This is a genomic window from Brachybacterium squillarum M-6-3 (assembly GCF_000225825.1).
In the GTDB taxonomy this organism is placed as follows: Bacteria; Actinomycetota; Actinomycetes; order Actinomycetales; family Dermabacteraceae; genus Brachybacterium; species Brachybacterium squillarum.
Genome location: NZ_AGBX01000005.1, coordinates 1 through 112,383, shown reverse-complemented (window position 1 = coordinate 112,383; position 112,383 = coordinate 1). Strand labels below are relative to the sequence as shown.

The following is a 112,383-nucleotide window of genomic DNA, read 5'->3' as shown; positions in this document are numbered from 1 at the left end:
AGCGTCTCGACCTTTCCGGCCGCCATGTGCTCGGTGATGTCCTCGAGGGAGATCCGCTTGCGGGCCTTGGACAGCGAGGCGGCGCGCTGGGCGGCCTCCCGCTTCTCGGCGATCTGGCGCGCGGTGCGCTCGTCCTGGGCGACCAGGAAGTTGTCACCGGCGCCGGGCACCGAGGTCAGGCCGAGCACCTGCACGGGACGGGACGGACCCGACTCCTGCACTGGCGAGCCGTTCTCGTCGAGCATCGCGCGGACACGGCCGTGGCCGGTGCCGCACACGATCGCGTCGCCGACCCGCAGGGTGCCCTGCTGCACGAGCACCGTGGCGACCGGGCCGCGACCGCGGTCCAGGTTCGCCTCGATGGCCACGCCGCGGGCGTCCTTGTCGGGGTTGGCCCGCAGGTCGAGGGAGGCGTCCGCGGTGAGCAGGACGGCCTCCAGCAGCGCGTCGATGTTCTGGTTCTCCCGTGCGGATACGTCCACGAACATCGTCTCGCCGCCGTACTCCTCGGCGATCAGGTTGTACTCGGTGAGCTGCTGACGGATCTTCTGGGGGTTCGCACCCTCCTTGTCGATCTTGTTCACCGCGACCACGATCGGCACGTCGGCCGCCTGGGCGTGGTTCAGCGCCTCGATGGTCTGGGGCATCACGCCGTCATCGGCCGCGACCACGAGGATCGCGATGTCGGTGACGTCGGCACCACGGGCACGCATGGCGGTGAACGCCTCGTGGCCGGGGGTGTCGATGAAGGTCAGGGCGCGGTCCTGGCCCTCGTGCTCCACATCGACCTGGTAGGCGCCGATGTGCTGGGTGATGCCGCCGGCCTCGCCCGCGGCGACCTTGGCGCTGCGGATGGTGTCCAGCAGACGCGTCTTGCCGTGGTCGACGTGGCCCATGACGGTGACGACAGGCGAGCGCGGCAGGCGGTCCGCATCGTCCTCGTCGGCGAGCTCCTGGTCGAGGTCGATGTCGAACTGCTCGAGCAGCTCGCGCTCCTCGTCCTCCGGGGAGACGATCTCGATCTTGTAGCCGAGCTCCTCGCCCAGCAGACCGAAGGTGTCCTCGTTCAGGGACTGGGTGGCCGTGGCCATCTCGCCCATCGCGAAGAGCACGGTGATCAGCGAGGCGGGGTTGACGTCGATGCGGTCGGCGAAGTCGGTCAGCGAGGCGCCGCGACGCAGACGGATCGTCGCGCCGTTGCCGCGCGGGATCGAGACGCCGCCCGGCGCCGGGGCCTGCTGCTGCTCGAACTCCTGACGCTTCGCGCGCTTCGACTTGCGGGAGCGCGCGGGCTTGCCGCCGCGCCCGAAGGCGCCCTGGGTGCTGCCGCGACCGCCGCGACCGCCACGGGGGCCGCCACCGCCGCCGGGGCCGCCGCCACCGGGGCCGCCGCCGGGACGGGCACCGCCACGACCGCCGCCACGGGGTCCGCCGCCGCCCTGCTTGGCGTCGGCGAGGCCGCCGCTGGAGTGCTGGCGCATGATGCCGGGGGTGGGCATGCCGGGACGGGGGGCGCGCTGGCCGCCGCCCTGACCGCCACCCTGGCCCTGGCCGCCCTGGCCCTGACCGGTGCCCTGCTGGCCGCCGGGACGGGGGCCGCCGGGACGCTGGCCGGGACGGGGCATGCCCTGGGAGCTGGCGAAGGGGTTGTTGCCGGGACGGGCGCTGCCGCCGTCACGGCCGCCCTGTCGGCCGCCGCCCTGGCGACCGCCGGGGCGCTGACCGGGACGGGGCATGCCCTGCGAGGTCGCGAAGGGGTTGTTGCCGGGGCGGGCACCGCCGGGCTTGGGCGCGGCGGGACGCTCCCCGCCGGGCTTGGGCGCGGAGGGGCGCTCCTCGGAGGCGGGCGCGGCGGGCTCGGAGGCCGGGACCTCGCTGCTCGCCGGGGTCTCCGCCGGGGCGGACTCGGCCTGCGTGGCCGGCTTCGCCCCGGGCTTGGGGGCGCCGCCGGGCTTCGGGCCGGTGGGCTTCGAGGAGGGCTCCTCCTCGGAGGCGGGTGCCGCCGCAGGGGCGGGCTTCTCGGCCGGCGCGCTCTCGGCGGCCGCGGGCTCGGAGGCCTTCGCGGCGGCCGGCTTGGCGCCGGACTTGGGGGTGCTGGGGGCGCCGCCGGGGGCGGCGGGCGCGTCGGCCTTCGGCGCGGGGAACTCCCCGCGGAGGCGACGGGCGACGGGTGCCTCGATGGTCGACGAGGCGGAGCGAACGAACTCGCCCATGTCCTGCAGTTTCTGCAGAACGACCTTGCTCGGCTGTCCGAGCTCCTTGGCGAGCTCGTGGACGCGGACCTTAGCCACAATTCTCCTGTCCCGGTCCGGCCGACAAGAGGGCGCGGACCATTAGTTCCTGAGGGTGCTCATAGGTGAGTACTCATCGGATGTCCATGTGTTCTTCTACCTGTTCCACGGGATGGTGGGCTCGTACTGCTGGAGGTCGCCGGTGAGGGCACCGGCATCGACCCTGCCCCGGAAGGACCGGGCGAGGCCGCCCCGCCGCAGGGCGAGGTCGAGGCACGATGCGTCACGGTGGAGCCAGGCCCCGCGTCCCGAGGCGGCCCCGGTGGGGTCGAGTCGGACGCGCGGCGCACTCCCGTCGGGAGTCTCCTCCCGGACCAGACGCACCAGCTGCGCGCGCGGCGCTGTCTGCCGACAGCCGACGCACGTGCGTTCGGGACGGTGGGGTGAGGGGCTCTGCATGGCCGCTCCTCCTCCATCCCGGACGTCCTCCCGGGTCCGCGCGACCCCCGGAGGGAGCGCCGCCGACCTGGATGGACAGCCGGTTCAGTGTAGCCGACCTCCGCCGGGCGCCGCGCACCGGGGAGGCGTGGGACACACCCGATTCGCCCGGGGCGGACGCGCCCGGCGGACACCCCGGCGACCCGGGACGCGCCCGGGCGCGGGTGGTGCCGCGGACGCTCAGTGCCCTGTTCAGTCCCCGGTGGGCTCCTCGTCGGGGCGGATGTCGATCTTCCAGCCGGTGAGCTTCGCGGCCAGGCGCGCGTTCTGCCCGTCCTTGCCGATGGCGAGGGAGAACTGGGCGGCCGGCACCGTGGCCCGCACCGCGCGGGCGACCTCGTCGATCACCACGACGCTGGAGATCTTCGCCGGGGAGAGCGCGTTGGTGACGTAGGCCGCGGGGTCCTCGTCGAAGTCGACGATGTCGATCTTCTCGCCATTGAGCTCGTTCATCACCGAGCGCACGCGGGAGCCCATCGGGCCGATGCAGGCGCCCTTGGCGTTCAGCCCCGGCACGGTGGCGCGGACGGCCATCTTGGTGCGGTGCCCGGCCTCGCGGGCCACGCCCGCGATCTCCACGCTGCCGTCGGCCACCTCGGGCACCTCGAGCGCGAAGAGCTGGCGCACCAGGTTGGGGTGGGAGCGGGACAGGGTGATCTGCGGGCCCTTGGGGCCGCGGCGGGTCTCGGTGACGTAGGCGCGCAGGCGGCGGCCGTGGGTGTAGTCCTCCCCCGGCACCCGTTCGTGCGGGGGCAGCACGGCCTCCACGTCCCCGAGGTCCACCAGCACCATCCGGGGGTCACGGCCCTGCTGGATGACGCCGGAGACGATGTCGTCGGCCCGGTCGGCGTAGACGCCGAGCACGGCCTCGTCCTCGAGGTCCCGGATGCGCTGGAAGATCACCTGGCGGGCGGTGGAGGCGGCGACGCGGCCGAAGTTCTCGGGGGTGTCGTCCCATTCCTCGACGACGGTGCCCTCGCTGTCGGTCTCGCGGGCGAGCACCCGCACCTCGCCGGTGCGCTCGTCGATGATCACCTCGGAGTCCCGCACCGGGTGGTCGGTGTGCAGGTAGGCGGCGTGCAGCGCGGTGCGGATCGCGTCCAGCAGCACGGGCAGGCGGATGTCCCGCTCCCGCTCGAGGGCGCGCAGGGCGCTCATGTCGATGTCCATCTCAGCTCTCCTGCTCGTCGTTCTCGGCCTCGGCGATCAACGCCTCGAGGTCCTCCGGCGGGTCGAACTCGACCTCGACCCGGGCATGCTCGACGTCGTCCACCGAGATCTCCAGGCGGTCGGGCGCGCCCTTCGGCAGCTTCACGGGGCGACCCTTCTCGTCCCGGCCCGGCTCGGGGCGCAGCACCAGGGTGCCGTCCTCGCGCACGGCGAGCATCCGTGCGCGGTGCACCTCGCCGTCGTGGCGGGAGAGCACCAGCAGGCGCCCACGGGCGCGTCGGAAGTGACGGGCGGCCGTCAGCGGACGGTCCACGCCGGGGGTCGTCACCTCGAGCACGGCCGGGTCCGGGCCGAGCAGGGAGTCATCGGCGTCGATGACCGCGTTCAGATCGGTGGTGGCGGCGGCCACCGCGTCGAGGTCGGCGCTGCCGAGACGGTCCTCGGGGAGGTCCACCACCAGGGAGACCTCGGGGCCGCCGGGACGGGGCCGCACCACCAGTTCCTCGAGGACGAGATCGTGCTGGGACAGCACGGACCGGGCGGCCTCCTGCAGGGCAGGGTGGGCGTCGGCTCCACTCATCGCTCGCTCACCTCCTGCCTATGGACTTGTCGGGGCCGGCGGGGCATGCGCCGGGATGCCCTCCAGGATAGAGCGGCGGGGGCGCGCGATGTCGCCCCGGGACGGGCCGATGCGAGAATCATCCCGTGTCCGGTCCCCGCCCCCTGCCGTCCCCGCCTGTCCCCTCCGCTCCGCCCGCCGAGTGCTCGCACCCCGTCCCGGCCACCCGGTCCCTGGTGCCACGGCGCGGGCTGCTGCTGGGCGGCGCGCTGCTGGCCCTGGCGGGCTGCGGGCAGGTGGAGCTCGGCGGCCCGGCCGCCTACACCCCTCCCCCGCCGGGCATCGACGACATCTACCGCGCCGAGCTGCTCGCCCTGCTGGACGCGGCGCGCGCGGCCGCCGACGGCCTGGAGGACCCCGGGGGCGCCGACGCCGAGGCGACGGCCGCCGCGGTCGAGGGCCTGGCCGCGGCCCTGCCGGTGCAGCGGGCCGCGCTGCTGACCGGCGCGGAGTCGGAGACGGAGGACGGTGAGCGGACCGGGTCCGCGGCGGGCGCCTCCCCCACCGAGGTGGCCGCCGACGTGCCCGGGCTGCTGGCGCTGCTGCTGGAGCTGCGCGAGCTCACCACCGATGCGGCCCGGCAGGTCTCCGGCTCCCTCACCCGGCCGGTCGCCGCGATCGGCGCGCACATCCAGTGGGCCGCCCTGCGCCTGGCCGCCGCCAGCGGCGAGGGCGAATGGTCCGCCCCGCGGGAGGCGGAGGACATCGAGCCCGCCCGGGAGGTGCCGGAGACGGACCCGCCCTCGATCGGCGCCGAGTCCGACTACCACCTGACCCTTGAGCAGGCCCAGCAGGAGGAGTGGTACGCGGGGTACGTGCACGAGGTGCTCGCCGCCCGCAGCGAGGACTCCGTCCGCGAGGACCACGAGCAGGCCGCCGCCCTGCACCGGGAGCGGGCCGAGCAGCTCGCCGCGATCGCCGAGCAGGACGGCGGTCCGGTCGTGACCCGCGCCGCCGTCTACGCCCTGCCCACGGAGCCGCTGGACGAGGCGACGGCCGCGCAGCTGCCCACCCAGGTGGCGCAGTCCCTGCTCACCGCCCAGCTGGCCCTGGCGGGCGCGGCGCCCTTCGGGCGGCGCCCGCTGCCGATCGCGGCCTCCCTGCAGGAGGCGGGGACCCTCGCGGGGCTGGTGGGCGAGCTGGACCCGCTGCCCTCCCTCGCGGTGGACGAGGAGCTGGCCGCCTCGGACCGCGGCGCCTGAGCGACGGCCCCTCGCGGCGGTGCCCGGCGGGGCCGACCGCCGGGCATCAGCGGGTCGCGGGGGTCAGCTCTCGACGCGGGCGCGGACGGTCTCGACCACCTGCGTGGGGGCGACCTCCTCGACGGTGCCGTCGGCGCGCTCGCGCACCTCGACGATGCCGCCGGCCAGGCCCCGGCCGACGATCACGGAGGTGGGGATTCCCAGCAGCTCGGCGTCCTTGAACTTCACGCCCGGGGAGACCTTGGGGCGGTCGTCCAGCAGCACCTCGTAGCCGGCCTCCTCGAGGGCGGCGGCGATGCGGGCGGCCTCCTCGAACACCTCGGCGTCCTTCCCGGTGGCGAGCACGTGCACGTCCACGGGGGCGACCGAGCGCGGCCAGACCAGGCCCTTCTCGTCGTGGTAGGCCTCGGCGATGGCGGCCACGGCGCGGGTGACGCCGATCCCGTAGGAGCCCATGGTGACGGTGACGGCCTTGCCGTTCTCGTCGAGCACCTTGAGGTCCAGCGCCTCGGCGTACTTCCGGCCGAGCTGGAAGATGTGCCCCATCTCCATGCCGCGGGTCAGGCGCAGCGGGCCGGAGCCGTCGGGGGCCGGGTCGCCGTCGTGCACGGCGGCCGCCTCGATGGTGCCGTCGGCGGTGAAGTCGCGGCCGTAGACCAGGTCGTAGACGTGCCGGTCGGCCTCGCCGGCGCCGGCGACCCAGCGGGTGCCGGGCACGACGCGCGGGTCGACCAGGTAGCGGATCTTGGAGGGGGCGTCCAGGCCCAGCCCGGCGGGGCCGATGAATCCCTTGCGCAGCACCGGGTGGCGCCCGAAGTCCTCCTCGGTGAATGCGGTGGCGATCGCCGGGGCGACCGCGGTCTCCAGGCGCTTGGGGTCGACCTCGCGGTCGCCGGGCAGGGCGATCACGAGCGGCTCGGTGCTGCCGTCGGGGTGCGTGAGCAGGTAGACGAGGTGCTTGAGCATCTCGTAGCGGGTCCAGGTGCCGTCCTCGGTGGTGGTGCCCAGGCCCGGGAAGGCGTGGTTGGAGAACTCGGTGAGGGCGGCGATGGTGCTCGCGCCCGGGGTGTCCTCGACGTGGGAGGCCGGCAGGGCGGCGATATCATCCTCGCCCAGCGCGGCGGGGGCGACGGTGGTGACGGCCTCGACGTTCGCGGCGTAGCCGCCCTCGGAGACCACGAAGGTGTCCTCGCCGATGGGGGTGGGGTGGAGGAACTCCTCGGAGCGGGAGCCGCCCATCGCCCCGGCGTCGGCCTGGCAGATCACGGTGGGCAGGCCGAGGCGGTCGAAGGTGCGCTGGTAGGCGCCGCGCTGCTTCTCGTAGGAGCGGTCCAGGCCCTCGTCGGAGACGTCGAAGGAGTAGGCGTCCTTCATCACGAACTCGCGCACCCGCAGCAGGCCGGCCCGCGGGCGGGCCTCGTCGCGGTACTTGGTCTGGACCTGGTACAGCATGACCGGCAGGTCCTTGTACGAGTTGAACAGGTCCTTCACCGCGAGGGCGAACATCTCCTCGTGGGTGGGGGCCAGCAGGTAGTCGGCCTGCTTGCGGTCGTGCAGGCGGAACAGGGTGGGGCCGTACTCCTCCCAGCGCCCGGTGGCCTCGTAGGGCTCGCGCGGCTGCAGCGCGGAGAACAGCAGCTCCTGACCGTCGATGCGGTCCTGCTCCTCGCGCACGATCTGCTCGACCTTGCGCATCACCCGCAGACCCAGCGGCAGCCAGGTGTACACGCCCGGCGCGGAGCGGCGGATGTACCCGGCGCGCACCAGCAGCTTGTGGCTGGCGACCTCGGCGTCCGACGGGTCCTCGCGCAGGGTGCGGATGAAGGAGGAGGACATGCGGATCATGGAGGAGCCTTTCGGACGGTGGGGCAGCCGCCGCGTCATGGCGCGGGTATCCGACCCATCGTACTGGTCAGGGACTGGTCCGTTCGCCGGGTCCGCGGGCATTCCTCCCGTGCCCCCACGCACGCGCCGGGGCGGCCTGTGCCACGCCGCGGCGGCGCCGTCGCGGGCTCACCCCGGGCACGCCCCCCGCGCGGCCACTCCCCTCGTGGGCCGTAGGCTGGTCCGCGCCCGCCTGCCGTCCGGCAGGGGTGGGGCACGAGCTGAGGCAGGAGGGGCGATGGCCGGCATGTCGAGACCGGGCCGAGGGTCCGCGCCCCGCGCCTCGACGCCCCCGGAGCCCGAACCGCAGACCGACCTCGCGAGGCCAGCCCCGGCAGACCGGGCGACCCGCTCCCCGCGCCGACGCGCAGTGCTGCTGGGGGCACCCCTGCTCGCCGCAGGCCTGGGCGCGAGCGCCTGGCGGCTGCGGCACCGGGCGGTGGACCCCCGCACCGTCGTGCCGCTGTACTCCGGCACCGTGGCGATGGACGCGGACGGTCGACGCCGCCTGATCGGCGGACGCGGCGAGGGCGGCGCCCTGCACCCGGGCACGCGTCTGCTGGCGACGGTGCCCACCGGGGCGGCGGTGTCCGCCCGCGCGGAGGAGTTCGCCGCGGGCACGGCGGCCTGGCGGGAACGTCTGGACCCGGGTCGGCGGGAGCTGGCCGAGGCGGCTCTCGCGGACCTCTGGGTGCTGCAGGACGGCCTGCCCGCGCCCGTGGCGGGATGGTCCCGGAACTGGCGCTTCGTCTGGCCCCGGGACGCCGCCTTCTGCGCCGTGGCCCTGGCCCGGGTGGGGCATCGTGAACGGGCCCTGGAGGTCCTGGCGCACCTGCAGGGGCTGCAGGAGCCCGGCGCCTGGTTCGAGGCGCGCTACGTGCCGGGCACGGCGAACGCCCCCGACGGCCGTTCCCCCCAGTTCGACGGGGCGGGGCTGCTGCTGTGGGCCGCCGGAGAGGTCGTCGCGAGCCTCGACGAGGCGGCCCGATCGTCGGCGCTGACCCGGCTGGAGCCGCTGATCGACCGCTCCGGGGCCCTCCTGCACGAGACCACCCGCGGCGGCACGGTGCTGCCACCGGCCTCCCCCGACTACTGGGAGGTGCCCGAACGCACGGTCACGCTGGGGGTGGCGGCCGCGACCCTGGCGGGGCTGCGCGCCGTGGAGACGCTCGACCCGGCGGGCGCGATCGCCGCGGCGGGCTCCGCCCAGGCGCAGTCGGTCCTGCTCGGGGACACCTTCGGCGCCCGCGGCATGCAGCGCTACCCCCGCCGCGGCGGGGCGGACTCGGCGCTGGCGCTGCTGGGGGCGACCGGGGATGTCGAGCACACCGACGTCACGGCCCTGCGCGCGATGCAGCAGGAGCTGGCGCGCCACGCCGGGGGCATCGCCCCGGGCGCCCGCTGGAAGCACGACGGCATCTCCTGGACGCCCTCGACCAGCCTGCTCTGCCTGGCCTTCGCCCGCCTCGGCGCCGCGGATGACGCGGGCGGCGTGCTGGACTGGCTGGACGCCCACCGCACCTCCGAGGGCTCCCTGCCGGAGAAGGTGCTGTTCGACGGCCGCCCCGCCGCGGTCGCCCCGCTGGCCTGGACCGCCGCGAACACGCTGCTCGCCCTCGACGCGCAGCTGCCCGCCGACGCCCCCGCCTGAGCCCGTGCCCCGGTGTCCGCGAGCACGTCAGAACAGGATCGTGCTGAGCTCACCGACCTGGCGGTATCCGGCGGCGGCGTAGGCGCGGCGGGCCGCCTCGTTGTAGGCGTTGACGTAGAGGGAGACCTGCGGGGCGTGGTCGCGGCGCACCAGGGTCGCCAGCTCCGCCATCGCCGTCCGGCCCAGGCCGTGGCTGCGCCGGTCGGGCCGCACCCATACCCCGTGGATCTGCGCCACCGGACCGAACACCGCGCCGACGTCGGCCTTGAAGACCACGCGGCCCGCCTCCATCACCACGTAGGTGCGGCCCGCACGGACCAGGTCCGCGACCCGGCGGCCGTAGGAGCGTCCGCCGTCGCCACGGGTCGGGTCCATGCCCACCTCCTCGCGGAACATCGCGACCGAGGCCGGGAAGACCGCGGCCTCCTCCCCCGCCCGGGCGGGGCGCAGCCCGGCCGGTCCCGCCGAGGAGGGCTCGGGGGACTCCCCTGTGTCGGGGTCGGCGGTCGGGGCGGGATCGGCCAGCAGCAGCGGCTGGCTCCAGCGGTACTCGCGCACCTGCGGGCTCCAGGCGTCCCCGAGCGGCGCCCACAGCCGCTCCACCGCCCGGCGCGGCCCCACCACGGAGCTCGCGCGGCGCGGACCTCCGGCCAGATGGCGGCCGAAGTCCTCGAGGGCGCGGTCGGTCGCCGTGAGCGGGGAGATGTTCACCCCGTGCCAGAGCAGCCCCTCGGGTGCGCCCTCCTCCCCGGCCAGGGAGAACTCGGCGCCAGGGCTGCCGTGGCGGGTGAGGTCCAGCAGCCGGGCCCCCGCCAGGGCGTTGGCCACCGGCTCGCGCAGGGCCAGGCGGCGCGCCGTCTCCAGCTCGGCGCCGCGCAGGGCGCGCACGCGGCTCCCCCGTCGGAACATCGCCACCTCAGCGCCCCCGGACGGCCCGTGCGGCGGGGCGCCGGTGCGCACGGCGGGTCGCCGGGGCGGGGTCGGGAAGCATCCGTCCATTATCGCCCCGCAGCCCCCCGCCACGGGGCCCTCCCGGGAACGAGGACCCCGGACGGTCAGAACAGGGTGATCGGATTGACGATGTCCGCGTAGAGCAGCAGCAGGGTCATGCCGATGAAGACGAGCGCGACGGCGTTGGTCACCGGCAGCATCCGGGAGATGTCCACCGGGCCCGGGTCGGGGCGTCCGCGCCAGCGGGCGATCCTCCGCCGCGCACCCTCCACGAGGGCACCGGCCACGTGCCCGCCGTCCAGGGGCAGCAGCGGCAGCAGATTGAAGACGAACAGGGCCATGTTCAGGGAGGCCAGCATCGAGATCAGGGTGCCGACCTTCTCCCGCAGCTCGAAGCCGGGCTGGTCGGCGGAGGCCACCTCCCCGGCCAGGCGGGACACGCCCACCACCCCGAGCGGCCCGTTCGGGTCGCGCTCCCCGCCGCCGAAGGCCGCGACCGCCACGTCGTACAGCCGCACCGGCAGGGTCACCACGATCTCGGCGGTGCGCACGAAGGCGGTGCCCACCAGTCCCGGCACCGCCGCCGGGGACTGCCGCACCAGGTCCGGGGTGCCGGCCACGCCGAGGAAGCCGACCTCCTGGGTGTGCAGGGTGCCGTCCTCGGCGTAGAGCACCTCGCCATCTTCGTCCAGCGCGGGACGCTCGTCGACGATGGGCGTGGCCTCCAGGGTGAGCATCTGCCCGTCGCGCTCGACGACCACCTCGACCGTACGGTCCCCGGCGCCGCGCACCGCAGTGGTGACGTCGTCCCAGGTGGAGATCTCCTGGCCGTCGATGCTGCGCAGCACGTCCCCGGGCAGGATGCCCGCCGCGTTCGCGGGGGCCTCCGGCTGTCCCTCGCAGGAGGTGCCCTCGGGGGCGTCCGCCGGCAGCACGCACTCGGAGACGGACTGCACGGTGGGGGTCACCGCGGGCAGGCCGATGCCGCAGGCCAGGATGCCCATCAGCACGGCGGAGATCAGCAGGTTCATCGTCGGTCCCCCGAGCATCACCACCAGCTTCTTCGGCACCGAGAGGGCAACGAAGGTGCGGTGGGAATCGGCCGGATCGTATTCTGCGGTCTCCGCCTCCTTGGCCTCCTCGGCCATCTGCTGGAAGAAGCCCGTGGAGTCCTCGCGGACGGTGCCGGCCGGCTCGCCGCGGTGCGGCGGGTACATGCCGATCATGCGGATGTAGCCACCCAGAGGGATCGCCTTGATGCCGTACTCGGTCTCCCCGCGGCGGCGGGAGAGGACCGTCGGCCCGAAGCCGATCATGTACTGGGTGACGCGCACCCCGAAGGCCTTGGCGGGCACCAGGTGCCCGATCTCGTGCAGGGCGATCGACAGCGCCAGCCCGAGGGCGACGACGAGGATGCCGAGCGCGAACAGCAGCACGCTCATCGGAGCGGCGCCCGCTCCTCGGCCCTGGTCATCGCAGGGATCACGGCACGGAGGCCATCACGTCCGCGACATGGTCGAGGTAGACGTCCACCACGGCCTCGCGGTAGCCGTCGGCTCCGCGGCGGCGGCGGAAGGCGGCCCGGCGCACGTCGTCGACGCTCATCGGCAGGCCCTCCGTGAAGTAGGCGACGAGCTGGTCGCACAGGGAGTCGACGTCGGACTTGTCGTAAGCAGGCTCCCCGGCGGCGGCCGGGGCGAAGCGCTCCCCGGCGGGACGCTCCAGGCGCTCCTTGAGCACGTCGGCGCGCTCGGTCAGCTCCGCCACCCAGGCCGACTCGCCCTTGGCGGCGATGGCGTCGTCCCGCGACTGCAGGGCAAAGGCATCGGAGAGGCGGTCCAGCGCCTCGTCGACGATGCGCATGTCGTAGCCGCCGCGCTCGGTGCCGAAGCTGGCGGTGGTGATGTCGGCGCCCTGGAAGTCGGCCTCCCGCCCCTCGTAGGCGGTGCGGGCGCGGGCCAGGAACTCATCGACCTCGTTCATGTCGTAGCCGACGCTGAAGCGGGAGACGCGCTCGAAGGAGTTGCTCACCAGGGGGTCCTTTCTGGCCCGGGAGGGCGGATTCGCTCCCCCACTCTAACGGGGCGGGCTGGCGCGGCCGTGCAGGCCACGCGGGTCAGGAGACGGCGCCGGCCACGGCCTCGACGCGCGCCACCCGGGCCTCGCGGTCCTCGCGGTGGGAGTCGGACTCGATGACCTCCGCGGCGAGCTGCCCGCAGGCGCCGTCGATGTCCGAGCCGCGGGTGTCGCGGATGGTGGCGGAGATGCCGTGGTCGCGCAGGGTCTGCACGAACTGCTTCTCCACCAGCGGGTCCGAGGCGGTCCACTTGGAGCCCTTGACGGGGTTCAGCGGGATCGGGTTCACGTGCACCCAGTGGGCGCCGCCGTGCTCGATCAGCCGCTCGGCCAGCAGGGCCGCCCGATGGGCCTGGTCGTTGATGTCCCGGATCAGGGCGTACTCGATGCTGACCCGGCGGCCGGTGGCCTCGAAGTACTCGTGGGCGGCATCGAGGATCTCGTCGACGTCGAAGCGGGTGTTGATCGGCACCAGCTCGTCGCGCAGGGCGTCGTCGGGGGCGTGCAGGCTCACCGCGAGGGTGACCGGGATCTGCTCCTTGACCAGCTTCCGCACCGCCGGGGCCAGGCCCACGGTGGAGACGGTGATGTGGCGGGCGCTCATGCCGAAACCCTCGGGGCCGGGGGCGTTCAGGCGCTTGCAGACGGTGGCGACGGGCCGGTAGTTGGCCAGCGGCTCCCCCATGCCCATGAACACGATGTTGGAGACGCGGCCGGTGCCGCCGGGCAGCTGGTCGGTGGCCAGCAGGTGGTTGGCGATGCGCACCTGCTCGAGGATCTCGGCGGTGGAGAGGTTGCGGGTCAGGCCCATCTGGCCGGTGGCGCAGAAGGGGCAGTTCATGCCGCAGCCGGCCTCGGAGGAGATGCACAGGGTGACGCGGTCGCTGTAGCGCATCAGCACCGACTCGACCATGGAGCCGTCGAAGAGCTGCCAGAGGAACTTCTGGGTGGCGCCGTGGTCGGCGGACTGCCGGGAGACGGGCGTCAGCAGCGTCGGGAAGAAGCGGTCCACCAGCTCCTGGCGGCGATCCTGCGGCAGGTCCGTGAGGTCGGCCGGGTCGGTGGTGTACCGCTCGAAGTAGTGCACGGAGAGCTGCTTGGCGCGGTAGCCGGGCAGTCCCATCTCGGTGACGGCCTCGATGCGCTCGGCCATGGTCAGGTCGGCCAGATGCGCCGGCGGCTTGCCGCGGCGGGTGGGACGCAGCTGCAGCTGGCCGGGCGCGAGCGCGATCTTCTCCCCGGGCACGGCCTCGCGGGAGAGGTCGGGGTTGCCGACGCGGGGCTGGGGCAGGGCGGTGACCGAGTCGGTTCCGCTCGCGGCGGGCGGGGTCTGGCTCATGGCAGCAGCACCTCCAGGAGGATGAATGTGGTGGGGGCGGCCAGCAGCATGGAGTCGATGCGGTCCAGGATGCCGCCGTGGCCGGGCAGCAGGTGGCCCATGTCCTTGATGCCGAGGTCGCGCTTGAGCAGGGACTCGCAGAAGTCGCCGCAGGTGGCGATGACGACGAGCACGACGCCGATGACGGCGCCGATCCACCAGGGCAGGTCCAGGGCGAGCACGGACAGCGCAACGGCGCTGCCCACGCCGAGCAGCAGGGAGCCGGCGAAGCCCTCCCAGCTCTTCTTGGGGCTGATCGACGGGGCCATCGGGTGGGCGCCGAACAGCACGCCGGTGATGTAGCCGCCGACGTCGTTGCCCACCGGCACCAGGATCGCGAGGAACACCAGCATCGGGCCGTTCTCGCGCTCCAGCAGCAGGATCGTGAAGCAGCCCAGGAAGGGCACCCAGGCCAGGGCGAACACGCCCCCGGCGACGTCGCGCAGGGCGGTCAGCCCCATCGACTCGGTCACCCGCCACAGGATCAGCACGCAGACCGCGGCGGCGGTGGCGATCAGCAGCCCGTCGGCGCCGAGCACCACGGTGGAGACCACCATCCCGACCACGCCGACCAGCAGCGGCACCGGCGGCACCCGCAGCCCGCCCTCGCCGAGCGCGCGGATCAGCTCGATCATGGCGAGCACGAAGGCGAGGGCCGCGAGCGCCGGGAAGGCCTGCGGCAGCAGGAACAGGGTGCCGACCAGCAGCGCGCCGAGGCCGAGGCCCACGGCGATCGCGGCCGGCAGGTTCCGTCCGGGTCCGCGGCGCTTCGGCTCCGCCGGGGGCGCCTCGTCCTCCGCGACCTCGGCGCCCGCCGCCTGCGACTGGGCGGTGTCCTCCTCGAGCAGCTCGTCGTCGGGCTCGCCGATGACCGCCCCGAAGCTGCTCGGGGCGGTCGGTCGACTGGAGGACGGCGTGCTCACGGCGCGAAGGCTCCTGGCGTGGGTGTCGGCGCGGGGCGGAGGATCAGACGGTGGTCAGCTCGGTCTCCTTGGCGGCCAGCGCCTCGTCGACCTGCTCGACGTGCTTCTTGGTGACGGCCTCGAGCTCCTTCTCGGCGCGCGCGCCCTCGTCCTCGCCGATCTCCTTGTCCTTGACCAGCTTCTCGATGGCCTTCTTGGCGTTGCCGCGGGTGCCGCGCACGGCCACCCGGCCGTCCTCGGCCTTGGTCTTGGCGAGCTTGACGTACTCGCGGCGGCGCTCCTCGGTCAGGGCCGGCAGCACGATGCGCAGGGTGTCGCCGTTGTTGGCGGGGTTCACGCCGAGGTCGGAGTCGCGCAGGGCGGTCTCGATGGCCCCCATCGCCGTCTTGTCGTAGGGGGTGACGATGACGGTGCGGGCCTCGGGGAACTGCAGGGAGGCGAGCTGGTTCAGCGGGGTGGGCGCGCCGTAGTACTCGACGGTGATGCCCTGGAACATGGCGGCGTTCGCGCGGCCGGTGCGGATCGCGGAGAACTCCTCCTTGGTCACGTCGATGGTCTTGGCCATCTTCGACTCGGCGTCCTTCAGGATGCCAGGGATGTCATCGCTCATGTCGCTGCTCCTCGCGAGGTTCTCGGGGTGTGGGGTCCATTGTCCCGCACGCGGGGCGGGACCGGGGTGCGCCGCGGGCCGGGCTTCGTCGGTCCGCGGCGCGCTGCGGGTGGAGGCGCTCAGCCGCCGGTGACGACGGTGCCGATGCGGTCGCCGACCATCGCGCGGGTGATGGCGCCCGGGTCGTCCAGGCCGAAGACCATCATCGGCTGGGCGTTGTCCATGCAGAGGCTGAAGGCGGTCGCGTCGACCACCTTGAGGCCGCGCTGCAGGGCGTCGTTGTAGGTGATGTGCTCGATCTTGGTGGCGTCGGGGTCCTTGCGGGGGTCCGCGGTGTAGACGCCGTCCACGCCGTTCTTGGCCATCAGCACCTCCTGGCAGCCGATCTCCAGCGCGCGCTGCACGGCGACGGTGTCGGTGGAGAAGTAGGGCATGCCGGCGCCGGCGCCGAAGATCACGACGCGGCCCTTCTCGAGGTGGCGCACGGCACGCAGCGGCAGGTACGGCTCGGCGACCTGGCCCATGGTGATGGCGGTCTGCACGCGGGTGGAGATGCCCTTCTGCTCCAGGAAGTCCTGCAGGGCCAGGCAGTTCATCACGGTGCCGAGCATGCCCATGTAGTCGGCGCGGCGGCGGTCCATGCCGCGCTGGGACAGCTCGGCGCCGCGGAAGAAGTTGCCGCCGCCGACGACGACGGCGCACTCGACGCCCTGGGTGACGCCCTCGGCGATCTCCCCGGCGATGCGGGAGACGATGTCGGGGTCCACGCCCACGGCGCCGCCGCCGAAGGCCTCGCCGGAGAGCTTGAGGAGGACGCGACGACCGTCCTCCTTCCTCGGCAGGACGGGGATCTGCGAGGTGATGGTCTGGGTCATGGGGGTCCTTCCAGGCGGCGGGCTCCCGGCCGATGATACCGACGCGGCCCCGCACCGATGGTGCGGGGCCGCGAGCTGGTGGCCACGCTCACGCGGGCCGGTCCGGCCGCCCGGGGGCGGCCGGCGGGATGTCAGTTGCCGACGCGGAACCGGACGAAACCGGTCACGGTGCCGCCGGCGGCCTCGATGACCTTGCCGACGGTCTGCTTCGGGTCCTTGGCGAACGCCTGGTCCAGCAGCACGTTCTCCTTGAAGAAGCCGTTGAGGCGGCCCTCGACGATCTTGGGCAGCGCCTTCTCGGGCTTGCCCTCGTTCTTCGCGGTCTCCTCGGCGATGCGACGCTCGTTCTCGACCGTCTCGGCGGGGACCTCGTCGCGGGTGAGGAAGGCCGGGGAGTAGGCGGCGATGTGCATCGCCACGTCCCGGGCCACCTCGGCGCCTGCGGCGTCGGAGGCGACGATCACGCCGACCTGCGGGGGCAGGTCCTTGTTGGTGCGGTGCATGTAGGAGGTGACGACCTCGCCGGTGACGCGGCCGATGCGACGCACCTCGATCTTCTCGCCCATGGTGGCGCCGGCGGTGGTCAGCGCCTCGCCGAAGGGGGTCTCGGCGAGCTGCGCGGGCTCGGTGGCGCCGGACTCGACGGCCGCGGCCACGGCCTCGTCGCCCAGGGCGACGAACCTGTCGTTCTTGGCCACGAAGTCGGTCTCGCAGTTGATCTCGACGAGGGTGCCGGTCTGGCCGCCCTCGGCGTCGCGCACGTCGACGGCCACGAGGCCCTCGGAGGCGTCGCGGGACTCGCGCTTGGCGATGCCCTTGAGGCCCTTGACGCGGATCAGCTCGACGGCCTTGGCCTTGTCGCCGTCGGCCTCGTCGAGCGCCTTCTTGACGTCGAGCATGCCCGCGCCGGTGGTCTCGCGGATCTCCTTGATGTCGGCTGCCGTGTAGTTAGCCATGGTCCTCTTCCTGATGGAGGGGGTGAATGAGGGGCGGGCGCGCAGGCGCCCGGGTGGGGTCGGGGGCGGGATCGCCGCCCCCGACCCGGGGGATCACTCGGCGGCCGGGGCCTCGGTGGACTCGGCGGCGGGGGTCTCCTCGGCGGGGGCCTCGGTGGACTCGGCGGCCACCGACTCCTCGGCCGGGGCGTCCTGCTGCTGGGTCTCGGACTGCTCGAGCAGCTCGCGCTCCCACTCGGCCAGGGGCTCCGCGTCGACGGCGGAGACGTTCTTCTCCCCGCCCTCGGACTTGGCGTAGCGCTCCTGCAGCCCGGCGGCCACGGCATCGGCGATGACGCGGGTCAGCAGGGTGACGGAGCGGATCGCGTCGTCGTTGCCCGGGATCGGGTAGGCGACCTCGTCGGGATCGCAGTTGGTGTCCAGGATCGCGACGATCGGGATGTTCAGCTTCTGCGCCTCGTCGACGGCGAGGTGCTCCTTGTTGGTGTCCACGATCCAGACGGCGCTGGGGGCCTTGCCCATGTCGCGGATGCCGCCGAGGGTCTTCTCGAGCTTGTCCTTCTCGCGGCGCATCATCAGCAGCTCCTTCTTGGTGCGGCCGGAGGAGGCCACATCGTCGAAGTCGATCTGCTCGAGCTCCTTGAGGCGGTTCACGCGCGCGGAGACGGTCTGCAGGTTGGTGAGCATGCCGCCCAGCCAGCGGTGGGTCACGTAGGGCATGCCCACGCGGGTGGCCTGCTCCTGGATCGACTCCTGGGCCTGCTTCTTGGTGCCGACGAACAGCAGGGTGCCGCCGTGGGCGACGGTCTGCTTGACGAAGTCGTAGGCCTTGTCGATGTACGACAGGGTCTGCATGAGGTCGACGATGTAGATGCCGTTGCGCTCGGTGAAGATGAAGCGGCGCATCTTGGGGTTCCAGCGACGGGTCTGGTGCCCGAAGTGGACGCCGCTCTCGAGGAGCTGGCGCATGGTGACGACTGCCATGATCGTTCCTTCTCTGGCCCTGGGCTCGCACGACGCGCCCCGCGGGGCGTCCGTGGTCCTCGCGCAGGACCTGCTTTCTCGGTTGTCCCCCGCCACCGGTCGGTGCGAGGCCTGGTGCCCGGGATCGCAGGCCGCCCCGGATCCTCGCGGCGGGCCGGAGCTCGCTGCGGGGCGGACGGGGACCGTCGGCCGGCGGGCCCTGGTGGGCACGCGAAGTCATCTGCCGGGCACGGAGCACAGGGATGCAGTGGGATACACAGCGAAACCACGACTGCGGACCCAGCGGATGCTGTTGCCAGTCTATCCGACGCCCCGACACGGGAGCGCGCGTGATGCGTCACCCCGGCCCGGCGCATCGGGGTCGGTCGGGTACCCGTCGAGGGGCTTCCCTCGCGGGGCGCGGGTCCTCCCCAACGGCCCATGGTCCCCCGTTCGCCAGCCGGGCTGGCCGGGTGGGCTCCGGCGGTCTGCGATGGAGGGATGGATGCCCTCTCGCCACGATCCGTCCGCTCCTTCTCACCCGCCGTCACCCACCCACCGTCCGCGCGCGCGGTCGTGGTTGTCGCAGCAGCCGTCCCCCGGCCATCAGTGCCGGTTGCGCGCACCCGGAAGGGCCCGCACGATCCCCCGACGCGCGGCCGGGGACTCCCCCGGATCGTCGCAGCCGCGTCCGCCCTGGCTCTGGGACTGCTGCTCGCGATGGCGTCGGGCGGCGCCGAGGGGCCGCGCTGGCGGTGGCCCGTGGCGGGGCCGCCCCCGGTGGCGGCGCCCTTCGAGGCGCCGGAGCACCGCTATGCGGCGGGGCATCGGGGCCTGGACCTGGGGCCGGTGGAGGCGGGGACGGAGGTGCGGGCCGTCGAGGCGGGCACGGTGCGCTTCGCGGGGACGGTGGCGGGGCGGGGCACGGTCTCGGTGGTCCACGCGGACGGGCTGCTGTCCACCTATGAGTCGGTGGACGCTGCCGTGGCGGAGGGCGACCGGGTGGAGACCGGGGACCTGCTGGGCACCGTCGCCGACGCGGCAGGGGCCTCGCACTGCGCGCCGGAGCTGTGCCTGCACCTGGGGGCGCGTCGCGGCCATGACTACCTGGACCCGGCGCTGCTGCTGGGGCTGTGGGGGCCGAGCGTGCTGCTTCCCTGGGAGGGCGATCGGGGCACCGGTCCCCCGCTGACGGCGGCGGTACCGGCAGGAGCGTCGAGCGCCGCGCGGCTCAGGCGCGGGGGTGCGCCTGCTCGACGGTGCGGCGGAGGCGCTCGGCGCTGACGTGCGTGTAGATCTGCGTGGTCGCGAGTGAGGAGTGCCCGAGGAAGTCCTGGACGCTGCGCAGGTCGGCGCCGCCCTCGACGAGATGGGTGGCGGCGCTGTGGCGCAGGGTGTGCGGGGAGACGTGGCGGGCGATGCCGGCGTCCCGGGCCCAGCGGTCCACGATGTCCCGCACGGCGCGATCACCGAGGCGGCGGCCGCGCACCCCGAGGAACAGGGCGTCCCCCGGAGCCGCGCCGGCGACGGCGGCGAGGACGGGGCGCCCCTGCTGCTCCCAGTCGTCGAGGGCGGCGACGGCGGGTCGGCCGACGGGGACGACCCGCTCCTTCGCGCCCTTGCCGAGCACGCGGACGGTGGCCTCGGCGCGGTCGATGCCGTCCCGGTCCAGTGCCACCAGCTCGGAGACCCGCAGCCCGGAGGAGTAGAGCAGCTCGAGCACCGCGGCGTCCCGCAGGCGCACGGCCTGCGCCTGCGGGTCCGCGCTCTCCTTCGTACCCGGAGCGGTGGCGGCTGATGGGTCGGCGGTGTCGGCGGGAGGTGGCTGGCGATGCGCGTCCAAGAGGTCGCCGGCCTGGGCGGTGCTGAGCACGGTGGGCAGGTGGCGTCCGCGGCGCGGCGCGCGCAGGCGGCCGCCGACGTCGTGCGGGATGCGACCGGTGGTGGCGAGCCAGGTGACGAAGGTGCGCGCGGCGGCGGCCGAGCGGGCCAGGGTGGGCGCGGCTGCGCCGGTCTCCGCGCGCGCCGACAGCCAGGAGCGCAGTGCCGCCACGTCCACCTCGGTGACCTCGATCCGCTCGGCCGCGCGCAGGTGGGTCAGGAGGTCGGCGGCCTCACGGCGATAGGCGCGCAGGGTGTGCTCGGAGCGTCCGCGCTCGAGACGCAGATGGTCGACAAAGGCGTCCAGCAGCGCGGCGTCCTCACGCGGCCTGTCCCTCTCCTCGCTCATGCCCCCATCATCGCGCACCGCCGAAGGGCGTCATCATCGACGGGCCCGACGCACCCGCTCCCCGACGGTCTCGACCAGACCGAGCAGGGACAGCCGGGCCACGGCCGCCTCGACCCGGGCGGGGTCGATGCCCGTCTCCCGCGCCAGGTGGGCGGGGCTCGCGGTGGAGCGGGGCGGCACCGCGTCCAGCACCCGTCGGTCCGCGGGCTCCAGCAGGTCCAGCTCGTCCTGCACGGGAGGCTCCTCCCCCGGCGCGATGCCGGACATCAGCTCGAGCGCCTCGGGCAGGTCGGTGACCAGCACCGCACCGCGCTCCCGCACCAGCCGGTGACAGCCGGCGCTGGCCGCGGAGGACACCGGGCCGGGCACCGCCCCCACCGGGCGGGACAGCTCATCGGCGTGCCGGGCCGTGTTCAACGCCCCCGAGCGCCAGTTCGCCTCCACCACCACGACCGCGCCGGACAGGGCCGCGATCAGACGGTTGCGAGCCAGGAAGCGCCAGCGGGTGGGGGCGGTGCCCGGCGGTGCCTCCCCCACCAGCAGGTGCCGGTCCCGGATCTCCCGCAGCAGCGTGGTGTTGCCGCGGGGGTAGAGCCGGTCCAGGCCCCCGGCGAGGACGGCCACCGTCGCGCCCTCCTCGGGGGCGAGGGCCCCGCGATGGGCGGCGGCGTCGATGCCGTAGGCGCCGCCGGAGACGACGGTGCCACCGCGGGCGGCCAGCCCGGCGGCGAGGGAGGTGGCGGTGTCCTCGCCGTAGGGGGTGCTGGCGCGCGAGCCGACCAGCGCGAGGGTCGGCGGATCGACGAGCGCTCCGAGGTGGCCGGGGCCGCTGAGCCAGAGGCAGTGCGGAGCGCTCTCCTGCAGGTCGTCGAGGCGCGGAGGCCATTCCTCCTCGCCGGGCACCACGGTGCGGATGCCCCGCTCGGCCGCGTCAGCCAGGACCGCGGCGACGTCCAGGCCCTCGGCGCGGCGGCGCCAGCGTTCCAGGGCCAGGCGGGAGCGTTCGGCGGGCTCCGGGGAGGCGGCTTCGGTGGCGTCCCGGGGCAGGGTGTCGCCGATGGCGCGGGCGAGGTCGGTGGCGGTGGCGCGGCGTACCAGGGCGAGGGCCTCGGCCGCGCCGAGCAGGCGGCAGGTGTGCAGGGCCATCGCGTCGGAGGGCTCGGCCAGCAGGGACCAGGTGACCCGGGCGCGGTGCTCCGGCGACGCGGCCGCGCCGAGGGGTCGGTGCGCAGTGGTCATGGGCGGTCTCCTTCACGGAGGGTGAGGGCTTCCCCGATGTGCTCGGCGGTGGGCCGCTCGTGCCCGTCGAGGTCGGCGATCGTCCAGGCCAGGCGCAGCACCCGGTCGTGTCCGCGCAGGGTGAGGCGCCCGGTCTCCACGGCCCGGTCCAGCAGTCGACGGTCCCCGGCCTCGGGGGCGAACTCGCCGCGCAGGCTCGGCCCGGGCAGCTGCGCGTTCAGGGCCCAGGAGCGACCGGCGAAGCGTCGCCGCTGCCGGTCCCGGGCCGTCGCGACCCGTGCGGCGATCGCGGCGCTCGTCTCCCCCGTGGCGCCGCCGACCGCGTGCACGTCCACCGCGGGCACCTCGATGCGCATGTCGATGCGGTCCTTCACCGGGCCGGAGAGCCGTGCGAGGTAGCGCCGACGCTGCAGCGGGGTGCAGGTGCAGTCGGTGCCCTTGCCGACCGCCATCCCGCAGGGGCACGGGTTGGCGGCGAGCACCAGCTGGAAGCGGGCCGGGTAGCGGGCGACGCCGCGGGCACGGTGCAGGGTGATGTCGCCGGTCTCCAGGGGTTCGCGCAGCGCCTCCAGCACCCGGGCGGGGAATTCGGGGGCCTCATCGAGGAAGAGCACCCCGGCGTGGGCGCGGGAGATCGCGCCGGGCCCGGCGATGCCCGCCCCGCCGCCGACCACCGCCGCGGGGGTGGCGCTGTGATGGGGACTCTCGAAGGGAGGGCGACGGCGCAGGCCCCGGGCGGCGTCGAAGTGTCCGGCCACGGAGTGGATCGCGGAGACCGTGAGGGCGTCCTCCAGCTCGAGCCCCGGCAGGATCCCGGGCAGGCGGGAGGCGATCATCGTCTTGCCCGAGCCGGGCGGGCCGACCATCAGCAGGTGGTGTCCGCCCGCGGCGGCGACCTCGGCCGCGCGGCGTGCCTGCCGCTGCCCGATCACGTCGGCGAAATCGGGACCGTCCGGGCCCGGGGTGTCCTCGCTCGGGTCGTCATCGACCGGCGGCGGGGCCAGGGCGGCGGGGCCGGAGCCACCCGCGGGGACGTCCGCGCCGAAGCGGTGCAGCAGCTCCCCCAGGTCCTCGGCGGCGTCCGCCTCCAGTCCCTCCACCAGGCGGGCCTCGGCGAGGTTCGCGGCGGGCACCACGGCGCGGGCGATGCCCTGGGCTCGGGCGGCGATCAGGGCCGGGAGGACCCCGGGCACCGGCCGCAGGCGTCCGTCCAGGCCCAGCTCCCCCAGCAGAAGTGTCGAGTCCAGTCCGCCGCCCGGGCCGGCACCGGGCAGGGCGCCCTGGGCGGCGAGGACCGCCAGGGCGATGGCGAGGTCGAATCCGGTGCCGTGCTTGGGCCGCCAGGCCGGGATCAGGTTCACCGTGAGTCGTCGCGGGGCGAGCGCGCAGCCGACGTGCGCGGCGGCGGCCCGCACCCGTTCCCGTGCCTGCAGCGTCGAGGAGTCCGGCAGCCCCACCAGGTGGAAGGCGGGCAGGCCGGGAGCGACGTCGGCCTCGACCTCCACCAGGGTGCCTTCCAGGCCGGTGAGGGACATCGACAGGGTGCGGGCGTGGCCCATCTCAGCCCACCGCCCGCAGATGCTCCACGGTGCAGGTGTCGTCCCCATGGGCGTGCACGGCGATCACGTCGATCCGCACGTCCCGGTGCGGCGTGGAGTGCTCCATCAGGTAGCGGCCCACGAGCTGCCGCAGCCGGGCGAGCTTGCGCGGGGTGACGGCGGCCTGCGGCACCCCGGTGACGTAGCTGCGACGGGTCTTCACCTCGAGGAAGACGAGGGTCTCGCCGTCCAGCGCCACCACGTCGATCTCGCCGGAGCGGCCCAGGCGCAGGTTGCGGGCGACGATCTGCCAGCCCAGGGCGCGCAGCCGGTGCGCGGCGAGCGTCTCCCCCATCCGGCCGAGCTCCCCGCTGGTCATCCGCCGCACGGGACGGGGCAGCTCCGGGGCGTCGTCGGGAGCCGGGGGCGGGGGCCGTCGTCGGGAGCCGGGAGCCGGGGGCGAAGCGGTCGCGGGGGCGAGGGGCGGATCGGAGGAGAGACGAGGATCGGAGGCGGGGGCGGTGTCCATGCCCCCAGCCTTCGGGCCCGCGCGCTGCGTGGCGAGGCCTTGCACGATTCTGGGGACACCCCACCAATGGGGAGGACCAGCGGGTGGCTACGATCCCCGCATGGAAATCCCCGAGACCCGAGCTCCCGGACCCTGCAACGTCGAGGAAGCCCTCACGCAGCTTCCCGGCCCCTGGCAACCGCACCGCCTGGCGAGCCTGAACGATCACGAGGTGAAGGTGGTGTCGCTGCCGGGCGAGTTCGTCTGGCACACGCATCCCGGGACCGATGAGCTGTTCCACGTGATCCAGGGCGAGGTGACGATCCAGCGGCGCGACGGGAACGTGGTGCCGGGCCCGCAGGAGGTCTTCGTGGTCCCCCGCGGCGTGGAACACTGCCCGGTCCCGACCGAGGGTGCCCAGGCGATCCCCATCGAGCGCGCCGGGGCGATCAACACCGGTGACGCCGGAGGCGATCTCACGTCCCCACTGCGCGAGCTCCCGTGATGCCCGCGGCGCGCTGCCCGGGCGTCAGGGCAGGGAGATGTCCGGCTTGGAGAGTTCCTCGACGTTGACGTCCTTGAACGTCACCACCCGCACGGAGCGCACGAAGCGGTTGGAGCGGTAGATGTCCCACACCCACACGTCGGCCAGCCGCAGCTCGTAGAACACCTCGCCGCCGGCGGAGCGCACCTGCAGGTCCACCTGGTTGGCCAGGTAGAAGCGGCGCTCGGTCTCGACGACATAGGTGAACAGGCTGACCACGTCGCGGTACTCCCGGAAGAGCTGCAGCTCGAGGTCGGACTCGTAGTTCTCGAGATCCTGGCTGTTCACCGACGCTCCTCACCCACGGGGTTCTGCTGTCCCGCCGTCGGCGGGGGATCCCACCGTACTCCCCCGCGGCCGGGAGCCGGCCGGGAACCGAGCCTCCAGCTGCGGCGGTGTCGCCCGTGCGGTCCGAGCCGGTCGATGGCCTCGCGGTGCGCCGCGGAGCCGTAGCCCTTGTTGCCCGCCCAGCCGAACTCGGGCGCCTCGGCGTCCAGCTCCACCATGTGCGCGTCGCGGGCGACCTTGGCGAGCACGCTGGCGGCGGCCACACTCGCGCAGTCGCGGTCCGCGCCCACCCGCAGGCTCACCCGCGGCACCATGCCGCCGCGGGCGGCCAGGGCCGGGGTCAGCACGTCGGTGTTGCCGTCCAGCAGGATCGCGTCGGGGGTGATGCCGAGCCCGTCCAGGCCGCGCAGGGCGGCCAGGGTGAGGGCGGGGACGATGCCCTCGGCGTCGATCTCCTCGGCCGTGGCCCAGCTGACGGCGCTGGCGATGGCGGCCTCTCGGATCGGCTCGACCAGGGCCTCGCGACGGCGGGCGCTGAGGGCCTTGGAGTCGCGCACGCCCTCGGGCAGCGACCCGGCGATGCCGTCGCTGACGAGGACGGCGCAGGCACCCATCGCGACGGGGCCGGCAAGCGCGCCGCGGCCCACCTCGTCGATGCCGACGACCAGGCGCGGCCCGGGGCCGCAGGCGGCGGCGAGCTCCTGCTCCACCTCCAGGGTGGGGAGGACGGGGCTCACTCGGAGGCGGGGACGTCGGCGAAGGCCTCGCGGCCGCTGCCCAGGCCCGACCAGCGGTCGGCGGGCCAGAAGATCACCACGGCCCGGCCGGTGACGTCGTCCATCGGCACGAAGCCGTCCTCGCCCTGGGACTCGTGGTATGCCGAGTCCGCGGAGGAGTAGCGGTTGTCGCCCATCACCCAGACGCTGTCCTCGGGCACGGTGACGTCGAAGGCCACCTGGCAGGCCGGGGTCTCCGGGTTGATGTAGGGCTCCTCGAGCTCCACCCCGTTCACCGTCAGCGTCCCGCCCTGCTCCTCGCAGACGACGTGGTCGCCGGGCAGCCCGATCAGACGCTTGACCAGGTGGTCCTGGGAGGGATCGGGGGCCAGCCCCACGGCGGAGAGGATCATCATCAGCCGCACCCGCGGGGTGGGGTCCTCGGTGGCGTCGCCGGGGATCCAGTCGGCGGGGTCCTCGAAGACGATCACGTCGCCCCGTTCGAGGTCGAACACGCCCGGGCTGAGCTTGGAGACGAGGATCTTGTCGTCGTTCAGCAGCGTCGGGTTCATCGACGCGGAGGGGATGTAGAAGGGCTGGATCAGGAAGGTCTTCACCAGGACGGCGATCAGCAGGGCGATCACCATGGTCACCACGGTGTCCAGCCACAACGGCATGCGCCGGCGCGCGGAATGGCTGTGGCCGTGGCGCGCGGTCTGCTCGCCGGAGGCTCCGCCGTCGGGCGCGGCCGTCTCGGCGCGGGGGCTGGGTTCGGGCTCGTTCATCGCGGCGATCCTAGCCCCGAACGGGGTACGGGGCTCTCAGGACGCCCCGGCGATCGGGCCGCGACGCGAGGCAGGCCACACCACCTCGTGGACCTCCCCCACCACGTGCTCGACGCGGATCATGCCGCCGCCGGGCGCACCCAGCAGGTTGCGCGAATCGGTCGAGTCGTCGCGGTTGTCGCCGAGCACGAACATGCGGCCCTCGGGCACCTCCAGGTCGAAGGTCACCTCGCTGGGCGCGGTGCCCTCGGGCAGGTAGGTCTCGTCGAGCACCTCGCCGTTGACGGTGATCGCCCCGGCGTCGGTGCAGCAGGTGACCCGGTCGCCGCCGACGGCGATCACCCGCTTGACCCAGTAGCGGCCCCCGGCGGAGCCGTCCTGTCCCAGGGAGTCGGAGCCGTCGAACACCACCACGGCGCCTCGCTCGGCGGTGCCGCGGGTGGAGCGGTCGGCGAGGATCACGTCCCCCACCTGCAGGGTCGGCGCCATCGAGGAGGAGGGGACCCGGAAGGGCTGGGCCACCAGGTGGCGCACCAGCCCGGCGGCGACCAGCAGCAGGACGACGCAGACGGCGGCGACCACCAGGGTGTGGGGTCGCCGCCGTCCGTCGGAGGCAGGGGCGGGCGCCGGGGTGCTCACGGGGTGATCCGCAGTGTCCGGGCGCCGCCGTGCGCGCTCAGGAGTGTTCGCGCTTCTCCTTGATGCGGGCCTTCTTGCCGGTGAGGCCGCGCAGGTAGTACAGCTTCGCGCGGCGCACCTCGCCGCGGGAGAGGATCTCGAACTTCTCGATCGAGGGGGCGTGCAGCGGGAACACGCGCTCCACGCCGACACCGAAGGACACCTTGCGCACGCGGACGGTCTCGCCGATGCCGTGGCCCTGACGGCCGATGACGTAGCCCTGGAAGACCTGGACGCGGGAGCGGTTGCCCTCGACGACCTTCACGTGGACCTTGACGTTGTCGCCGGCGCGCAGGGCCGGGACGTCCTCGCGCAGCGAGGCCTTGTCGAGCTCATCGAGCTTCTGCATGATGTGTCTCCTGCCCTCCGCCTCAGGTCGGACGGCGTCGTTCGCGGGGCGCCCCGTCGGGGTGCCCGTGGTGAACCAACGATCCGGCGGGCGGGGACCGGGGTCCCGCTCCCGTGCCGGTGTGCTGGGCCTCTGGCGGCGACTCCCATCGCCACGGATCTGCCCGGCCGTCTGTCGCGTCCCTCCCCTGAGGCAGAGGGGCGCACGGCGTGCACAAGGGGCCATTGTGCCAGGCGGTGCACCGCCCGGCAAGCCTCGCGGACGGTGGGAGCGCAGGTCAGCGCCGGATCGACCTGTCGAGTGCGTCACCCCGGGGGTGCTCAGCCCTCGGTCGGCGCGGGGCCCAGCAGGTCGGGACGGCGCTCGGCCGTGCGCTCGAGGGAGCGTTCCCGGCGCCAGGCCGCGATCTTCGCGTGGTCGCCGGACAGCAGGATCGGCGGCACCTCGCGGAGGGTCCCGGCCGGGTCCGTCCAGGCGGCGGGCCGGGTGTACAGCGGGTACTCCAACAGGCCCTCGGCGTGGGACTCCTCGCGCAGGCTCTCCGCGTTGCCGACGACGCCCGGCACCAGGCGCACCACGGCCTCGGTGATGGCGAGCACGGCGACCTCACCGCCGTTGAGGACGTAGTCGCCCAGCGAGGCGAGCGCCACCTCGTAGCCCTCGGCGTCCAGGTGCTCGTAGACCCGCTCGTCGATGCCCTCGTAGCGGCCGCAGGCGAAGACGATCCACTCCCGCTCCGACCAGGCCTGGGCGGTGGCCTGGGCGAAGGGCGCCCCGGCGGGGTTCGGGAAGACGACCAACGGCTGCGCCTGCTCCCCCATCTCGGCCCGGCCCGCGGCGCGGACGGCCGCGAAGGCCTCCGCCCACGGCTCGGGCTTCATCACCATGCCGGCGCCGCCGCCCAGCGGGCTGTCGTCCACGGTGCGGTGGCGGTCGTGGGTCCAGTCGCGCAGGTCGTGGACGTGCAGGTCGACCAGGCCCTGACGGCGGGCCTTGCCCAGCAGGCTCAGCTCGAGCGGCGCCAGGTACTCGGGGAAGATGGTGAGGACGTCGATCCGCACGGGATCAGCCCTGCTCGACGGGTGCGTCGGCGGGGCCGTCGGTCTCCCCGTCGGCCTCGGGCAGCTCCTCGAACAGGCCGCCGGGCGGGTCGGCGGTGACGACCCCGGCCTCGAGGTCGACCTGGGGCACCAGCTGCTCGACCAGCGGGAGCTGCACGCGCGAGCCGTCGGCGGTGCGCACGACCAGCAGGTCCTGCGCCGGGTAGTGCTGGACGGTCTGCACGGTGCCGAGCTCCCGGCCGGCGGTGTCGACCACGCGCAGACCGCGCAGCTGCGAGGGGTACCAGGCGTCGGGGTCCTCCTCGGCCTCGGTCTCCTCGTCGACCTCGACGGCCAGATCCGTCTCCCGCAGGGCCTCGGCGGCGGTGCGGTCGGGCACCTCGGCGAAGCGGGCGTACCAGCGGTCCTGCTGGACGCGGGTGCCGGTGAGGGTGAGGCGGCGACCGCCGGGGAGCTCGAAGACGGTGCCCTCGAGCAGGCGCTCCTCGGGCTGGTCGGTGCGCAGGCGGAGGGCGACCTCGCCGCGCAGTCCGTGGGCGCGGCCGATGGTCGCGACGATGACCTCACGGGTGCTCATGGTTGTCCTCCGTGCTGCTGGGGGCTTCTCGGGCGGGGCCGGGCCCCGGGACGACGAGAGCGGCACTGCCGTGCAGTGCCGCTCTCGACGGTGATGCGATGGGGCTGCTCAGCGCCGATCGACGTCCACGATGTCCACGCGCACGTCCTCGTCGGAGATCGCCGCGGTGACCGTGCGCAGGGCGCGGGCGGTGCGACCGGAGCGGCCGATCACCCGGCCGAGGTCGGCGGGGTCGACCCGGACCTCGAGCAGCGGGCCACGACGGGTGGACTTCTCGGCCACGCGGACGTCGTCGGGGTTGTCGACGATGCCGCGGACCAGGTGGTCGAGGGCCTCGGCGCGGGCGCTCATCTCAGGCCTCGTCGGTGGCGGCGTCGGCGTCCTCGGTGGTCTCGCCCTCGGCGGGAGCCTCCTCGGAGCCGGCCTCGACCTCGGCGGTCTCGGAGTCGGAGGACTCCTTGGCCTTCTGCGCACCCTCGCGGGAGGCGGCGGCGGCCTTGTCGGCCTCGGCGATGAGGTCCTCGGCGGAGGTCTTGGCCTCGGCGGACTTCAGGGAGCCCTCGGAGCCCTTCTCGCCCTTGAAGGTCTGCCAGTCACCGGTCACCTTGAGCAGCGCGGCGACCTGCTCGGTGGGCTGCGCGCCCACGCCGAGCCAGTACTGCGCACGGTCGGAGGTGACCTCGATCAGCGAGGGCTCCTCGGTGGGGTGGTACTTGCCGATCTCCTCGATCACGGCGCCGTCGCGCTTCTTGCGCGAGTCGGCCACGACGATGCGGTAGTACGGTGCACGGATCTTGCCCATGCGCTTCAGACGGATCTTGACGGCCACGGTCGTGGACTCTCCTTCAGGATGTTCGGGTGAGCCCCGCCGCTGCCTGTGGGGTGATGCGGGCGCTGACGGTGCTCGGGGTGCCGTACCTGGACGGGTAGAGGGCCGGTCCGGGCACATACAGGAAGCGATTATGCCAGGCCGTGGCCCCGGGGTTCCACCGGCAGGCATGTGCGGCGGGGCACAGCTCCGGGTCCTTGCGGTGCGGCCTCAGCCGGCGAGGGTCGAGATCAGCTGCTGCACCCCGAGCACCAGGAACAGCACCGCCACCAGGGCCAGCACCACGTTCGCCGGCCAGTGGTTGCGCCAGCGCTCGGGCACGTGCCGCGAGTTCAGCAGGAACAGCAGGGTCAGCGCCAGGAACGGCATGAAGAACGCCCCGAGCACGCCGTAGGCGATGATCACCTGCACCGGCCGCCCGAGCAGCAGCAGGAGCATCGGCGGGAAGGTCAGCCACAGCACGTACCAGCGGTAGTAGCGTCCGCCGATGTGCCGGTCGGGATGGTCCTCGGGCAGGCGGCGCAGGTGGCCGAAGAAGTCGGCGAACATCACCGGGACGCCGTTCCACACGCCCAGCACCGAGGAGAACGACGAGGCCCAGAAGCCCAGCAGGAACACCCAGCTCATCACGGTGCCATAGCGGTCGGCGAGGACCGCGGCGAGGTCGAGCAGGCCCTGGTCGCCGTCCTCGATGGCGATGCCGGCGGAGTACAGCAGCTCCGCGCCGACGATCAGCATCGAGATCACGAAGACCCCGGAGATCACGTAGGCCATCGCGTTGTCGATGCGCATCACCCGCATCCAGCGAGGGCTGGACCAGCCCTTCTCGCTCAGCCAGTAGCCATAGGCGGCCAGGGTGATGGTGCCGCCCACGCCGCCGGCGATGCTGAGGGCGTAGACGAGACCGCCCTCGGGGATGCGCGGGACCAGGCCGCCGAGGATCTGGCCCAGGTGCGGCACGGTCACCGCGGCCGCCCCGACGACGGTCACGAACATGACGCCGACCAGCACGGCGATGATCTTCTCCAGCCCCTTGTAGCGGCCGGTCCACACCAGGGCGGCACCGATCAGGCCGGAGAGCACGGCGTAGGCGAGGAAGGGGATGTCCTGCACGACGGCGAGGTCGCGCAGGCCGGGAAGCTGCGGCACCAGGGTGGCCAGCGGCAGCGCGGAGGCGGACATGGCGGTCGCGCCGTACACGAAGCCCCACACGACGATGTAGGGGCCGAAGTACCAGGAGGTCCACCGGCCCAGCCGCCGCCAGCCCTCGAAGACGGAGTGCCCGGTGGCCAGCGTCCAGCGGCCCGCGCCCTCGACGAGCACGATCTTGATCAGCACACCCGCGACGGCCGCCCAGAGCAGGGCGTAGCCGAAGCGGGAGCCGGCGACCAGGGTCGCGACCAGGTCGCCGGCGCCGATGCCGGTCGCGGCGACGACCAGGCCGGGGCCGATGAGCTTCCAGCGGGGCGGGGCGTCGGATGCCGTGGCGGGGGCGGTCGAGGTGGACGGCGCGTCCCGCTCCGGTCCGCCCGGGGTCTCGGAGGCGTTGCCGCGCCCGGCGTCGGGGCGGTCCGGGCCGTGGTCGGGGGTGCGGGGGCTCTGCGCTGCGTCCTCGGAGTGCATGCCCCGCACGCTATCGCCTCGCCGGGTGCGCGCCGTGGTCGTGCACAGCCCGATGCCCCGCCGCGGTGGTGGCGGGGCCGTCGATGCCGGGCTCAGCCCACGCGGCGTCCGGCGAGCAGGATCAGTTCCGGCTCCCGCAGGGCGCGATGGTCCTCGCGCGGATCGGTGGGGAGCACCAGCAGGTCGGCGGGGGCGCCGTCCTCGAGGGCGGGGACGCCGAGGAACCGACGGGGGCCCCAGCTGGCCGCCTCGAGGATCGCGATGGGGCTGAGGCCCGCGGCGGCGAGCTCGTCGAGCTCCTGGTGGACGATGCCGTGGCCGAGCACTCCCCCGGCGTCGGTGCCCACCAGCAGGGGGACCCCGGCGTCGTGGGCATCACGGGTGCGGCGGTAGCGATCCGCGCGCAGCCTCCGCATGTGCGCGGCATAGCGGGGGAACTTCCGCTCACCCTGGGCGGCGTAGGCCTCGAACTCGCCGACGTTGACCAAGGTCGTCACCACGGGGATACCGGCCGCGGCGGTGGCGCGGATGGTCTCGTCGGTGAGGCCGGTGGCGTGCTCGAGGCAGTCGAACCCGGCCGCGAGCACCAGCGGCAGGGTCTCCTCGTCGAACGTGTGGGTGGTGATGCGGGCCCCGGCGGCGTGGGCGGCCTCCGCGGCGGCGTCGAAGTCGGCGCCGGACCAGGTGGGGGTGAGGTCCCCGGCGTCACGGTCGATCCAGTCCCCCACGAGCTTCACCCAGCCGTCGCCCCGACGCGCCTGGGCGGTGACGGTCGCGGCGAGGTCGCCCGGCTCGACCTCCTCGGCGTAGCCGATCAGGTAGCGGCGGCTGCGGGCCACGTGCCGCCCGCAGCGGATCAGCCGCGGCAGGTCGGCCTCGGCCTGCAGCGGCGCGGTGTCGGTGATGGAGCCGGCGTCGCGGATCAGCAGCACCCCGGTGTCGCGGTCGGTGCGTGCCTGGGCCCGGGCGACGTCGAGGCTGGTGCCGGTGCCCTCGTCGCTGATCCCGATGTGGCAGTGCAGGTCCGCGAGGCCGGGCACCGCGAAACCGTCGATGCTCGTGACCTCGGTGCCCGCCGGCAGCTCGGGCCGCTCGTGCAGGATCCTGCCGTCGACCACCCACGCCTCGGCCAGCTCCTCCCCCGGACCCGTGAGGACCGGCCCCCGCAGGTGCCACACCGGGCCGTCGACCCCGGCGGCCGCAGCACCTGCCGCGCCGGCTGCCGCATCCCTCCGGTACGAGGGCGTCTCTCCGGCCTCCGGCCACCTCACCACCGCGTCATCGCTCATCCCGCCACCCTACCGAGCCTCCTCCGCCCCGGGTGGGGCCTGCCCCCGCCTCAGCACTGCCAGCCGCGGCCCCAGCCCCAGCCCCAGCCCCAGCCCCAGCGTCTTGCCCGCACCTCACGTCAGGCCCCGCACCTCGGCCGTGCCGCTCCGATGTCGGGGAATCTTCCACTCTCGCGGAAGCTCTGTGGACATCGCCTGACGAGTGGGGTGCTCCGCAGACCGCGCATGCTCCAGCCGGCGGAGGAAGCGCTCCGGGTGGCGGTAGTCGTCGACACTCGCCCTCAGCACCGTCCACCCGAGCTGATGCAGCACCTCGTTCTTGTGCAGGTCTCGGCGCCACTGCCGGGCCTCGGTACGGTGCCCGTCGCCGTCGTACTCGATCGCGACCATCCATTGCTCGTACGCCATGTCGATGACGAACATCTGCCCGGTCGCAGGATCGCTGACCTGCAGGTTCATCGTGGGGCACGGAAATCCCGCGGCGGTCAGGAGCAGGCGGAACCGACTCTCCATGGGAGACCACACCCGTTCCCGAGCCTGCGCCACCGCCGCTCGCAGCCGGGCACTGCCGGGCCCTCGCAACGACTCGGCTTCCTCCCTGACCCGCTCAAGCGGCCGGTCCAACAAGGCTCCCCTGCCCTGTGAGACGAGGGCATCGACGCAGGCGACGAGGTCGGGATGGGTGAGCCGCGGCGCCAGGTCGCGCAGGGTCGAGACCGGGTCGGTCAGCCAGAGCCCTCGGAGAGGCACCGGCTCCCGGTCTCCCTCGGCCGCGTGGACGACGACGAGATTGCCGGCGGTGCGAGGAGCGCCCCCCGGGCCCCGACAGTGCAGGGCCGCGCCGCCAGCGTGCGTCATGGGGATCGGCAGCGGGAATCTCAGCAGCTCGGCCGCTGTCTGATGGCTGATCAGGCATCCCGGACGCAGCGTCTCCTGCAGCACCCGGGCGATCTCGCCGAGCGTCGGAAGCGCATCGCTGCGTGCCCAGAACCCGGGCAGGACCCGAGTCATCTTCGCCGAGGCAATCTGCCTGGGGTGCATACCCGCGCCCAGGAGCGTCGCACTGGCGTAGATCGCGCCGCGGCGGAGATCCTCTGGGCGAACGGCCATGGACGCACCGTAGGCACGACGACGCGGTATGGCCGATGCCTCGACGCGTCGGTGGACGACGAGCCCGTGTGGAGGACTGGCGCCGCTAGGGCAGCACGGCGATGTCCGAGAACCTTCCACTCAGGTGGAAGAAACCCGGACGTCGCGGAGGCCGTCCTGCCAGCGCCGATGAGCTGCAGGGGGCGCACGGGTCGTGCAGACGGCGATGCCCGGGAATCTTCCCCTCACGTGGAAGATTCCCGGGCATCGAAGGCGGAACGGCGCCAGGGGCAGGTGAAGGGCCGGGCCGGCGCCGGGCGGGCGGGAGTCAGCGGCCGCCGAGGAGCTTCTGCATCTCCGGGGGTAGCTGGCTGGGGTCGAGGTCGGAGAGGTCGGGGGTGCCCTGCTGGGCGTTCCCGCCGCCGAAGGCCGAGCCGCCGCCGTTCGAGGCCCGCTCGGCGGCCTTCTTCTCCGCCTCGGCCGCCTCGCGCGCGGCCTTCGCGGGGTTCTTCGACTTCGCCTTCTTGCCGCGCTGCGCCGGGGCCTGCTGACGCCCCTTGGACTTCTTGCCCATGCCCATGCCGGGTCCGCCGGGCATCCCCGGCATGCCGCCGCCGGCCATGCCCTTGCCCATGCTGCGCATCATCTGCTGGGCCTGCTTGAAGCGCTCGAGGAGCTGGTTGACCTGCTGCACCGTGGAGCCGGAGCCCTTGGCGATGCGGGAGCGGCGGGAGCCGTTGATGAGCTTCGGCTCGCGGCGCTCGGCCGGGGTCATGGAGCGGATGATCGCCTCGACCCGGCCGATCTCGGCCTCGTCGAAGTTCTCCAGCTGCTCGCGGTACTGCCCCATGTTCGGCAGCATGCCCAGCATCTTCTTGATGGAGCCCATGTTCTTGAGCTGCTGCATCTGGGCCAGGAAGTCGTCGAGGGTGAAGTCCTCGCCGGAGGCCAGCTTCTGGGCGGCCTTCTCGGCCTCCGCCTGGTCGAAGTTCTTCTCCGCCTGCTCGATCAGGGTGAGCACGTCGCCCATGTCGAGGATGCGGTTGGCCATGCGGTCCGGGTGGAAGCGCTCGAAGTCGTCCAGGCCCTCACCGGTGGAGGCGAACAGGATGGGGCGCTCGGTGACGCCGGTGATCGACAGGGCCGCGCCGCCGCGGGCGTCGCCGTCCAGCTTGGAGAGCACGACGCCGGAGAAGCCCACGCCGTCGCGGAAGGCCTCGGCGACGCGGGCGGCGTCCTGGCCGATCATCGCGTCGACCACGAACAGGGTCTCGTCGGGGTGCACGGCGTCGCGGATGTCGCGCGCCTGCTGCATCATCTCCTCGTCGATGCCGAGGCGACCGGCGGTGTCGACGATGACCACGTCGTGCTGCTGGAACTGCGCGGTGGAGACGCCGTTCATCGCGACCAGCACGGGGTTGCCGACGCCGTTGCCCGGCTCGGGGGCGAAGACCGGCACGCCGGCGCGCTCGCCGACGATCTGCAGCTGGTTGACGGCGTTGGGGCGCTGGAGGTCGGCCGCGACCAGCAGCGGGGTGTGGCCCTCGGACTTCATCCAGCGGGCGAGCTTGCCGGCCAGGGTGGTCTTGCCGGCGCCCTGCAGGCCGGCCAGCATGATCACGGTGGGCGGGTTCTTCGCCCAGTGCAGCTCGCCGGTGGCGCCGCCGAGCACGCCGACCAGCTCGTCGTTGACGATCTTCACGACCTGCTGGGCCGGGTTCAGGGCCTTGGAGACCTCCTCGCCCAGGGCCCGCTCCCGGACGCGACCGGTGAAGTCGCGCACGACGGAGACCGCGACGTCGGCGTCGAGCAGCGCGCGCCGGATCTCGCGGATGGTCTTGTCGACGTCCGCCTCGGAGAGACGGCCGTGACCGCGCAGCCCCTTCAGGGAGGCTGTGATGCGATCGGAGAGGTTGTTGAACACGGAGCGATTCCCCTCGGTGGTGTGGACCGCACCAGTGTAGTGGCCGGGTCGGCGCCGCCCCAGGACGCCCGGGGAGAGAACGCCCACGCCCGTCCGCGGGCACCGGTCCGACGACGCGATCCGGCACGGGCATCGGCGTTCGCCGGCCTCCGCCGCCCGACGGCTCAGGTGGCGGCGGCGTCCATCAGGGCGGCGATGATGCGGCCGACGGTGGGTGCGTCCAGGGCCCTCCCCCGCGCATCGGTCAGGTAGAGCACGTCGATGGCGCGCTGGCCGAGGGTCATCACATGGGCGCTGCGCACCTGCAGCCGGTGCAGGGTGATGGTCTCGGCGACGTCCGCCAGCAGGCTGGGGCGGTTGCGGGCGTTGACCTGCACCACCGTCGCCTCGGAGGAGGCGCCCGGCAGCAGCGTGACCACGGGGGTGTCGTCGGTGGTGCGGGGCGGCTCGGCGGGCTCCAGCTCCAGCACCCGGGCGTCGGCGCGGTCGCGGTGGGCCAGTTCGCGGTCCAGGGCGGTGCGCAGGGCGCTGGGGTGGGGCAGGTCGTCCTGGGTGCCGGAGACCCACCAGGTGTTCACGGCCACGCCCTCCATGGTCACCACCACGGCGGAGCGGACGTCGATGCGCTGACGGGCCAGCACCCGGGCCATCGCCGCGAACACCCCGGCGCCGTCGGGAGCGCCGAGGCAGATCTGGGAGATGGGCTCGTCCTCGGTGGGGGCCGGGTAGAGCACCTGGGCGCTGTCCGAACGCCGCACGGCGGCGAGCACAGCCTCCTGGGCGGAGCGCTGCGGGGCCAGCAGCAGGCGCGGCGCGGGGGCGGTGCCGGTGAGCTTGTCCCTGGCCAGGGCGGTGAGGTGGTCCACCAGGGCGGAGCGCCAGGAGGACCAGGCGGCGGGACCGGCGGCGATCGCGTCGGCCTCGGTGAGGGCGCGCAGCATCTCCAGGATCAGCGGGTCGAAGCGCACCGCGGCCAGCAGCTCCTGCAGGGTGGCCGGGTCGGCCAGGTCCCGCCCGGTGGCCAGCGAGACCAGGGTGAGGTGCTCGCGGACCAGGGTGGAGATGGTGCGCACGTCGGTGTCGTCGAAGCCGAGGTGGCGGGCGGCCTCCGCGGCCAGCGGGGCACCCTCGGCGGAATGGTCGCGGGCGTCGGCGCGCTTGCCGAGGTCGTGCAGCAGGGCGGTGACCAGCAGCAGGTCGGGGCGCTGCACCCGAGGCAGGAAGCGCTGGACCTCCTTGACGGTCTCCAGCTGGTGGCGGTCCACGGTGAAGCGGTGGACGGCGGAGCGCTGCGGGCGGTTGCGCACCGCGTCCCAGCCCGGCACCCAGCGGGCGAAGATGCCCTTGATGTCCAGCGCCTCGTACACCTCGGCGATGTGCTCCCCGGCGAGGGCGTCGACCAGGGTGTCGCGCTGGGCGGGGGTGAAGGGGACGATGGGCGCCTCGGCCATGCGGGCCAGGGTCGCGTCGGCGAGGGGCAGCCCGCGGGTGGCGGCGTGGCGGACCGCGGCGAGGTCCCGCAGCGGGTCGTCCTCGCGGGGGTCGACGGAGACCTCCCCGCTTTGCACGAGCACGCCGTGTCCGTGGCGGGTGATGGCGGGGCGACGGTCGGTGCCCTGGCCGCGGGTGCCGGAGCCGCCGCGGGCCGCGGCCGCCTCGGCGGCGCGGATGGTGCGGTGCAGCTCCCAGCTCACGGAGCGGGAGGCCTCGGCGAGCACGGCGAGGTGGTCGTCGGCGGTGTCGTGGCCGGTGAGCGCGGCGACGGCGTCCTGGTCGGCGCGGCCCAGGCGGGTGCCGGAGCGGCCGGTGACGGCCTGCAGCGCGTCGCGGGCGTCGCACAGGGTGCGGGCGGCGGCGTCGACCACCGCGTGGTCGTGGTCGGCGAGCCAGCTCTCGGCGATCGCGCGGATCACGGTGACGTCGCGCAGGCCACCGCGGTCGGACTTCAGGTTCGGCTCGGTGGAGTGCGCCAGCGGCCCGTAGCGGTTGGAGCGGTCCGCGGCGAGCTCCACCAGCTCGCCGATGCGGCGACGGGCGCCGCGGCGCCACTGGTCGCGCACCCGCCGGGCGGCGTCGCTGACCAGCTCGGCGTCGCCCACGACCAGCCGAAGGTCCAGCAGGGACACGGCGGCGCGGAGGTCGTCGCGGGCCACCTGCTCGCACTCGAGGGGGCTGCGCAGGGCGTGGTCCAGGGAGGTGCCGGAGTCCCAGATCGGGTACCAGAGGGCGCTGGCGAGGCGGGAGGTCTCCTCGCGACCGAGCTGGTCGGGGTCCACCAGCAGCACCAGGTCCAGGTCGCTGCCGGGGCCGAGGTCGCGCCGCCCCAGGGAGCCGATCGCGGCCAGGGCGGCCCCGGACGCCGGGGCGCCGGCCCCCTGCCAGAGCCCGATCAGCCAGTCATCGACGAGCGATGCCTGATCGAGCCTGCGCTGGGGGCCGGCGTGGGCGTCCGCGAAGCCGGCGTGGAGGACCTGGGTCAGCCGGCGGCCGGGAAGCTCCTCAGAGGGCATCCGTGTCCCGTTCACCGGTGCGGACCCGGACCACGGTGCCGACCTCGGTGCTCCAGACCTTGCCGTCGCCGATGCGTCCGGTGCGGGACGCGGCGACCACGAGGTCGATGATGTCCTTCTCGTCGGCGTCGTCGGCGAGCACCTCGACCTTCACCTTGGGGATGGTGTCGATGGTGTACTCGGCGCCGCGGTAGACCTCGGTGTGGCCGCCCTGGCGGCCGTAGCCGGCGACCTCGGTGATGGTGATGCCGCTGACCCCGTACTCGCGCAGGGAGTCGGTGACGCCCTGCAGGGCGTGCGGCTGGATGATGGCGGTGATGAGCTTCATCGGGCGTCTCCTGCGGTCGCGGCCGGGGTCTCGGCGCGGGTGGGGGTGGCGGGCGCGGGACGGGCGGCGCCGCGGTCGCGTCGGGTGAGGGATCCCCCGGCCAGATCGTAGCCGGACTCGGCGTGGTGGGTGATGTCGATGCCCGCCACCTCGTCGTTCTCGGGGATCCTCCAGCCCATGACGGCCTTGAGGACCAGGGCGAGGATCGTGGTGAGCACGCCGGAGTAGATCATCGCGGAGAGCGCGACCAGGATCTGCACGATCAGCAGGCTGACGCCGCCGCCGAAGGTCAGGCCGCCGTCGGTGGCGAGGACGCCGATGAGGATGGTGCCGACGAGGCCCCCGACCAGGTGCACGCCGACCACGTCGAGCGAGTCGTCGATCCCGAAGCGGTACTTGAGCCCCACGGCGAGGGCGCAGCAGATGCCGGCGATCAGGCCGATCACGATGGAGGTGACCGGGTTCAGGGCGGCGGCCGCCGGGGTGATGGCGACCAGGCCCGCGACCACGCCGGAGGCGGCGCCGAGGCTGGTGACGTGCTTGTCGCGGATCTTCTCCACCAGGGCCCAGCCGAGCATCGCGCCGGCGGTGGCGACGGTGGTGTTCACCCAGGCCAGACCCGCGGTGGCGTCGGCGGTGCCGGCGGAGCCGGCGTTGAAGCCGAACCAGCCGAACCACAGCAGGGCTGCGCCGAGCATGACCAGCGGCAGGTTGTGGGGCTTCATCGGCTCCTTGCCGAAGCCGCGGCGGGCGCCGACGATGACGGCGAGCACGAGGCCGGCGATGCCGGCGTTGATGTGGACCACGGTGCCGCCGGCGAAGTCGACGGGCTCGGCGATCGAGGCGAAGACTCCGTCGCCGCCCAGCAGGCCGCCGCCCCAGACCATGTGGCACAGGGGTGCGTAGACCAGCAGCACCCACACCGCGGCGAAGACCATCCAGGTGCCGAGCTTGATGCGGTCGGCCACGGCGCCGGAGATGATGGCGGTGGAGATGATCGCGAACGTCATCTGGAAGCCGGCGGCCACCAGGAAGGGCACGCCGCTGCCGGCGAGGATGGACTGCTCGTCGGTGCCGTTGAGGCCGAAGAACTCCAGCGGGTTGCCGAACAGCATGCCGATGTCGCTGCCGAAGGCGATCGAGTAGCCGCCGAGCACCCAGGCGATGGCGACGACGCCCATCGAGGTGAACGACATCAGCATCATGTTGAGGACGGTGCGGGCGCGCACCATGCCTCCGTAGAACAGGGACAGGCCGGGGGTCATCAGCAGCACGAGGGACGCGCTCATGAGGATCCAGGCGGTCGCCCCCGTGTCGAGGGTGAAGGGCTCCATGTCGGCTCCTGGGTGGGAGGGGCGGCGGGCACGGCGGGCCGTGCGCGGCCGTCCGACCGGGGTGGTCGTGCGCTCATCGTCCGAGCAGAAGGCCCCCTCCCGCATGCCGGGAGGGGGCCGTGACCATTCCGTGATGGGGCAGGTCGCAGGGTGGACGTTCCGGGGTGGCGGTGGACACGATCCCGGTGGCGATCCGGGGAGGAGAGTCCGGTTCCTCCGGGTTCGCCTCGACGCCGGCGGTCTCAGGCGTCCAGCAGGGCGTCCACGAAACCGTGGGGGTCGAAGGGCGTGAGGTCGTCCATGCCCTCGCCGAGTCCGACCATCTTCACCGGCACCCCGAGCTCCCGCTGCACGTTGACGACGATGCCGCCCTTGGCGGTGCCGTCGAGCTTGGTGAGCACGATGCCGGTGACGTCGACGGCCTCGCGGAAGACGCGGGCCTGCTGCATGCCGTTCTGGCCGGTGGTAGCGTCCAGCACCAGCAGCACCTCGGCGACGTGGTCGCCGTGCAGGCCCTTCTCGGCGACGCGGCGCACCTTGCCGAGCTCGTCCATCAGGCCCTTCTTGTTCTGCAGGCGGCCGGCGGTGTCGATGATGACGACGTCGACCTGCTGCTCGATGCCCTGCTTGACGGCGTCGAAGGCGACGGCGGCGGGGTCGGCGCCGTCGCGGTCGGCGCGCACGGTGTCCACGCCGACGCGGGCGCCCCAGGTGGCGAGCTGGTCGGCGGCGGCAGCGCGGAAGGTGTCGGCGGCGCCGAGCACGACGGTGCGCTCGGCGGCGACCAGCACCCGGGCGAGCTTGCCGACGGTGGTGGTCTTGCCGGTGCCGTTGACGCCGACCATGAGCGCGACCGAGGGGACGGTGGTGCCGTCGGGGGCGGTGCGGGAGGTGGCGGCGAGGCGGCGGTCCAGGGAGGGGTCGACGAGGGAGACGAGCTCCTCGCGCAGCACCTCGCGCACGGCGGCGGGGTCGTCGGTGCCGAGCACCTGGATGCGGCGACGGAGGTTCCCCAGCAGCTCGTCGGTGGCGTCGGGGCCGAGGTCCGCGAGCAGCAGGGTCTCTTCGATCTCGTCCCAGGTGTCCTCGTCCACGGTGGAGCGGGTGAGCAGGCCGAGGATGCCGCGGCCGAGGGAGCCGGAGCGCGCCAGGCGCTCGCGCAGGCGCACCATGCGGTCGGCGGGGGCTTCGGGGGTGTCCAGCGCCGGGGCGGCGGGGGCCTGCTCGGTGGTGGTGGCGTCCGCCGGGGCGGCCTCGGCCGGCGGGGCCGTGTCCGCGGGGGCGGTGTCCGCGGGGATGGTGTCCGCAGGGACCGCGGCGGGGGAGGTCTCCTCGACGGGCGGAGCGGCCGCGGCCTCGGGAGCGGCGGTCCCGGCGGCGGTCTCGGCCTGATCCTCGGGGCCGCGCACGACGGGGCGCTCCGCGGCCGCCGGGGCGTCCTCGGGCGCGGCGGGGGTGACGGGCTGTGCCTCGGGGGCTGAGGCGGGCGCCTGCTCCTCGACGGTCGCCGTGCCGTCCGCGGAAGCCGCATCGGGCTCCCGACTCGGGGCGGGGGCAGAGAGGGTGTCGGCCCAGGTGGGAGCCGCGGGGCGCTCCTTGACGGCGGTCGCGGTGCCGCCGGACTCCTGCTCACCGGACGGTCCGGTCTGCTGCTGCTCGGTGTCGTCGGAGGAGCGGCGGTGGCGACCGCGGAAGCCGTACCAGGCGCCGGCGCCCATCACCAGCAGGGCGCCGCCGCCGCCCGCGACGAGCGCAAGGATGTCGTTCGGATCCACGGGTCACCTCCGGGGTCGGGGACGCCGCAGCCGCGGCGAGGTCAGCCGACAGTCTAGGGGGCGTCCCGGCCCCGGACCTGTGGGGAGGACCCGCCCGGTATGCCCGCTCCCCGGCGACGGGTCCGTGCCGGGACGGCGGGGGCGCTCAGGGGCGGCCGGTGCGGGAGCGGTGGCGCTCGGCGCTGCGGGCGGCGGTGCGCTGCTGTTGGTGGCGCTGGGCCCGCCGGAGGGGGTCGTCCCCCTGCTCGTCCCGCATGTTCGGCAGGGCCACGACGGCGACGATCCCCACCGCGACCACGAGGGCCAGCAGCAGGAACACGACGGTGACGAGGCTCAGGGGCATGGGCACATTGTGCACCGAGCGGACGCGCAGCGCGGGAGGCGGTGGACGACGCGGCGTGGTGCGATCGGGATCACGTCGCCGCCCGCCCATCGAGCGGCCCAGGACGGGGCGACCCCGTCCTGCGGACAGGACGGGGTCGCGCGGAGAATGGCGGGGATCAGCCCAGCTCGGGGAACCAGATCGCGATCTCGCGGGCGGCGGACTCCTCGGAATCGGAGCCGTGCACGAGGTTCTGGATCACCGGCAGGTCGCGCTCACGGGCGAGGTCGCCGCGGATCGAGCCGGGCGCGGCGGCGGTGGGGTTGGTGGCGCCGGCCAGGGAGCGGAAGCCGGCGATGACTCCCTCGCCCTCGACGACGATCGCGACCAGCGGAGCGGAGCCCATGTACTCGACGAGGCCGGGGTAGAAGGGCTTGCCCTCGTGCTCGGCGTAGTGCGCGGCGAGCTCCTCGGCGGTGGCGGTGCGCTGGACCAGGGCCACGATGTCGTAGTCCTTGGCCTCGATACGGCGGATGATCTCCCCGCGCAGGCCGCGCTGGACGGCGTCGGGCTTGAGCAGGACGAGGGTGCGCTGAGCGGTCATGCCCCCACTGTATCCAGAGGAACCGGGCGCCCCGCACGCCGGCCCCGGCGCGGTCGGGTGCTCAGGGGTCCGGCGCTCAGGGCTCGCGGCGGTAAGTGCGGGGGTCACGCTGCGGGTCCTCGGCGGCGATCTGCTCCTCGGAGCGCGGGTCCTCGACCCGCTCCCCCGCGGCCTCCTCGGCGGCCAGCACCCGGGCGTCCACGGCGTCCTTCTCCGCGTCGAAGCGGTGCCCCGCGATCACGCCGTAGACGTAGAGCGCGGCGAAGGCGCCGCCGATCAGCCACATGGCCGGCACCTGCAGGCCCAGCAGCACCACGGGGATCTGCAGCACCATGCCGAGCAGGTAGGTCCAGGCGCCGCCGCGGCGCAGCATCCCGGCGCAGGCCAGCAGGGCGAGGCCGGTGCCGAGGCCCCATACCCAGGTCAGGGAGCGCTGGTCTGGCACGAGCTGGTGGGCGACGAGCACCGCGAAGAACACGACCAGTGCCTCGACCACCAGGGTGGTGGAGGAGAACATGCGCTGCGCGCCGTGCGGACGGGGCGAGGGGGTGAGGGCGCCGCGGCGGACCCGCTCGCGGCCGGTGGGCTTGGCGCTCATCACTCGCCCTCCGCGCCGAGCAGGTCGCGGACCTCCGCGGCCAGGGTCACGGAGCCGGCGGCGACGACCCCGCCGAACTGATCGCCGTCGCTCTCGGCGAGGTCGACGGCCACCTGGATGGCGTCGGGCAGGGCGGCCACCTCGAGCACCCGGTCCTCGTCGGCGAAGACGTCGCGGGCGATCTCGGCGAGCTGGTCGGCGGGGATGGCGCGCGGCGAGGAGGAGCGGGTGATGACGACGTGGTCCAGCAGCGGCTCGAGCACGGCGAGGATCTGTTCGGCATCCTTCTCCTCCAGGATGCCGACCAGGCCCACGGTGCGGGTGAAGCGGAAGTTCTCGCGCACCGTCTCCACCAGGGTGAGGGCCCCGGCGGGGTTGTGGGCCGCGTCGACGATGACGGTGGGCGACTGCCGCACCACCTCGGCGCGGCCCGGGGAGGTGACGGTGTCGAGCGCCGCGGAGAGCAGCTCCCCGTCCAGCGCGCGCTCCCCGTCGCCCAGCATGGCCTCGGCGGCGGCGACGGCCATCAGCGCGTTGTCGGCCTGGTGGGCGCCGAGCAGGGAGAGGAACACCTCCTCATAGCGGCCGGCGATGCCCTGCAGGGTCAGCAGCTGCCCGCCGACGCCGGGGGTGCGGGCGATGACGCCGATCTGCTCGTCCTGGAAGGCGACCTCGGCTCCGAGTGCGGCGATGCGCTCGCGCAAGACCATCGCGGCGTCCTCCTCGCCCTGGACGGCGATCACGGCGGTGGCGCGCTGGGTGAGGATGCCGGCCTTCTCCCCCGCGATCTCGGCGATGGTGTCGCCGAGGTACTCCTGGTGGTCCAGGCCGATGGGGGTGATGACGGTGACGTCGGGGTCGACCACGCCGGTGGCGTCCCAGGTGCCGCCCATCCCGGTCTCGACGACGGCGACGTCGACGGGCGCCGAGGCGAAGGCCTGGAAGGCCATCGCGGTGAGCATCTCGAAGTAGGTCAGGCGCACGCCGCCCGCGGCGAGGGACTCGGCGTCGACCATCTCGGCGAAGGGCAGCACGTCCTCGTAGGCCTGTACGAAGCCCTCCTCGTCGATGGGTTCGCCGTCGATGGCGATCCGCTCGGCGGGGCTGCGCAGGTGGGGGCTGGTGGTGCGGCCGGTGCGGAGCCCGGCCTCCCGCAGGATCCGCTCGAGGATGCGGGCGGTGGTGGTCTTGCCGTTGGTGCCGGCGATGCGGACGCTGCGGTAGGAGTTCTGCGGGTCGCCCATCAGCTCCATCAGCCGGGTGATGCGGCCGAGGTCGGGGGCGATCCGGTTCTCGGGGGCCCGCTCCAGCAGGGCGGCGTAGACCTCACGCAGCCGGGGGGACAGCTCCGGACGGGACGGACGAGGCACAAGGGCTCCTGGGAACGGATGGGGCGGGGCGCGGGCCAGTCTACGAGCCGGGCCTGGGCGCGGTCCCTCCCCATCGCGGGGCCGTCCCCCAGGGGTGACGAGGGCCGCTCCCCGTCCCGGCGGGTCCTTATGCTCCGGGCCATGGGGAACCGGAGGACGAAGGGCGGGAGGGGGCGAGCGGACGCGGACGCCGCTCTCGTCCTGCCGCGCCCGAGGCAGCGCGGGGCGGACGCATGAGCGGCGTCGCGACCCCGGGCTTCTGGGGCATGGACACGGCCCGGGTGCAGGAGGCGGCCGAGGCCTGGGGTCGCGCCGCGGAGGTCGTCGCGGCACTGCGGGACCGCCTCGCGCGACGCCTGACGGGGACGGCCTGGCACGGGGCCGACGCCGAGGCCCTGCGCGGACGGTGGTGGAAGCAGGAGGCGCCGGTACTGGACGCGCTGGGGCACGAACTCGCCGATCTCGCCGCCGGGCTGCGGGAGCACGCCGCGCAGCAGGACGAGACCTCCGCCGTCCCGGCCGCCGCCTCGGCTCCGGTGCTCGGCGGAGCCATGGCAGCACCGGCCGGCGCTCGGGCGGCGGGGCCGTCGCCGACCGCGCCGTCGCCCGCCAGACCACAGTCGACCGCTCCCCCGCCGACCCTGCCCACGCCCGCGGCCGCCCTCCCGCAGGCCTCCCCCGGGTACCTCCACCGGGACGCGCTCTGGCTGCCCGACGGGGTGGAGGCGCCGCTGGAACTGGCGGGGTCTCACCTGGCCGGGCACGTCGCCGAACGCCTCGACCGAGGACTGGCGACGCAGGTCGGGCTGCTGAGCGCGGGCGGGGAGCTGCTGGGCCTGTGGACCGCGGACCTCGGCCAGCTCGAGGGCGACGCGTCCCATCTGGGTGATCTGGTCGAGGCGTGGGCCAGCGGGCAGCGGGTGCCGACGGTCGCCGAGCTGGGGGCGGCGGGCCTGGTGACGACGGGCTCCGCGGCAGTGGTCGGGATGGAGGCGCTGACCGGGCGGGATTCGCCGCTGCTGGACGACCGCCCCGGCGGCCGGCTCACGGACGTGCGGATCACCTCCGGTGGGACGGCGCCGCAGGACCTGGTGGACCTGGTGCTCGGCAACGACGCCCTGCGCGTGCCCAATCCGGAGGGCGATGCCCTGGCCGCCGGGAACATCGGCGTGCAGACCCTGCGCCCGGCGGACGGCGGGGAGCCGGTGTTCCTGGTGCAGGTGCCGCCCACCGAGGGCGCCCGGATCTGGGAGGCGCCCGGAGCCTGGGGCCAGCAGGGCGCTTCCCGGGACTGGGCCTCGAACCTGCGCATGGTGGCCGGGCAGGACACGGCGGCGATGGACGACGTGCGCGCCGCGATGCAGGTGGCCGGGGTGCCTGCCGGCTCCCGGGTGATGCTGGTGGGGCACTCGCAGGGCGGGATCGTCGCCGCGCGGCTCGCCGCCGACCCGACCTTCAACGCACCTGACGGTGCGTCGGGAGGGTACGAGGTGACGCACGTGCTCAGCTACGGCTCCCCCGTGCAGACGGTGATCCCGGCCCGGGCCGACACCGCCACGCTGAACGTCTCCCACGCCCCGGGGCTTGCCGGGCTCGGGATCGCCGGGGACCCGGTGCCGCTGCTGGACCTGCAGGGGATCGGCGTCGACGGCAGTCTGCCGGTGGGCTCCCGACACGCGGAGGTGGTGCTGCCCGGCTACCCGAGCGACGTGGCCGGGTGGCTGCCCGCCAACCATGACGCCACCGGGGCCGGGGACGACCCCGTCGGCGGCTACGCCGGCTCGATCGCGCGCGCCGCCCGCACCGACCCGGACCTCGTCACGCTGCAGGCCGAACTGGAGGGCACCTACCTCGGGCCCGGGGTGCTGGTGGAGGAATCGGCGGTGGTCACCGTCGGCCGCGGAGCGGTGGGCAGCGGATGAGCGCCGAGGACGGGGCGAAGGAGTCGGCAGCTGACGTCCCGTGGTGGACGTCAGCCGCCGACAGGTCGGGACCGGGCGGGGCCGGCCTGGCCAGGCCCTGTCGTCCCCGCCTCCCGATCAGGCCTTGGCGACGGAGAGGCGGACGGTGCCGCCGGTGACCTTCTCCTCGGCGCGGTGGGCACCCGCGGCGGGCTCGGCCGGCACCTCGATCACGCGGGCCAGCACCTCCCCAGCCACCAGCTCGCGATGCGCCTCGACGGCGGCGACCACCTCCGGGTCCCCGGCGACGGTCAGCACGATGCGGTCCGAGACGTCCAGCCCGGCCTCGCGGCGGGCCGCCTGGATCGCGCGGATCACATCACGAGCGGTGCCCTCGGCGGCCAGCTCGGGGGTGACCCGGGTGTCGAGCACCAGGAAGTCCCCGCCGCGCAGCACGCCCACGGCGCGCCCCTCCAGGGCGGCGGACTCCCCCGCCACCAGGTCCAGCGAGAACTCGCTCGCGGCCAGCTCCAGGCCGCCCGCGGTGACGGTGCCGTCCTCGGCCACGGACCAGTCGCCGGACTTGGCGCCCTGGATGGCCTGCTGCACCTGCTTGCCCAGCCGCGGCCCGGCGGCGCGGGCGTTGACGGACAGCCGCTGCTCGACGCCCATGCCCTGTGCCTCGGGGCTGGCCACGTCCAGCAGGCGCACGGCCTTGACGTTCAGCTCCTCGGCGATGATCTCGACGAAGGGCTCGAGCTGGCCGGGGTCGTGGTGGACCACGGTCAGCTCGGCGAGCGGCAGGCGGGCGCGCAGGCCCTCCTTCTTGCGCAGCGCGTTGCCGGCGCTGGCCACCACGCGCACCTGCTCCATCGCGGCGACCAGGGCGTCGTCGGCGGGGAACAGCTCGGCGTCGGGCCAATCGGTCAGGTGCACGGAGCGGCCGCCGGTGAGCTGCTGCCAGATCTCCTCGGTCACCATCGGCAGCAGCGGGGCCGCCACCCGGCAGAGGGTCTCCAGGCAGGTGGCGAGCACGTCGATGGCCTGCTCCTCGCCCTCCCAGAAGCGGTCGCGGGAGCGGCGCACGTACCAGTTGGTGAGCATGTCCAGGTAGCCCTGGATGTCCTCGGCGGCGTCGGCGATGGCGAGCTCGCGGAAGTGGGCGCCGGCCTCGCGCACCAGCTGCCCGGTGCGGGCCAGCAGGTAGCGGTCCATCACGGCGGTGGACTCGTGGCGGTCCTCGCCGAGGTACCCGGCGGGGCGGCCCTCGGCGTCCTTCTCGCCGGCCGCGTTGGCGTACATGGCGAGGAAGGACCACACGTTCCACAGCGGAAGCACGGTCTGGCGGACGGCGTCGCGGATCTTCGGCTCGTCGACCACCAGGTTGCCGCCGCGCAGGATCGGCGAGGACATCAGGAACCAGCGCATCGCGTCGGCCCCGTAGAGGTCGAACATCTCCCGCACGTCCGGGTAGTTGCGCAGGGACTTGGACATCTTCTGCCCGTCCTCGCCCAGCACGATGCCGTGGCAGATCACGCTGGAGAAGGCGGGCCGGTCGAACAGCGCGGTGGACAGCACGTGCATCACGTAGAACCAGCCGCGGGTCTGCCCGATGTACTCGACGATGAAGTCGGCCGGGTTGTGCCCCTCGAACCACTCGGTGTTCTCGAAGGGGTAGTGGACCTGCGCGAAGGGCATCGAGCCGGAGTCGAACCAGACGTCGAACACGTCGGTGACGCGGCGCATGGTGGAGTTCCCGGTGGGGTCGTCCGGGTTGGGGCGGGTCAGCTCGTCGATGTAGGGACGGTGCAGGTTCACCTCCCCGAGCTCGTCGGTGGGGACCCGCCCGAAGTCGGCCTCCATCTCGGCGAGGGAGCCGTAGACGTCGGTGCGGGGGTGGGCGGGGTCGTCGCTCTGCCACACCGGGATGGGGGTGCCGAAGTAGCGGTTGCGGGAGATGGCCCAGTCGCGGGCGCCCTCCAACCAGCGGCCGAACTGGCCGTCCTTGACATTCCCGGGCACCCAGTCGATCTGCTGGTTCAGCTCCAGCATCCGCTCGCGCTGGTCGGCGACCTTCACGAACCAGGAGCCGACGGCCTTGTAGATCAGCGGGTTCCGGCAGCGCCAGCAGTGCGGGTAGGAGTGCACGTAGCTGGTCTCGGCGAACAGCCGGCCCATCCGCTGCAGGTTACGGATGATCGGGCGGTTGGCCTCGAAGACCTGCAGCCCGGTGATCTCGTCCAGGGCGGTGCCGCGGAAGTAGTCCAGGAACTGGGCGGCCTCGTCGACGGAGACGATGACGGGGATGCCGTAGGCGGCGTTGACCTTCTGGTCCTCCTCGCCGTAGGCGGTGGCCTGGTGGACCACGCCGGTGCCGTCGGTGGTGGAGACGTAGTCGGCGACCACGACGACCCAGGCGTTCTGGGTGCCCCACTGCTCGCGGTCGGCGGAGTACACGTCCCACAGCGGCCGGTAGGCCAGGTACTCCAGCTCGGCGCCGCTGTAGCGCCTCTCCCCCGCGGCGGCGAGCGCGGCCTCACCGTCGCCGCCGTAGCCGAGGTTCGTGGCGTGAGCGGCGACCAGGTCGGCGGCGAGCAGGAAGGTGCCCTCACCGGCGGCGGTGCCATCGGCGGCGCCCTCGGGTCCGGCGGGCACGGTGACGTACTCGATCTCGGGGCCGACGGCGAGGGAGAAGTTGGTGGGCAGGGTCCAGGGGGTGGTGGTCCAGGCCAGGGCCTTCACACCCTCCAGCCCCAGCTGGGCGGCTTTGTCCCCCTCCAGCGGGAAGGTGGCGACGACGGAGGGGTCCTGCCGGTCCTGGTAGACGTCGTCGTCCATCCGCAGCTCGTGGGAGCTCAGCGGCGTCTGGTCCTTCCAGCAGTACGGCAGCACCGAGTAGCCCTCGTAGGCGCGGCCCTTGTCGTACAGGGTCTTGAAGGCCCACAGCACCGACTCCATGAAGGTGGGGTCGAGCGTCTTGTAGTCGTTCTCGAAGTCGACCCAGCGGGCCTGCCGGGTGACGTACTCCTCCCACTCCTTGGTGTACTTCAGCACCGAGGCGCGGGCGGCGGCGTTGAACTGCTCGATGCCCATCTGCTCGATCTCGGCCTTCTCGGTCATGCCGAGCTCCCGCATCGCCTCCAGCTCGGCGGGCAGGCCGTGGGTGTCCCAGCCGAAGCGACGGTCGACCTTCAGCCCGTCCATGGTGCGGAAGCGCGGCACCACGTCCTTGACGAAGCCGGTGAGCAGGTGGCCGTAGTGCGGCAGGCCGTTGGCGAAGGGCGGGCCGTCGTAGAAGACGAACTCCTCGGCGCCCTCGCGCTGCGCGATCGAGGCGCGGAAGGTGTCGTCGATGCGCCAGAACTCCAGCACCCGGTTCTCGAGCGCGGGGAGGTTCGGCGAGGGGACGAGGGCGGTGCCGGTGCGCGGGTACGCCATGACGAGGGGCCTCCGGGTGGGGCGGCGGGAGCGGGTCCCGCGACGGACAGGTCTGCTGCCCGAGGACGCTCCCGGCGGGCGGGGGCGCGGTACCACCTCGGTTGGGGCCCACGACGCCGGACGGACCGACGCGGGGGGCCTCCCCTCGTTCCTCAGCTGTGACGGGCTGGTCCCGGCGGGTTCTACAGGGCCGCCCACGGAGGGTGGCCGTTCTTCCCGCGGCTCGCCGGTGATGGCCGGGTCGATGCCGATGCGACCAGTGTAGCCACGCGGCCGGGTGCTCAGGCGGGCAGCAGCGGTAGGGTGAGGGTGAAGACGGTCTCGCCGGAGCGGGATGCCACCGCGACGCCGCCGCCGTGTGCCTCGGCGATGGCCTTGACGATGGACAGGCCCAGCCCGGTGGTGTTCTCGCTGCCGGAGCGTGCCCGGTCCGCGCGGGTGAAGCGGGAGAAGATGTCCGGCAGCAGCTCGGGGTCGATGCCGGGGCCGTCGTCGCGCACCTGCAGCCGCGCCGTCGCCGGGGCACCCTTCGTCCCGGGGGCCGCCGCGACGGTGTCCAGGCGCACGGCCACCCGGGTGCCGGCCGGGGTGTGCTTGCGGGCGTTGGAGAGCAGGTTCACCACCACCTGAGTGAGCTGGCGGGCGTCGCCGTGCACGGTCACCGGGGCGTCGGGCACGGAGACGTCCCAGCCGTGGCCGGGGGCGGTGGCGCGGGCGTCCATCACGCTCTCCAGCACCACCTCGCCGAGGTCCACGTCCTCCTCGCTGCGGGGCGCGCCGTCGTCGAGCCGGGTCAGCAGCAGCAGGTCCTCCACCAGGGAGGTCATGCGGGCGGACTGCGCGTCGAGCCGGTCCACGGACCGCAGGCCCTGGGCGCTGAGCGGCTCGGCGAGCCGCAGCATCTCGGTGTAGCCGCGGATCGCGGTGAGCGGGGTGCGCAGCTCGTGGGAGGCGTCGCCGATGAAGCGGCGCATCCGCTCCTCGCTGCGGTGGCGGGTCTCGATGGCGCCCTCCACGTTGTCCAGCAGGTGGTTCAGGGCGCGCCCCACCTCCCCCACCTCGGTGCCGGGCACGGTGTGGCGGGCGGGCACCCGTTCGGCGAGGGTGACGCTGCCGCGGTCCAGCGGGGTCTCGGCGACCTCGGAGGCCAGGCGGGCCACGCCGTCCAGGGGGCGCAGGGCGCGGCGGATCAGCAGGGAGCCGCCCACCCCGGCCACGATCACGGCGCCGAGGCCGGCCGCGAGCAGGGTGAGGTCGAGCTGGCGCAGGGTGTCCCGCACGGAGTCGAGCGGCAGGCCGGTGACCACGGCGCCGCCGTCCCCGGAGTCCTCCGACAGCACCCGGTAGGAGCCGATGGAGAGGTCCGCCGTGGCCGTGACGGTGGGCTCCTCGCCGTCCTCGCCGGCGTGGTGCTCCCCCTCGTCCAGGGCCGCCTCGAGGGCGGCGACGTCCGCGGCGTCCAGGGCGCGCAGCTCCCCGTCCTCGTCGCGCCACCCGGCCGAGGTGACCTGTCCGTCCTCGACCAGGGCGGTCAGCTCGAACTCGCCGCTGCCGGGCACCTCCCCCTCGGGCATGGCCGGCGGGGTGCCGCCGCCGTCCTCGCCCTGCTCGGGCAGCTCCCGGTCCACGGCCCGGGAGGAGGCGCGGTCGAGCTGGTCGTCGAGCTCGGCGTGGAGCTGGGTGCGCACCGAGGCGTGGGTCAGCAGCCCCACCGCCAGGCAGATCACGGCGACGGTGGAGACCAGCAGCGCGACCAGGGTGGCGCGCAGGCCGGGGCGGCGCCGGGCGCGCTGCGGAGGGGCGGGGGTGCTCATCCGGCGGGCTTGAGCACGTAGCCGGCGCCGCGCACGGTGTGGATCATCGGCTCCCGGCCCACGTCGATGCGCTTGCGCAGGTAGGAGATGTACAGCTCGACGATGTTGGCCTGGCCGCCGAAGTCGTAGTTCCACACGGCCTCGAGGATCTGCGACTTGGAGAGCACCCGCTGCGGGTTCTCCATCAGGTACTGCAGCAGCTGGTACTGGGTGGCGGTCAGGGTGATCTCCTCGCCGCCACGGGTGACCTCGTGGGTGTCGAGGTTCATCACCAGGTCGCCGACCACCAGCTCGTTGCTGCCCTGGGCGACGACGCCCGAGCGCTGCACCAGCCGGTGCAGCCGCAGCAGCACCTCCTCGATCGTGAAGGGCTTGGTCACGTAGTCGTCGGCCCCGGCGGCGAGGCCGCCGATACGGTCCCCGGGCGCGTCCATCGCGGTGAGCATCAGCGCGGGCACCTCGGGGTGCAGGGAGCGGATGCGGGTGAGCACCTCGACCCCGTCGATGCCGGGCAGCATCCGGTCCAGCACCAGCACGTCGGGGCGCTGCTCGCGGGCGGTGCGCACGGCCTCGAGGCCGTCATCGCTGATCCGCACGTCCCAGCCGATCATCTGCAGCGGGAAGCGCAGCAGGTCGGCGATGGTGGGCTCGTCCTCCACGATGAGCACCCGCACGGGGCTGCCGTCGGGGTGCTCCAGGCGCGGCAGCGCGGCGAGGGCGGAGAGGGCGTTGTCCGACACGGGGACCTCCAATGCGGTGCGGATGCCCCGAGCGTACTGGTCACGAGCCACCCGGAGCCCCCGCGCGGGCCCGGTCTCAGCGAGCTCGTGCCGGATGCACAGGCGCGCCACAGGCGGCGGCGGTCCGATGGGTCCCGGCGACGCCGCCGGCCCGACCCGCGGTCGAGGGCATCGCCCACCCGAGAAGGAGACCCGATGAACACTCCGACCGACCCCTCCTGCGCCCTCGTCGTGCGCGAGGTGCCCCAGCCGCCCGCGACCGTGGTCCGGGCGGCGACCCTCGATCCCCGCCCCTCCCGCACCGCCGCCGTGCTCGCCGCGATGGGCGGCAGCGTGGCGGCCCTCGGCGCCACGGCCGCCCTGGTGCTGAGCTTCGGACCCGCGGTGCTGGAGCTGGCGCCCTCCGGCGCGGTGCTCGGCGCCGCGGCGACCGTCCAGCAGGCGGACGCGCCCCCTCCCCTGTGACCGCGCGTGACCGGGAATGACACCCCTGGTCACCAGCCCCTCGGTCCCGTGACGGAGCCCCGGTGAGGTCCTCCTCACCCTCTGCCCCGCGCCCGCACGTGGGATGCTGGGGGACCAGCGGATCCACCCGTGCGATCCGCCCTGCCAGACAGCAAGGAGCGAGCATGTCGCTGTTCGGAGAGCCCTTCACCGCGAAGTGCCGGAAGTCCGACGTGACCATCGAGGTCGCCGAGGGCCAATCCCTGCTGCAGGCCCTGCTCGACGCCGGGATCTCGATGGACTACTCCTGCGAGGGAGGCGTCTGCGGCACCTGCGTGGTGCCCCTCGTCGAGGGCGAGGTCGAGCACATGGACGAGTTCCTCACCGAGGACGAGCAGGAGTCCCAGCTGACCACCTGCGTCTCCCGCGGCATCGGCGAGATCGAGATCGACGTCTGAGACCGCGCACCCCTGCAGCACACGACGCCCCCGGCCCCCGGCCGGGGGCGTCGCTCATGCCGGGCGTCGTGCGGGTCTCAGGCCATCTGCCTCAGAGCCCCTGGTGGCGTGCCACCTTGTGGGCGGCGGCCTGGGCCAGCGGGCGCACGATGACCAGGTCGAGGTTCACGTGGTGCGGGGCGTTCAGCGCGTAGGAGATGACGTCGGCGCAGTCCTCGGCGGTCAGCGGCTGATCCACCCCGTCGTAGACGGCGTCGGCGGCCTCAGGATCTCCGAGCCGCACCAGGGAGAACTCCTCGGTGCGGACCATGCCGGGGGCCACCTCGATGACGCGGACGGGCTCGCCGTTCAGCTCGAGCCGCAGGGTGCGGCCCAGCATGTGCTCCCCGGCCTTGGCCGCGTGGTAGCCGGAGCCGCCGGGGTAGACCTCGGTGGCGGCCACGGAGGTCACGAACAGCACGTCGCCGCGGCCGCTGCGGCGCAGGTCGGGCAGCAGGGCGCGGGTGACCCGCAGCGAGCCGAGCACGTTCATGGAGAACATGCCCTGCCACTTGTCCAGGTCGGCCTCGGCGACCGACTCCACCCCGAGCGCCCCGCCGGCGACATGGACCACGGCGTTCAGCGTGCCCCCGAACAGCTCGCGGCAGCGGGCCGCCAGGCCGTCGACGGAGGCCTCGTCGGTGACGTCGACGGCGAGCACCTCGCAGCCGGTCTCCGCGGCCAGCTCGGCGAGGCGGTCCGCGCGGCGGGCGACGGCGAGAACCCGCCAGCCCTCGGCGACGAGGCGGACGGCGGTGGCGCGCCCGATGCCGGAGGAGGCCCCGGTGACGACGGCGGTGAGCGGGGCGGAGGACGGGGCGGGCTGTGAGGCGGTCATGGGACCGACCCTACGACCGGTCCGGGGGCGGCGCGGCGGCTGGTCCGGGCCGCGGGCGACGCGGAAGGATGGCGGGCATGACCGCCTCCCCCACCGACCCCGCAGACCCCGCCGACCGAGCTGACCCCGCCACTCGCGCCAGCGCCGTCGAACTCACCGGGTCCGGCCTGCCGTTCCCGGTGGTGCTCTTCGACCTCGACGGCACCCTGGTGGACTCCATCGCCCTGATCCTGGACTCCTACCGGCAGGTCTTCGCGCACTTCGGGGTCGAGGACGTCGACCCGGGGTCGATGCGGCCCTGGATCGGGCTGCCGCTGGAGGACTCCTTCCGGGCGCTGGATCCGGCGCGGGCGGAGGCGATGACGGCCCACTACCGCGAGGTGATGCTCGCGGCGCACGATGCGATGATCCGCCCCTTCCCCGGCGCCGCCGAGCTGGTCCGGGCACTGGACGCGGCCGGGGCGCGGCAGGGCGTGGTCACCTCGAAGCGGCGTGAGCTGGCCCGGCGCGGCATGGTCGCGACCGGCCTGCCCGCCATCGATCTGGTGATCGGCCAGGAGGACTCGGACCGCCACAAGCCGGACCCGGCCCCGCTGCGGATCGCCCTCGAGCACCTGGGCACCGCCCCGGCGGAGGCGGTCTACGTGGGCGACGCCCCCACCGATCTGCAGGCCGCGCACGCGGCGGGCATGGCCGCGATCGGCGTCACCTGGGGCGCCGCCGACCGCGCCACATTGAAGGCCGAGCGGCCACGGGCGGTGGTGGAGGACATGTCCGCGCTGCGGGCGCTGCTATTGCCGCCCTGAGGCGCCGGCCGCCCCGCCCGAGGGCTCACCAGCGGGACTCGGCCTCCGTGTGATGGTCGGCGGGCTCGATCTGCAGGGTGCAGTGGTCCAGCCCGTGCTCCCGGCGCAGCACCGCCTGGGCGGCGTCGAGCACGGCATGGCCGTCCCCGTCGACGGTGAGGCGCAGGTGCGCGGAGGCGACCTCCATCCCGGAGGTGAGGGTCCACAGGTGCAGGTCGTGCACCTCGGCGACGCCCTCGACGGCCGCGAGGTCGGCCTCCACCTGCGCGGCGTCCAGGCGCGGCGGGGTCTCCTGGGCGAGCACCCCGAAGACCTCCCGGCCCAGCATCACCGCGCGCACGGCCACGAAGACGCCGATGGCGAGGGCCACCACGGTGTCGGCGAGCGCGGAGCCGGTCACGGCCACCAGGATCCCGGCGACGATCACGCCGATCGAGCCGACGGTGTCGGCGAGCACCTCGAGGTAGGCGCCCTTGAGGTTCAGGCTCTCCCGCGCCCCGGAGGCCAGCAGCCGCATCACCACCAGGTTCACCACCAGGCCGAGCGCACCGACCACGAGCATCGGGCCCGTGTCCACCTCGGCGCCCTGCCCGAGCCGGCCGGTCGCCTCGATCACCACCCAGGCGGCCACGGCCAGCATCACCATCACCGCCAGCAGGGAGGCGAAGACCTCCACCCGGTACAGGCCGAAGCTGCGGCGGCCGCCGCGGTCGGGCCGGGAGGCGAGCACGGTGGCGCCGAGCGCGGCGGTGAGGGTGACGACGTCGGCGGCCATGTGCCCGGCGTCGGAGAGCAGGGCGAGGGAGCCGGTCAGCAGCGCGGTGACCAGCTCGACGAGGAAGAAGCCGCCGATCAGCACGAGGGCCGCGACGAGGCGGCCGCGGTGGCGGCCCGCCGCGGACTGCGACCTTCCGCCACCCTGGTCGGCCCGCGGGCCGTGGCTGTGGGAGTGACCCATCAGTGCTCCCCCCGCTCCGGGTGGCTGGCCTCGGTGTGGGCCGTGTGGGCGAGGGCGAGGTCCAGCAGCATCCGCACGTGCGGGTCGTCGAGCCGGTAGTAGACGCGGCGGCCCTCACGGCGGGGCGCGACGACCCGGTGGGCGCGCAGCAGCTTCAGGGCGTGGGAGGTGCCGGACTCGGACTGCCCGGCGACCAGGGCCAGGTCGTGCACGCACAACTCCCCGTCCAGCAACGCCAGCAGCAGCTGCAGACGGCCGGGGTCCCCGAGCAGGGAGAACACCTCGGCGGTGTCGGCCACCTCGGCCTCGCCGGGCATCCGCTCGCGCGCCAGGGCGACGCGGCCGGGGTCGACGGCCTCCTCGCCCGTCGCCGCGGACGGGACCTCTATCTGCACATCTGATGACGTGTTCATATATTCAGCCTAAAGAGAGGGCCGGTGAGGGGTCAACCCCCACCGGCCCGGTCCTCCGTGCGAGGTGCGCCTCAGATGCCGCGCACCGCGGCCTCCTCGGCGGGCCCGGCCGCGGCCTCGATCCGGCCGCGGGACAGGCGCGCCATCACCGCGGCGATCGCGCCGTCGCCGGTGACGTTGGTGGCGGTGCCGAAGGAGTCGATCGCGATGTACGCGGCGATCATCAGGCCCACGGCGGCCTCGTCGAAGCCGAGCATGCTGGAGAGGATCCCGGCGGCGGCCATGATCGCGCCGCCGGGCACGCCCGGCGCGGCCACCATCACGACGCCCAGCATGAAGACGAAGCCGATCAGCGCGCCGATGTCCAGCGGCATCCCGGTGACCACCATGATCGCCACCGCGAAGGTGGTGATCTTGAGGGTGGATCCCGCGAGGTGGATGGTCGCGGCGAGCGGGACCACGAAGCCGGCCACGGGGGCGGGCACGCCGTTGCGCTTGGTGCACTCGAGGGTGACAGGGATGGTCGCGGCCGAGGAGCTGGTGCCGAGCGCCGTCGCGTAGGCCGGCAGCATCGTCCACAGCATCCTCAGCGGATTGCGGCCCATCGCCCAGCCCGCGATCGTGTACTGCACCAGCAGCACGATCAGGGTCATCGCGAACACCAGCAGCACCACCACCAGGAAGGTGCCGATCACGGCCCAGATCTGCCCGTTCAGGGTGAGGCCCAGGAACATGCCGAAGATGTAGATCGGCAGCAGCGGGATGATGACCGCCTCGATGGTGCGCACGACGATGGTGCGCAGCTGCTCGAAGGACTCCTGCAGGGCGCCGCGCGGGATCAGGGTGAGGCCGATGCCGAGGCAGAAGGCCAGGATCAGCGCGGTCATCACCTCGAAGACCGGCGGGATCTCGATCTCGAAGTAGGCGGCGAGCGCCGTGTCCTCCGGGTTGTCCAGGCTGGAGATGCCGGCGCCGTCCAGCAGGCCGGGCAGCACCAGCATCGCGACGGCGAGGGCGAACAGTCCGCACAGCACGGTGGAGGTGTAGGCCAGGCCCGCGGTGGCGGCGAGCATCCTGCCGGCGCCGCGTCCCAGCTCGGCGATCGCCGGGGTCACGAGCCCCACGATGATCAGCGGGATCAGGAAGCCGAGGAAGGCCGAGAACAGGCCGTTGAAGGTGGTGAACACGCGGGCCAGGGCCTCGGGCATCACCAGCCCCAGCAGGATGCCCAGCACGATCGCCAGGAGGATGCGCGGCAGCAGGCCGAATCGGCGACGGCGCGGGGTCGCCGCGCTCGCCTCGGCGGCGGGGCTCGGGGAGCCGGGGGAGCTCGAGGAGGAGGTCATCGGGGGTCCGATCCACTCGGGGGCGGGGTGCTGCGGGGGCGGGGTGACGCTCCCCGGAGCGGGGCCCGGTCAGGGTATCCGTGTCCCGGCCCTGGACGCGGGCGGATCGTCGTAGGCTCGCCGGGTGTCTGCCCTGGGAACGATCGCCACCGCCTCGTTCCGGCAGTACTCCACCTATCGCGTCGCCACCGCCGCCGGCGTCTTCACCAACACCGTCTTCGGACTGATCCGTGCCTCGATCATGCTGGCCGCGATCTCCGCCGCGGGCGGGGAGCTGCGCGGCTACGACGCCCTGCAGGCCGCCACCTACGTCTGGCTGGGCCAGGCGCTGATCGCCCCGATCGAGACCTTCGGGACCCGTGAGCTCGGCGAGCGGGTGCACCAGGGCGAGGTGGCCGTGGACCTGCTGCGCCCCACTCCCCTGCTGCCGCTGATGTACGCCCAGAAGCTGGGCCGGTCGAGCTTCCTGCTGCTCGCCCGCGGGGTGCCGCCGCTGCTGGCCGGGGCGGTCATCACCGGCATCGCCCTGCCGGAGAGCCTCTGGTCCTACCCGCTGGGGCTGCTGTCGCTGCTGCTCGCGGTCACCGTCGCCTTCCTCGCCGACACCCTGGTGAACCTCGCCGCCTTCTGGGTGCTCGAGACCCGCGGGCTCGGCGTGCTGTACATGGCGGTGATGAACCTGCTCTCCGGCTTCCTGATCCCCATCGTCTGGTTCCCCGACTGGCTGCTGACCATCGCCCGCGCCACCCCCTTCCCCTCGATGATCCAGACCCCCGTCGACGCCCTCTCCGGCCGGGTGGGCCCCGCGGAGTCCCTGCTGCCGCTCGCGGTGCAGGCCGGCTGGGTGGCGGTGCTCGCGCTCGCCGCGGTGCTCGCGCTGCGGGCCGGGGAGCGCCGTCTGGAGGTGCAGGGTGGCTGAGACGTCCTCCACCCCGCGGTCCGCACGCCCGGAAGCCGCGCAGCGCCCCGGGTCCACGTTCGGCATGGTGCGCGCCCTGTACGGCTCGCGGCTGCGCTCCCAGGCCAGCTTCCGCCTCAGCTTCCTCGCGGACCTCGGCGGGCAGGCGCTGATCGTGGCCGTGGAGTTCCTCGAGCTGTGGGTGATCCTGTCCCAGGTGGGCGTGCTCGGCGGGATGACCCTGCCCCAGGTGGCCGTGGTCTACGGCCTCGGCGCCCTCGCCTTCGGCATCGCCGACCTGCTGCTCGGCGAGGTCGACGGCCTCTCGCCGATGATCCGCTCCGGGAAGCTGGAGACCCTGCTGGTGCGGCCGGTGCCGATGCTGCTGCAGATCTCCAGCCTGGACCTCTCCCTGCGCCGCCTCGGCCGCATCCTGGTGGGCCTGGCGATGTACGTCGTCGCCCTGGGCCTGGCCGGCTTCTCCCCCACCCCGACGCTGCTGCTGCTCGCCGTGCTCGCCCCGCTCGCCGGGGCCGGGATCTTCTCCGCCCTGCTCACGATGGCCGGGGCGATGCAGTTCTGGCTGATCGAGGGCCGCGAGTTCGCCAACGCCTTCACCTATGGCGGCAACTACGTCGCCACCACCCCCGGCGCCGTGTTCGCCCTGCCCATGCGGGCCTTCTTCACCTTCGTCATCCCGGCGACGCTCGTCGCCTATGCCCCCACCCTGGCCCTCCTCCACCTGCCCGGACCCGCCCTGATCCCGGGCTGGGCCGGCTGGATGGGCCTGCCCACGGCGATCCTCGCCTGGGTGCTCGCGGCGCTGCTGTGGAGGGCCGGGATCCGTCACTACACAGGAGCCGGCGGATGAGCCAGCACGACACCCCCGACACCCCTGCCCCCACCACCGCCGAGCCCGCCGTCCTCCTGGAGGGGCTGCGCCGGGACTACCGGGTGCGCACCGCCGCGCCCGGCGAGCGTCGCCGCCGCAGCCGGATCGTCCGCGCCGTCGACCGGCTCGACCTCACCGTCGCGCGTGGCGAGGCCGTCGGCTTCGTCGGCGCCAACGGGGCCGGGAAGTCCACCACCATCAAGATGATGACCGGCATCCTGCAGCCCACCGCCGGCGGCGTCCGGGTGCTGGGCCGCGAACCCGTCCCCGAGCGGCGGCGCCTGGCCCGCGAGATCGGCGTCGTCTTCGGGCAGCGCAGCCAGCTGTGGTGGGACCTGCCGCTGCGCGAGTCTTACCGGATCCTCGCCGCGATGCACCGCATGAGCGAGGCCGCCCGCGAGGCCCGGCTGGAGCGCCTGGTCGAGGGGCTGGACCTCGCCCCGTTCCTCGACCGTCCGGTCCGTCAGCTCTCGCTCGGCCAGCGGATGCGCGGGGAGGTCGCCGCCGCGTTGCTGCACTCCCCCGCCCTGGTGATCCTCGACGAACCCACCATCGGCCTGGACATGATCTCCAAGGAGGGGCTGCGGCGCTTCCTGCGCGAGGACCGCGCCGAGCGCGGCACCACCTTGTTCCTCACCACCCACGACATGGGCGACGTGGAGCGGCTCTGCGAGCGCATCGTCGTGGTCTCCGAGGGGAACGTCGCCTACGACGGGGCGCTGGAGCGCTTCCGCGACCACCTGGGCGCGCCCCGCGAGCTGATCGTGGACCTCGCCGAGCCCCGCGACCGGCTCGAGCTGCCGGAGCGGGCCGAGCTCGCCGCGGTGGAGGCCGAGGGCATCCGCCACCGCATCCGGTTCCGCGGCAGCGAGCTGACCGTGCCCGCGCTGCTGTCCCGCATCGGCGAGCAGGCCGAGGTCGCCGACCTCTCCCTCGCCGAGCCCGCCATCGAGGACCTGGTGCGCGAGATCTACGGCCGCCGTCCCTGAACCCGCTCTCCTGAAGCGGGTCCGCTGGGTACGGTGGGCGCATCGTCCCGGCCCGTCCCCAGGAGGCACCGATGGCCACCACCCCGTCCCTCGGCCCGATGATCACCAGCGGACTCGAGGCGGTGCCGCGCTCGACGCGGCCCGGCGCCCCCCGCACCCGCCACGAGGCCATGGCCCGCGGCATGCTCGACCACCTGCTGCGCGACCGCAAGGCCCGGCGTCGCTTCGCCCGCCACATCGCCGGCATCGACGGGGGTTCCCCCGTCATCCGCACCTCCGCTCGCTCCGCCGCCGACTCCTACGACCTGCTGGCCCAGCGCGACACCGGCCCGGGCGCCGCCGGCACGGTGGCGATCACCCTGGTGGTCGACGGCCCGCTGGACCCGGAGCGGGTGCAGGGACTGCTGGACGACCTGGATGAGCACTCCGATTCGCGGCTGCTGCTGCTGGTGCCGCACGCCCGCCGCAAGCAGGCCCTGTCCGGGGGCTCGGGCAAGGGCAAGGGCAAGAAGAAGGACGCGAAGAAGAGCAAGGGCAAGGAGGAGGCGGTGGCCGAGCCCGACCCGCGGCTGCTCCAGGTCACCTGGGCGCAGCTGGCCACCAAGCTCGCCGCCAAGGACGAGGACCGCGCCGTGCTCTGGCAGGCCCTCGGCGAGTTCGGCGAGAACCAGGCCGTCGAGGAGGCCCGCCAGCCCGTCGCCCCGAAGGTGCTGCTGGACGAGGACCTCGCCGGGGAGTTCCGCGAGCACCTGCGCACCATGCTGCTGGTCTCCCAGGAGCTCATCGGTCGCGCCCCCCGCTTCTCCTCCAGCCGCAGCCACGAGCACGCCTGGCTGCACGCCGGGGCCAGCGGCAGCGACCTCGGCGTCGAGTTCGACGCCGTCGAGGACGGCGCCGCGATCTGGCTGGTCGGCTCGCGTCCCGCGCGGACCTACCCCCTGGGCATCGGCGCCCTCACCGATCCCGAGCAGCGCGAGGCCGCCGTCGAGCGGTTGCGGGCCCTGGCCGCGCAGCCCGACTGGCGGGACCGCGAGGCCCCCGAGCTGGACCCGGAGCCCTTCCTCGGCTCCCCCGCGACCCGCAAGCTGGAGGACGCGCGCAGCCTGCTGTGGGACGTGTTCGACCCGGCCCGGCTCGAGGGCGCCGGCTTCCCCCTGGTGCCCCGCAGCCAGCCCGACCTCGAGGACCGGCAGCTCTCCGTGCGGGTGCACGCCCCCGGCATCGAGCGCTCCGGCACCTTCCTGGTCTCGATCGGCGGCTCCAAGCGCTGGAAGACCCTGCTGCCGCGGGTGACCCGCGAGTACGACGGCCGCACCTACGTGGTGCAGGCCGCCAAGGGCGACACCGCCGGCGACCTCGTCACCGCCGTCCACCAGGCCCTGCGCTCCCTGGCCACCAAGCCCTGACCCGCCCGCCGTCCCCTGCCTGCCGGCGCCGCGGAGGTCACACGGCAGCGGGTCCGACGGCTGGGACAATGGAGGCATCAGGTACCGCCCTGCCCGGGCGGCGGTCGATCCCGGAAGGAATCACGAGAGTGCACGGCTCCTACAAGGTCCGCGGCGGCAAGCTGGTCTCCGTCGAGCTGGAGGCCCGCGACGAGCGGATCTCCTCGGCCCACGTCTTCGGCGACTTCTTCCTGGAGCCCGACGACGCCCTCGAGGACATCGACGCGGCCCTGGTGGGCCTGCCCGTCACCGCGAGCGCCGCCGAGATCGGCGAGGCCGTCGACCAGCGCCTGGCCGCCCGCGAGGGCGAGGTGCAGTTGATCGGCTTCGACACCGGCGCCGTCGCGATCGCCACCCGCCGCGCCCTCGGCCATGCCTCCCGCTGGGAGGACCTCACCTTCGAGGTGATAGGAGCCGTCTCCCTGCCGCCCGTGATGCACGTGGCCCTGGACGAGGTGCTGCCGCACGAGGTCGCCGTCGGCCGCCGCTCCCCGCTGCTGCGGATCTGGGACTGGGACACCTCCGCCGTGGTGATCGGCTCCTACCAGTCGCTGCGCAACGAGATAGACGCCGAGGGCGCCGCCCGCCACGGCACCCGCGTGATCCGCCGCATCACCGGCGGCGGCGCCATGTTCATGGAGCCCGGCAACTGCATCACCTACTCCCTGATCGTGCCGACCTCCCTGGTGGAGGGGCTCAGCTTCGAGCAGGCCTACGCCTACCTGGACGACTGGGTGATGGGCGCGCTCGCCGAGGTCGGCATCAGGGCCCGCTACGTGCCGCTGAACGACATCGCCTCCGAGGCCGGGAAGATCGGCGGCGCCGCCCAGCGCCGCTTCGCCGGCGGGGTGCTGCTGCACCACGTGACGATGGCCTACGACATCGACGCGGACGCGATGGGCGAGGTGCTGCGCATCGGCCGGGAGAAGCTCTCCGACAAGGGCACCACCAGCGCCAACAAGCGCGTGGACCCGATGCGCTCGCAGACCGGCATGGCCCGCGAGGACATCATCGAGGCCTTCCTGACGCACTTCCGCTCCCGCTACGACACCGTCGAGTCCGGCTACACGGAGACGGAGCTCACCGAGGCGCAGCGCCTGGTGGACGTGAAGTTCGGCAGCGAGGCCTGGACCGCCCGCGTCCCCTGAGCCCGCCGCGGCCGGCGGTGCCGCCCGCGCCATTGGTGGGCCTCCCCGTTACCTTGTGAGCACCCCGATGGACGGGGTCTGGTCGCTCGGCCGGGTATGGCTTTGTTGCCCTGCCATCAATGGTCCGGGGGGTGTTGCCGCCCGGCCGGGAGACACGCGTTGACCGCTGATAGGGACACGGCCCAGCATTGCTGAGGTCTCTTCGTAACGTGGGTGCCGGCACCGGGTGTCAAGACTGCGACCAGCAATGATGCTCCAGGGAAGGACAGCATCATGGACACACGATTCGCGGTCGTCGTCGGCCTCGACGTCGGGAAGAGCAGTCATCATGCCTGCGCGCTAGATCCCGCCGGGAACAAGCTGTTCGACAAGCCTCTCCCGCAGGACGAGTCCGAGCTCCGCGAGCTGTTCACCCAGCTGCAGAACCACGGTGAAGTACTGATGGTGGTCGATCAGCCCAACACCATCGGAGCGTTGCCGATCGCGGTCGCCCGCGACGTCGGCTGCTCCGTCGCCTACCTGCCGGGCCTGGCGATGCGGAAGGCCGCAGACCTCTATCCGGGCAGGTCAAAGACCGACGCGCGGGACGCGTTCATCATCGCTGACACGGCCCGGACCATGCCCCACACCCTCCGACAGGTCGACCGCGACAGCGACGTCCTCTCCGCTCTGAAGGTGCTCGCTGGCTTCGACGAGGACCTCGCCCACGAGACCACGCGGGCGCTGAACCGGATCCGGTCTCTGCTCACGCAGATTCATCCCGCGCTCGAGCGAGTCTTCGTCGGCGGGACCCTCTCGACCGGGCTCGTGCTGGACCTGCTGGAGAAGTTCGGAGGCCCGACCGGGTTCAAGAGTGCAGGCCGGAGCAGGGTTCTACGGTTCGCCCGGACCCATTCGCGCCGCAACCCCGAAGTACTGATCGACCAGATCTTCACCGCGCTCGCGGAGCAGACCGTGATCGTGCCAGCGACCGCGGCAGTGGAGCTCGTGATTCCCAGAGTCGCTGGTCAGGTGAAGGAGCTGAAGGAGCAGCGGGCGACCGTGGCGAGGGAGGTCGAGACCATGCTGGAGGACTTCCCTCTCGCCTCGGTCTTGATGAGCATGCCGGGGATCGGCATCAAGACCGCCGCCCAGATCCTCCTGACCATCGGCGACGCCTCCGCGTTCGAGACCCCAGGCCACCTCGCGGCCTATGCCGGAATCGCGCCGGTCACACGAAGATCCGGCACCTCGATCCGCGGAGAGTTCCCCGCACGTTCAGGCAACAAGCGGCTCAAGAACGCGCTGTTCTACTCCGCCTGGGTCGCCTCTCACTCGGACCCGATCTCCAAGGCCTACTACGATCGCAAACGCGCCGAGGGCAAGCGCCACAACGCCGCCGTGATCTGCCTGGCCCGCCGCCGCTGCAACGTCATCTTCGCGATGCTCCGCGACGGCACCTACTACCAGCCCCCGACCACCACCCCGACCCCAGAGCCGGCCGCTCTTGCGGCTTGACTCAGAACATAGGGACACCCCCCCAGCGGTGCGGCCGGGCCGTCACCTCGGCGAGCCCGCTCAGCGCATCCCGCGCCGCGCGTGCAGGCCCCGGTACACGCCGGTGCGCAGCTCGATGCCCCAGGCCCGCGCCTGCGGCATCCCGGCCCGCTCGGCCACGGCGATCTCCGCCTCCACGTCGTAGGGCACTCGCACGAACTGCACCCCGAACGGCGCGACGGCGGTGCCCTCCGGCTCGCCCTCGAGGATCACGTAGGAGGGCGTGGGCTCGTCCAGCGGATTGCCCACGCTGCCGGTGTTCAGCAGCATCGCGCCCGGCCGCACCGCCAGGTAGGCGTCGTGGATGTCGCCGTAGGCCACCACGTCGGCGCGGCCCCCTCCGCCGGTGAAGGCGGTCGGCTCGAACATCATCGCGAAGGTGTCCGGATCGGGCTCGCGGTGCACCCGGGTGAACTCGTCGACCGGGGAGGCGTGCAGCAGCCGCACGGTGCGCCCGGACAGGCGCAGGTCCAGGCTGCCGGGCAGGTCGCCGAGCCAGGCCCGCTCCCGGGCCGGCAGCTCCTCGCGCCACCACTGCATGTCCGGCGGCCGCGGGAAGTCATCGCGGACGAGCATCGTCTCCCAGTTGCCGCGCACCGTGGCCTCGCAGCGCTCCCGGGTCAGGCGGGCGCAGGCGCCACCCCGCGGTCCCTTGCCCACCACATCCCCGAGGTTCACGGTCCGGGTGATGCCGCGGGAGGCGATGTCGGCGAGCACCGCCTCGTAGGCGCCGAGGTTGCCGTGCACGTCGGAGACCAGGGCCAGGCGTTCCAGGGACATGCCCCCACGCTACGCCGCTCCTCCGCCCCGCCACCCAGTCCGTCACTCCCCGCCGGCCAGACCAGCACCGCACCGGCTGCCTCCGCTCGGCTCTGCCCGGTGCATGACGGAAAAAGGGTCGTGGGTGTGCACTCATCGCTCCATAGCGGTCGAGTGCACACCCACGACCCATTTTCAGCGCGGTGCCGGGCGGACGGGGCGCGGGTGGGCTCCGGGAAGGGCGGCACGGCACGGACGGGCCGGGCGGTGGGGGCGTCCCGGGGCGTGGCGGACCTGACGCCCGCTCGCGTTGCTTCACGCGAAAGGCCTGGGAGAATGTGCCCATGACCGATACCGCACCGCGCCCCGACCGCACGATCCCCGACCGTCCCTCGCTCGAGGGCCTCGAGGCCGCGTGGGACGGCGTATGGAGCGAGCAGAAGCTCTACGCCTTCGACCGGGAGACCACCCGCGCGCAGGTGTTCAGCATCGACACCCCGCCGCCCACCGCCTCCGGCTCCCTGCACGTGGGCCACGTGTTCGGCTACTCACAGGCGGACATGATCGCCCGCTACCAGCGGATGCGCGGCAAGAACGTGTTCTACCCGCTGGGCTGGGACGACAACGGCCTTCCCACCGAGCGCCGGGTGCAGAACTACTACGGGGTGCGCTGCGACCCCTCCCTGCCCTACGAGCCGGACTTCACGCCCCCTCAGGAGGGCGGCGACAACAAGTCCGCCAAGGCCGCGAACCAGCAGCCGATCTCCCGGCGCAACTTCATCGAGCTGTGCCTGGAGCTGACCCGCATCGACGAGGCGGCCTTCGAGGAGGTCTTCCGCACCGTCGGCCTCTCGGTGGACTGGGCCTACGGCTACCAGACCATCGACGACCGTTCCCGCGCGACCTCTCAGCGGGCGTTCCTGGAGAACCTGGCGGCCGGCCAGGCCTACCAGTCCGAGGCCCCCACCATGTGGGACGTCACCTACCGCACCGCGGTGGCGCAGGCCGAGCAGGAGGACCGCGACCGCGAGGGCGCCTACCACCGCATCGGCTTCACCCGCACCGACGGCTCCGGCGAGCAGGTGTACATCGAGACCACCCGTCCCGAGCTGCTGGCCGCCTGCGTCTCCCTGGTGGCCCACCCCGACGACGAGCGCTACCAGCACCTCTTCGGCACCACCGTCACCTCCCCGCTGTTCGGCGTCGAGGTGCCCGTGAACCCGCACCCCCTGGCGCAGGCCTACAAGGGCGCGGGCATCGCGATGATCTGCACCTTCGGCGACTCCACCGACGTGATCTGGTGGCGCGAGCTGGACTTGCCCACCCGTTCGGTGATCGGCCGCGACGGCCGCTTCCTGCCGGAGGCGCCCTGGATCGCGACCGCCGGGGGGCAGGAGCGCTACGCCGAGCTGGCCGGGCTGACCGTGTTCAGCGCCCAGAAGCGCGTCGTGGAGATGCTGCGCGAGAGCGGCGACCTGGTCGGTGAGCCCTCGAAGATCTCCCACCCGGTGAAGTTCTACGAGAACGGCGACAAGCCGCTGGAGTACGTCACCTCCCGCCAGTGGTACCTGACCAACGGCGGCCGCGACCAGAGCGAGGACGGCCTGCGCGCCGAGCTCATCGCCCGCGGCCGGGAGCTGACCTGGCACCCCGCGCACATGGAGTCCCGCTACCGCAACTGGGTGGAGGGCCTGTCCGGCGACTGGCTGATCTCCCGCCAGCGCTTCTTCGGGGTGCCCTTCCCCGTCTGGTACGGCGTGGACGAGCACGGCGAGACCGACTACGCCCAGGTGCTGACCCCGCCCGTCGAGGCGCTGCCGATCGACCCCACCATCGACGTGCCGGAGGGCTTCACCGAGGCCCAGCGCGGCGAGCCGGGCGGCTTCGTGGCGGACCCCGACATCCTCGACACCTGGGCCACCTCCTCGCTGACCCCGCAGCTCGCGGGCGGCTGGAACGGGGACGAGGACCTGTTCGGCAAGGTGTTCCCGATGGACCTGCGCCCGCAGGGGCACGACATCATCCGCACCTGGCTGTTCTCCACCATCGTGCGCTCCCACCTGCAGCAGGACGCACTGCCCTGGCACCACGCCTCGATCAACGGCTGGATCCTGGACCCGGACCGCAAGAAGATGTCGAAGTCCAAGGGCAACGTGGTCACGCCGATCGGGCTGCTGCAGCAGCACGGCTCCGACGGGGTGCGCTACTGGGCCGGACGGGCCCGGCAGGGCGTGGACACCGCCTTCGACGAGGGGCAGATGAAGATCGGTCGCCGCCTCGCGATCAAGGTGCTGAACGCCTCCAAGTTCGCCCTCGGCTTCGGCGAGGCCCCCGCCGATCCCGCCGGCCGCCTCGCCGCGGACCCGGCGCTGGTCACCGATCCGCTGGACCGGGCGCTGCTGGCCCGGCTCGCGGACGTGGTCGACCAGGCGACGGCCGCCTTCGAGGACATGGACTACGCCCGCGCCCTCGAGGTCGTCGAGCCCTTCTTCTGGGCGTTCTGCGACGACTACATCGAGCTGGTCAAGGAGCGCGCCCACGGCAACTCCGCGAGCGGCGAGGCCGGCGCGGCCTCCGCGCGGGCGGCGCTCGCGATCGCCCTGGAGGTGCAGCTGCGCCTGTTCGCCCCGGTGATCGTGTTCGCCACCGAGGAAGTCTGGTCGTGGTGGCGCGAGGGCAGCGTGCACACCCAGCCCTGGCCCACTGCCGAGGGACTGCGCGAGGCCTCCGCCGGGCAGGACGCGGCGCTGCTGGACGCGGTGGCGCAGGCCGCGATCGCGGTGCGCCGCATCAAGTCCGACGCGAAGGTCTCCCAGAAGACCCCGGTGCTCGCGGTGCAGGTGCTGGCCCCGCAGGCGGCGGTGGCGCACTTGGAGGCGGCCGCCGCGGACCTCACGGCGCTGGGTCGGATCGAGGCGCTGACGCTCACGGCCGACGAGGGCGAGGGCATCCGCACCGCCGACGTCGAGCTCGGCGAGCCGCCCGTGAAGCAGCCCCGCAACCAGGGCTGACCTCCCCGCTCGACGGGACCCGCCGACCGAGCTAGGACCCGTCGCTCCGGCGCCGCACCACCTCCCGGTGGGTGGCGTCGAGGCGGCGGGTCCAGCCTTTGCCGTCGAGGTGCTCGAGCAGCGGGATGGCGACGCGGCGGGTGGTGTCCCAGGCGCGCCGGGCCTCGGCGGCGGTGAAGGGCCGGCCGAGGGCGGCGAGCTCCCGCATGGCCAGTGCCGGGGCGGTGGGCAGCAGGATCACCTCGCCGGGCAGGCGCAGCACGCGGCCCTGGCGGGCGGCGGCGGCCAGCGCCCGGGTGTCCAGGTCGAGGGCGGTGAGGTCGTGCGCCTCGGGGGCGTGGAAGGGCGCCTCCCGCAACCGGGCCTCCAGGGTCGCCAGGGCGCTCTCCCACTCCCCCATGCCCTGCTCCTCGCCGCGGAGCCGGCCGTCCTGCTCCCGCAGCCCGGCGGCGGCGACCACGGCGGGCAGCAGCGCCGGATCGGGCAGGCCGAGGGCGCGGATCGCGGCGGCGCGGGGCAGGCCCGCGCTGAGCGGCTCGGCCCGGTGATGCGCGGCGACCTGCGTGGTGAGGGCCTGTGCCCAGGCCTGCAGGGCGGACGTGTCGACCAGCCACTCCCCTACCCGGCGCAGGCTCTGCGGCAGGTGCTCGGGCACGGGCAGGCCGTGGCGGCGGGCGGTCGCCGCGCGCAGGGCGCCGCGGCGGGCCACCTCCCCGGTGAGGTCACCGGCCGGGGGCATGGCCTCCAGGGTCTCGGTCCGGCGGTGGCCGTCGCCGCGGCGGCTGAGGGTGGGCGGGTCCACGTCCAGCACCGCGAGGCCCGCGCGGACGCGGCGGCTGTCGGTGCTGCGCAGCACCAGGCGGTCGCCGAGCCTCAGCGGCAGGTGGCGGTCCAGGGTGAGGCGGACGTGCCCGGCGCCGAGCGGCCTCGCCCGGGCGGGCACGGCGGCGGTGCCGCAGTGCACGACCACCTGCGCGGGCAGCTCGGAGAGGTCGGCGGCGCCGAGGGCGCGGGCGTCGAGCTGCGCGGTGAGGGTCCAGGCGCCGGGTGTGAGCAGCACGTCGCCGCGGCCGACGGAGGCGGCGTCCATGCCGCGCAGGTTCACGGCGGCGCGGGTGACGGGCGTCAGGGTGTGCTCGTCGCCGCCGCGGCTCTGCAGGCCGCGCACGGTGACCTCCCCGTGGTGCTCGGCGCCGAGCAGCTCGAGCCGGTCGCCGCGGGCGAGGGTGCCGGCGCCGAGGGTGCCGGTGACGACGGTGCCGGCCCCGGCGATGGTGAAGGAGCGGTCCAGCCACAGCCGCAGCGGGGCGGCCGGGTCGGGGGAGGGTGCCTCCGCGACCACCTGGTCCAGCAGTCCGCGCAGCTCGTCGATGCCCTGGCCGGTGGCGGCGGAGACGGCGAGCGCGGGGGCGTCGGCGAGGCCGGTGCCGGCCAGCTCGTGGCGGGCGCGGGCGATCACGGACTCGGCCGCATCGGGGGCGAGGTCGACGCGGGTGACGACGATCAGGCCGCGGTCGATGCCGAGGGCGGCGATCGCGTCGCGGTGGTCGGAGGTCTGCTCGCGCCAGCCCTCGTCGGCGGCGATGACGAGGGCGACGATCGGGGCGGCGCCGAGTCCGGCGAGGGTGTTGGCGAGGTAGCGCTCGTGGCCGGGGACGTCGACGAAGGCGGCCTCGGCGCCGGAGGGCAGGGTGGTCCAGGCGAAGCCGAGGTCGAGGGTGAGGCCGCGCTCGCGCTCCTCGGCCCAGCGGTCGGGCTCGATGCCGGTGAGGGCGCGGATCAGGGTGGACTTGCCGTGGTCGACGTGCCCGGCGGTGGCGATGACCTGCCGGCGGGGGCCGTCGCTCACGCGGGGGCCGCCGCGTCCCGGGCCCGTTGCACGGCTGCGACCAGGCCGTCCTCCTGCTCGGCGGGGACGCAGCGCACATCCAGCAGGAGACGCTCCTCGCGGAGGGTGCCGACGACGGCGGGGTCCCCGGTGCGCAGCGGCGCGGCGAGCGCGCCGGGCAGGGCGACGGCCCAGCCGGGCAGGGGCACCTCGGCGCCGCCCCCGCCGCCGACGCGGCCCTCGTGCGGGACGAGCTCCCCGTCGAGCCGGGTGGCCAGCGCGGCCGTCCTGGTACGCAGGGCGTCGGGGTCGGTGCGCAGGGCCGCGCGGACCGGTGGCAGGGGACCGCGGAGGGTGGCCTCGAGGGCGGCGAGGCTCAGCTTGTCGACGCGGACGGCGCGGGCGAGGGGGTGGCGGCGCAGGCGGGCGATGAGGTCCTTGCGGCCGAGGAGGATGCCTGCCTGGGGGCCGCCGAGCAGTTTGTCGCCGCTCATGATCACGAGGTCCGCGCCCTCGGCCAGGGCCGTGGCGGCGTCGGGCTCCTCGGGCAGGAGGGGCTCGGGGGCGAGCAGCCCGCTGCCGAGGTCGGCGATCAGCGGCACCTCCCGGTCGTGGCAGAGGCCGGCGAGCTCGGGCAGGGGGACGGTGCTGGTGAAGCCGGTGATGCGGTAGTTGCTGGGATGCACGCGCAGCACGCAGCCGGTGTCCTCGCCGATCGCGTGGTCGTAGTCGGGCAGGTGGGTGCGGTTGGTGGTGCCGATCTCGGACAGGCGCGCCCCGGTGGAGGTGATCAGCTCGGTGAGGCGGAAACCGGCGCCGATCTCGATCATCTCCCCGCGGCTGATCACCACCTCCCATCCGGCGGCGAGGGCGGTGGTGGCGAGCACGAGCGCGGCGGCGCCATTGGTGACGACCAGGGCGTCCTCCGCGCCCGGGCAGGCGGCCAGCAGCGCCTGGCGGGCCCCGGCGCCGCGATCACGGGAGCGCAGCCCGGAGCCGAGGTCGAACTCGACGTCGGTGTACCCGGCGGCATCGGCCAGGGCCTCCCGGGCGGCCGGGGACAGCGGGGCGCGGCCGAGGTTGGTGTGGACGAGGACGCCGGTCGCGTTCAGCACCGGGCGCAGCGAGGACGGCCGGGCGGCGGCGAGGGCCTGCTCCAGGCCGGGCAACACCTGCTCGGGGGCGATCTCCCCGGCCCGGGCCCGTTCCTGGGCGGCGCGCACCAGGTCCGTCACGGCCTGCTCCCCGAGCCGCTGCCGGGCGGCGGCCACGGCCGGCTCGGCGAGCAGCGCATCGGTGCGGGGGATGCGCCGGCGGGGGTCCTCCCCCGGCCCGCCAGGCACGGGCGTCTGCTGCTGCACGGGGCCTCCTGTCGCCACGGGTCGCGGAGGCGGACGGGAATCGAACCCGCCGGGCCGAGATCCTCGACCTCACCGGTTTTGAAGACCGGGGTGCCCACCAGGACACGGACGCCTCCTCGGGCGATCCGCTCCGTCCGCCCGCTCCGGCGAGCGGATCGCAGGAGCGGGCACGGCGCGGGGAACGCCCGCCCGACAGCGTATCGCCCACCGAGGAGCACCGACTCTCGTTGCCTTCCCCGGCGGGCTACGGTGGGAGCATGCCGTCCACACTCCGCGTCCCGCGACGGCGCGGAGGAAGACAGTCATGTCCGGCGTCTTCGTCTCGGCCATCGTCAGCGGCGCGCTCATCCTGCTCGGCTCGATCCGGGGGAACCGGGTCGGGGAGCGCAGGCGACGTGACGCCGAACAGGAGGACGAGGCCCAGCGCACACGCCTCGGGCACCAGTGGGGCCGCCGAGACGAGGATTCCCCACCGGCGGGATGACCCCCTGGCGCAGGACGGCGCCCCTCGCCGTGGTTGCGTCGCATTGCTAGGTTCGGGGCATGAGCGTCCCCTCCGCCGCCCCACGTCTCACCTCCCTCGCCCATGGCGGGGGCTGCGCCTGCAAGATCCCCGCCGAGGAGCTGGAGCAGGTGGTCTCCGGGCTCACCGGACAGCAGCACCCCTCCGTGCTGGTGGGCCTGGACGACGGGGACGACGCCGCCGCCGTCCGCATCGAGGCCGGCCCCTCCGGCAGCACGGCGGTGCTGTCCACCGCGGACTTCTTCACCCCGGTCGTGGACGACGCCTACGACTGGGGGCGCATCGCCGCCGCGAACGCGCTCTCGGACGTCTACGCGATGGGCGGCACGCCCGTGGTGGCGATCAACCTGGTGGGCTGGCCGCGCTCCGTGCTTGGCCCCGAGCTGCTCACCGAGGTGCTGCGCGGCGGCCTCGCCGTCGCCCAGCAGGCCGGGGTTCCGCTGCTGGGCGGGCACAGCATCGACGCCCCCGAGCCGCTGTACGGCATGGCCGTCACCGGCACCGCCGACCCGGAGCAGCTGATGCGCAACGACGCCGCCGAGGGGGGCCTGCCGCTCACCCTCACCAAGCCGCTCGGCGTCGGCATCCTCAACAACCGCCACAAGGCCACCGGCGAGGTCTCCGCCGCGGCGATCGACACCATGACCGCCCTGAACCGCGAGGCCGCCGAGGCCGCACGCGCCGCCGGGGTGCGGGCCGCGACCGACGTGACCGGCTTCGGTCTGCTCGGGCACCTGTTCAAGATGTGCCGCGCCTCCGGGGTCGGCGCCGAGGTCGACCTGGCCGCCGTGCCCCGCGTGGAGGGCGTCGACGCGGCCCTGGCGGAGGGCTTCGTGCCCGGCGGCTCCCGCCGCAACCTCGACTGGGTGCGCCCCCACCTGCGCGCCGAGGGCATCGCCGAGGAGGACCTGATCCTGCTGGCCGATGCGCAGACCTCCGGCGGCCTGCTGGTGGTCGGCGAGGTGCCCGGCTACCCGGTGATCGGGCGGACCACGACGGAGCCCGGTCTCCGGGTGACCTGAGCCCTGCGGCCGGGGCGGGGCGTCAGCAGACGCCCGGAGGCCGCGCCGCTCAGCCCGCGGTGGTGATCGCGTCGTCGGAGATGCCGGCGGCGCGGCGCGCGGCCAGGCGGGCCTTCTGCGGCTCGATCACGCGGCGCGGGTCCTTCACGGACTCGAGCCCGGCGTTCAGCACCCCGAAGCGGGTCAGCGCCGAGGCGGTCAGCAGCGCGGCGCCGCTCGCCGCCGCGATCACGCGGCTGCGCCCGCCGAGGAGCGTGCCGACGCCGCCCGCGATCGCGAGGCGCTCCGCCCAGGTCAGGAGCTTGCCCGGCGTCCCGGTCTCGAGCGGCTCCCGCTCCAGGGGATGCATCGACTCCTTCATCAGGTGCATGCTCGCCACGTCCCCGGCGACCCCCGCGGCCGCGAGGAGCCGGGCGGGACCGGCCTCGGCGACAGGGGTGGTGACCATCGCGGCACCGCCGGCGGCGAGGCTCGCGGAGGAGGCGAAGAGGTACGGGAGGTGGCCGCGGCCTGCCTCCCAGGTGGGGACCACGGTGTTGCCCAGCAGCGCACCGGTGTACGAGGCGAGCGCCGGGGCGAGGGCGACCTGGCCGAGGGAGGCCGGCCCCTCGGCGGCCCTGAGCAGGGGGCGCAGCGCCCCGAGCGGGAGCTTCTCCCCCGCCAGGCGGTCGACCTCGAGCGCGCCGAGCACGCCGGACAGCGAGGCGAAGCCTCCCACCACCCAGGTGCCGAGGCTCATGGGGCTGGTGACCTTGACGGTGCGCATCATGTTCAGGAACCGCTCGGGGCGGCCGAGGTCCTCGATGAGCGCCAGGGTGCCGAGGCCGACGGTGCCGAGCGCCGTGAGGCGCGCGCTGCGGCGCAGCACCGGGCGACCGGTGCACTGCGCCCCGAAGGCCAGCAGGCCCGAACCGCCGGCGACGCCGCCGAGGAACAGGTAGACGGCGATCGGGGCCTCCCACGGCGGTGCCTTGACCACAGGCCGGCCGTAGTAGGAGTCGAACTGCTCGGACCGTTCGATCTCGACGTCCTCGACGACGGCGCCCTCGCGGGAGCCGTCGCCCATCCCGACCTCGGCGAGGCCGCGGCGGCGGCGCTTCCCTCCGCCGCCGCGACGGCGGGGCTTCTCCGGCGGCCGGTCCGCGTCGTACTCGGTGATGCTCATCGACGCGCCCCCAGGAAGGACAGCGCGACGGCCGCGACCATGCCCGCGGCGGCGAGTCCGGTGCGGGCGTAGAGCTTCGGCAGCGACTTGGTGGGCACCTGTGGGTCCGGCGGGAGGCCGTACACCTCGGGCTCGTCCAGCAGCAGGAACACCGAGCCGGTGCCGCCCACGCCGTCCTTGGGGTTCGCGCCGTACAGGCGCGCCTCGGTCATGCCGCGCTCGTGCAGGTCGGCGACCCGCTGCTTCGCGTCGGCGGTGAGATCGGGATGATCGCCGAAGGTGATCGACTGCGTGGGGCAGGTCGCGGAGCAGGCGGGCTGCTCGCCGTCGACCAGGCGGTCGTAGCACAGCGTGCACTTGCTCGCGGTGTTGCGGCGGGGGTCCTCCTCCTCGCGCACGGCGAACGGGGAGACGGTCCCGTCGTCGCGGCGCTCGATGACGCCGAAGGGGCAGGCGCTGACGCAGGTGCCGCAGCCGTTGCACACGTCCTGTTGCACGACGACGGAGCCGTACTCGGAGCGGAAGATCGCCCCGGTCGGGCAGACGTCCAGGCAGCCGGCGTTGGTGCAGTGCTTGCACACGTCCGACGACATCAGCCAGCGGAACTCAGGGGTGTCCGGCGGGGTGCGGTCCACGTCCGAGAGGTCACCGGCGGGGGTCGCGCCGCGCGGGCCGGAGGACTTCGGGCCGATCCCCGGCATGCCGAGGCTGACGAGCTTGCGCCCGGACTCCCGCGCCTCCTCGATCCGCTCCTGGCCCTGCTCGACGAAGGCGACATGGCGCCAGGTGTTCGCGCCGAGCTCGCCGGTGTTGTCGTAGCTCGAGCCGAGGATCTCGAGGTTGCCGTCGATCGGGTTGCGGTTCCACTCCTTGCACGCCACCTCGCAGGCCTTGCAGCCGATGCAGATCGAGGTGTCGGTGAAGAACCCCTTGCGCTCGTGGTCGTGGTCCCATCCCGCCTCCGCGGAGGGTCCTTCCGGTCCGGCGAGCAGGCTCATCGGTTCCTCATCTCCTTCATCGACGGCTCCCCCGTGGGCACGGCGGTGGCCTCCTCCGGACCGCGCACCTCGTGCGGGGTCCCGCCCGCGGCCGGGCCGGCACCAGGAGCGCCCTCGGCCCCGTCGACCTGCGGGTGCAGCGCGGGGATCAGCCCGGCCCTGCGGCGGTACTCCTCCACCAGCTCGGCGCGGCCCGCCCCGCGGGGGCGGCGTCCCGGGAGGATCGTGCACGAGTTGTTCTTGCTGTTCTGGATCTGCGTGTTGGCGTCGAGGTTCATCCCGATCAGGTCGTTCGCGCCGTCACCCTGGACGACGGCCGATTCACCGCGGCCCCAGTGGAAGGGCAGGCCGATCTGGTGGACGGTGCGCCCGCCCACCTGCAGCGGGGTCATCCGCTCGGTGACCAGGACCTTCGCCTCGATCGCGTTGCGCGCCGAGACGATCGTGGCCCAGCCGTACGGTTCGAGCCCCAGCTCCTCGGCGAGCTCCGGGGAGACCTCGCAGTACATCTCCGGCTGGAGCTCGGAGAGGTAGGGCAGGAAGCGGCTCATGCCGCCCGCCGTGTGGTGCTCGGTGATCCGGTAGGTGGTGAACACGTACGGGTACACCTCGCCGCCCGCGCCCATCGCGCCCGGGGAGCTGAGGTTGTCCTCGTCCTGGAAGGTGACGCGCGTGGGGTTGGACTGCTGGGGGTACAGAGGATTGGGGATGTTCGACTCCGGCGACTCGTAATGGGTCGGCAACGGCCCATCCACCATGCCGGTCGGCGCGAAGAGCCATCCGCGCCCGTCGGACTGCATCGTGAACGCATCGGTTCCCGCCAGCGCCGCCACGCCGCCCTTGCCCGGGTCCCCGGGGTCGTCGGGACGCTTCGTGGGCGGGAAGTCGGGCACGTCCTTCCCGGTCCATGTCCCGGACTCCTCGTCCCACCAGACCCACTTCTTCCGCTCGCTCCACGGGCGGCCCTCGGGATCGGCGGAGGCGCGGTTGTAGAGGATCCGACGGTTCGCGGGCCAGGCCCAGCCCCATTCGGCGGCGGTCTCGTCCTGCTCCTGACCGGGTGTCCGCTTCCGGGCACGGTTGATCCCGCCCGCGTAGACGCCGGAGTAGATCCAGCAGCCGCCGCTCGTGGAGCCGTCGTCCTTCATCTCCCCGAAGGAGGCCAGCGGCTGCCCGGCCCTCTCACCGGAGATGTGTCGGCCGTTGATCTCGGCGAGCACCGCCTCGGCGTCCGGCTCGCCGTGCTCGTTGACAGGATAATCCCAGGTCAGTTCGAGGATCGGCCGGTCGCGAGGGTCGGAGGAGTCCTTGAGCTTCTCCCGCACGCGGCGTCCCAGCTCGTACATGAACTCGAGATCGCTCTTCGCGTCGCCCGGCGGCTCGACGGCCTGGTCGCGCCACTGCACCATGCGCTGGGTCTGCGTGAACGACCCGGCCTTCTCGGTGTGGTTCGCGGCCGGGAGGAAGAACATCTCGGTGCCGATCTGCTCCGGGGAGAGCTCCCCCGACTCGATCTCGGGTCCGTCCTTCCAGAAGGTCGCCGACTCGATCATGTAGAAGTCGCGCACCACCATCCACTTCAGATGCGTCAGGCCCAGACGCTGCATACGCCCGTTGGCCGAGCCGACAGCGGGGTTCTGGCCGAACAGGAAGTACCCGTCGACCCCGCCCTCGAGCATCCGCATGACGGTCTGGTATGTGCCGTGCGCACCGGTCAGCCGGGGCAGGTAATGATACCTCCAGTCGTTCTCGGCGGTGGCGTGCTTCCCCCACCAGGCCTTCAGCAGATTGATCGTATAGATGTCCGCATTGGCCCAGAAACCCTTCTGCTCCTTCTTCCCCACCAGTCGCGTGTACTCGTCGAAGTCGTCCTGTCCGGCCTTCGGCATCGGAAGGTAGCCGGGCAGGATGTGGTAGAGCGTCGGGATGTCGGTGGAGCCCTGGATGGTGGCGTGTCCGCGCAGCGCCATGATGCCGCCGCCGGGTCGTCCCATGTTGCCCATGAGCAGCTGGAGGATGCCGGAGGTGCGAATCATCTGCGCACCGCCCTGGTGCTGGGTCCAGCCCAGCGCATAGGCGAACATCGTCGTCTTCTCACGGCCCGAGTTCTCCGCGATCGAACTCGCGAGGTACTCGAAGTCCTCCGGAGCGATACCGCAGGTCTCCTGCACCATCTCCGGGGTGTAGCGCGCGTAGTGACGCTTCAGGATCTGGAAGACGGTGCGGGGGTGCTGCAAGGTCTCGTCCCGCTCGGGCAGGCCGCGCGCGATCGCGTCGGGATCACCCGCATACGCCCAGGTGGAGTTGTCGTAGGTGCTGGTCTCCGGGTCGTAGCCGGAGAACAGGCCGCCGAGGTCCTCGGGGTCGCCGTACGCCTCGGAGACGAGCGTCGAGGCGTTCGTGTACGCCTGCACGTACTCCGTGAAGTACAGCTCGTTCTCGAGCACGTGCCGGATCACGCCGCCGAGCAGCACGATGTCCGTGCCGGTGCGGATCGGGATGTGCCGATCGGCGTTGGCGGAGGTCCGCGTGAACCGCGGGTCGACGTGGATGACCCGGGAGCCGCGCCTGCGCGCCTCGATCACCCATTGGAAGGCGACCGGATGGGCCTCGGCCATGTTCGAGCCCTCGATGACGATGAGGTCAGCGTTGGCGAAGTCCTGCACCGTGTTCGTGGCACCGCCACGACCGAACGAGGCTCCCAGACTGGGAACCGTGGCGGAGTGTCATATGCGGGCCTGGTTCTCCATCTGGATGGCGCCCGCGGCGGTGAAGAACTTCTTGATCAGATAGTTCTCCTCGTTGTCGATGGTCGCGCCGCCGAGGCTCGCGATGCCCATCGTCCGCCGGAGGGGGTTGCCCTGCTCGTCCTCGTCCTCCCAGTGCTTCCGACGCGCCTCGAGGAAGCGGTCCGCGATCATGTCCATCGCGGTGTCGAGGTCGAGGTCCTCCCACTCGGTCCCGTAGGGGCGGCGGTAGCGGACCTTCGTCTGGCGCAGGTAGGAGTTCGCGAGCTGCTCGCTCGCGGCGCCCTTGGGGCACAGCCGGCCCCGGGAGACCGGGGAGTCCGGGTTGCCCTCGATGTTGATGACGCGTCCGTCCTTGTGGAAGACGCGCTGGCTGCAGCCGACGGCGCAGTACGGGCAGACGCTGTCGGCGACGCCATCCGCCTCTGCGGTGCGCGGCGTCGTGCTGCGGGTCCGCGGGGACGTGACGGCGGTGCCGCGTCCCGTCGGATCCGCCCCGCGCAGCTGCCGGATCACCGGCCAGTCGAGGAACGTCTTTCGAGCCATGCCCCGGATGTTATCAGCGGTTTCGTCCCGAAGTGCGCGTTCGACGAGGTCCGGGCCGGGTCAGGCCTCGGCGGCGCCCTCGTCGCGGATCCGCTCGTGGTGGCGGATCACCTCGGTGACGATGAAGCGCATGAAGGCCTCGGCGAAGACGGGGTCCAGCCCCGCCTCCTTGGCCAGCGACCGGAGCCGGTCGATCTGCTCCTGCTCGCGGGAGGGGTCCGCCGGGGGCAGGCCGTGGGTCGCCTTGAGCACGCCGACCGTCTGGGTGTGGCGGAAGCGCTCGGCCAGCAGATGCACGAGCGCCGCGTCGATGTTGTCGATGCTGCGCCGCTCCTGCAGCAGCAGCTCGCGGGCGCGCTCGACCGGGTCCGCCGCGGCGGGGCCCGGCACGGGCTCGCTCATCAGGCGCTGCGCTCCTCGGCCTCGGCGTCCTCGCGCTCCACCTCGGCGCGGGTCACCATCAGCGGGGCCCGGCCGGAGGTGACCACGCCCTCGGTGATGACGACCTTGGCGACGTCCTCACGGGAGGGCACCTCGAACATGACCGGCTGCAGCGCCTCCTCGAGGATGGCGCGCAGGCCGCGGGCGCCGGTGCCGCGGGCGATGGCCTTCTCGGCGATGGCCTCCAGGGCGCTGCGCTCGAAGTCCAGCTCCACCCCGTCCAGGGCGAACATCTTCTGGAACTGACGGACCAGGGCGTTCTTCGGCTCGGTGAGGATGGTGATGAGGGCGTCGCGGTCCAGGTTCGCCACGCTCGTGATGACGGGCAGGCGGCCGATGAACTCGGGGATCAGGCCGAACTTCAGCAGGTCCTCGGGGACCAGCTCGCCGTAGAGCTGCTCCTGCTCCATCGGGGTGTGCAGCTCGGCGCCGAAGCCGATGCCGCGCTTGCCGATGCGGGAGCCGATGATGTCCTCGATGCCGGCGAAGGCGCCCGCCACGATGAACAGCACGTTGGTGGTGTCGATCTGGATGAAGTCCTGGTGGGGGTGCTTGCGGCCGCCCTGCGGGGGGACCGCCGCGACCGTGCCCTCGAGGATCTTCAGCAGCGCCTGCTGCACGCCCTCGCCGGAGACGTCCCGGGTGATCGAGGGGTTCTCGGCCTTGCGACCGATCTTGTCGACCTCGTCGATGTAGATGATGCCGCGCTCGGCCTTCTTCACGTCGTAGTCGGCGGCCTGCAGCAGCTTCAGCAGGATGTTCTCGACGTCCTCGCCGACGTAGCCGGCCTCGGTGAGCGCCGTGGCGTCGGCCATCGCGAAGGGCACGTCGAGCATCTTGGCGAGGGTCTGGGCGAGGTAGGTCTTGCCGCAGCCGGTCGGGCCCACGATCATCACGTTGGACTTGGCGACCTCGACGTCGCGGTAGGCCTCGGATCCCTGCTCGGCGGGCCGGGCGGCGCTGGGTCCGGGGCCGGCCTGCTCGGCCTCCTGGGCGCGCACCCGCTTGTAGTGGTTGTACACGGCGACGGCGAGGGCACGCTTGGCGGGCTCCTGGCCCACCACGTACTCCTCGAGGAAGTGGAAGATCTCCTGCGGGGCCGGCAGCGGGGCCTGGGCCTCCTCGGCCGGCTGCGCCGCCTGGACCTCCTCCGCGATGATCTCGTTGCACAGCTCGATGCACTCCTCGCAGATGTACACCTGCGGGCCGGAGATCAGGCGCTCCACCTGCTTCTGCGACTTGCCGCAGAAGGAGCACTTGAAGACGTCGGCGCCATCGCTCGTGCGAGCCATGTGGGTCCTCTTTCCTCGCCGATGGACAGGGGAAGACGGCCGCCGCTGGGGCGACCGCGGTGACCACCGTAGCCCAGCGGGCCCCGGGGTCCGGGGAGACGCGCGGCCCCGGTGGATGAGCACCGGGGCCGCGCGGGGTGGGTCACCCGCGGGCGACCGGGAGGGGTCGGGTCAGCGGCCGATCTGCGGCGCGGCGTCCTTGCGCGAGGCCAGCACCTGGTCGACCAGGCCGTACTCGAGGGCGTCCTTCGCGGTGAGGATCTTGTCGCGCTCGATGTCCTTGCTGATCTGGTCCTTGTCCCGGCCGCTGTGGTGGGCCAGGGTCTGCTCCAGCCACTCGCGCATACGCAGGATCTCGTTGGCCTGGATCTCCAGGTCGGAGGCCTGGCCGCCGCCCTGACCGCCCATCGCGGGCTGGTGGATCAGGATGCGGGCGTTCGGCAGGGCGAGCCGCTTGCCGGGCGAGCCGGCGGCCAGCAGCACGGCGGCGGCGGAGGCCGCCTGACCCAGGCACACCGTGGTGATGTCGGGCTTGATGTACTGCATGGTGTCGTAGATGGCGGTCAGCGCGGTGAAGGAGCCGCCGGGGCTGTTGATGTACAGCGTGATGTCGCGGTCGGGGTCCTGGGACTCCAGGACCAGCAGCTGGGCCATCACGTCGTCGGCCGAGGCGTCGTCCACCTGCACGCCGAGGAAGATGATGCGGTCCTCGAAGAGCTTGGTGTACGGGTCCTGGCGCTTGAAGCCGTAGGCGGTGCGCTCCTCGTACTGGGGCAGCACGTAGCGGGAGCTGGGCATCGGGGCGGTCGGCATGCCCATCGGGGCGCCGGCCTGCGCGTAGGGGGCGAGTCGGGGGTCGAAGGTCACGGGGTCTCCTTGACGAAGAGGTGTCGATGAGGTCGAGAGGGGCGGGTGGCGGGCCCGGCGCCGGGGCGCCCGGGCCGCCGAGGTGACGGGGAGGTCAGGCCTCGGTGCCGCCGCGGCCCGTGACGTCGTCCGCGCGGGTCACGATCTTGTCGACGAAGCCGTACTCGAGGGCCTCGGCGGCCGTGAACCAGCGGTCGCGGTCGGAGTCGGTGGTGATCTGCTCGACGCTCTTGCCGGTCTGCTCGGCGATCAGCTCGGCGAGCTGACGCTTCATCGAGAGGATGAGGTCGGCCTGGATCTTGATCTCGGAGGCGGTGCCGCCGAGGCCGCCCAGCGGCTGGTGCATCAGCACGCGGGTGTGCGGGGTGGCGAAGCGCTTGCCCTTGGCACCCGAGGACAGCAGGAACTGCCCCATCGAGGCGGCCATGCCCATGCCCACGGTCACCACGTCGGGCTGGATGTACTGCATGGTGTCGTAGATGGCCATGCCGGCGGTGATGGAGCCGCCGGGGCTGTTGATGTAGAGGTAGATGTCCTTCTCGGGGTCCTCGGCGGCCAGCAGCAGCATCTTGGCGCAGATGGCGTTGGCGTTCTCGTCGCGGACCTCGGAGCCCAGCCAGACGATGCGCTCGCGCAGCAGGCGCTGGTAGACGTTGTCGTCGAGGCCCATCGGGGTGTCCCCGGCCGCGTTGACGGGCCGGGTCTCGGTGCTCTGGGAGGTCACGGTGTCTCCTTCGTGGCGGATATGGCGATGGCTCGACTCTAGGCGGTGCCCTTGACGATCCGGGGCCCTGTTCGCCGCAGGCGCATCCCCCTCCGCCCTGCGCGGAGCACGGCCCGTCCCGCGCCGCTCCCCCGCCCGGGGATGACACCCCCGTTCCTCCGCCCCGGGAGGCCCCCGTGCGCCCGACCAGGCATTCCGGTGTGTCCCGCACCACAGCGAAGGGTCAAGCCGGGCCTTCCAGTGGTCACGAACCCCGGCCGGAGGTAAAGGGTCGGGCAAGGACCCCGCCGGGCTCCTTCAAGCCCCATGACCCGAGCACCCGATCCCTCCTACGGTTTTCAACATCCCCTCGGGACCCCTGAAGACTGCCCCACTCCTCGAGCCGCCTCGAGGCCGGAAGGAATCACGAACATGGCTACGCACAACACCCACCGCGCCGCCGGTCGCGCGGTCACCCCGATCGTCTCCGCGAACCGCGCCGCCCGTGGCGTCGCCGGCACCGCGGCCCTCGGGACCGTCCTGGTCGGCTCCGCGATCGCCGGCACCGCCGCGCAGGCCGCGCCCGCCTCCACCACCGCTCCCGCCGCCCCGGTCGCCGCCGAGGCCGCCCCGGCCACCCCGGTCGCCTCCGTCGCGCTCTCCAGCACCGAGAAGCTGCGCTTCGGATCCCGCGGCGACGCCGTGCGCGATCTGCAGGAGGCCCTGAACGACAACGGCGCCAGCCTCTCCGTCGACGGCGTCTTCGGCCCCAAGACCCTTTCCGCCGTGAAGTCCTACCAGGGCAGCGCCGGCCTCGCGGTCGACGGCGTCGTGGGCCCGAACACCCGCGGCGCGCTCAACGGCGGCGTCTCCACCTCCGGCGCCTCCGCCTCCTCGAGCAGCTCCTCCTCGAGCTCCTCCTCCATCGTGGACCGCGCCCGCTCCGCGAAGGGGACCCCCTACTCCTGGGGCGGCTCCAGCCTCTCCGGCATGGACTGCTCCGGCCTGGTGAAGTACGCCTACGAGGGCACCGGGATCTCCCTCCCGCGCACCTCCTCCGGCCTCGCCGCCGGCGGCACCCGCATCTCCCAGTCCGAGGCGCAGCCCGGCGACATCGTCGTGTGGCCCGGCCACGCCGCGATCTACGCCGGTAACAACACCATCATCGACGCCTCCGGCTCCAAGCAGAAGGTCGTCGAGCGGCAGATCTGGGGCAACCCCACCTTCCGCTCCTACCGCTGATCCAGCGCGTCGCCGGCAAAAGGCCCGGTCCCCTCGCGGGGCCGGGCCTTTTCGTGTGCCGGCGTGCGACGCCGGGCAGGGGGCGGGGGCATCCCGGGGCGCCGGTGCCCCGGCGCGCTCAGCGTGGTCGGTAGCGGCGGCCCCCGGCGGCCTCCGCCCCGGGGATCGGCCCGGCGTCCACCCAGTCGATCCGGCGCCCGCCGGGCACGGAGAACACGCGGGTGCCGTCCCCCAGCAGCACGGGCGCCAGGAACACCTGCATCTCCTCGATCAGGCCGTGCTCGAGGGCCTGGCGCGCGATGTCCGCGCTGATGATCTGCACGTCCCGCTCCCCCGCCGCCTCCCGGGCCCTCTCCAGGGCGGTGACGACGTCGGCGTCCAGCGCGATCACCGTGGGGTCGTCCGCGAGCTCCTCGGGGCGGTGGGTGAGGACGAACTCGGTGCCCTGCCAGGCGCCGCCGTAGGCCTCGGCGGTCAGCTCCCCGCGCTCCGCGCGCTGGGCAAGGGCGGCGTCGTAGCCGCGGCGGCCGGAGAGGATCGCGCCCACCGCCGCGGCGAGCCGTTCCGGAACCTCAGGATCCGCGGGAGGCATCTCCTCGAGCCACCGCATGTCGTGCCCCGGACCGGCGATGAAGCCGTCCAGGGACATCGTGAAGCCCCACACCACGCGTCCCATGCCGTGTCCTCCTCGCTCCCGGCGCCGGGCGTGTCCTCAGGCGCACTGTCCGCCAGCCTCGCACGCACCCGGGCGCCACGGCGAGCCCACTCCTGTCACTCGGCGTGCAGAAACCTGGCTCAGGTGGTGGCGCACCTGCCCATGTGCAGGCTCGCGACCACCTGAGCCAGGTCTGTGTACACCCTCGACCCCAGGACAGCGGAACGGCCGCCACCCCGGGTGGGGTGACGGCCGTGCGCGGGGGTGAGCGGCTCAGGGAGCGCTCACCGGGGCCGGATCACTTCGCGGCGTCGTCTTTCGCGGCGGACGCCTTCGAGGTGGTGGCCTTCTTGGCCGGAGCCTTCTTCGCGGGCGCCTTCTTGGCCGGGGCCTTCTCCTCGTCGCCCTCCGCCGTCGCGGCAGCGGTCTTGGAGGTGGAGGGCTTCGCAGCGGTCGTCTTCTTCGCCGGAGCCTTCTTCGCGGGCGCCTTCTTGGCCGGGGCCTTCTCCTCGTCGCCCTCCGCCGTCGCGGCAGCGGTCTTGGAGGTGGAGGACTTCGCGGCGGTGGTCTTCTTCGCCGGGGCCTTCTTGGCCGGGGCCTTCTTCTCCTCGGCCTTCTCCTCGTCGGCCTCGGTGGCGGCGGCCTTCTTGGCGGGCGCCTTCTTGGCCGGGGCCTTCTTGGCGGGGGCCTTCTTCGCGGCCGGCTTCTCCTCGGCCGGCTTCTCCTCGGCGGCCTCGCCGTCCTCGGAGTCGTCGCCGGAGGCCAGGCCCAGGTCGACCACGTCACCGTCGGTGTTCTTCACGGTGATGTCGGCCAGGACCACGTCGAGGGCCTTGGAGCGCTGCACCTCGCCGAAGATCTGCTCCAACTGGCCGGACTGGGCCAGCATCTGCAGCAGCTGGTTCGGCTCGATGCCGTACTGCTGGGAGAGCTGGGTCATGTAGCCCATGAGGTCGTTCTGGTCGACCTCGACCTCGCGGGTCGCGTTGAGCTCGTCCAGCAGGAACTGGGCGCGGACGGCCTTGACGGTGTCCTCGCGGATCTCCTCGCCGTGGGGGTCGCCGGCTTCCTTGCCCTCGTTCTCGAGGTGGGCGTTGATCTCGTCCTCGACCAGGGCGTCGGGCACCGGGATCTCGAGCTCGTCGAGCAGCTTCTCCAGCAGGGCGTTGCGGGCCAGGGCCACGCGGTTGCCGGAGGCGTCGTTCTCGGCCTGGGTGCGCAGGTCGGCCTTGAGCTCGTCGATGGTGTCGAACTCGGAGGCCATCTCGGCGAACTCGTCGTCGGCCTCGGGCAGCTCGCGCACCTTCACGGACTGCGCGGTGACCTTGATCAGGGCCTCCTCACCGGCGCGGTCGCCACCGGCGAGCTTCGAGGTGAAGGAGGTGGACTCGCCGGCGGAGAGGCCGGTCAGGGCCTCGTCCAGGCCGTCGAGCATGTTGCCCTCGCCGATCTGGTAGGAGACGCCCTCGACGGACTCGATCTCCTCGTCGCCGATGGTGGCGGTCATGTCGAGGGAGACGAAGTCGCGGTCCTCGGCGGGACGGTCCACGCCCACCAGGGTGCCGAAGCGCTCGCGCAGCTCGGTCAGGCGCACGTCGACGGCGTCGTCGTCGACGGCGGGCTCCTCGATCTCCACCTCGACGGCGGAGAAGTCGGGCAGCTCGATCTCGGGGCGCACGTCCTGCTCGACGGTGAAGGTCAGCTCACCGGTCTCGGAGCCGTCCAGGCCCGGGATCTCGGTGACCTCGACCTCGGGGCGGCCGACGGGCTTGATCTCGGCCTCGGCGGCGGCCTGCTGGTAGAAGTCGGGCAGGGAGTCGTTCACGGCCTCCTGCAGGATCGCCGGGCGGCCGAAGCGCTGCTCGACGAGACGGCTGGGAACCTTGCCCTTGCGGAAGCCCGGGATCTGCACCTCGTTGGCGATCTTTGTGGTGGCGGCCTCGATGGCCGGCTTCAGCTCGTCGAAAGGCACCTCGACGGTGAGCTTCACCCGGGTGGGGCCGAGCTTCTCGGACGCGGTCTTCACTGGTCAGGTCTCCCTAGTGATTGCGGTGACTGATGGTCTGTCGGTGGTCGCCGTCGTCCGGGGGCGCGCCCTGGCGAGCGACCCGGCGCCGGAGTCGGGGTGACAGGATTTGAACCTGCGACCTCCCGCTCCCAAAGCGGGCGCTCTACCAAGCTGAGCTACACCCCGGAGGGCAACCCTCACGATGGTAGCGGTTCGGCCCCGCACGGCCCCGATGCGCCCGGATCGCTGTGATCGGGGCCATGCGGGCGGCGGGGCCGCTGAGCGTGCGTGAGCAGGGGCGATCTGGTGTAATGACGGGGACCGAACCGGTCCGGATCCCGCGCGCACCGCGCCGCGTCGCCACCCCGGAACCCGGCGTTCTCCCCGGTCACGCGGATGTAGCTCAATGGTAGAGCCTCAGTCTTCCAAACTGATGACGCGGGTTCGATTCCCGTCATCCGCTCCCGCTCCCGAGCCGCGCACCCTCCACCAGGGGCGCGGCTCGCGGCATGTCCGGGGCCGGTCCACCGACGGCGCGCCGCTCCGCTCCGTGGGACATGCCGGAGGTGCCGGTGACGTGCCAGGAAGCCGGGTATGACCTTCCCGCTCCTCGCCGTCGCCGCCGAGCGCGGCTTCCTCGCCGCGGCCACCGCGAGCCGCTCCCAGGCGGTCGGCAACTCCACCCTCGCCCTGCTTCCGCAGCTCGGCATCGTCTGCACGCAGGCCTGGACCAACCGGGAGCTGAAGCCCTGGGCGATGATCGCCCTGTCCCGCGGCGCGGAGGCGGAGGACCTGGTGCAGGCGCTGCCGGACCGCGACCCCGACCGTCCGCTGGAGATCCTGCTGACGATGTTGGAGTCCCGGCTGCGACTGGAGCACCCGGGCCGCGACGACGCCCTGGGCACGGTGGACCCGGCCCCGCCCTCGGTGTTGCCGCAGGGCCATTCCTGAGCCGACTGCGCTGGCCGGATCCCGCTGGCGATGCTGGCCAGGACGGGGTTCACTGGTGGGCATGGAGACCTTGGACGACGAGCAGCGCTACGCGGCGATCGCGGCCCGCGACCCCCGCTTCGACGGGGAGTTCTTCACCTGCGTGCGCACCACCGGCATCTTCTGCCGCCCCTCCTGCCCGGCCCGCACCCCGGGCCGCGTCTCCGTCACCTTCGTGCCGAGCGCCGCGGCGGCCGTCGCCGCCGGATACCGGGCCTGCAAGCGCTGCGGACCGCTGGCCCCACCGCGCGGGGCCGACGCCGACCCGGGCGGGGACCTGGCCGCGCGGGCCCTGGACCTGATCGCGGCGGGCGCCCTGGACGCCGAGCTCGGCACCGACGCGCCCGCCCCGCACGTCGCCGATCTCGCCGCCCTGCTGCACGTCTCCGAGCGCAGCCTGCACCGGGCGCTGCTGGAGCACACCGGGGCCTCCGCGGTGGCGCACGCCCGGATGGCCCGCGCCCGACGCGCCCACGAGCTGCTGCGCGGCACCGACCGCCCGCTCGGGGAGATCGCGGCGGCCGCGGGCTTCGGCAGCGAGCGCCAGCTCCACGACACGGTGCGCGCGATCTACGGGGTGGCGCCCTCCACGTTGCGCCCGCGGTCCGGGCGACCGCTCGCCGACACCGGGACCGCGACCGCCGAGCTGCGGGTGGACCTCGCCGTGCGCCGCCCCTTCGACGGGGCGGGACTGGCCGCCTGGTTCGCCGCCCGCGCCGTGCCGGGCGTCGAGAGCGTCGAGGGGCTGCGGTGGTCGCGGGCGGTGCGACTGCCGCACGGCCCCGCCGTGCTGGGGGTCGACCTGGGGGTCGCCGAGGGCCCGCTGCCGCTCACCCTGCGCCTGGCCGACCTGCGGGACTACCGCGCCGCCGTGGCGCTCGTCCGTCGCCTGCTGGACCTGGACGCCGACCCCCGCGGCATCGACGCCGGCCTGACCGCGGCGGTGCCCGCGCTGGCGGGGCTCGTGGCCGCCCGGCCCGGGGTGCGGATCCCGGGCACCACGAGCGTCGCCGAGGCGCTGCTGTGGGCGGTCGTCGGCCAGCAGGTCACCGTCGTCCAGACCCGCGAGCAGATCATCCGCGCCACCGATCTGCTCGCCGAGCCCCTGCCGGAGCCGCTGAGCGGGGGCGGGAGCACCCGTCTGCCCGTCGACCCGGCCCGGGCCGCCGACCGCGCCGAGGAGTGGTTCCGAGGGCCCGCCGCCCGTCGCCGCACCCTGGCCGCGGCGCTGGGCACCGATGTGGACGCCGAGGCCCCGCTGGCGGAGCTGGAGGCACAGCTGCTCGCGATCCCCGGCGTCGGCCCCTGGACCGCGCACTACGCGCTGCTGCGAGGCCGCCGCGCCATCGACCAGGCCCCGCCCCGGGACGCCGCCCTGCTGAACGCCGCCCGCGACCTGGGGATCGCCGAGGACCACGCCGCCCTGCAGCGAGCCCTCGCCGACGCCTCCCCCTGGCGGTCCTACGCCGCCCTGCACCTGTGGCACCACGCCGCCACCCCGACCCGGAAGGACACCCCATGACCACTTTTGAGGCCCCCGACACTCTCGGCACTCCGTCCCCGATCCGGCACCGCTGGGTGGAGACCGCCGTCGGCCGGTACCTGCTGGCCGCCACCGACGACGCCCTGGTGGGCGTGTGGCGCCAGGACCAGGCGCACTTCCCCCGCCCCGAGCGCTACGGCGACCCCGCGGACGGGGCCTCCGCCCTGCTGGACCGCGCCGAGGAGCAGCTGCACGCCTACCTGGCCGGCGACCGCGAGGACTTCGACCTGCCGCTCGCCCCCGCCGGCACCGCCTTCCAGCAGCGGGTCTGGGCGCGGCTGCGGGAGATCCCCCGCGGCTCCACCACCACCTACGGGGACATCGCCCGGGAGCTGGACGCGCCGCGGGCCGCCCAGGCCGTCGGTGCCGCCGTCGGCGCTAACCCGCTGTCGATCGTCGTGCCCTGCCATCGGGTGCTGGCCGGCAGCGGCGCCCTCACCGGCTACGCGGGCGGGATCGACACGAAACGTCGGCTGCTGGTGCTCGAGCGAGCCCTTCCCGCGTGACAGCATGAGCGGCATGGACCGCCCCTCGTCGACCCCGTTCCGCTTCCCCGTCGCCGCCCGCTACGCCGGCATGGAGTCCTCCCCGCTGAAGGACATCTTCGCCCTGGCCGCGAAGGAGGGCGTCACCTCCTTCGCCGGCGGCATCCCGGACCGGGAGCTGTTCGACCTCGGGCCGGTGCAGGAGGCCTACGACTGGGTGCTCACCCACCGCGGGCACCGCGCCCTGCAGTACGGGGTCAGCGAGGGCGAGGCGGAGCTGCGCGAGCAGGCCGCCCGCCGCATCAGCCGCACCCTGCCCACCGACGCCTCCCAGATCCGTGTCACCTCCGGCTCCCAGGAGGGGCTGTTCGTGGTCGCCGAGGCGCTGCTGGAGCCGGGCGACGTGGTGCTCGTGGAGTCCCCCACCTACCTCGCCGCGGTGCAGGCCTTCGCGGTGCACGGCGCCCGCATGGTCGGCGTGGACACCGACGAGGAGGGCGTGATCCCGGAGGCGCTGGAGGAGGCGATCCGCACCCATCACCCGCGGATGGTGTACCTGATCCCCACCTTCCAGAACCCCACCGGGCGCACCATGGGGGTGCTGCGCCGCCGGCAGGTGGCCGAGGTGCTGCAGCGCAGCGACGTGCCGCTGATCGAGGACGACCCCTACGGCGAGCTCAGCTTCACCGGCTCCACCTGGGCGCCCATCGCCTCCCTCCCCGGCATGGGCGAGCGCACCCTGCTGCTGAACTCGATGAGCAAGCTGATGAGCCCGGGCGTGCGGATCGGCTGGATCCGCGCCGAGGGGCCGATCCTGGACACCCTGGCCGTCGCGAAGGCCGCGATCTCCATGCAGTCCTCCGTGGTGGACCAGTTGACCGTCGCCCGCTACCTGGAGACCGCGGACCTCGACGCCCACGTGCGCACGGTCGCGGAGGTCTACCGCGAGCGCCGCGACGCGATGGCCCGCGCGATCGCCCCGATCCTGCCGGAGGGCGCCCACGTCACCCACCCGGACGGCGGCATGTTCCTGTGGGCCGCGCTCGGCGAGGGCTACGACGCCCAGACCATGCTGGCCGACGCGGTCGAGGCGGGGGTGGCGTACCTGCCGGGCTGGTCCTTCTTCGCCGAGCACGCGGACCGCTCCACGATGCGGCTCAGCTTCGTCACCCACTCCCCCGCCGTGATCGAGGAGGCCATCGCCTCCCTCGGCGAGGTCATCGCCCGCCACCCTCGATGAACACGGAGGCGACGGCTCCGTCGTCCGTGCCGCGGCGGGTGATTCTCGGCGGGCTCCCGGCGACGGGCAAGACCACGGTGGCCCGCCGGGTGGCCGCCCTCGGCGCCGCGATGGTCCGGGTGGACACAGTCGAGACAGCCCTCGCGCGCGCGGCCGGGGTGCACGGCGCCCGCGTGCTCGAGGTGGAGCTGGTCTGCACGGACGTCGACCTGCACCGGCGACGCCTGGAGAGCCGGGTGCTGGACCTCCCGGGCCTGGAGAACCCGAGCTGGGAGCAGGTGACCGGAGGCGAGCACGAGGGCTGGCATCGGGACCACCCGGAGCTGGACACCGCGGTGCACTCCGCCGAACAGGCCGCACGGCGGATCCTCGAGGTCTGCTGAGGAGCACCCGACCCCCGCTCTCAGCGACGCAGCGCCCGGAGCCTTCCGAGGGCGAGTACGGCCAGCAGTGTGAGGGCGAGCAGGGCCCCGACGACCGCGGCGAGGGGGGCGACCGCGGTCGCCAGGAGCACCAGTACCAGACCGATCCCGAGGTGGAGCAGCGGGGCGTCCGCCTGCCAGATCAGCATCGCGAGCACGGAGGCATCACCCTGCGGGGTGGGCATCGGCATCGTGAGCGAGAGCGGCATCGGGGGCTTGGCCGCGTCCCAGACGCGGCCGAGCAGCAGCAGAGGGGCCAGCAGCATCGGCACCAGCACGGCCGCAGAGAAGGCCCCGGCGCCGAGCAGGAGGGAGACCGCCAGGGCAGACCCTCCGGTCACGGTCAGGATGAGCAGAGCCGGCGCCGGTAGATGCAGCAGGAGCTGCGCGCCGAGGCCCTGGCCGAACAGGGGCGGCGACCCGAGCGTGTGGATCGCGTGCCGGAGACCGTCGACCACCGTTCCGCTGCCCCACCAGAGCAGCAGGCACCCCATCCCGGCGAGCAGCCAGCTCGGCAGGCCCAGCTCCAGGAGAATCGCCGCGACCAGCAGCGCCGTCCCGATCACGGCGAGTCCGAGACCTCCGAGACTGCGCGCCGGACTGCGCAACCATGCCACCGCGTCGCGGCGGGCATAGGCGAGCAGCAGACCACCTCGGCCCACGGCCGGCAGCCGCCTCCCGACGGCAGGTGGTGGCCGATAGGCCACGGCAGCACCCGCGAGGTCCCCGGTCTCCGCGCTCATCGTGGCGCTCTGCCATCGCAGCGCCTGCTGGCGCAGCACCCGGCCCCGCAGTCGATCCAGCAGTGGCAGCGAGGCAACCGTCGACAGCGCACCCAGACCCAGAGCCACCACCGACGCCGGGAGCAGAGGGAGTGACGGGACGGCCCGGATTCCCAGGGCCACACCGGCCCCGAGCGCCACCAGCACCAGCGCGAGCAGGACACGTGCCGGTCCGGTCAATAGTTGGCCCGCCAACCAGCAGACACCCAGCAGCAGCCCGAAGCCGAGGGCGGCGAGGCCCGCGAGAAGTGCGAGGGGCATGCCCAGACTGCCGACCTGCAGCAACGTGGCTCCGGCCAGTGCGGCGGCCAGCACGCAGCACAGTGCGGGGAGCACGATCGCCCGCAGGTAGGGACGCCGCAGCACCCGGCGGCGAGGTATCGCACTGCTGGCGAGCGTCTCGGTGAGGAACGGGGACAGCAGGGCCGGACCGCGGGTGCCGCCCAGCAGCACGAGTACCGCGGCGGCGATGCCCAGCGCCATGGCCAGCCCCACGGGCGCATGGGGGTGCTGGAGCAACGGCAGCACGTCGGGGCGGGCCAGGACCGCCCCACCTGCACGCAGAGCCGGGACGAGCAGCACCAGCACGGTGAGAAGCGTCAGGTAGACGGCGTACAGCAGGTCGCCGGTGGTGCGTGCGCCTCGCCGCTGCGCCCAGACGCCCGAGGCCGCACGGAGCTCGGCGTTCACGTCGGGCCCTCCACTGCGATTTCCAGGTCCGCGAGCTCGTCCACCACCCGCCGGGCATGGGTGGCCAGCAGGATCGCGGTGCCCTGCTCCGCCCTGTCCCGGAGGAGGCCGAGGACCAGACCGAGACGGTCCGGATCCAGGCGCTGCTCGGGCTCGTCCAGCAGCAGCACCCGTCCGGGCCGGGCCAGGGTGAGCGCGATCGCGACCAGCTGGGATTGTCCGCTGGAGAGTTCATGGGGATATCGCTCGCTGAGGCCTTCCAGGTGCAAGCGGCTCAGCAGCTCGCGCCCCTCCACCAGTGCCTGCTGGGAGTCCAGACCCCAGGTGGCACCGAGGAAGCGCAGGTGCTCGAGCACGGTGAGGTCCCGCGCCGTCTGCGGGACGCCGATCAGAGCGGCCAGATCACGGCGGAAGCGGCGATCGCGGTCGTCCGGCGCCCGTCCGGCGACACGGACCGTGCCGGCGGTCGGCTCGATGAGCCCGGCCAGCACGCGCAGCAGGGTGGTCTTGCCGACGCCGTTGGGTCCGGTCACCGCCCCGACCTCTCCAGCACCGAGGCGGATATCCGCATCGAGCAGAAGCACCTGCCCGTCACGCACCACCCCAACCCCTTCGGCCTCGATCGCGGAGGGCGGGGGCGGGGCGGGCGGTCTCATGGACTCATCCCAGCACGACCGGTCCTCACGAGGCATAGGCCGGAGGTCGATGCCTGCGGTGTTCGCCCGGGTCACGGAAAAAGGGATGCAGGTGTGCACCTAGCCGCTCTACGGCGGTGAGTGCACACGGGCATCCCTGTTTCCGGCAGCGCGTTCGGCCGGTGCGCTGAAAAAGGGCTCCCGGTGCACCATCTCGGCCGTATACGCGGTGATGGTGCACTGAGCGCCCGTTTTCAGCGGTGCATGGTGGGAGGCGGGCTGAGGCAGCAGGAGGGAATCAGCCGCCGAGGCCGCCCACGTTCACCATCCAGTGGATCGCGAAGCGGTCGATCACGGCGCCGTAGTGGTCGCCCCACATCTGCTGCTGGAGCACCATCTCGACCTCGCCGCCCTCGGCGAGGCGGTCGAAGGCGGTGCCGGGGAAGTTCAGGTAAGCCCGCAGGATGACGGACATGGGGACCTCCGGGAGACGGGGCCGCGGAACGGCCCGGTGGGTGGACCGGCATGGGCGGCGCACACCGGACATCCCGGGGCGACGGTGCCGCGCTCATCGTAGCCCCGGCCCGCCGGGGCCGGAGGGGGCTGCGCCCGGCTCCCGCCGTGCCGGGCCACCCGGCGCACAGCCGGAGGACGGTGCTGGGTCGCCCGGCGCTCAGCGCGGGGCGGTGCCGCGGGCGGCGCCGCGGGTGCCGCCCGCGGGGGTGACGCCCGGCAGCACCCGGGCCAGCCAGGCGCCGCCGGCCAGGCACAGCGCGCCGGTGGCCGCGCCCGCGACGGTCACCGGCGCCACCAGGGTGATCGCGGAGACCAGCAGCGGGGCCAGCACGCTTCCCGTGCCCAGCAGGGTGTTCCACCAGGCCAGGTAGCCGGTGCGGCCGTGCACCGGGGAGAGGTCGATGCCGAGGGTCATGACGATCCCGGCGCCCAGCCCGTTGCCCAGCGCGATCAGCAGGCTCGGCAGCAGCAGCGCCGCCATCGCCGTGCCGGGGCCGCGCTCCCCCAGCGTCGCGGCGGCCACGGCCAGCAGCACGTACCCGGCCCCCATCACCAGCGCGCAGGGCACGGCCACGGCGGCGCGGCCGCGGCGGTCCATCAGGGTGCCGGCGGGCACCACCATCGCGATCTCCACCAGCGCGCTGATCCCGAACACGAGGGAGACGGCGGCGGCGTCCAGGCCGAGGGCCGCCCCCAGCAGCGGCACCACCACCGGTCGGTTCACCCGGGACATCATCACCGGGGCGATGCCGAGCCCCACCCGCACCATCCGGGCCAGTACGGCCCGGTCCAGGCGGCGCCGCAGCGGGGTGCGGACGGAGCGCGCCACCCCGGCGACGGCCCCCTGCCGGGCGCGCTCCCCCGGCGGCAGGAAGACGGCCACCATCACGGTGGCGAGGGCACCCGTTCCGGCGTAGAGGAGGAAGGCGGCGGTGTCGTGCCCGGTGGCGAGCACGGCCGCACCCGCCAGCGGGCCGATCACCTGGCCGATACGGATCATGCCGCCGAACAGGGTCATGCCCCGGGCCCGCATCGCCGGGGGCAGGGCCGAGCCCAGGTAGGCCTGCCGGCCGAGCTTCCACACCTGGGTGCAGGCGGCGATCACCACCAGCACCGCGAGCAGCGCGGCCCGGTGCGAGGCCTCCGGTGCACCGGTCAGCCCCGGCGTGATCACCACGAAGGCCGCGCCGTCCGCCGCCACCAGCACCGCGCCGGAGACCACCAGGGCCGGGCGCGCGCCGACGCGCTCGATGAGCCGCCCGGCGGGGATCGGCCCGAGCACCGAGAAGACACCGAGGACCAGGGCCAGCGCCGCGGCCTGCGGCACCGCGAAGCCGAGCTGCAGGGCCAGCAGCGGCACCACCGGCAGCAGGGCCGACTGTCCGATGAACTCGAGCAGGGTGGGGACGTAGACGGAAGGCGCGAGGCGCCGCAGCACCCGGGCCGGGGATTCCCCGGCCGACGTCACGAGGTGAGGGAGGCGGCGCCGTAGGCCGCGGCGGTCTCCTGCTCGCCGCGACGGGCGGTCTCCTCGTCCACCCCGGCGGCGACGGCCGCGGCGGCCCAGCGCACGGACCAGGCGCGCACGTAGGCCGCGCCCTCCTCGCCGGCCAGCCAGCTCGGGCTCGGCGCGGGCACGGAGCCCAGGCAGGTGGTGCGCCAGCCATCGGTGGCGGCGGCGAGGCCGAGCAGGGCGATCTCCCAGCCCACCGCCATCGCGCCGGGCCCGAAGCGGGCGAAGGTGGCGTCGTCGATGAGCAGGGTGTGGCGCAACCGCAGGGAGGTGGTGCCGTCGTCCTCGGGGTCCAGGCGCAGCGACAGCGGAGTGGTCACGCCGCCGTACTCCCAGCCGAGCTCGAGGCGGTGCGGGGCCTCGACCGCCTCGATGGTTCCCCCGGCGCCGCCCGGGGCCTGGAAGCGGCCGCCCTCGCGGAGGTCGCCGCTGACGGGGCCGTACCAGGCGGCGAGCGCCTCGGGACGGGTCAGCAGCGGCCAGAGCTGCGCGGGCGCCGGGTCGTAGGGAGTGGTGAGGGTGAGCACGGTGCGCACGGCGCCGTCCTCGGGGGTGAGGTCCAGGCTGCGGCGCACCGCGTCGATCGCGGGCGGCGGCTGCGTGGGCGTCATGGGCTCCCTGCTCCCTCGGGTGCGGCGGCCGACACCCCTCGGGCGCGGCGCGGTCGTGGGAAGGGTAGCCCACGCCCGCCCGCCACGGACAGCGCCCCGGGGACCGCGCCCGGGTCACGGCCCGGACACGGATCGAGGGATTCGCCCTGGTGGAAACGCTTCGTCCTCCACAGGACCTAGCATGACCACCGTGAATGCGAACCCTGCCTTCCGACCGAGCGACGTCACCGCGCACCTCTTCGACCTCGACGGGGTGGTCACCCCCACCGCCGAGGTCCACATGCGGGCCTGGGCGCGCATGTTCCAGGAGGTGCTCGCGGCCCGCGGCGTCGCCGAGCCCTACTCCGACGCGGACTACTTCGCGCACATCGACGGCCGCCCCCGCTACGACGGGGTGCGCGCGATGCTCGCCTCCCGCGGCATCGAGCTGCCCGAGGGCGAGGACACCGACCCCGGCGACCAGCCGCAGGCCGAGGAGACCGTGCGCGGCCTCGGCAACCGCAAGAACGCCCTGGTGATGGAGATCCTGCGCACCGAGGGCGTGGAGCCCTACCCGGGCACCATCGCCTACCTCGACTCCCTGCCCGCGGGCGCCCGCATCGCCATCGTCTCCTCCTCCCGCAACGCCGAGGAGGTGCTGCGGGCCGCGGGCATCCGCGACCGCTTCGAGCACGTGATGGACGGGAACGTGGCCGCCGCCGAGGGCATCGCCGGCAAGCCCGCCCCGGACACCTACCTCCGCGGCGCCGAGCTGCTGGGCGTGCCCTCCACCGAGGCCGTGGTCTACGAGGACGCGACTTCCGGGGTGCAGGCCGGGGCGGCGGGCGACTTCGCCGCCGTGATCGGGGTGGACCGCGGCGTGGGCCGCGAGGCCCTGCTCGAGGCCGGGGCCGACCTGGTCGTGGACGATCTGGGGGAGCTGGCATGAGCCGCCTGCGCACGGTCCCCGCCGATCCGGTGGACCGCACCCATCTGCCCGTGGACGAGTGGCGGCTGGTGGAGTCCCGCCCCAACGGGGACCTGGGCCACATCGAGACCATCTTCGCGGTGGCCAACGGCTACCTCGGCATGCGCGGCACCCCCGAGGAGGGGCGCGACGCGGAGGCCCACGGCACCTTCCTCAACGGCTTCCACGAGACCTGGCCGATCCACCACGCCGAGTCGGCCTACGGCTTCGCCCGCACCGGCCAGACGATGATCACGGTGCCGGACTCCTCGGTGATGAAGCTGTACGTGGACGACGAGCCGCTGCTGCTGACCGTCGCGGACCTGCTCTCCTACGAGCGCTGGATCGACTTCCGCGAGGGCGTGCTGCGCCGCGAGCTGGTCTGGCGCACCCCCTCCGGCAAGCGGGTGCGGGTGCGCACCGCCCGCATGGTCTCCTTCACCCAGCGCCACCTGGCGCTGATGGAGTACGAGGTGGAGATGCTGGACGGCTCCGCGCCGGTGGCGATCTCCTCCCAGATCATCAACCGCGAGGACATCACCGACGACTTCGGCCACGGGGTCGACGGCCCCGTCACCGACAAGGGCGACCCGCGCCGGACCACGGCCTTCACCCACCGGGTGCTGGAGCCGCAGGACGACTGGCACAGCGAGCGGCGGATGCTGCTGGGGTACCGGGTGGCGAACTCGGGCATGACCCTCGCCGTGGGCGCCGACCACGAGGTGGAGTGCTCCGCCGCGGTGGACGCCTTCATCGACACCTCCCCGGACCGCGGCCGGCAGGTGGTCCGCACCCACCTGGAGGCCGGGGACACCCTCACGGTGCGCAAGGCCGTCGCCTACCACTCCTCCCGCTCCGTGCCGAACCGGGAGCTGTTCGACCGCTGCCGCCGCACCCTGGACCGGGTGCGGGAGGAGGGCTTCGCCGCGCATTTCGCCGACCAGGCGGAGTACCTGCGGGCCTTCTGGGAGCGCTCGGACGTGGAGCTGCCGGGCCAGCCGGCCGCGCAGCAGGCCACCCGCTGGTGCCTGTTCCAGCTCGCGCAGGCCGCGGCCCGCTCGGACCAGTGGGGCATCCCCGCCAAGGGCCTCACCGGATCCGGCTACGAGGGCCACTACTTCTGGGACACCGAGGTCTACGTGGTGCCCTTCCTGATCTTCACCTCCCCCGGATGGGCCCGCAACGCGCTGCGCTTCCGCACCAAGCTGCTGCCCAGCGCCCGCGAGCGCGCCCGGGAGATGAACCAGCGCGGCGCCCTGTTCCCCTGGCGCACGATCAACGGCGAGGAGGCCTCGGCCTACTACGCGGCCGGCACCGCGCAGTACCACATCGACGCGGACATCGCCTACGCCTTCGCGCTGTACGCGGACGTCACCGGCGACCTCGATTTCGCCCGCCGCGACGGCGTGCGGGTGCTGGTGGAGACGGCCCGGCTGTGGGCGGATCTGGGCTTCTGGCGGATCACCGCCGAGGGCGAGGCGATCTTCCACATCCACGGCGTGACCGGCCCCGACGAGTACACGGCCGTCGTGAACAACAACCTGTACACGAACGTGATGGCGCGCTACAACCTGCGCCGCGCCGCGATGGCGGTGCGGGACCTGCGGGACGCGGACCCCGAGGCGTACGCCCTGCTCGTGGCCGAGCTGGAGCTCGACGAGCTGGAGCTGGACGAGTGGGAGGCCTGCGCCGAGGGCATGGTCGTCGCCAAGGACGAGGCCCTCGGCATCCACCTGCAGGAGGACCGCTTCCTGGAGCGCGAGGTGTGGGACCTGCCCGCCACACCGGAGGAGTCCTTCCCGCTGCTGCTGCACTACCACCCGCTGGTGATCTATCGCTTCCAGGTGCTCAAGCAGGCCGACGTGGTGCTGGCCCAGTTCCTGCGCGGAGCCGACTTCACCGCCGAGGAGAAGCGCGCCGACTTCGAGTACTACGACCCGATCACCACGGGCGACTCCTCCCTCTCGGCCGTCGTGCAGTCGATCATGGCCGCCGAGGTGGGCCACCAGGCCGCCGCCCTGGACTACTTCCGGGTGGGCCTGTTCGTGGACCTCGGGGACCTGCACCACAACACCTCCGACGGGGTGCACATCGCCTCCGCCGGCGGGGTGTGGAACGCCCTGGTGCACGGCTTCGGCGGTCTGCGCGTGGACGGGGAGGTGATCTCCCTCGACCCGCGGCTGCCGGAGGGCTGGGAGGGCCTGGACTTCCCGCTGACCGTGCGCGGCTCCCGCGTCCGGGTGCGGCTGCGCCCGACCGAGGTCTCCTTCGTGCTCGAGACCGGTGAGGAGCTCGAGGTCGTCGTGCGCGGCGAGCGGGTGCGGGTCACCGGCGCCGGAGCCACGGTGCCGCTGGCCGATCAGGGCCCCGTCCTCGACGACGCGGTGCTGCAGGCGCCCGTCGGTGTCGGGGGGCCCCGCTCGGACGGCTCGATCGTCACCTCGGGCGTCCCGACCGATCCGGAGGACCCCTGGGAGTACCCGGTGCACCCCGATCCGGAGGACGGCGCCCCGCTGGGCTGAGCCCGGTCGCGCCCGGCGGGGACCCGTGTCCTCCCGGTCGGGCCCGGCGGCCTCGCGTAGGCTCCGAGGTCGTCCCCACCCGTCCCCGCCGAGGAGCACCATGCGCGTCGCCCCTGCCCCGGCCGCCCCGCGCACCCCGGGACGATGAGTCCGCGTCGCGGCCGTGAGCGGCCGCCCGTGGAGTACGTGCGGCCGCGGCTGAGCATCTGGCACGTGCTGAACCGGGTGCGGATGCGGATGCTGGAGATCCAGGTCTGGGACGTGGCCGGCACCATGACCTTCTATTCGCTGCTGTCGGTGTTCCCCGGCGCGGTGGCGGTGGTGTCCCTGATGTCGATGATCGGCATCGGCGAGCAGCCGCTCCTGGCCGCGGCCTCCCTCATCACCGAGGTGTTCCCCACCTTCGACCCCGATCCGCTGATCCGCACGATCCTCGCGGTCTCCTCCACCAGCGGCGGCCTGTGGGGCCTGGCGCTCGGCACCGCCGGCTCGCTGCTCTCGGCCTCGAACGGGGTGGCGGCCTTCCACCGCGCCATGCACCGGGTGTACGACACCCGCGAGGGGCGTCCCTTCCTGCTGTTCCGCACCATCGTGTTCATCGAGACGGTGCTGATCACCTCGGCGGTGCTGCTGGCGCTGGGCATGCTGGTGCTGGGCTCGGAGGTCTCCCAGCAGCTCGGCGAGTTCATCGGCATCCCCCGCATCGCCTTCGAGGCCTGGAACCTCGTGAAGTGGCCGATCCTGCTGCTGATGATCATCATCGGGGTGTCGCTGGCCTACTACCTGTTCCCCAACGTGCGGCTGCCCCGCTACCGGGTGATGACCCTCGGCTCCACCCTCTCGGTGCTGACCCTGTTCGGGGCCGCGCTCGGCATCGGCCGGGTGATGGAGGTCGCCACCCGGGTGCCCGAGGTGCTCACGGTGCTGAACGGCCTGATCGGGATCCTGCTGCTGCTGTGGGCGGCGAACATCGTGATCATCGGCGGGGCCGCCCTGGACGCCGAGTTCCTGCGGGCCCGGCAGATCGCGAGCGGGCTGGACGCCTGGCACCACATCGCGCTCGAGCCACAGGCCATGCACACCCTGGACTTCCTGGCCGGGGACGCCGAGGAGGCGGAACGGCTGGGCCAGACCGTCGCCGGCGCCGCCCGCACCGGGCGCCCGATCTGGCGGCCCCGCTCCCCCTGGATCGTAGAGGCCGGCAACCTGTTCGCCATCAACCCGCCCGCCCGGCGCCGGGTGACCAGCGCCCCGCGCGACGGCGAGGACGCCCCGGAGCCGGCGACCCCCGGCTCCCCCGCCCCTGCCGCCTCCGCGCCGGTCCCGGAGGCGCCGCCCCGGCCCGCCGAAACCGATCAGCCGGCCCCCACCCCCCACCTGCGCGCCCCCGCGGAGAGCACCACCCCGAAGGACCCCACCCCATGACGATCCGCCCCATCACGATGATCGGCCACCGCGCCCTCGAGCAGCGCACCCGCAAGGTCCGCGAGGTCACCGACGACATCCGCACCCTGGTGGCCGACATGATCGAGACCAACGACGCAGCCGACGGCGCGGGCCTGGCCGCCCCCCAGGTCGGCTCCCGCTGGCGCCTGTTCGTCTACGCCTGCGAGGACGCCACCGGCACGCTGCGCCGCGGCGTCGTCATCAACCCCGTCCTCACCCGCCTCGGCCCGCTGGAGCTGGACGAGGAGACCATCGAGGGCTGCCTCTCCGTCCCCGGCGAGGGCTACCCGACCGCCCGCCACCGCGGGGCCCGCGTCACCGGCACCGACCTCGAGGGCGAGCCCGTCGAGGTGGAGGACACCGGCGGGGTGCTGGCCCGCGCCCTGCAGCACGAGGTCGACCATCTGGAGGGCTCGCTGTACCTGGACCGGCTGAGCCCCGCCCGGCGCCGGGAGGCGCTGGACGCCGTCACCGCCCGCGGCTGGCGCGCCCGCGGCGTGCTGAGCTGGGACCCGAGCCGCCTCACCGCCGACCGGGTGTGAGCCGGGGGTGTGAGCCCCGATGTGATCCGGGACCCCCTCCTCCGCCCCCGTCTGGGAGCCGCCGTGAGGACCCGCCGTCCTATCCTGGAGGCATGGATCGCCCCTGCCTGTCGCGCCGTCTGGCGCTCGCGCTGCCCGTGACCGCCGCCGGCGTGGGAGGGCTCGCCGCCTGCGCCCCCGAGGACGAGGGCTTCGGCAGCTCCGCGCCGCTGCGCGCCGAGGAGGACGGGGAGATCGCGCTCAGCGACATCCCCGAGAACGCCTCCACCCTGGTGAACTTCGGCGGCCAGCAGCCCTTCGTGCTCATCGTCCGCGGCAGCGGCGAGGACATCGAGGCCTACTCCGGCTACTGCACCCACAACGGCTGCGCCCTGCGCCAGGCGGAGACGGAGCTGGACTGCCCCTGCCACGGCTCCCGCTTCGACGCCGCCACCGGCGAGGTGCTGGTCGGCCCGGCCACCACCCATCTGCCCGCCGTGGCCGTCACCGTCGAGGACGGGATGCTGCGCCGTGCCTCCTGAGGTCCCCGGCGAGCCCGCCGGGCCCGAGGGCCCCCGCCGCGAGACCGTCTCCTTCGTCCGCCGCGGCGACCGCCTCTCCGCCAGCCGCCAGGACGCCTGGGACCGCCTGGCCGACACCTACGTGCTGGACCTCCCCCGCGGGGAGCGCGACACCCTCCCGGCCGAGGGCGTGCACCTGGACCTGGAGGCCGTGTTCGGCCGCCGCGCCCCGCTGGTCGTCGAGGTCGGCAGCGGCCAGGGCGAGAACGTCGCCGCCGCCGCGGCCGCCCACCCCGAGCGGGACCACCTGGCCGTGGAGGTGTACCGGCCCGGGCTCGCCCAGTCCCTGGACCGCATCGAGCGTGCCGGCTCCCCGACCAACGTGCGGCTGCTGCCGCTGGACGCCCAGCGCGCCCTGCCCGCCCTGCTCCCCGCCGGCAGCGTGCAGGAACTGTGGGTGTTCTTCCCCGACCCCTGGCACAAGTCCCGCCACCACAAACGCCGCCTGATCAACCCGCCCTTCCTGCAGGCCGTGCTGCCGCTGCTGGCCGAGGGCGCCACGCTGCGCCTGGCCACCGACTGGGCGCAGTACGCCCACCACATGCGCGAGGTGCTCGAGGCGACCCCCGGCCTGGTCAACGCCCACCGGGAGGGGCCGCGCCCCGCCGGCACCCCCGCCGACCCGGTGCCGGAGGGGATGGCCGAGCGCGGCTGGGCGCCGCGATTCGCAGGTCGTGTGAAGACCAGCTTCGAGAACAAGGGCGAGCGCGCCGGGCGCCTAGGATGGGATCTCGCCTACACCCGGGTCGCCGCCCCGACGGACTGACCGCCGCCCGGCCCCGGACCGTGCGATCCTTCCCCTCACCTGCCCTGCGTGCCGAGACCGGCACCGGATGAGAGCGAGTCCGCGATGAGCCCCACCGACGACGTCGACCTCCCCTCCGACTGGGAGGACGAGGACACCCCCGACCCGCGGCAGCGGCGCGGCAAGCGCCTCGCCCTGCTGGGCCTCGGCATGGCGGCCGTGCTGGTGATCGGCGCCGGCATCGTCGCGGCCGTCTACCTGAACTCCCTGCGCACCGCCTATCAGGACGTGACCACGGTGGAGATCACCCGCGGCGCCTCCGACGGCGCCCGCCCGGGGACGGAGGACGGCACCGGCCGCAACATCCTCCTGCTGGGCTCCGACAAGCGCTCCCCGGAGGACGCCGAGGGCGTCAGCGGCCAGCGCTCCGACGTGGTGATGCTGGTGCACATCCCCGAGGACAACTCCGCGGCCTACGTGACCTCCTTCCCCCGCGACCTCTACGTCGACATCCCCGGCCACGGGCAGGGCCGCATCAACGCCGCGCTCGCCTACGGCGGCCTGCCGCTGGCCGTGACCACCGTGGAGAACTACACCGGGGTGCCCATCGAGCACGTCGCCCTCATCGACTTCGACGGGATCCAGGGCCTGGTGGACACCCTCGGCGGCATCGACGTGGAGGTGCCCGAGGACTTCGAGGCCGACGGCCACCAGTTCACCGCCGGCACCCAGTCGATGGACGGCGAGGAGGCCCTCGCCTTCGTCCGCGCCCGCAAGCAGTTCTCCGACGGCGACTTCCAGCGCAACCGCAACCAGCAGGCCGTGCTGGCGGGGATCGCGGAGAAGCTGCTCAGCCGCGACACCCTCACCGACCCCGGCACGCTGCGCGAGACCATCGCCTCGATCGCCCCCTACCTCACCACCGACGACGCCCTGACCAGCACCGCGATGCTGGACCTGGGGATCTCACTGCGCTCGGTGCGCTCCTCCGACCTGTACTTCCTGGGCGCCCCGCACGGCGACCCGATGACCACCGACGCGGGGGCCAGCGTGGTCGCCACCGACGAGGCGGCGATGGAGGAGCTGCGCGAGGCCCTGCGCACCGACGACATGGGCACGTACTACGCTCAGAACGCCGGCACCTACTGACCCGTCCGCGAGGAGGACCCGTGGCCAACCCCATCGTCAACATCGTCGTGCCCCTGGCGGGCGTCGCCGCCAGCGTGATCGGCAAGAAGGCCGCGGCCGCCGGCTGGGGCGCCGTCTTCGGCGAGGACGCCCCCACCGCGAAGAACACCAAGGCCTCCCAGAAGGAGACCGCGAAGCGTCGCAAGCAGGCCCGCAAGGACGGCGCCTCCAAGGCCGAGGCCAAGGAGATCTCCGACCCCATGGACGAGACCCCGGTGTGGAAGATCGCCCTGTGGACCCTCATCTCCGGCGTGCTGCTGCAGTCGCTGCGGCAGCTCGCCCAGCGCGGGGCGAAGAAGGGCACGGAGAAGATGATCTCCCGCCGCCCCCGCAGCAACCGCGGCTGAGGACTCCGCTCGCCCGTCCACGACTCGGGCCCCCGACCTCGCGAGGTCGGGGGCCCGAGTCGTGCCGGGGACGGCGTGACGTCCCGGCAGCGGTGGATCAGATCTCGCCGACCTCCACCGCGGAGCTGCGGGTGTCCAGGGCGTCGCCTGTGACCAGGAAGCCGATGCGCCGCACCAGCGAGACGGCGTGGTCGCCGATCCGCTCGTAGAAGCGGATCAGCAGGGTCATGTCCGCGACCTGGGCGTTGGTGTAGCCCTCGGTGCTGGCCATCTCCCGGGCGATGTCCTGCAGCAGCGCGTCGATCGCCTCGTCGTTCTTCTCGACCTGGGCGGCCAGCGCCAGGTCGCGGTCGGCGATCACGGTGCCGGCGTCGCGCAGCGCCGCCAGGCCCAGGTCGGCCATCTCGCGGATCTGCGCGCGGTGCTGCTCGGGCACGGCGAGGTCGGGGTGGGTGCGCCGCGCCACCAGGGCCACGTGGGCGCAGAGGTCGCCCATGCGCTCCAGCGAGGAGCTCATGCGCAGGCTGGCCACCAGCAGCCGCAGGTCGGTGGCGACGGGGTTCTGCCGGGCCAGCAGCTCGACGACCTTGGAGTCGAGGTCGAGCTGGCGCTGGTCGATGTGCGGGTCCGCCGCGATCACGCGCTCGGCGAGGCCGAGGTCCCCCTCGAGGAGGGCGCGGGTGGCGTCCTCGAGGGCGGTGGCGACCATGTCCGCCATGTCCAGCAGATCGTCGACGAGATGCCGCAGGTCGCTCTGGTACGCCTCGCGCATGGGTGCACTCTCCTAGGTGTAGGGGGTCTTGCCGCCCGCCGAGTCTGGCAACGTCGGGTGAACGCGGCCCGGGTCCCGGTGAACGCCGGACGGAGTCCTGGTGAACTCCTGGCCCCAGTCTGGCCCCGCACCCCGGACGACGCGAGTCGGGCGCGCGGGGAGCCTAGGCTGTGGGGGTGTCCACGTCCCTGCTCCTGCTGGCCGCCGTCATCGGCCTGGTGATCGGCGCCGCCGCCACCTGGGCGATGCTGCGCGCCGAGTCGCGCGGCCCCCGGGACGCGGACGGCCCGCTGCCGGTCGTGCCGGAGCCCGCCGCCGAGGTGCTGGCGATCCTCTCCTCCGCCTACGTGGTGCTGGACTCCAGCGGCGACGTGCTGCGCGCGAGCCCGCTGGCCTACTCCTACGGCATCGTGCGCGCCACCGGCAGCGACTACCCGCGGCTGGCCGGCAGCGAGCTGATCGAGCTGGCCGCCGACGTGGGCCGCAACGGCGGCTACCGGGACGAGCGGCTCACCCTGCAGCGCTCCACCCAGGGCGACGACGAGGCCGTGATCGACGTGCGCATCGGCGCGCTCGGCACCTCCGGCGTGCTGCTGCTGGCCGACGACCTCACCCGGCAGATCCGGGTGGAGGAGACCCGGCGCGACTTCGTCGCCAACGTCTCCCACGAGCTGAAGACCCCCGTCGGCGCGATCACCCTGCTGGCGGAGACGATGGAGGACGCCGCCGAGGACCCGGACGCGGTGCGCCGCTTCGCGGAGCGGATGCAGAGCGAGTCCCGCCGCCTGTCCCACCTGGTGCAGGAGATCATCGAGCTCTCCCGGGTGCAGGGAACCTCCGCGCTGCCCACCGGTGAGCCCGTCGAGATGGACGAGGTGATCGAGGAGGCGGTCTCGCTGAACCGCAACTTCGCCCTCGGCTCCCGCATCACCGTGAAGACCGGCGGCCCCTCGGACCTGCGGGTGTACGGCTCCCGGGCGATGCTCACCACCGCCCTGTCGAACCTGATCTCCAACGCCGTCTCCTACTCCGAGCCCGGCACCACCGTCGGCGTCTCGGTGCGCCGCGAGCACGGCATGGTGGAGCTGTCCGTGAAGGACCAGGGCATCGGCATCGCCAAGAGCGACCTGGAGCGCGTCTTCGAGCGCTTCTTCCGGGTGGACAAGGCCCGCTCCCGGGAGACCGGCGGCACCGGGCTGGGCCTGGCCATCGTCAAGCACATCGCCGCCGACCACGGCGGCGAGGTCACCGCCTGGTCGCTGCCCGGCCAGGGCTCGACCTTCACCCTGCACCTGCCCGAGATGGGCAGCACCGAGACCGTGAGCACCGCCGGCGCGGACCCCGCCCGCCGCGCGGACGAGGACAGGGACGCCGAGCGCGTCCCGGGAAAGGCACGCTGAGATGACCCGCATCCTGATCGTCGAGGACGAGGAGTCCTTCTCCGATCCGCTCTCCTACTCCCTGCGCAAGGAGGGCTACGAGGTGGCGGTCGCCGACGACGGCACCGAGGGCCTGCGGATCTTCTCCGCCCACGGCGCGGACCTGGTGCTGCTGGACCTGATGCTGCCCGGCATGAGCGGCACCGAGGTGTGCCGGGAGATCCGCCGCACCTCGACGGTGCCGGTGATCATGCTGACCGCGAAGGACGACGAGTTCGACAAGGTGCTGGGCCTGGAGCTGGGCGCCGACGACTACGTGACCAAGCCCTACTCCTCCCGGGAGCTGCTGGCCCGGATCAAGGCGGTGCTGCGGCGCCGCAGCGACGTCGGCGAGGACGAGGAGGGCTCGACCCTCACCGCCGGGCACATCCTGATGGACGTGGAGCGCCACGTGGTGCAGGTGCACGGCGAGGACGTGGCGCTGCCGCTGAAGGAGTTCGAGCTGCTGGAGATGATGCTGCGCAACGTCGACCGGGTGCTCACCCGCGGCCAGCTCATCGACCGGGTGTGGGGCGCCAACTACGTGGGCGACACCAAGACCCTCGACGTCCACGTGAAGCGGCTGCGGGCGAAGATCGAGGACGACCCGAAGAACCCGGTGCATCTGGTGACGGTGCGCGGCCTGGGATACAAGTTCGAGTCCTCCGCGGCCTGAGCCGGCCCGCACCCCCGACGACGGCGGCCCCCGGGATCTCCCGGGGGCCGCCGTCGTGCTGGCACGGGGTGGGGGTCAGTGCCCCGCCTCCTCTGCCTGCTCGGCCTCGGCCTCCTGGTTGCCGTCGGACTCGGAGGTGCCGCCCAGGTCCGAGGCGCCGCCCGCGTCGGAGGGGTCGCCGTAGTAGGCGAGGGTGGTGTCGGTGACCGGCAGGGAGGCTTCGACGGTCTTCCCGGTGGCGGTGACGACCAGGTCGATCACGTCGCCCGGCTCGACGCTGAGGCCCTCGATGGCGACCTCCTGCTGGCCCTCGTCGGGTCCGAGCTCGATGACCTCGCCGGGGGCGACGGTGACGCCGGCGGAGAAGGCGGGGCTGCCCTCGACCTCGCCGGTCAGCTCGACGGTGGCCTGCTCGGTGGAGTAGTTCACGACGGAGCCGCGCAGGGCGGCGGTGCCGTCGTCGTCGACCACGACGATCGCGTTGCGCACGCCGATCTCGAAGGTGCCCTGCTCGTCGACGATGCTGGCGTTGGTGCCGTCGGCGGTCTGGTAGAAGTCCTGGGTCTGCACCGGGCTGAAGTACGCGCAGCCGGAGGCGGCGGCCGCGAGACCGAGGGCGGCCGCGGCGAGGACGGGGCGGCGGAGTCGACGCACGAGGGGCTCCTGTTCGAGACCACGCGAGGCGGCCGGGGACGAGCGGGGATGGCTGTGCCAGGGTACCGCACGGACCCGGTCCGACCGGCCCCGACGGCTCCGCTCCCCCGCGGCTCTCCCGCGCGCGAGAGGCGTCCGCGCCGGTCGCGGGCGGATCGGGGCGGCGATTCGACCGCTCCCGACGGAAAAGCGGCGAAGAGTAGCACACCCTCCCGGTGATAGACTGGTCTCCGGAAAGGGGACCACCACATGAATTTTGTCGTCGGCGAGACCGTCGTCTACCCGCACCACGGGGCGGCGCTCATCGAAGAGGTCAAGATCCGCACCATCAAGGGTGAGGACCGGACCTACCTGAAGCTCAAGGTCGCCCAGGGCGACCTCACCATCGAGGTCCCCGCGGACAACGTCGACATGGTCGGCGTCCGCGACGTGGTGGACAAGGAGGGCCTGGACGAGGTCTTCGACGTCCTCCGCCAGCCGTACACGGAGGAGCCCACCAACTGGTCCCGCCGCTACAAGGCGAACGTGGAGAAGCTCGCCTCCGGCGACGTGAAGAAGGTGGCCGAGGTCGTCCGCGACCTCTGGCGCCGCGACCAGGACCGCGGTCTCTCCGCGGGCGAGAAGCGGATGCTGGCCAAGGCGCGCCAGATCCTGGTCTCCGAGCTGGCCCTGGCCGAGAAGACGGACGAGGCCTCCGCCGAGTCCACCCTCGACGAGGTCCTCGCCTCCTGATCTCCGCCTGACCTGCGACGCGGGCCCGCCCCACCGGGGGCGGGCCCGCGTCGTCGTCCGGGCGGCGGCCGTCCGCGTCCGGACGGGGCGGGGACCGGAGGCGTGGACCCTCCCCGCGGGCCGTGCCAGAATCGTGGGCGCCCGTTCCCGGGCCGCCCGTCCCGTCCGCGACCTCGAGGAGCCTGCATGCTCACCATCGCCATCGTCTGCGGAGCCGGCATCGCCACCTCCGCCCTCATCGCGGAGCAGGTGCGCGAGCACGTCTCCTCCGCCGGCCGCCCGGCGACCGTGGTGCAGGCGACGGTGATGGATCTGCTCTCCGCCGACTTCGAGGCGGACCTGGTGGTGACGACGGTGGACCTGCCCGATGCGCTGGGCATCCCGCGGGTCTCCGGCATGCCGCTGCTGCTGGGCACCAACCCGCAGGTCACCTACGACGACATCGATCGCATCCTGGCCCGGATCGACCGGGGCGAGGGATGAGCTCCGGCACCACCTCGGGCTCGGTCGCCCCGCACGACACCGCCCCGCACGACGCCGTCCCGCAGGCCCCGGCCCTGCCGCTGACCGCGCAGGACGTGGAAATGGCCGCGGGTCGGCTGGATTCCGTGGTGCGCCGCACCCCCGTGCAGCGCAGCGAGCGACTCAGCGAGATCGCCGGGGTGCCGGTGTGGCTGAAGCGCGAGGACCTCCAGCCGGTGCGCTCCTACAAGCTGCGCGGCGCACACCTGTTCCTCGCCTCCCTGGACGCGGGCTCCCGCGGCGCCGGCGTGGTCGCCGCGAGCGCCGGGAACCACGCCCAGGGCGTGGCCCGCGCCTGCCGCGCCCTCGGCATCACCGGCCGGATCTACGTGCCGGGCACCACGCCCCGCCAGAAGCGCGAGCGGATCGTCGCGATCGGCGGGGACCAGGTGGAGCTGGTGCTGATCGGCGACACCTTCGACGACGCCGCCCAGGCCGCCGAGGAGGACGTGGAGCGCACCGGCGCCACCCTGGTGCCGCCCTTCGACCACCCCCGCATCATGGCCGGTCAGGGGACGGTGGCGCTCGAGGCGGTGCAGCAGCTGCGCAGCGAGCACGGGCGTGAGGCCGGGACCATCGTGCTGCCGGTGGGCGGCGGCGGCCTGCTGGGCGGCTGCGGCGCCTGGCTGCGGGAGCGGGTGCCCGCGATGCGGATCGTGGGCGTGGAGCCCGCCGGGGCCGTCTCGATGGCGGCGGCGATGACCGCCGGCCGCCCGGTGGCGCTGGCCGAGCTGGACCGCTTCGTGGACGGCGCCGCGGTGCGCCGGGTCGGCACCGCCCCGCTGCGGATGGCCCAGGCCATCGTGCCCGAGCTGCGGGCCGTGGACGAGGGCGCCGTGTGCACCGAGATGCTCGCGCTGTACCAGGTGGACGGCATCATCGCGGAGCCCGCCGGGGCGCTGGCAGCGGCGGCCGTGGCCACCGGTGCCGTGACCGCCGGGGACGAGGGCCACGGCGAGGGCGGGGACATCCTGGTGGTGGTCTCCGGCGGCAACAACGACGTCTCCCGCTACACCGAGATCGTCGAGCGCTCCCTGGTCCACGAGGGCCTCAAGCACTACTTCCTGGTGACCTTCCCGCAGGAGCCGGGGGCGTTGCGGCGCTTCCTCGACCGGGTGCTGGGGCCGGACGACGACATCGTGCTGTTCGACTACATCAAGCGCAACAACCGCGAGGAGGGCCCGGCGCTGGTGGGCCTGGAGATCTCCCGCCGCGCGGACCTGGAGCCGCTGATGGGGAGGATGGCCGCCTCCGGCATGCAGATCGAGCGGATCGATCCGCAGGACCCGATCTATCGCTACCTCACCTGAGCCGCCCGGCCCCGGGAACGATGCCGCCCCGCCGACCGTGACGGTCGACGGGGCCTTCCTGTCCGCGGGGCGGGAGAGACGGCGGGGCGCTCAGGCCCGTCGGCGGGCCTCGCTCATGCCAGGCGACGGGCCTGGACGGCGGAGGTGACGATCTCATCGAGGTCGTGGGTGGCGCGCCAGCCCAGGGTTTCCTCGATGCGGTCGGTCGAGCAGACCAGGCGGGCCGGGTCGCCGGGGCGGCGGGGGGCGATCTCGGGGGTGATCTCCGTGCCGGTGGCGCGGGCGATCGCGTCGAGCACCTCGAGCACACTGGAGCCGGTGCCGGTGCCGACGTTGAACACCCGGTGGGGGCGGTCCTCGCCGCGCAGGTAGTCCAACGCGGCCACGTGCGCCTCGGCGAGGTCCTCGGCGTGCACGTAGTCGCGGATGCAGGTGCCGTCGGGGGTGTCGTAGTCGTCGCCGAAGACCCGGGGCTGCTCGCCGCGGTCCAGGGCGTCCAGCACGATCGGCACCAGGTTCATCACCGCGGTGTCGGCCAGCTCGGGGTGCCCGGCGCCGGCCACGTTGAAGTAGCGCAGGGCGACGGTGCGCATGCCGTGGGCGCGCTCGGCGTCGGCCAGCATCCACTCGCCGACGTACTTGGTGGCGCCGTAGGGGTTGATCGGCGCCGGAGTCAGGTCCTCGGTGACCAGGTCGACGTCGGGCACGCCGTAGACAGCAGCGGACGAGGAGAACACCACGTCCCGCACCTCGGCGTTCGCACAGGCGGCGAGGACGTTGGCGAGGCCACCGATGTTGTCGTGCCAGTAGAGCTCGGGCTTCGCGACGGACTGGCCCACCTGCTTGTGGGCGGCGAAGTGGATCACGGCATCGGCGCCCGAGGCCCGCAGCTGGAAGGCCAGCTTCTCCGCGGCGTCGGGGCGGGTGACGTCGAGCTCGACGAGCTCCACCAGGTCCGAGCCCTCCACCCGGGCGCGGAGGCCCGTGGAGAGGTCGTCGACCACGATCACCCGCTCCCCTCGGTCGCTCAGAAGGCGCACCACGTGCGACCCGATGTATCCGGCACCACCGATCACGAGAGTCGTCATGGGTCCGAGCCTACCGGGACACCCGGGCGCGAGGACCGGTGCGGTACGGCGGACATTCCGGACGAGTGGGGCACCTCATGGCGGATCGCCCTGGGGTCAGCTCCAGGAGGTGGCCAGCGGACGCCCCTCGGCGTAGCCCGCGGCGCCCTGCAGGCCGATCACCGCGCGCTCCCGGAAGGCGGCGGTGTCCTCGGCCCCCGCATAGGTGTACGAGGAGCGGACTCCGGCGGTGATCTCGTCCAGCAGGTCCTCCACGCCCCCGGCGCCCTCGGCCAGGTACATGCGGGAGCTGGAGATGCCTTCCTCGAACAGGGCCTTGCGGGCCCGGGCGAAGGCGTCCTCGTGGGCGGTGCGGGAGGAGACGGCCCGCTTGGAGGCCATCCCGAAGCTCTCCTTGTAGCGGCGGCCGCGCTCGTCGGTGCGCAGCTCTCCGGGGGACTCGTAGGTGCCGGCGAACCAGGAACCGATCATCACGTTGGAGGCCCCGGCGGCGAGGGCGAGGGCCACGTCGCGGGGGTGGCGCACCCCGCCGTCGGCCCAGACGCACCCGCCCAGCCGTCGCGCCTCGGCGGCGCACTCCAGCACGGCGGAGAACTGGGGGCGGCCCACGCCGGTCATCATCCGGGTGGTGCACATGGCGCCCGGCCCCACGCCGACCTTCACGATGTCGGCGCCGGCCTCGATCAGCTCGCGGGTGCCCTCGGCGGTGACCACGTTGCCGGCCACCAGGCGCACCGCGGTGCCCTCGCGGGGACCGAGCACCCCCCGGGCCAGGCGCAGCGCCTCGAGCATGCGGTCCTGGTGGCCGTGGGCGGTGTCCAGCACGATCACGTCGGCCCCGGCGGCGACCAGCGCCTCGGTGCGGGCGGCGACGTCCGCGTTGATGCCGACGGCGACGGCGATCCGCAGCCGGCCCTCCGCGTCGACGGCCGGGGTGTAGATGCTGGAGCGCAGCACGCCGAGGGCGGTGAGGACGCCGCGCAGGGTGCCGTCCTCCTCGACCACCAGAGCGGCATCGTGGTGGGTGGCGGCGATACGAGCGTGCAGGGCGGCGGGCTCGACCTCGAGGTCGACGGGGCGCAGCACCGGCACGTCCTCGCTGAGGTTCTCGCCGACGGGGGCGAAGGAGTCGCGCCCCGTGATCTCGGCTGCGGTCACCACGCCCAGGGGGCGGCGCTCCTCGTCGAGGACGACGACGAGGCCGTGGGGACGCTTGCCGAGCAGGGCCGCGGCCTGGCCGAGGGTGCCGCGGGCGGTGAGGGTGAGGGGGTGGTCCACCCGCAGGTCGCGCTGCTTCACGGAGCGGACGATGGAGTCGATGCGCTCGGGGGCGAGATCCTGGGGCAGCACGGCCAGCCCGCCGCGGCGGGCCATCACCTCGGCCATGCGACGCCCGGAGACGGCGGTCATGTTGGCGGCCACCAGGGGGATGGTGGTGCCGGTGCCGTCGTCGCTGCCGAGGTCCACGTCGAAGCGCGAGGTGATCGCGGAGCGGGCGGGCAGGAAGAAGCAGTCGTCGTAGGTGAGGTCCGTCGACGGGGTGTGGATCAGGCGCATGGCCGCCACGATATCGGCGGCGCCCGGCGCGACGGCGCGCGGAAGGAGGGCGGATGCGACCTGCGGCACGCCACCGGCGTCCCGTCGTCCGCTTGGCGCCGGTTCCTCCCGGTATCGGGCGCCCGCGCCGGTCGCGGGGGCCGCGGGAGCCGTCCGGAATGCCCCCGGGCTCCACGAAGCCCTCACACGGGCCTGCGACCTGCGCGGCAGGCGACGACCTAGGATGGCCCGCATGACGGATTCGGCTTCGTGGCGACGACGCCGTCGGGGCGGCAGGCATCAGGAGCCGATCCGACGGTCCTCGTCGCGTCCCTCCCCACCCGAGACCGCCCGACGCAACCGCGCCTTCGCCTTCGGGCAGGACAAGCGCACCTGGCTCGGCACACCGGAGCCGACCTCCCCCGACCCGGAGGACGACGCGCCGCGCGAAGAGCCCGCCGAGCAGGCGACGGAGTTCCACGACGCCGTCCCCGCCTCCCCGGATTCTCCGGCCCCGGCACCCGCACCCGAACCCGCGCAGGACGAGCCGCGCTCGGCCTCCGGACCCGCCACCACCACCGGCGCG

Annotated in this window: 102 protein-coding genes, 3 tRNA genes and 1 pseudogene (1 of these 106 only partly in view); 37 read left to right on the top strand and 69 right to left on the bottom strand. The window is 73.6% G+C overall.

Annotated elements, in window-relative coordinates; genetic code table 11:
* The 4 genes from infB to OM98_RS07510 form a co-directional block, all read right to left on the bottom strand.
* Positions 1–2,291, bottom strand: partial view of a translation initiation factor IF-2 gene (infB, locus tag OM98_RS07525; protein ID WP_010533993.1) — the 5' portion only. 607 nt of this gene lie to the left of the window's left edge; only the first 2,291 of its 2,898 coding nucleotides appear in the window; the start codon lies at positions 2,289–2,291; the stop codon falls past the left edge of the window.
* Between the two features lie 96 nt (positions 2,292–2,387).
* Complete coding sequence (locus OM98_RS07520) at positions 2,388–2,690, bottom strand: YlxR family protein (RefSeq protein WP_010533992.1); 303 nt, start codon at positions 2,688–2,690, stop codon at positions 2,388–2,390.
* 231 nt (positions 2,691–2,921) lie between these two features.
* Positions 2,922–3,899, bottom strand: a complete 978-nt coding sequence (gene nusA / locus OM98_RS07515; RefSeq protein WP_010533991.1) for a transcription termination factor NusA — start codon at positions 3,897–3,899, stop codon at positions 2,922–2,924.
* A 1-nt stretch (position 3,900) separates the two neighbouring features.
* Positions 3,901–4,479, bottom strand: a complete 579-nt coding sequence (locus OM98_RS07510; protein ID WP_010533990.1) for a ribosome maturation factor RimP — start codon at positions 4,477–4,479, stop codon at positions 3,901–3,903.
* Positions 4,480–4,604: 125 nt separating this feature from the next.
* On the opposite strand from OM98_RS07510, the gene OM98_RS07505 reads away from it, so the two are divergent.
* Positions 4,605–5,720 (top strand): DUF4439 domain-containing protein, encoded by a 1,116-nt coding sequence (locus OM98_RS07505; RefSeq protein WP_010533989.1) that lies wholly within the window; start codon positions 4,605–4,607, stop codon positions 5,718–5,720.
* Between the two features lie 63 nt (positions 5,721–5,783).
* Here the strand turns inward: OM98_RS07505 and OM98_RS07500 are convergent, their stop codons facing one another.
* Positions 5,784–7,565 (bottom strand): proline--tRNA ligase, encoded by a 1,782-nt coding sequence (locus OM98_RS07500; protein WP_029362761.1) that lies wholly within the window; start codon positions 7,563–7,565, stop codon positions 5,784–5,786.
* 409 nt (positions 7,566–7,974) lie between these two features.
* Here OM98_RS07500 and OM98_RS07495 point away from each other — a divergent pair, with 409 nt between their 5' ends.
* A complete protein-coding gene (locus OM98_RS07495) occupies positions 7,975–9,255 on the top strand; it encodes a glycoside hydrolase family 15 protein (protein ID WP_010533987.1) in 1,281 nt (426 codons plus the stop codon).
* Positions 9,256–9,282: 27 nt separating this feature from the next.
* On the opposite strand, the gene OM98_RS07490 is transcribed toward OM98_RS07495, so the two are convergent.
* The 9 genes from OM98_RS07490 to rpsB form a co-directional block, all read right to left on the bottom strand.
* The gene (locus tag OM98_RS07490) at positions 9,283–10,143 is read right to left on the bottom strand and encodes a GNAT family N-acetyltransferase (protein WP_010533986.1); all 861 of its coding nucleotides are present in this window, start codon (positions 10,141–10,143) and stop codon (positions 9,283–9,285) included.
* A gap of 167 nt (positions 10,144–10,310) precedes the next feature.
* The gene (locus OM98_RS07485; RefSeq protein WP_010533985.1) at positions 10,311–11,648 is read right to left on the bottom strand and encodes a M50 family metallopeptidase; all 1,338 of its coding nucleotides are present in this window, start codon (positions 11,646–11,648) and stop codon (positions 10,311–10,313) included.
* 40 nt (positions 11,649–11,688) lie between these two features.
* Complete coding sequence (locus tag OM98_RS07480) at positions 11,689–12,237, bottom strand: hypothetical protein (RefSeq protein WP_010533984.1); 549 nt, start codon at positions 12,235–12,237, stop codon at positions 11,689–11,691.
* Positions 12,238–12,322: 85 nt separating this feature from the next.
* The gene (rlmN, locus tag OM98_RS07475; protein ID WP_010533983.1) at positions 12,323–13,621 is read right to left on the bottom strand and encodes a dual-specificity RNA methyltransferase RlmN; all 1,299 of its coding nucleotides are present in this window, start codon (positions 13,619–13,621) and stop codon (positions 12,323–12,325) included.
* Positions 13,618–14,583, bottom strand: coding sequence for a phosphatidate cytidylyltransferase (locus tag OM98_RS07470; protein ID WP_010533982.1), 966 nt, complete (start codon positions 14,581–14,583; stop codon positions 13,618–13,620). The genes rlmN and OM98_RS07470 overlap by 4 nt, the downstream gene beginning before the upstream one ends.
* Before the next feature lie 43 nt (positions 14,584–14,626).
* On the bottom strand, positions 14,627–15,193 hold the full coding sequence (gene frr / locus OM98_RS07465) for a ribosome recycling factor (protein ID WP_010533981.1): 567 nt from the start codon (positions 15,191–15,193) through the stop codon (positions 14,627–14,629).
* A 119-nt stretch (positions 15,194–15,312) separates the two neighbouring features.
* Positions 15,313–16,068 carry a UMP kinase gene (gene pyrH, locus OM98_RS07460; RefSeq protein ID WP_010533980.1) on the bottom strand — a complete coding sequence of 252 codons (756 nt, stop codon included), beginning with the start codon at positions 16,066–16,068 and terminating at the stop codon, positions 15,313–15,315.
* Between the two features lie 131 nt (positions 16,069–16,199).
* Positions 16,200–17,024: a translation elongation factor Ts gene (gene tsf / locus OM98_RS07455; protein WP_010533979.1), complete on the bottom strand. Its 825-nt coding sequence runs from the start codon at positions 17,022–17,024 to the stop codon at positions 16,200–16,202.
* Between the two features lie 93 nt (positions 17,025–17,117).
* Entirely contained in the window at positions 17,118–18,008 is an 891-nt protein-coding gene (gene rpsB, locus OM98_RS07450; protein WP_010533978.1) for a 30S ribosomal protein S2, read from the bottom strand.
* A gap of 741 nt (positions 18,009–18,749) precedes the next feature.
* On the opposite strand from rpsB, the gene OM98_RS07445 reads away from it, so the two are divergent.
* Complete coding sequence (locus OM98_RS07445; protein WP_245528749.1) at positions 18,750–19,271, top strand: M23 family metallopeptidase; 522 nt, start codon at positions 18,750–18,752, stop codon at positions 19,269–19,271.
* Here the strand turns inward: OM98_RS07445 and OM98_RS07440 are convergent.
* From OM98_RS07440 to OM98_RS07425, 4 genes are read right to left on the bottom strand one after another with little or no spacing between them, the layout of a single operon-like run.
* Positions 19,219–20,217: a tyrosine recombinase XerC gene (locus OM98_RS07440; RefSeq protein WP_010533976.1), complete on the bottom strand. Its 999-nt coding sequence runs from the start codon at positions 20,215–20,217 to the stop codon at positions 19,219–19,221. The two genes, OM98_RS07445 and OM98_RS07440, sit on opposite strands and share 53 nt — an antisense overlap.
* A 33-nt stretch (positions 20,218–20,250) precedes the next feature.
* Positions 20,251–21,456, bottom strand: a complete 1,206-nt coding sequence (gene dprA, locus OM98_RS07435) for a DNA-processing protein DprA (protein ID WP_010533975.1) — start codon at positions 21,454–21,456, stop codon at positions 20,251–20,253.
* Positions 21,453–23,015, bottom strand: a complete 1,563-nt coding sequence (locus OM98_RS07430) for a YifB family Mg chelatase-like AAA ATPase (RefSeq protein WP_010533974.1) — start codon at positions 23,013–23,015, stop codon at positions 21,453–21,455. Before OM98_RS07430 ends, dprA begins: the two co-directional genes overlap by 4 nt.
* A 1-nt stretch (position 23,016) precedes the next feature.
* The gene (locus OM98_RS07425) at positions 23,017–23,523 is read right to left on the bottom strand and encodes a YraN family protein (RefSeq protein WP_010533973.1); all 507 of its coding nucleotides are present in this window, start codon (positions 23,521–23,523) and stop codon (positions 23,017–23,019) included.
* A gap of 100 nt (positions 23,524–23,623) precedes the next feature.
* Here OM98_RS07425 and OM98_RS07420 point away from each other — a divergent pair, with 100 nt between their 5' ends.
* Positions 23,624–24,007, top strand: a complete 384-nt coding sequence (locus OM98_RS07420) for a cupin domain-containing protein (protein WP_010533972.1) — start codon at positions 23,624–23,626, stop codon at positions 24,005–24,007.
* A 24-nt stretch (positions 24,008–24,031) separates the two neighbouring features.
* Here the strand turns inward: OM98_RS07420 and OM98_RS07415 are convergent, their stop codons facing one another.
* From OM98_RS07415 to OM98_RS07315, 21 genes are all read right to left on the bottom strand, one after another.
* The gene (locus tag OM98_RS07415; protein ID WP_010533971.1) at positions 24,032–24,334 is read right to left on the bottom strand and encodes a DUF2469 domain-containing protein; all 303 of its coding nucleotides are present in this window, start codon (positions 24,332–24,334) and stop codon (positions 24,032–24,034) included.
* Positions 24,331–25,071: a ribonuclease HII gene (locus OM98_RS07410; RefSeq protein WP_010533970.1), complete on the bottom strand. Its 741-nt coding sequence runs from the start codon at positions 25,069–25,071 to the stop codon at positions 24,331–24,333. Before OM98_RS07410 ends, OM98_RS07415 begins: the two co-directional genes overlap by 4 nt.
* The gene (gene lepB, locus OM98_RS07405; protein WP_010533969.1) at positions 25,068–25,835 is read right to left on the bottom strand and encodes a signal peptidase I; all 768 of its coding nucleotides are present in this window, start codon (positions 25,833–25,835) and stop codon (positions 25,068–25,070) included. The genes OM98_RS07410 and lepB (OM98_RS07405) overlap by 4 nt, the downstream gene beginning before the upstream one ends.
* Positions 25,836–25,871: 36 nt before the next feature.
* Positions 25,872–26,474, bottom strand: a complete 603-nt coding sequence (lepB, locus tag OM98_RS07400) for a signal peptidase I (RefSeq protein ID WP_010533968.1) — start codon at positions 26,472–26,474, stop codon at positions 25,872–25,874.
* A gap of 37 nt (positions 26,475–26,511) precedes the next feature.
* Positions 26,512–26,862 (bottom strand): 50S ribosomal protein L19, encoded by a 351-nt coding sequence (rplS, locus tag OM98_RS07395; protein WP_010533967.1) that lies wholly within the window; start codon positions 26,860–26,862, stop codon positions 26,512–26,514.
* Between the two features lie 320 nt (positions 26,863–27,182).
* Positions 27,183–27,923 (bottom strand): tRNA (guanosine(37)-N1)-methyltransferase TrmD, encoded by a 741-nt coding sequence (gene trmD / locus OM98_RS07390; RefSeq protein ID WP_010533966.1) that lies wholly within the window; start codon positions 27,921–27,923, stop codon positions 27,183–27,185.
* 4 nt (positions 27,924–27,927) lie between these two features.
* The gene (gene rimM / locus OM98_RS07385; protein WP_010533965.1) at positions 27,928–28,500 is read right to left on the bottom strand and encodes a ribosome maturation factor RimM; all 573 of its coding nucleotides are present in this window, start codon (positions 28,498–28,500) and stop codon (positions 27,928–27,930) included.
* Positions 28,501–28,608: 108 nt separating this feature from the next.
* A complete protein-coding gene (locus tag OM98_RS07380; protein ID WP_010533964.1) occupies positions 28,609–28,851 on the bottom strand; it encodes an RNA-binding protein in 243 nt (80 codons plus the stop codon).
* Between the two features lies 1 nt (position 28,852).
* The gene (rpsP, locus tag OM98_RS07375) at positions 28,853–29,329 is read right to left on the bottom strand and encodes a 30S ribosomal protein S16 (RefSeq protein WP_010533963.1); all 477 of its coding nucleotides are present in this window, start codon (positions 29,327–29,329) and stop codon (positions 28,853–28,855) included.
* A gap of 210 nt (positions 29,330–29,539) precedes the next feature.
* On the bottom strand, positions 29,540–30,952 hold the full coding sequence (locus OM98_RS07370; RefSeq protein ID WP_010533962.1) for an Nramp family divalent metal transporter: 1,413 nt from the start codon (positions 30,950–30,952) through the stop codon (positions 29,540–29,542).
* 92 nt (positions 30,953–31,044) lie between these two features.
* Positions 31,045–32,241 (bottom strand): amidohydrolase family protein, encoded by a 1,197-nt coding sequence (locus OM98_RS07365; protein ID WP_083837735.1) that lies wholly within the window; start codon positions 32,239–32,241, stop codon positions 31,045–31,047.
* A 114-nt stretch (positions 32,242–32,355) separates the two neighbouring features.
* Positions 32,356–33,351, bottom strand: coding sequence for an endonuclease domain-containing protein (locus OM98_RS15570; protein ID WP_010533960.1), 996 nt, complete (start codon positions 33,349–33,351; stop codon positions 32,356–32,358).
* A 307-nt stretch (positions 33,352–33,658) separates the two neighbouring features.
* Complete coding sequence (gene ffh / locus OM98_RS07355; protein ID WP_010533959.1) at positions 33,659–35,254, bottom strand: signal recognition particle protein; 1,596 nt, start codon at positions 35,252–35,254, stop codon at positions 33,659–33,661.
* A gap of 164 nt (positions 35,255–35,418) precedes the next feature.
* Complete coding sequence (locus tag OM98_RS16375) at positions 35,419–37,764, bottom strand: [protein-PII] uridylyltransferase family protein (RefSeq protein WP_010533958.1); 2,346 nt, start codon at positions 37,762–37,764, stop codon at positions 35,419–35,421.
* Complete coding sequence (locus OM98_RS07345) at positions 37,754–38,092, bottom strand: P-II family nitrogen regulator (protein WP_010533957.1); 339 nt, start codon at positions 38,090–38,092, stop codon at positions 37,754–37,756. The genes OM98_RS16375 and OM98_RS07345 overlap by 11 nt, the downstream gene beginning before the upstream one ends.
* Positions 38,089–39,426, bottom strand: a complete 1,338-nt coding sequence (locus OM98_RS07340; RefSeq protein ID WP_010533956.1) for an ammonium transporter — start codon at positions 39,424–39,426, stop codon at positions 38,089–38,091. The genes OM98_RS07345 and OM98_RS07340 overlap by 4 nt, the downstream gene beginning before the upstream one ends.
* A 242-nt stretch (positions 39,427–39,668) precedes the next feature.
* A complete protein-coding gene (gene ftsY / locus OM98_RS07335) occupies positions 39,669–41,201 on the bottom strand; it encodes a signal recognition particle-docking protein FtsY (protein ID WP_010533955.1) in 1,533 nt (510 codons plus the stop codon).
* A 145-nt stretch (positions 41,202–41,346) separates the two neighbouring features.
* Positions 41,347–41,544, bottom strand: a complete 198-nt coding sequence (locus OM98_RS07330) for a hypothetical protein (RefSeq protein WP_010533954.1) — start codon at positions 41,542–41,544, stop codon at positions 41,347–41,349.
* Between the two features lie 157 nt (positions 41,545–41,701).
* Positions 41,702–42,127, bottom strand: coding sequence for a nucleoside-diphosphate kinase (gene ndk, locus OM98_RS07325; protein ID WP_010533953.1), 426 nt, complete (start codon positions 42,125–42,127; stop codon positions 41,702–41,704).
* Positions 42,128–42,203: 76 nt separating this feature from the next.
* Positions 42,204–42,725, bottom strand: coding sequence for a DUF4233 domain-containing protein (locus OM98_RS07320; RefSeq protein ID WP_010533952.1), 522 nt, complete (start codon positions 42,723–42,725; stop codon positions 42,204–42,206).
* A complete protein-coding gene (locus OM98_RS07315) occupies positions 42,725–44,095 on the bottom strand; it encodes a bifunctional folylpolyglutamate synthase/dihydrofolate synthase (protein WP_010533951.1) in 1,371 nt (456 codons plus the stop codon). Before OM98_RS07315 ends, OM98_RS07320 begins: the two co-directional genes overlap by 1 nt.
* A 233-nt stretch (positions 44,096–44,328) precedes the next feature.
* Between OM98_RS07315 and OM98_RS07305 the strand changes: the two genes are divergently transcribed.
* Positions 44,329–46,017 (top strand): WXG100 family type VII secretion target, encoded by a 1,689-nt coding sequence (locus OM98_RS07305; protein ID WP_010533949.1) that lies wholly within the window; start codon positions 44,329–44,331, stop codon positions 46,015–46,017.
* Between the two features lie 117 nt (positions 46,018–46,134).
* Here the strand turns inward: OM98_RS07305 and ileS are convergent, their stop codons facing one another.
* The 3 genes from ileS to OM98_RS07290 form a co-directional block, all read right to left on the bottom strand.
* Complete coding sequence (gene ileS / locus OM98_RS07300; RefSeq protein WP_010533948.1) at positions 46,135–49,434, bottom strand: isoleucine--tRNA ligase; 3,300 nt, start codon at positions 49,432–49,434, stop codon at positions 46,135–46,137.
* A gap of 281 nt (positions 49,435–49,715) precedes the next feature.
* Positions 49,716–51,248 carry a sensor histidine kinase gene (locus tag OM98_RS07295; RefSeq protein WP_010533947.1) on the bottom strand — a complete coding sequence of 511 codons (1,533 nt, stop codon included), beginning with the start codon at positions 51,246–51,248 and terminating at the stop codon, positions 49,716–49,718.
* Positions 51,245–51,988: a response regulator transcription factor gene (locus tag OM98_RS07290; RefSeq protein ID WP_010533946.1), complete on the bottom strand. Its 744-nt coding sequence runs from the start codon at positions 51,986–51,988 to the stop codon at positions 51,245–51,247. Before OM98_RS07290 ends, OM98_RS07295 begins: the two co-directional genes overlap by 4 nt.
* Before the next feature lie 195 nt (positions 51,989–52,183).
* On the opposite strand from OM98_RS07290, the gene OM98_RS07285 reads away from it, so the two are divergent.
* Positions 52,184–52,453 (top strand): hypothetical protein, encoded by a 270-nt coding sequence (locus tag OM98_RS07285; protein WP_010533945.1) that lies wholly within the window; start codon positions 52,184–52,186, stop codon positions 52,451–52,453.
* Positions 52,454–52,617: 164 nt separating this feature from the next.
* On the top strand, positions 52,618–52,890 hold the full coding sequence (locus OM98_RS07280) for a 2Fe-2S iron-sulfur cluster-binding protein (protein WP_010533944.1): 273 nt from the start codon (positions 52,618–52,620) through the stop codon (positions 52,888–52,890).
* 91 nt (positions 52,891–52,981) lie between these two features.
* Here OM98_RS07280 and OM98_RS07275 read toward each other — a convergent pair whose 3' ends face one another.
* Entirely contained in the window at positions 52,982–53,767 is a 786-nt protein-coding gene (locus OM98_RS07275; protein WP_010533943.1) for an SDR family oxidoreductase, read from the bottom strand.
* A gap of 77 nt (positions 53,768–53,844) precedes the next feature.
* Here OM98_RS07275 and OM98_RS07270 point away from each other — a divergent pair, with 77 nt between their 5' ends.
* On the top strand, positions 53,845–54,573 hold the full coding sequence (locus OM98_RS07270) for an HAD family hydrolase (RefSeq protein WP_010533942.1): 729 nt from the start codon (positions 53,845–53,847) through the stop codon (positions 54,571–54,573).
* Between the two features lie 25 nt (positions 54,574–54,598).
* On the opposite strand, the gene OM98_RS07265 is transcribed toward OM98_RS07270, so the two are convergent.
* The 3 genes from OM98_RS07265 to OM98_RS07255 all read right to left on the bottom strand — a co-directional run bounded on the left by OM98_RS07265 (position 54,599) and on the right by OM98_RS07255 (position 57,290).
* A complete protein-coding gene (locus tag OM98_RS07265) occupies positions 54,599–55,531 on the bottom strand; it encodes a cation diffusion facilitator family transporter (RefSeq protein WP_010533941.1) in 933 nt (310 codons plus the stop codon).
* Positions 55,531–55,944: an ArsR/SmtB family transcription factor gene (locus OM98_RS07260; RefSeq protein ID WP_029362754.1), complete on the bottom strand. Its 414-nt coding sequence runs from the start codon at positions 55,942–55,944 to the stop codon at positions 55,531–55,533. Before OM98_RS07260 ends, OM98_RS07265 begins: the two co-directional genes overlap by 1 nt.
* A gap of 71 nt (positions 55,945–56,015) precedes the next feature.
* Positions 56,016–57,290 (bottom strand): dicarboxylate/amino acid:cation symporter, encoded by a 1,275-nt coding sequence (locus OM98_RS07255; RefSeq protein WP_010533939.1) that lies wholly within the window; start codon positions 57,288–57,290, stop codon positions 56,016–56,018.
* 124 nt (positions 57,291–57,414) lie between these two features.
* Here OM98_RS07255 and OM98_RS07250 point away from each other — a divergent pair, with 124 nt between their 5' ends.
* From OM98_RS07250 to OM98_RS07225, 6 genes are all read left to right on the top strand, one after another.
* Positions 57,415–58,209, top strand: a complete 795-nt coding sequence (locus OM98_RS07250) for an ABC transporter permease (RefSeq protein ID WP_010533938.1) — start codon at positions 57,415–57,417, stop codon at positions 58,207–58,209.
* Positions 58,202–59,059: an ABC transporter permease gene (locus OM98_RS07245; RefSeq protein WP_245528748.1), complete on the top strand. Its 858-nt coding sequence runs from the start codon at positions 58,202–58,204 to the stop codon at positions 59,057–59,059. Before OM98_RS07250 ends, OM98_RS07245 begins: the two co-directional genes overlap by 8 nt.
* Positions 59,056–60,069, top strand: coding sequence for an ABC transporter ATP-binding protein (locus OM98_RS07240; protein WP_010533936.1), 1,014 nt, complete (start codon positions 59,056–59,058; stop codon positions 60,067–60,069). The genes OM98_RS07245 and OM98_RS07240 overlap by 4 nt, the downstream gene beginning before the upstream one ends.
* Before the next feature lie 71 nt (positions 60,070–60,140).
* Positions 60,141–61,475, top strand: a complete 1,335-nt coding sequence (locus tag OM98_RS07235) for a hypothetical protein (RefSeq protein ID WP_010533935.1) — start codon at positions 60,141–60,143, stop codon at positions 61,473–61,475.
* 128 nt (positions 61,476–61,603) lie between these two features.
* Positions 61,604–62,662, top strand: a complete 1,059-nt coding sequence (gene lplAB, locus OM98_RS07230; protein WP_010533934.1) for a lipoate-protein ligase LplAB — start codon at positions 61,604–61,606, stop codon at positions 62,660–62,662.
* 273 nt (positions 62,663–62,935) lie between these two features.
* Positions 62,936–64,159, top strand: a complete 1,224-nt coding sequence (locus OM98_RS07225; RefSeq protein WP_010533933.1) for an IS110 family RNA-guided transposase — start codon at positions 62,936–62,938, stop codon at positions 64,157–64,159.
* 60 nt (positions 64,160–64,219) lie between these two features.
* On the opposite strand, the gene OM98_RS07220 is transcribed toward OM98_RS07225, so the two are convergent.
* The gene (locus OM98_RS07220) at positions 64,220–64,978 is read right to left on the bottom strand and encodes a metallophosphoesterase family protein (RefSeq protein WP_010533932.1); all 759 of its coding nucleotides are present in this window, start codon (positions 64,976–64,978) and stop codon (positions 64,220–64,222) included.
* A gap of 323 nt (positions 64,979–65,301) precedes the next feature.
* Here OM98_RS07220 and valS point away from each other — a divergent pair, with 323 nt between their 5' ends.
* Positions 65,302–67,968 carry a valine--tRNA ligase gene (gene valS, locus OM98_RS07215; RefSeq protein ID WP_010533931.1) on the top strand — a complete coding sequence of 889 codons (2,667 nt, stop codon included), beginning with the start codon at positions 65,302–65,304 and terminating at the stop codon, positions 67,966–67,968.
* Positions 67,969–67,999: 31 nt separating this feature from the next.
* Here valS and selB read toward each other — a convergent pair whose 3' ends face one another.
* The 3 genes from selB to OM98_RS07200 form a co-directional block, all read right to left on the bottom strand.
* Entirely contained in the window at positions 68,000–69,817 is a 1,818-nt protein-coding gene (selB, locus tag OM98_RS07210; RefSeq protein ID WP_010533930.1) for a selenocysteine-specific translation elongation factor, read from the bottom strand.
* Positions 69,814–71,157 carry an L-seryl-tRNA(Sec) selenium transferase gene (gene selA, locus OM98_RS07205; RefSeq protein ID WP_010533929.1) on the bottom strand — a complete coding sequence of 448 codons (1,344 nt, stop codon included), beginning with the start codon at positions 71,155–71,157 and terminating at the stop codon, positions 69,814–69,816. The genes selB and selA overlap by 4 nt, the downstream gene beginning before the upstream one ends.
* Before the next feature lie 24 nt (positions 71,158–71,181).
* Positions 71,182–71,273: transfer RNA gene (locus OM98_RS07200), tRNA-Sec, on the bottom strand.
* 427 nt (positions 71,274–71,700) lie between these two features.
* On the opposite strand from OM98_RS07200, the gene selD reads away from it, so the two are divergent.
* Positions 71,701–72,702 (top strand): selenide, water dikinase SelD, encoded by a 1,002-nt coding sequence (gene selD, locus OM98_RS07190; protein WP_010533928.1) that lies wholly within the window; start codon positions 71,701–71,703, stop codon positions 72,700–72,702.
* A 49-nt stretch (positions 72,703–72,751) separates the two neighbouring features.
* On the opposite strand, the gene nrfD is transcribed toward selD, so the two are convergent.
* The 7 genes from nrfD to OM98_RS07150 form a co-directional block, all read right to left on the bottom strand.
* Positions 72,752–73,867: an NrfD/PsrC family molybdoenzyme membrane anchor subunit gene (gene nrfD, locus OM98_RS07185; RefSeq protein WP_010533927.1), complete on the bottom strand. Its 1,116-nt coding sequence runs from the start codon at positions 73,865–73,867 to the stop codon at positions 72,752–72,754.
* Entirely contained in the window at positions 73,864–74,865 is a 1,002-nt protein-coding gene (locus OM98_RS07180; RefSeq protein ID WP_010533926.1) for a 4Fe-4S dicluster domain-containing protein, read from the bottom strand. The genes nrfD and OM98_RS07180 overlap by 4 nt, the downstream gene beginning before the upstream one ends.
* Positions 74,862–78,158 carry a formate dehydrogenase-N subunit alpha gene (gene fdnG / locus OM98_RS07175; RefSeq protein ID WP_245528747.1) on the bottom strand — a complete coding sequence of 1,099 codons (3,297 nt, stop codon included), beginning with the start codon at positions 78,156–78,158 and terminating at the stop codon, positions 74,862–74,864. The genes OM98_RS07180 and fdnG overlap by 4 nt, the downstream gene beginning before the upstream one ends.
* Before the next feature lie 60 nt (positions 78,159–78,218).
* Positions 78,219–78,560 (bottom strand): chorismate mutase, encoded by a 342-nt coding sequence (locus tag OM98_RS07165; protein ID WP_010533923.1) that lies wholly within the window; start codon positions 78,558–78,560, stop codon positions 78,219–78,221.
* Complete coding sequence (clpX, locus tag OM98_RS07160) at positions 78,560–79,891, bottom strand: ATP-dependent Clp protease ATP-binding subunit ClpX (protein ID WP_010533922.1); 1,332 nt, start codon at positions 79,889–79,891, stop codon at positions 78,560–78,562. Before clpX ends, OM98_RS07165 begins: the two co-directional genes overlap by 1 nt.
* A gap of 171 nt (positions 79,892–80,062) precedes the next feature.
* Complete coding sequence (locus tag OM98_RS07155; protein ID WP_010533921.1) at positions 80,063–80,758, bottom strand: ATP-dependent Clp protease proteolytic subunit; 696 nt, start codon at positions 80,756–80,758, stop codon at positions 80,063–80,065.
* A gap of 94 nt (positions 80,759–80,852) precedes the next feature.
* Positions 80,853–81,428 carry an ATP-dependent Clp protease proteolytic subunit gene (locus OM98_RS07150; protein ID WP_050812652.1) on the bottom strand — a complete coding sequence of 192 codons (576 nt, stop codon included), beginning with the start codon at positions 81,426–81,428 and terminating at the stop codon, positions 80,853–80,855.
* 465 nt (positions 81,429–81,893) lie between these two features.
* On the opposite strand from OM98_RS07150, the gene OM98_RS07145 reads away from it, so the two are divergent.
* Entirely contained in the window at positions 81,894–82,703 is an 810-nt protein-coding gene (locus OM98_RS07145; RefSeq protein WP_010533919.1) for a C40 family peptidase, read from the top strand.
* A 118-nt stretch (positions 82,704–82,821) separates the two neighbouring features.
* Here the strand turns inward: OM98_RS07145 and OM98_RS07140 are convergent, their stop codons facing one another.
* From OM98_RS07140 to OM98_RS07130, 3 genes are all read right to left on the bottom strand, one after another.
* Positions 82,822–83,379 (bottom strand): dihydrofolate reductase family protein, encoded by a 558-nt coding sequence (locus OM98_RS07140; protein ID WP_010533918.1) that lies wholly within the window; start codon positions 83,377–83,379, stop codon positions 82,822–82,824.
* Between the two features lie 277 nt (positions 83,380–83,656).
* Positions 83,657–85,384 carry a trigger factor gene (gene tig / locus OM98_RS07135; protein WP_010533917.1) on the bottom strand — a complete coding sequence of 576 codons (1,728 nt, stop codon included), beginning with the start codon at positions 85,382–85,384 and terminating at the stop codon, positions 83,657–83,659.
* Positions 85,385–85,478: 94 nt separating this feature from the next.
* Positions 85,479–85,552: transfer RNA gene (locus OM98_RS07130), tRNA-Pro, on the bottom strand.
* Positions 85,553–85,758: 206 nt separating this feature from the next.
* Here OM98_RS07130 and OM98_RS07125 point away from each other — a divergent pair.
* The 6 genes from OM98_RS07125 (at position 85,759) to OM98_RS07100 (ending at position 90,007) form a co-directional block, all read left to right on the top strand.
* Positions 85,759–85,829, top strand: a tRNA-Gly gene (locus OM98_RS07125).
* A 131-nt stretch (positions 85,830–85,960) separates the two neighbouring features.
* Entirely contained in the window at positions 85,961–86,317 is a 357-nt protein-coding gene (locus OM98_RS14840; protein ID WP_010533916.1) for a DUF1028 domain-containing protein, read from the top strand.
* 61 nt (positions 86,318–86,378) lie between these two features.
* On the top strand, positions 86,379–87,878 hold the full coding sequence (locus OM98_RS07115) for a DNA-3-methyladenine glycosylase 2 (RefSeq protein ID WP_033195092.1): 1,500 nt from the start codon (positions 86,379–86,381) through the stop codon (positions 87,876–87,878).
* Positions 87,875–88,405 (top strand): methylated-DNA--[protein]-cysteine S-methyltransferase, encoded by a 531-nt coding sequence (locus OM98_RS07110; protein WP_010533914.1) that lies wholly within the window; start codon positions 87,875–87,877, stop codon positions 88,403–88,405. Before OM98_RS07115 ends, OM98_RS07110 begins: the two co-directional genes overlap by 4 nt.
* Before the next feature lie 13 nt (positions 88,406–88,418).
* Positions 88,419–89,624 carry an aminotransferase-like domain-containing protein gene (locus OM98_RS07105; protein ID WP_010533913.1) on the top strand — a complete coding sequence of 402 codons (1,206 nt, stop codon included), beginning with the start codon at positions 88,419–88,421 and terminating at the stop codon, positions 89,622–89,624.
* The gene (locus OM98_RS07100; RefSeq protein WP_083837732.1) at positions 89,621–90,007 is read left to right on the top strand and encodes a P-loop nucleotide/nucleoside kinase family protein; all 387 of its coding nucleotides are present in this window, start codon (positions 89,621–89,623) and stop codon (positions 90,005–90,007) included. Before OM98_RS07105 ends, OM98_RS07100 begins: the two co-directional genes overlap by 4 nt.
* Positions 90,008–90,027: 20 nt before the next feature.
* Here OM98_RS07100 and OM98_RS07095 read toward each other — a convergent pair whose 3' ends face one another.
* From OM98_RS07095 to OM98_RS07080, 5 genes are all read right to left on the bottom strand, one after another.
* Positions 90,028–91,518 carry a hypothetical protein gene (locus OM98_RS07095; protein ID WP_010533911.1) on the bottom strand — a complete coding sequence of 497 codons (1,491 nt, stop codon included), beginning with the start codon at positions 91,516–91,518 and terminating at the stop codon, positions 90,028–90,030.
* Positions 91,515–92,174 carry an ABC transporter ATP-binding protein gene (locus tag OM98_RS07090; protein WP_029362749.1) on the bottom strand — a complete coding sequence of 220 codons (660 nt, stop codon included), beginning with the start codon at positions 92,172–92,174 and terminating at the stop codon, positions 91,515–91,517. The genes OM98_RS07095 and OM98_RS07090 overlap by 4 nt, the downstream gene beginning before the upstream one ends.
* Before the next feature lie 277 nt (positions 92,175–92,451).
* Positions 92,452–92,628, bottom strand: a complete 177-nt coding sequence (locus OM98_RS15855) for a VOC family protein (RefSeq protein ID WP_010533909.1) — start codon at positions 92,626–92,628, stop codon at positions 92,452–92,454.
* Positions 92,629–92,826: 198 nt separating this feature from the next.
* Positions 92,827–94,137, bottom strand: a complete 1,311-nt coding sequence (locus OM98_RS07085; RefSeq protein ID WP_029362748.1) for an MFS transporter — start codon at positions 94,135–94,137, stop codon at positions 92,827–92,829.
* Entirely contained in the window at positions 94,134–94,793 is a 660-nt protein-coding gene (locus tag OM98_RS07080) for an SRPBCC domain-containing protein (RefSeq protein ID WP_010533907.1), read from the bottom strand. The genes OM98_RS07085 and OM98_RS07080 overlap by 4 nt, the downstream gene beginning before the upstream one ends.
* Positions 94,794–94,974: 181 nt before the next feature.
* Here OM98_RS07080 and OM98_RS07075 point away from each other — a divergent pair, with 181 nt between their 5' ends.
* From OM98_RS07075 to OM98_RS07040, 8 genes are all read left to right on the top strand, one after another.
* Positions 94,975–95,721, top strand: a complete 747-nt coding sequence (locus OM98_RS07075; protein ID WP_010533906.1) for an HAD family hydrolase — start codon at positions 94,975–94,977, stop codon at positions 95,719–95,721.
* A complete protein-coding gene (locus OM98_RS07070) occupies positions 95,718–98,261 on the top strand; it encodes a glycoside hydrolase family 65 protein (RefSeq protein ID WP_010533905.1) in 2,544 nt (847 codons plus the stop codon). The genes OM98_RS07075 and OM98_RS07070 overlap by 4 nt, the downstream gene beginning before the upstream one ends.
* Before the next feature lie 144 nt (positions 98,262–98,405).
* Positions 98,406–99,686: a YihY/virulence factor BrkB family protein gene (locus OM98_RS07065; RefSeq protein ID WP_050812651.1), complete on the top strand. Its 1,281-nt coding sequence runs from the start codon at positions 98,406–98,408 to the stop codon at positions 99,684–99,686.
* A complete protein-coding gene (gene def, locus OM98_RS07060; protein WP_010533903.1) occupies positions 99,683–100,249 on the top strand; it encodes a peptide deformylase in 567 nt (188 codons plus the stop codon). The genes OM98_RS07065 and def overlap by 4 nt, the downstream gene beginning before the upstream one ends.
* A gap of 92 nt (positions 100,250–100,341) precedes the next feature.
* On the top strand, positions 100,342–100,770 hold the full coding sequence (locus tag OM98_RS07055) for a QcrA and Rieske domain-containing protein (protein WP_010533902.1): 429 nt from the start codon (positions 100,342–100,344) through the stop codon (positions 100,768–100,770).
* Positions 100,760–101,575, top strand: coding sequence for a tRNA (guanosine(46)-N7)-methyltransferase TrmB (gene trmB / locus OM98_RS07050; protein WP_010533901.1), 816 nt, complete (start codon positions 100,760–100,762; stop codon positions 101,573–101,575). The genes OM98_RS07055 and trmB overlap by 11 nt, the downstream gene beginning before the upstream one ends.
* A gap of 84 nt (positions 101,576–101,659) precedes the next feature.
* On the top strand, positions 101,660–102,703 hold the full coding sequence (locus tag OM98_RS07045; RefSeq protein WP_010533900.1) for an LCP family protein: 1,044 nt from the start codon (positions 101,660–101,662) through the stop codon (positions 102,701–102,703).
* Between the two features lie 20 nt (positions 102,704–102,723).
* Positions 102,724–103,089, top strand: coding sequence for a DUF4235 domain-containing protein (locus OM98_RS07040; RefSeq protein ID WP_010533899.1), 366 nt, complete (start codon positions 102,724–102,726; stop codon positions 103,087–103,089).
* A 97-nt stretch (positions 103,090–103,186) separates the two neighbouring features.
* Here the strand turns inward: OM98_RS07040 and phoU are convergent, their stop codons facing one another.
* A complete protein-coding gene (phoU, locus tag OM98_RS07035; RefSeq protein ID WP_010533898.1) occupies positions 103,187–103,861 on the bottom strand; it encodes a phosphate signaling complex protein PhoU in 675 nt (224 codons plus the stop codon).
* 170 nt (positions 103,862–104,031) lie between these two features.
* On the opposite strand from phoU, the gene OM98_RS07030 reads away from it, so the two are divergent.
* Positions 104,032–105,261: a sensor histidine kinase gene (locus OM98_RS07030; protein ID WP_010533897.1), complete on the top strand. Its 1,230-nt coding sequence runs from the start codon at positions 104,032–104,034 to the stop codon at positions 105,259–105,261.
* A gap of 1 nt (position 105,262) precedes the next feature.
* Positions 105,263–105,955, top strand: coding sequence for a response regulator transcription factor (locus tag OM98_RS07025; protein WP_010533896.1), 693 nt, complete (start codon positions 105,263–105,265; stop codon positions 105,953–105,955).
* A 75-nt stretch (positions 105,956–106,030) separates the two neighbouring features.
* Here the strand turns inward: OM98_RS07025 and OM98_RS07020 are convergent, their stop codons facing one another.
* On the bottom strand, positions 106,031–106,609 hold the full coding sequence (locus OM98_RS07020) for a hypothetical protein (RefSeq protein ID WP_010533895.1): 579 nt from the start codon (positions 106,607–106,609) through the stop codon (positions 106,031–106,033).
* Between the two features lie 249 nt (positions 106,610–106,858).
* Between OM98_RS07020 and OM98_RS07015 the strand changes: the two genes are divergently transcribed.
* The 3 genes from OM98_RS07015 to ilvA all read left to right on the top strand — a co-directional run bounded on the left by OM98_RS07015 (position 106,859) and on the right by ilvA (position 109,173).
* Positions 106,859–107,341 (top strand): CarD family transcriptional regulator, encoded by a 483-nt coding sequence (locus OM98_RS07015; RefSeq protein ID WP_010533894.1) that lies wholly within the window; start codon positions 106,859–106,861, stop codon positions 107,339–107,341.
* A gap of 186 nt (positions 107,342–107,527) precedes the next feature.
* The gene (locus OM98_RS07010) at positions 107,528–107,824 is read left to right on the top strand and encodes a PTS sugar transporter subunit IIB (protein ID WP_010533893.1); all 297 of its coding nucleotides are present in this window, start codon (positions 107,528–107,530) and stop codon (positions 107,822–107,824) included.
* The gene (gene ilvA, locus OM98_RS07005) at positions 107,821–109,173 is read left to right on the top strand and encodes a threonine ammonia-lyase IlvA (RefSeq protein WP_010533892.1); all 1,353 of its coding nucleotides are present in this window, start codon (positions 107,821–107,823) and stop codon (positions 109,171–109,173) included. The genes OM98_RS07010 and ilvA overlap by 4 nt, the downstream gene beginning before the upstream one ends.
* Before the next feature lie 113 nt (positions 109,174–109,286).
* Here the strand turns inward: ilvA and galE are convergent, their stop codons facing one another.
* The gene (gene galE / locus OM98_RS07000; protein WP_029362746.1) at positions 109,287–110,261 is read right to left on the bottom strand and encodes a UDP-glucose 4-epimerase GalE; all 975 of its coding nucleotides are present in this window, start codon (positions 110,259–110,261) and stop codon (positions 109,287–109,289) included.
* 96 nt (positions 110,262–110,357) lie between these two features.
* Complete coding sequence (locus tag OM98_RS06995) at positions 110,358–111,818, bottom strand: GuaB1 family IMP dehydrogenase-related protein (protein WP_029362745.1); 1,461 nt, start codon at positions 111,816–111,818, stop codon at positions 110,358–110,360.
* Between the two features lie 232 nt (positions 111,819–112,050).
* Between OM98_RS06995 and OM98_RS06990 the strand changes: the two are divergent.
* Positions 112,051–112,383 (top strand): annotated as a pseudogene (locus OM98_RS06990) (hypothetical protein); the annotation flags it as partial.

What these genes read in the sequence shown, in the direction of transcription:
- OM98_RS07045 (WP_010533900.1), top strand. Translation starts at nt 101,660, where the DNA reads ATGAGCCCCACCGACGACGTCGACCTCCCCTCCGACTGGGAGGACGAG.
- ilvA (WP_010533892.1), top strand. Translation starts at nt 107,821, where the DNA reads ATGAGCTCCGGCACCACCTCGGGCTCGGTCGCCCCGCACGACACCGCC.
- rlmN (WP_010533983.1), bottom strand. Translation starts at nt 13,621, where the DNA reads ATGAGCCAGACCCCGCCCGCCGCGAGCGGAACCGACTCGGTCACCGCC.
- OM98_RS07010 (WP_010533893.1), top strand. Translation starts at nt 107,528, where the DNA reads ATGCTCACCATCGCCATCGTCTGCGGAGCCGGCATCGCCACCTCCGCC.
- OM98_RS15570 (WP_010533960.1), bottom strand. Translation starts at nt 33,351, where the DNA reads ATGGCCGTTCGCCCAGAGGATCTCCGCCGCGGCGCGATCTACGCCAGT.
- OM98_RS07065 (WP_050812651.1), top strand. Translation starts at nt 98,406, where the DNA reads ATGAGTCCGCGTCGCGGCCGTGAGCGGCCGCCCGTGGAGTACGTGCGG.
- valS (WP_010533931.1), top strand. Translation starts at nt 65,302, where the DNA reads ATGACCGATACCGCACCGCGCCCCGACCGCACGATCCCCGACCGTCCC.
- frr (WP_010533981.1), bottom strand. Translation starts at nt 15,193, where the DNA reads ATGAGCGATGACATCCCTGGCATCCTGAAGGACGCCGAGTCGAAGATG.
- OM98_RS07165 (WP_010533923.1), bottom strand. Translation starts at nt 78,560, where the DNA reads ATGAGCGAGCCCGTGCCGGGCCCCGCCGCGGCGGACCCGGTCGAGCGC.
- OM98_RS07240 (WP_010533936.1), top strand. Translation starts at nt 59,056, where the DNA reads ATGAGCCAGCACGACACCCCCGACACCCCTGCCCCCACCACCGCCGAG.
- OM98_RS07075 (WP_010533906.1), top strand. Translation starts at nt 94,975, where the DNA reads ATGACCACCGTGAATGCGAACCCTGCCTTCCGACCGAGCGACGTCACC.
- OM98_RS07260 (WP_029362754.1), bottom strand. Translation starts at nt 55,944, where the DNA reads ATGAACACGTCATCAGATGTGCAGATAGAGGTCCCGTCCGCGGCGACG.
- OM98_RS07330 (WP_010533954.1), bottom strand. Translation starts at nt 41,544, where the DNA reads ATGCCCCTGAGCCTCGTCACCGTCGTGTTCCTGCTGCTGGCCCTCGTG.
- OM98_RS07440 (WP_010533976.1), bottom strand. Translation starts at nt 20,217, where the DNA reads ATGAGCGAGGAGAGGGACAGGCCGCGTGAGGACGCCGCGCTGCTGGAC.
- OM98_RS07275 (WP_010533943.1), bottom strand. Translation starts at nt 53,767, where the DNA reads ATGACCGCCTCACAGCCCGCCCCGTCCTCCGCCCCGCTCACCGCCGTC.
- OM98_RS07055 (WP_010533902.1), top strand. Translation starts at nt 100,342, where the DNA reads ATGGATCGCCCCTGCCTGTCGCGCCGTCTGGCGCTCGCGCTGCCCGTG.
- OM98_RS07500 (WP_029362761.1), bottom strand. Translation starts at nt 7,565, where the DNA reads ATGATCCGCATGTCCTCCTCCTTCATCCGCACCCTGCGCGAGGACCCG.
- OM98_RS07180 (WP_010533926.1), bottom strand. Translation starts at nt 74,865, where the DNA reads ATGAGCCTGCTCGCCGGACCGGAAGGACCCTCCGCGGAGGCGGGATGG.
- OM98_RS07080 (WP_010533907.1), bottom strand. Translation starts at nt 94,793, where the DNA reads ATGACGCCCACGCAGCCGCCGCCCGCGATCGACGCGGTGCGCCGCAGC.
- rplS (WP_010533967.1), bottom strand. Translation starts at nt 26,862, where the DNA reads ATGCAGAAGCTCGATGAGCTCGACAAGGCCTCGCTGCGCGAGGACGTC.
- rpsB (WP_010533978.1), bottom strand. Translation starts at nt 18,008, where the DNA reads ATGGCAGTCGTCACCATGCGCCAGCTCCTCGAGAGCGGCGTCCACTTC.
- ileS (WP_010533948.1), bottom strand. Translation starts at nt 49,434, where the DNA reads ATGGCGTACCCGCGCACCGGCACCGCCCTCGTCCCCTCGCCGAACCTC.
- tsf (WP_010533979.1), bottom strand. Translation starts at nt 17,024, where the DNA reads ATGGCTAACTACACGGCAGCCGACATCAAGGAGATCCGCGAGACCACC.
- OM98_RS07295 (WP_010533947.1), bottom strand. Translation starts at nt 51,248, where the DNA reads ATGAGCACCCCCGCCCCTCCGCAGCGCGCCCGGCGCCGCCCCGGCCTG.
- OM98_RS07380 (WP_010533964.1), bottom strand. Translation starts at nt 28,851, where the DNA reads ATGAGCGCCCGCGCCGAGGCCCTCGACCACCTGGTCCGCGGCATCGTC.
- lepB (WP_010533969.1), bottom strand. Translation starts at nt 25,835, where the DNA reads ATGAACGAGCCCGAACCCAGCCCCCGCGCCGAGACGGCCGCGCCCGAC.
- OM98_RS07340 (WP_010533956.1), bottom strand. Translation starts at nt 39,426, where the DNA reads ATGGAGCCCTTCACCCTCGACACGGGGGCGACCGCCTGGATCCTCATG.
- ndk (WP_010533953.1), bottom strand. Translation starts at nt 42,127, where the DNA reads ATGACCGCTCAGCGCACCCTCGTCCTGCTCAAGCCCGACGCCGTCCAG.
- OM98_RS07225 (WP_010533933.1), top strand. Translation starts at nt 62,936, where the DNA reads ATGGACACACGATTCGCGGTCGTCGTCGGCCTCGACGTCGGGAAGAGC.
- OM98_RS07365 (WP_083837735.1), bottom strand. Translation starts at nt 32,241, where the DNA reads ATGAGCGATGACGCGGTGGTGAGGTGGCCGGAGGCCGGAGAGACGCCC.
- OM98_RS07320 (WP_010533952.1), bottom strand. Translation starts at nt 42,725, where the DNA reads ATGAGCGCCAAGCCCACCGGCCGCGAGCGGGTCCGCCGCGGCGCCCTC.
- OM98_RS07345 (WP_010533957.1), bottom strand. Translation starts at nt 38,092, where the DNA reads ATGAAGCTCATCACCGCCATCATCCAGCCGCACGCCCTGCAGGGCGTC.
- OM98_RS07305 (WP_010533949.1), top strand. Translation starts at nt 44,329, where the DNA reads ATGAGCGGCGTCGCGACCCCGGGCTTCTGGGGCATGGACACGGCCCGG.
- OM98_RS07220 (WP_010533932.1), bottom strand. Translation starts at nt 64,978, where the DNA reads ATGTCCCTGGAACGCCTGGCCCTGGTCTCCGACGTGCACGGCAACCTC.
- OM98_RS06995 (WP_029362745.1), bottom strand. Translation starts at nt 111,818, where the DNA reads ATGCGCCTGATCCACACCCCGTCGACGGACCTCACCTACGACGACTGC.
- OM98_RS15855 (WP_010533909.1), bottom strand. Translation starts at nt 92,628, where the DNA reads ATGTCCGTCATCCTGCGGGCTTACCTGAACTTCCCCGGCACCGCCTTC.
- clpX (WP_010533922.1), bottom strand. Translation starts at nt 79,891, where the DNA reads ATGGCTCGCACGAGCGATGGCGCCGACGTCTTCAAGTGCTCCTTCTGC.
- OM98_RS07105 (WP_010533913.1), top strand. Translation starts at nt 88,419, where the DNA reads ATGGACCGCCCCTCGTCGACCCCGTTCCGCTTCCCCGTCGCCGCCCGC.
- OM98_RS07485 (WP_010533985.1), bottom strand. Translation starts at nt 11,648, where the DNA reads ATGAGCGTGCTGCTGTTCGCGCTCGGCATCCTCGTCGTCGCCCTCGGG.
- OM98_RS07520 (WP_010533992.1), bottom strand. Translation starts at nt 2,690, where the DNA reads ATGCAGAGCCCCTCACCCCACCGTCCCGAACGCACGTGCGTCGGCTGT.
- rimM (WP_010533965.1), bottom strand. Translation starts at nt 28,500, where the DNA reads ATGAGCACCCGTGAGGTCATCGTCGCGACCATCGGCCGCGCCCACGGA.
- nusA (WP_010533991.1), bottom strand. Translation starts at nt 3,899, where the DNA reads ATGGACATCGACATGAGCGCCCTGCGCGCCCTCGAGCGGGAGCGGGAC.
- OM98_RS07420 (WP_010533972.1), top strand. Translation starts at nt 23,624, where the DNA reads ATGGAAATCCCCGAGACCCGAGCTCCCGGACCCTGCAACGTCGAGGAA.
- galE (WP_029362746.1), bottom strand. Translation starts at nt 110,261, where the DNA reads ATGACGACTCTCGTGATCGGTGGTGCCGGATACATCGGGTCGCACGTG.
- OM98_RS07425 (WP_010533973.1), bottom strand. Translation starts at nt 23,523, where the DNA reads ATGGACACCGCCCCCGCCTCCGATCCTCGTCTCTCCTCCGATCCGCCC.
- OM98_RS07510 (WP_010533990.1), bottom strand. Translation starts at nt 4,479, where the DNA reads ATGAGTGGAGCCGACGCCCACCCTGCCCTGCAGGAGGCCGCCCGGTCC.
- OM98_RS07110 (WP_010533914.1), top strand. Translation starts at nt 87,875, where the DNA reads ATGACCACTTTTGAGGCCCCCGACACTCTCGGCACTCCGTCCCCGATC.
- OM98_RS07280 (WP_010533944.1), top strand. Translation starts at nt 52,618, where the DNA reads ATGTCGCTGTTCGGAGAGCCCTTCACCGCGAAGTGCCGGAAGTCCGAC.
- OM98_RS07235 (WP_010533935.1), top strand. Translation starts at nt 60,141, where the DNA reads ATGGCCACCACCCCGTCCCTCGGCCCGATGATCACCAGCGGACTCGAG.
- OM98_RS07140 (WP_010533918.1), bottom strand. Translation starts at nt 83,379, where the DNA reads ATGGGACGCGTGGTGTGGGGCTTCACGATGTCCCTGGACGGCTTCATC.
- OM98_RS07145 (WP_010533919.1), top strand. Translation starts at nt 81,894, where the DNA reads ATGGCTACGCACAACACCCACCGCGCCGCCGGTCGCGCGGTCACCCCG.
- OM98_RS07270 (WP_010533942.1), top strand. Translation starts at nt 53,845, where the DNA reads ATGACCGCCTCCCCCACCGACCCCGCAGACCCCGCCGACCGAGCTGAC.
- pyrH (WP_010533980.1), bottom strand. Translation starts at nt 16,068, where the DNA reads ATGACCCAGACCATCACCTCGCAGATCCCCGTCCTGCCGAGGAAGGAG.
- nrfD (WP_010533927.1), bottom strand. Translation starts at nt 73,867, where the DNA reads ATGAGCATCACCGAGTACGACGCGGACCGGCCGCCGGAGAAGCCCCGC.
- OM98_RS07015 (WP_010533894.1), top strand. Translation starts at nt 106,859, where the DNA reads ATGAATTTTGTCGTCGGCGAGACCGTCGTCTACCCGCACCACGGGGCG.
- def (WP_010533903.1), top strand. Translation starts at nt 99,683, where the DNA reads ATGACGATCCGCCCCATCACGATGATCGGCCACCGCGCCCTCGAGCAG.
- OM98_RS07285 (WP_010533945.1), top strand. Translation starts at nt 52,184, where the DNA reads ATGAACACTCCGACCGACCCCTCCTGCGCCCTCGTCGTGCGCGAGGTG.
- OM98_RS07370 (WP_010533962.1), bottom strand. Translation starts at nt 30,952, where the DNA reads ATGCACTCCGAGGACGCAGCGCAGAGCCCCCGCACCCCCGACCACGGC.
- OM98_RS07090 (WP_029362749.1), bottom strand. Translation starts at nt 92,174, where the DNA reads ATGAGACCGCCCGCCCCGCCCCCGCCCTCCGCGATCGAGGCCGAAGGG.
- OM98_RS07430 (WP_010533974.1), bottom strand. Translation starts at nt 23,015, where the DNA reads ATGGGCCACGCCCGCACCCTGTCGATGTCCCTCACCGGCCTGGAAGGC.
- OM98_RS07100 (WP_083837732.1), top strand. Translation starts at nt 89,621, where the DNA reads ATGAACACGGAGGCGACGGCTCCGTCGTCCGTGCCGCGGCGGGTGATT.
- OM98_RS16375 (WP_010533958.1), bottom strand. Translation starts at nt 37,764, where the DNA reads ATGCCCTCTGAGGAGCTTCCCGGCCGCCGGCTGACCCAGGTCCTCCAC.
- OM98_RS07255 (WP_010533939.1), bottom strand. Translation starts at nt 57,290, where the DNA reads ATGACCTCCTCCTCGAGCTCCCCCGGCTCCCCGAGCCCCGCCGCCGAG.
- OM98_RS07150 (WP_050812652.1), bottom strand. Translation starts at nt 81,428, where the DNA reads ATGGGCCTCGACGACAACGTCTACCAGCGCCTGCTGCGCGAGCGCATC.
- OM98_RS07070 (WP_010533905.1), top strand. Translation starts at nt 95,718, where the DNA reads ATGAGCCGCCTGCGCACGGTCCCCGCCGATCCGGTGGACCGCACCCAT.
- OM98_RS07025 (WP_010533896.1), top strand. Translation starts at nt 105,263, where the DNA reads ATGACCCGCATCCTGATCGTCGAGGACGAGGAGTCCTTCTCCGATCCG.
- OM98_RS07265 (WP_010533941.1), bottom strand. Translation starts at nt 55,531, where the DNA reads ATGGGTCACTCCCACAGCCACGGCCCGCGGGCCGACCAGGGTGGCGGA.
- dprA (WP_010533975.1), bottom strand. Translation starts at nt 21,456, where the DNA reads ATGACCACTGCGCACCGACCCCTCGGCGCGGCCGCGTCGCCGGAGCAC.
- OM98_RS14840 (WP_010533916.1), top strand. Translation starts at nt 85,961, where the DNA reads ATGACCTTCCCGCTCCTCGCCGTCGCCGCCGAGCGCGGCTTCCTCGCC.
- OM98_RS07115 (WP_033195092.1), top strand. Translation starts at nt 86,379, where the DNA reads ATGGAGACCTTGGACGACGAGCAGCGCTACGCGGCGATCGCGGCCCGC.
- selD (WP_010533928.1), top strand. Translation starts at nt 71,701, where the DNA reads ATGAGCGTCCCCTCCGCCGCCCCACGTCTCACCTCCCTCGCCCATGGC.
- phoU (WP_010533898.1), bottom strand. Translation starts at nt 103,861, where the DNA reads ATGCGCGAGGCGTACCAGAGCGACCTGCGGCATCTCGTCGACGATCTG.